The sequence below is a fragment of the Bradyrhizobium sp. LB11.1 genome (genome assembly GCF_040549385.1).
GTDB lineage: Bacteria > Pseudomonadota > Alphaproteobacteria > Rhizobiales > Xanthobacteraceae > Bradyrhizobium.
Window position 1 is genome coordinate 167,855 of record NZ_JBEPTH010000003.1, and the last position, 113,582, is coordinate 281,436.

Consider the following 113,582-nt stretch of genomic DNA (forward strand, 5'->3'; position numbering starts at 1 on the left):
GGATCGCGGCTTGCTTGCTTCATAGAGGACTGCGCGCGCTGGGCGACTGGCGGATGGCGGAATGCCGATCCTCCCTACAGCCGTTTGCTCGCACGCGCCTCCGCGCTCGTCTACGGACGCACCGCGGGCGACCACGAAGTGCAGGAGCTATCGGACCGTCTCATCGCTTTCTTGAATTCTTCCATCGGCACCGGAGAGACCACGCACGTTTGGCTGCAACGATACCAACGTGAGTTGATCGAACCGTGGCAGGCGATCACGCGCAACTCGGAACAGGATTGGGATGTCTGCCCCGAGATGATCTCGAACACCGATCCGGCGAACGATCTCGACATGCCGCTCAACCGTTTCGCCGGACGCGTCGAAGGTGCAGGACGCGTCACTTTGACTACCCTGCACAGCGCGAAGGGACGGGAATTCGACGCCGTCGTCATGTATGGCGTCAACTCAGCCGATCTCCCGAACAACAGAGATAAACAGACGCCGCACGGTCTTCGAGAGGCGCGTCGAAGCTTTTACGTCGGCGTCACACGTCCTAGGAAGTCGCTGAGCCTGGTATTCCAGGAGCACCACCATTCACCTTGGGTATACGAACTCGCGCAGCGAAGCGAGAGCTAGGTGCCCAAGAGATCGGTGATCACTCATCGGCCGCCGCCTCGATCGACCTGACGCGCACCTGCAGCAGCGACAGCGCGGCCAACGCGTCTAGACTTAGACCGGCCGCGAACGCGACGATGTCCTTGCTCAACGGATCAATCGGCAACCCGATCCAACCGTCGCCCGAGCCTGTGCGATCCAAGATGGCGCGCCTGTGAGCCCCATTCGATAAGCGTAGTCCGTCGTCAACGATCACGGCATCGGCGAAAACCATATTGATGTTGCGATTTTGAAAAGATCGTCCGCGCGTTTCACGATGTCATCCTCGGACCATGTGACGATCGAATGATCCTGAAACCGGGCGTTCAGTCGCAGGGCACTGTTCGCCGCGATCTGGGGACGCTTTTCGGCGAACGGCCCGTTGCTGATGGACGAGTTGAGCGGCCCCGCGAGAAGTGTGAGATTTCCCAAGGTGTGAAGCAGCTTCCTCCGGCGCTCATCCGCAGAGTCGCCCATCTCGTCCGCCGGAAGTGGCGCATACGGATAATCGGACAAGGCGCCGTTCTGTGGAAGCAGATGCTCGACCGTCAGGCTTTCGGGCAGAACAACTTGCTCCGTCTTGCTGGTGTACATGCGTGCATCAAGGGCTTTCAACAACATGACTGCCCGGTCCGGCCGCGATTTGACATACACCGGCGTTTCAAGGAACCCCGCCTTTAATTCGACATCGCCAGGCCAGCGTACCGTCACGTCGTTCGAACGGACCAATTCGGCTCTTACCGCCTTCGCAATCCTCGAACTCGTCGGCTCTGGACCCGCTTCGTCGGTCTTCTCGGCCTCTCGAACCTTCGCGAGTAAGGAGACGAAGAACTTGTTGTAGTTTTTGTTCGTGAGCCCGCAGATCATCCGCCGAATGAGCCAACTTTCGACATCGGACAGGACCTGTTCCTTGTCTGAGGGATCGAGCCGGTCCGCCGGAAGCCCGAAAATATGGAGCAGGAAGGGATAGACCGTGCTTGTGTCCAACGCGCGAAGGCGGCGCGCGAATGTGGCGGCACGGCCTTCGCCGACCGGCGAAATCAGCGAACGGAAGATCGAAGCGTATTTCTTGAGTTCGCTAAGAAAAGCTTCCAGCCCCTCGTCCGAGTCGTCACGCCAATCCCGGAATTCTTGGAATATCTGACCGATCGCCAGCTCTTTGCCAGTCTTCATGGTCAGAAAATGGAAGATGAAAAGATCAATGCGCGGCCTGTTCAACCGTCCTTGCCGCTCTTCGACGTGCCAATATCGGGTCTCCCCTTTTATCGCGGTTTCGATGCGGTCGTTGTCGAAGTGGTACCAATACTTCGCGTAGAGCTCGTCGGCGTAATGCTCGTTCGCGGCGTGCTCTGGATCGGCCGCTGCCTGTTGGAATACGGTATTTCTGATCAGGTCAGAAGGCAACAAGGGCTGCCCGCGGGCGTTAAGGGTCTCGAAGATCACCTGTGGGTCATCGTTCTCTTCTAACTCGATGACGACGAGCTGGAGACCCGTTCGCGACGCTTGAAAGAGGCCGAAGATATGACGGTCGACGCCATCGGGATCGTCGGCCGACGTCGCGAATGCCGTGATCTGGGAATGGAAGTAGAGGTAGGCTCCGATCATGCGGGGAAGCTCGGACTTCGCCGTGAGGCCGCTCCCCTTCAGCAGCGCTTCGGGTGTCTTTGCGGAAAGTATGAGCCGGAAGGTCGATCTGTCGGCGTTCGTCGGCCACACCTTGAAGCTACTGTCGGCCCCCGCCTTTTCGTCTTCATTCAGCGTCAACCGATTTATTTTCGACGAATGGGCTGACGAATTCGAGGTCGCGAAATCCCGTAACGCGCAAATGAAAATCTGAAGGGTCGTCAGACGTTGCTGTCCGTCGATGATTTCGGACCGGGCGACGGCGCTGCCGACAATCTTCTGCACGTTGAGCACGACGGCGCCGAGAAAGTGCGAACGCTTGGGGCTGCCGGTCTTGCTCGCCATGCAGGCTTCAGCCTGCCGTTGGATATCGTCCCATAACGGCTCCCACTGTTCGGCCTCGTTCCACACGTAGGCTCGCTGATAGAGCGGAACGACGTAACGGCGATCCTTCTGGAATAGCTCGTAGATCGAAAGTTTGTCCGGCTTCATGACGTTTCCCAGTTAACTTCGGTCAGAACATCGAATCTGCTGCACCGAGGAAATTCGGTAGCACGAAGAGTTCGCTGAACTCAAAGATGTTAAGCCGCCCGCACGGCCGTCCTCGAGTGAACCGAAGCGGCTGAATTGGCGCCGTGAACACCGCGGGTCGCCCTTCGTCTTGGTGCTGCTCGGTCTGGAGAATAGCTGACACGGCGCGTGGCAGCGGAATAAGTTCTAGTGGCTCTTCGCGTCGGGTTGACGTCAGGGATGTTTTTCGGTTTTCGAAGCGCGATCTTCCGCGGCGATTGCCTCCTTCTCACACATGTAGACGCCGCGCTTTGTGGTGCCGTAGCTCTTGGTCCCGGCGAAGTGATAGACCTTCGAGGGCAGATTGACCCACACCACGGTATCGGTTGGGCAGCGGACTTTTGCTGAAGCTTCATCGGCAAACTGTCCCGCCTCCAGCGCTGCGTTCTCTTTCGGCGCGGAGGTTTGCGGAGCCGGGACCGGTGCCGCAGTCGTTTTGAGAGCCGGCTTTTGCGGGACAGGAGCGGGCGCAGCTTGCGTGGCGGTTGGTGCCGGCCGGCTCGGCGGGGGCGCCGCGGGGGTTGGCTTTGGTTCGGGAGCGGTCGCAGTCGGCATAGGGCCTCCGGCCCTGCACTGATCGACATAAGCCTTCTCGGTGGCACCCCGGGCTTGCAAGCCCGCCTTGTCGGCCCGCCATTCGGCGGTGCATTCCTTGGCGGTCTTCTGGGATGACGTGGTGCTGGTCGATGGTGACGGCGCTGCAGGGGGCGGAGGCGCTGCGGCACTCGATTTCGGCGAAGGGGCGGATGCCGCTGGCGCCGCACCAACCTTGCATTGTTCAACGTATGCTTTTTCGGTCACGCCGCGGGCTTGCATCCCGGCCTTATCAGCCCGCCACTCGGCGGTGCACTCTTTTGCGGTTTTCGATCCCGCGGCCGTGGCTTGCCTGGGCACCGGCGGCGGCGCCCTCTCGGCCGGTTTCACCGCTGGCGCGGCGGCGGTTGGCTCCGCTCCGCCCCTACATTGTTCGACGTACGCTTTTTCGGTCACGCCCCGGGCTTGCATCCCGGCCTTGTCAGCGCGCCACTCCGCCGTGCAGTCCTTCGCAGTCTTTGCGAATACGGGAGCGGCGGAGATGCCGCATACAACCGCAGCAGCAATGAGACCAATGCCGATCTTCATGTTCGTTCTCCTGGCTCCGCGGCGTGCTATTCCGCCAAGGCGGCTAATTCGTCTCGTTGGGAAGTGATCGCGCGTACGCCGCGGCTGAACCGCGGACGCCCGGTCGTGAAAAAGCCGCTGCAAGCGTTCTTTTCGTCGCAGCGATCGCATTCTTCCACGAAGCCGTTTTTCCAGTCCGAGATCGACTGGAGCGCGTGCGGCCAAACAGACTTTGGAAGAACACACTTGGGAAGGTTGTACACCGACACGTTGACGCCAGCGGCGCTCAAGTGATCGACGGCCCTCGCGAGTCCGTCGCCATAGTCCACCGGATCCATCCAGAGCATGGCATCGTTTGCAATGGCAAAGCCCGTGTTTTCGAGCCCCATCAATGCGACGTGGTCGACGAACGGCAGATTGCGGGCAATCCACCGACCAGTGTCTTCGATGATCGGCGCGGTCAATGCATGCAGGACGACGCGGATTTCGACGCGTTGCCCCCGGTCCTTGAGCTTCAGGATGCCCAAGATCGTCTCATCGAACGCACCCTTGGCCTGCACGACGTGATCATGGACATGATCGACTGAGGCGTAGACCGGAATGGCAGCCATCAGGTTGAGGTGGCCGATCTCTTTCCAGGCGTCGACGATCCGCGAGTCGGCGAACGCTCGGCCGTTGGTCAGCACCTGGATGGCGGTTGCCGGCAGCCGATCGCGGCACTCCTTCAGGACGGCGATGAAGTCTTCCCAATCCGACAGGGTCTCTCCGCCGGTGAACGTCAGCGCGCGGGTCGCCGGGTCGATGAGCGGAAGGCTTTCTTTGATTTCGCTGAGGATCCAGCGGTCATCGACATCTTTCGGCGGTTGCGAACACATCAGGCAATAATTGTTGCAGCGTTCCGTGACCAGAAACGAGTTGTGCGCTGAATTTCGGCGATACAGCGTGCGGAATTTCCTGGACGCGTGATCGAAGCCGATCACATCGCCGTCCGCGAGATAGTTATATTTCGGGGGCACGGCGACGACCCGTCCTGTGAACGTGCCGCACAGATCGATCGAGCCGTCGGAGACGACAACGATGGACGGCCAATCGGCTTCCATCGCGCGCCGGATGTCGTCTGCCGTTCTGGCGATCGCGAAATCAGCCACGCGACGTTCAGCGGCACTGTCTACCGACCGGAGCCTGAGGACCGACCGGCCCTTGTCCGAGGAAAATCCAGTGCTCTGCGAGGCTGTGCCATAGAGAGGAAGGGTCATGCGGCGGCCCACCGTCGCAAGATGGCAGCATCTTGCGGAGAGTTCTCCAGAATGTCCAGCAGCAGGCCCATGATGCCTTTTTGCCGAGCGCAAAATGCTGACAAGGGCTTGATTCCCAAGGCGTCACCCTGCGTTGCGTGATGATAGACGGGGTCCGCGCCGCAGTGGCTCTCATACACGCAGGTCGAGCATTCGGGCGCGCACTGCGTCAGGGATGACGAAATCGCGCCGATCAGCTTGTCCGACAGGATGAGCGAATTGTAGCTGTCGTGTTCGACGTGACCGAGCCGGAAAGCGTCGTCACCGGTCTCGGCCAGCATCCTGCCTTCATCCGAAGCAAAAACACTGCCGTCGTAGTTGTAGACCAGCGCGCCAAGGCCGGCGCCGGCGGGGCTGCGCAAGTCAACGTAACCGATGGATCGGTCCGAGAGCACCCGTGTGAGAAGCAGCGCCGCGTAGAACTCCCGGAACGGGGTGCCCTGTCGGTTGATCTCCAGAACCCGGCGCAATCCTCGCTCGTAGAACGCAAGCCACTTCTGCGCGTCGTACTTGGCGAACTGCTTCGTTTTGATCGCAAATCCGAACGGAGAAAGCGGGCGCAGGAAGATGCCATCCAGCCCCAGTTGGAGATATTCGTCGATGATCTCATCGACGCGGTCGAGGCTCGCCTCCGTGGTAGTCATCAAGGCCCCGATCATGTCGGGACCTAGAATCTCCCTGGCTCGCCGGATTCCAGCGACAGCTAATTCATGACTGTTTGCACCGGGTCGGGGACGGTTTTTGTTGTGCAGATCGGCGGGACCGTCGAGGGAAGTGGAGAGCAGGACGTTGTTCGCTTTGCAAAACTCGAGAACGGCATCATCCAATAAGGCCAAGTTCGACGCGATCACGAAGTCGAGCTTCTTGCCGGACCGTTGCTTCGCAGCGGCAACAATCTTCCTGATCAGAGGAAAATTGAGAAGTGGCTCCCCACCCTGGAACTCGATCTTGATCCGTGCCGTCGGGCTGGCGAACGCGATGTCGAGCGCACGCATCGCCGTTTCTTCACTCATGTCGAAGCGTGAGCGGTCGGTACTTTGACGCGAGACCTGGCAATAAGGGCAAGAGTGTTCGCACCGCAGCGTCACGACGAAAATATGAAGCGGGGTCGTCTGCTGCAGGAACGACATCCGGCTTCTCAGCCGGGCCGCCAAAAGCTGCCGTTGCGCCTTCTGGTTCGCTCCGGTGACCAGATGAGCGGCATAGGCCTTTTCGTAGAGGCCGTCGCCGGGCCGAACCTGAAGGTCGACGAGCCTATTCAGTTCATCTTCAGACAGGCGGACGAAATCGCCAACTACGTTGGCGACGAGATACTGGTTTGTTCGGGTGCGCTCAAAATTGAACGGCAACAACGAAAGATCTTCGGTTGCCGCGCTGAAGCTCTCAGGAGGTAAAAATCGCGCCATGGTCTCCAGCAGGACTTTATCCGGCATCATTTTGGTTAGCGACCAGTGCCCCGAAGGCCAGTGCAAGGATGACGTTTCGAACGCCCTCCGTTTTTTCGGCGACGCGAGCCCGCAAGTTTTCGTCAGCGACCAGATTCAGAAAGCGCTCCTTCAGTTCATCCGAACCGAGCGCGGCGCCCTTTTGCGAATTGAAAGAAACGAGGCGGCAGACATAGCGGTCGCCCACCAGGTCAACCTGGCAGGTCGCCGTTCCGATCAGACGATAGGCTGCCGCATCCAAAGCACTCAGGCTTTGGATGCTTGAATCGAAATCGACAGCTACCTCGACCGGGGATGCCGCTGGAAGCTTAGCGGCTGGAGGCATGGGACGCATGTGAAGCATGCGACGCGTGGGAGGCATGCTGGGCGACGATGGTGCCGTCGGCTTGCTTCGTCATAATGAACCCTAGGAGGTCTTCACCCGCTTGGTAGTGGGCGTTTGCCTGAAGCTTAGTGCCGGTGCTTTCGGCCGCAACCGCGGTTGCATCGTCGGCAGCCACTGCCTTGGCCTCGGCGCCCTGAACCGCAATCCCGGTGAGCGACGCGAGCGCAGCGCCAAGCGAAAGCATAACTTTGGACTTCTCGATCATATAGCCCCCCATTTTTAATTTGCTCAATGAACAGGCACTCTTACAACTTCCGAGGGCGCAAAGTCCATAGTTCTATTGGCCGAGAGCGTCCCTGTCCGGACCGGCGCTTTGGCTGCCGCCCCGCGTAAACCGCGTCACCTAGGCACGGCCAGGTACTTGTCCGGGATGAGCCGCAGGCCGGCGTCGAGCGGCCGCTTGATGTCGAACATCTCGGCACCGTTCTGGAAGTGGAAGACCCTCCGGACGCGGTAGGTCGACGGATTCTGGGCGGCAACTTCGTACTGGGTGCGGGGCAGCCAGAACCGCGTCCGCGCGTGCCCGTTGGTGGTCTTGATCTCGAGAAACCTCTCCTCGCCGCCCGGCTCGAAGGACCGAATGTCGTAGCCCGATGGTCTTCGCCGCGATCGGCGGGCCAGTCCATCTCCTTGGCCAGGTCGCGGCGGCCGACCTGGCACGGCCTGTCGTATTCGAACTTGAATACCATCTCCTCGCCGGCGCGCCCCAAGTGGCGTTGAACTCGTCCCTGGCGGCCGAGTAGTACCTGCCGGTCAGCCGACGCAGCACCGCCTGACGATCCTGCGGGTCCGAGTACCCCAGACACCCCGTTTTTCGCCTCTCGGGAGTTATGGGAAGCTAAGGAAAGATCGATGCCCCGTGGAAGGCTCAGGACAAGCCCATCCCGAGTGACCGTAGAGCCGGTCTGGCCACTTGGAGATGATCAATCACCCATGGCGGCACCCAAACGCTCCTGAGAGCCCCTTTTTCTCGACGAGAAAGGGGTCGCCTGGCGATCCGTCGACCCGCCTCTCAGAGCGCCGATGGATCTCGGCCAGCCGCCGCGAGGTCCGGAAGGACCGGATCCAGTTCCTCATGCTCGAGAATTTTAGCGCCCTCACCCCCCAGGTAGGCGGTGAGACCTGCGATGCCTGAATCGGGGGGACATCGTGCCGGCCTTCGGCGGGACCTGCCCTCGCTATTTGGCCATCTCTACGCTCATCAGTGGGGTCGTATCGGGTGAGTGCTGCTCAGGCAGTCGCCTTCTGAAGCCGACTATCCCACGGCAGCCGGAGCGTCTTCAGCGCAAAGGCCCCGTCCCCAAGGAGCGCTTGGGCCAGCAGCATGATCGCCCAGACGAACGGCATTTCCCACCCGCCCTCCACGAACCAGAAACTCTTCCTCACCATCCAGAAGTGAGTGGCTCCCAACATCATCGGCAGGGTGTAGAGGCTGACCCATCTGGTGTAGAGGCCGAGGAGCAGCAGGATAGCCGAGGCGAATTCCGCGCTGAGGGTGTAGGTAAGCACCCACTCAGGATAGCCCGCCTTGAGAAGGCCGTTCCACCACAGGCCGATCGGCTTAAGAACGAATTTGCCGTACAGGGCGGCGATGAACAGACCCGCAATCGTCACACGAAGCAGCAAAGCGGCATAAGGCGCCGTACGTTCGTCAATCATTCGAGCGCTCCTTGAAATGCTACGAAGCGCCCTCAGTCTGGCCCGCCCGCGAAAATATGCAACGGCGCAGACGGTTGCAGCCGCAGGGGAACCGGCACAAGCACGCCAGAAGTGAGTTTGCGCGCGGCAGCGGTTAAGGAGCGAGACTTCCGACAGGAGCGGTTCTCGCGTACTCAGTCGACCTTTTTGCCCGAAGGATCGTCGCGCTGCTGATTAGGCGTTTCTTGGCGATCCGAATGACTTCGTTGCGCCACTGCTCATCGGAATGGATCACCTGGTCGATATCGAAGTCCTGAACGCCCCCAAGGAGCAGCGAGAAGCTGTCGATGCGCTTCTTCATGATCTGTACAACGCGGTGGTCGCGTGTTCCGCGGAATGCAGGATAAGCGTATCGGATGCCTTTCCCCGTTACGGCGGCCCAGCTATTCACGCGCCGAAGCCGCCCGTTCCGCTGTACCGTCCTAATCGGACTCGGATCCAGTTCGTAGTGAATGAGATGTCTGCAATACCGATGGAGATCGATACCCTCCGAGAGCTTGTCGGTCACCACCAACACGTCGGGACCGAACGGGCTGTTGAAGACCGAGATCGCCGTGTCCGGCTGCCGGTTGTGAACGAAAATCAGAGCCTCTTTTTTGCTTTCGCTGGGCTCGCATACCGCCAAAACGCGCGACGTTCCGTTTGCACCGGGCAGGAGATCCAGCCGCTCGGCCGACCTCTTCAAGACCTCGCGGCTGGATCTCGAGTGGATTAGCGCATCATACAGACGCAAGGCCGCCTCGCCGATGTACTCCGCATTATCGCAGCCTCGCGCTCGCCCGGTGGTGATGGAATGTGCGAGATCCGACGAAGCGCTCGGGTTGGCGCCCAGCCAGGCCCGAGTTTGCGTCCTTACAAGATCGCCGCACAACCACCTTATGAACGTTCGCCGCAACTCCTGGTCCACGGCGTCTTCGGATTCGCGGTCTAGCGCCTCATTCCAAGCGGACTCCCAGATCTTCGGGGCGGGCGCAGGATGCTTCGGTGTAGTCGGGAGGTTCGAATGCAGGCTGGCGGCGAGTTCTTGTGCGGTCGCGTGGTGGTGACAGAACAGCAGCACCTTTTCGCCGCTTTGGAGGACTTCCTTGACCTCCCTGGTCACTGCCGCGACTTTGGAATGGATTCCCACTTCCCTACGGAGGCGGCCCATCGCCGAGAGGTGGTTTCCGACGATTGACTTGGCCGGTTCGCCAAGTTGAATCCTGTCGCGTTCAAGCCTATCGCTTTCCGCATCGTAGTGTCGCCACCCGACGTGGAAGCGAGGATCATTTCTGGCTCGGCCGGCGCCTTGTGAAGCTACTCTCAGCGCCCGATCCATCCGGAGGATCAACTCCTCCTCCGAAGGGCTGGCTTGCGGAACGGGTATGGACCAGTCTTCGCGGGTGCCGAACGAGTGCTGCTCGTCCGGCAGATCATCGACCCCATGCCGAATGACGAACGGCGCCATCGCTTCGATCGCCGCCTTCGCTCTCCCCACCAGACGTTCGGCTACGACTTCCGGATTCCGCGTCGTGTTGCCGGAATACAGGTCATCCAGGGTTCGACTGAAGGCGCGCACAGGCGAAGAGGCCTCCTCGGCACCGATCAGGCTCAGCATGCGCTGGAGTTCATCGATGCGGATGCTGAAGGGGGTGGCGGTCAGGATGAGGATGCGTTTTGCGTGCTTGCGCTGCCGCTTCAGGGCCTTGCTGAAGCAGGTCTGATCGCCCTTCGCCCTGTGCGCCTCGTCGACGATCAGCAGATCGCATCCAAGATTGAAATCCGACGAAGCGTAGGAGTGCTTGACCACCTGGATCGAGCCCGTCGTGAGCCTCTCCACCTTGCGCGCCTTCACGCGCGACTCGCGAACCTCCAGATGCGGAGCGCATCTGCCCATGGGAAGAACGTGATCGAGAAGCTCCGCTTCCCACCGCCTTACCATGACGTCGTTCGGCGCGAGTATCCGAACGGAACGACCCTCGCCCGCCGAAGCAACCACCCACGCGACCAGGGCCGCCACGGCTGTCTTGCCGAGGCCGACGTCATCCGCCAGCAGCAATCCTCGCCGCGCACGCTCTCCCAAACTGCCGTTAAGCCGCACGAGGATGTCAGCCGCGGTGTCAAACTGACGCCGCGTGCTGTCGGCGGCCAGCACCCTCCCGCCGTCGGCGCTGGCTTTGATGTACGCGTCCGGATTGGACAGAAACTGCCACTGCTGGGCGCGAAGATTAAGAGGCTCGATCGGCAGCATCAGCACTCCGGAAAATGTTTGAGGCGAATGGCCAGTTCCTCGGCGGCGAGACCGGCCCCCAGCGCGCCGGTCGGACCGGCGGTTCGGTCGCGCTCGGACTGTCGCCGGAACGCCTCCACCAGAAGTTCGCCGTCCCGCCGCAGATGCTTCCGACGGAAGTCGTCCGGCTGCCTTCGCGACAGCTCCTTCACGGCGTCCGCCCAGCTATCCACGACAGCGAGATGCCGTCGTGCCAGCACGAAGGCGGGGACCGCATAACTTTCGGAACGGGAGCCATCTGGCGTCTCGTCATCGCCGTCCTCCGGAAACGCCAGATCATCGACGGCATCAGCGGTTTCGGCCGGATCCTCAGCCGCTGTGCGGCCGCCGTACTCCTCGAACAAAAGCTGGTCCCCGAGAGCTTGCAGCAGCGCTGTGTCTACTTCCGGCAGCAGAGTATTTTCCCGGTCCTCCAGTTCGCGTTCATCGAACACCGGAAGCCGGAGGCATTCGTCCTGGCAGGTCAGCTCGACGACGAACGGAGAGAGCCACGGTCCGCTATACTGCATGTCTGCACGGCAGAGACCGTCGGCACCGTCGCTCGTCCATCGCGCAACAGGATCCGTCTCGCCGCCCGCACGCAACTCGCCGGAAACCTCCGAAGGAGAACCGCAGCGGCATTCGATTCGGACCACTTCTCCGTTCCACGTCGCTCTGCCCCAGCTGATCAGGGGCGAACTGCGGGTGCCAAGGTCCGCGACTGTCGCGATGTCCTTCTCGTCGTCGAACGGTTCGAGGTGCTCAAACGGCCAGTCGGCCTGTTCGACAGAGACCCCCAATTCGAAATTTTCGATCGTCAGCGCCCCCTGCTCATCTTCGCGACCCCACGCCGCCATGCTGAAGTTCGCCGAGGTAACCAGGAGGCGGCGCGAGTTACCGCGCCTGAAATGGTAAAGCTTGGCATGGCTCCAGCGGTCGTCGGCCTGACGGTGCCGCACGTGGAACGCATCCGACCGGTCCGAGTCCGCCGGGTCGCGGCCCAGCCTCAGGATGGAGGCTCCAGCTTCGAGCAAAGAGCGGAGCGTGTTCTTCGGCAGCAGCCAGCAACGTTGCCATGGATGACTCTTCTCGATCCAGACGAGCTCCAATCGTTCGGTAGTGCCGCCGAAGTTGCCGCACCATCGGCGAAGCGTCTCCGCGTCCCAAGACCCGACATAGGGCGTCGTGATGGAGGCGCCGGCCGCGCCGTTTCCCGCCGGTGCAATCTTCGCCAGCCCCGCAGCGCCCCAGGGCGTGCGGCGCAGGACGGCGCGCGAGTGCACCCCGGGAACGCTCGCCACGAAGGTGATCGACTCGGGGCATTCGCCGCGCGCGAGCAGCTCTAGGAAAGGATCAAGATTCTGGCCGTCTCCGGCGGAGATGGCCAGTTCACGCACGAAACTGGGCAGGATCCCCCAGGTCGACAGTCTCGCGTCAGACCGTTGAGGCTTCAGCGTGATCAGGGTCCGCCACGCGGACTGGAGCTGCCCCTTCAGCGCCGCAAGCGTCAGGTTTGCGGACGACACGACGATTTCCAGGTAGTCGGGTCCGTCCGGACTGCTCCAATGCAGGAGCCATAGCTTTGAGTGTTGAACCGCCCTTCCGCGACTGCCGACCGTGAGGTGGCGGATCGAGCGCCAAATCCATTGGTATGCGCTGTCGCCTCCGTCCCGCTCCACTGGCTCTTCGCGGGCATTGGACGAAACCACGACGATGCGATCATGCATCTGCCGCAGGCGCCGGTCGAGCTCGATCAGGAAATACTGACGTTCGGCTCCGTCCCCCGCGGGTTCATGGCCGAGCTTCAGAAACAGCGGAAGCGCGTGCTCGACAAGCAGACGCTCATCTGCCCGATCGTAGGTGCTGAAGAAGGCGCGGACCAGGGTGCATTCCGGCGGAGCGTCGGTTTTCAGAAGCGATTCCCAACCGATAGCTCCCATTTACACGTCCTCGGTCAGGTCGTCGTCCTCTTCGCGAAGACCTGCGGGCATCTCGCGGATTACTCCGCACTGCGTCGCCAGCCGGCAAAGAGACCAGAGCCGAAAGCGGTAGCCGGAGGCATTGGCCAGCGGCGGCATCCGCGGCTCGATCCGCCCGTTGCGCAGCACGAACCACCGCAATCCTCCACCGTACATCTCATGATGCTGCAGCAGGTCCGTGAAGCACTCGACGGGATCTGCGCTCCGGATCGCGTTCGCAAACCTGTACGCCGTATCGACGTGCCGGAGCGTAAGATCGGCGGCTGTTGGCCATTCTCGGGCGGCAGCAAGGAGTTCTTGGCAAACTCGTCCCGCCGAGGGCGAAGAGGCCGCCTCCGCGAGAGGAATCTGACTTTTCCCGCCAAGGGATTTTGCGATCACCTCCATCGCCGCTATCCCGGCGTCGGCCAGGCGGGAAAACCGCGGCAGCAATGCCATGGCGGGCTCTTCGTCCTTGAACAGAAGCCCCAAGTGCCTGCACACCCCGAGATGATCTTTGGCGCCGCACTTGGCGATCTCTAGCGCGACTCTGCGGCGTCTCTTTCCGCCATGGTCCTCGAACACGATAGGGCGAAGCAGATCTACCTCCGGCAGGATCTCGAACTCGTCCCGGGGTCGCGGCAGAGTTTCCTCCGCCCGCTTGCCGCTGCGGTCGAAATTGCTCCAGTGCTGCAGCCACCACTTGCATTCATCGCCGCGACCCAGCTTGGCGCTCCTGATCGAAATCCCGTCGTCGCTGAGGTGGCTGGCATTAAGAGGCCAATCCGGAGCGGCCGATCCAAGTCTGGCATCCAGCCACTTGGCCAGTTTGTTCGCTGCCGGGCCTGGCGTCCAGCCGTCGCCGCCGACGGTCATACCAGTCCATTTGCGGAATGCGACGCGATATCCGCCATACGTGCCGGTCTGTCGATAGGCCCGGAATTGGTCGACGGACATTCCGAACCGATCGGCCGAATACCTCCGATTGCTGTAATCTTCGTACCAGGGCTGGATGCGCCGGCGGCCCAGCAGCGGCCGATCCCTCCAGTCATCTTCCGCCAGCCCGATGGTCCTGGCAGCCCACATGAGTTCGAGCGGCCGCAGCCATGCGTACCGCGCGCTCTGCTCGGCCCGGGTGACGACGGACCTGCCTCCGCTCGCCTGGAAGATCTGTTGCGACCGGACGAGACACCAGGACAGGATGGTGACCCATCGTCCGTCACGCACACGATTGGTCAGTCCCGGCGCCACCATCTCGGCGAACACGCTGGTGAGAGCAAGAAGACCGAGCGCGTCACCGCGCCTGACGACGATCGGATCCCAAGGCTCCGTAAATAGCAGCCGTGGCCCTTGGGTCGGTTCACCGAGATGTTCAAACGACATCGATGACCTGCCCAGTTGTCATGAACACCAGCAGCGCCCGCCGGGCGTTGGTCTGCTTCCGGTAGTCGCCGATCTGCTGGCGGTAGTGGCCGATGCCCGACTGTTCCGGAGCCACGTCGCTCTTCCAGTCGACGACGACCTCGATGGCGCCGGCCTCGTCGAATGCGACCGCGTCCGCCTGACCCGAGAGCAATATCTCCTCGCCGTCCCGCGTCTGGCTTCCGAACACCGGCAGTTCAGGAACTAGCCGCGGTCGGAGCACCGCGATGTCCGGCAGCGCGAGCGTCCGGAGGACCGTGCCGGCCAATTCCGCGGCACAGATGCCATCCTTTGGGTCCAGCGCGGGCTCGTGCCCCATCTGCCGGATCAGGTCGGCGGCCCGGACCTCCAGGCCGGATTTCGCGTCCTCGGCTTCGCCGGTCAGCACCTCCTCGATCAGCTTGTGGAGGATGGTGCCGCGCGTCGAGCTGCCGAGGACGGCGGCCGGAGCAATTTCGACCGCTTCCGGAATTTCGGCGCTTTCTATCTTGGCTCCCCCCTCGCCGACCTGATCGAGTTCGCTGCGGCTCGGACGGCGCCACGTCACGACCTTGCGGCCGCCGAAAATGGCGGCTGCCTCTGCGGCGAAGATCTCCCGGCTCTGTCCGTTTTCCTGCGGCGACGCAGTTCGCTCCTTAGCGGTGCCGGTGTCCTCGAGATCGATCGGCGGCAGTTCGGCAACGCCGAGATCGACGAGCTTCGCCCAGCACTTGTCCGACAGAGCGGCGGAATGTCTGGGCAGGATCAGCAGGTCGCGTGCGCGGGTCGCGGCCACGTACCAAAGCCGCACGCGCTCGCGCCGCTGCTCCTCCTCGGCGCGGGCTTCGATGCCGGCATAGTCAGCGGGGCAGTTGCCGAGGATCGGGATCGAGAACAGGTTCTTCGAGCGATCCTGCACCAGGCCGGATTCGGACTTCGGCGTGCCGGTCATGTTGATAGGGATGACTATCGGCCATTCTAGCCCCTTGGCGGCATGCACGGTGATCAGAGAGACCGCCTCCTGCTCGGCATCTGGCCGGCCCTCGACCTGACGGACGGCCTCCTCCCAGTTGGCCCACATGTCGCCGGCAAAAGCCCGCAATCCGCGGACGTCGTAGGCTCGCGCCATTTCGAGGAAGAGATCAACGTTAGCGACCGCCCGCTCGGCACCGGCCTTGAAGCGCTGTCGGATCTGCGGACGAACATGAAGAGCCGCAGTCGCATCGGCCAGCAGCGCGTAGGGCGTCGTAGTCCGGGCGCGCCGGCGGAGCGAAGAAAGCTTCGTCAGCACATCCTTGGCGACCGGATGGTTCACGCTTGCCGGATCGGTCTGGAGCGTAAGCATCGGCAGGCCCTGCCGTTCCGGATCAACCGGCAGAGCCTCCGAGAGATCCAGCAGTTCATTCTCGGTCAGGCCGACCAGCGGCCCACGCAGCAGCGCGCCGAACGCGAGCGTGTCGCGGGGGTCGGCGAGACTGCGGGTCAGTGCGATCAGATCCTGGATCTCCTGGCGGCGGAAGAAGCCCTTGCCGGCCTGGGTGGAGACCGGAATCGCCAACTCCTCCAGCGCCTCCTCGAACCGCCAAAGTTCGGTGCCTACTGGCGCCAGCAGCGCGATGTCGCCGAAACGACACGCCCTCACCTCGCCCGTGTGATCATCACGGACCTCCAGGTTGCCGACCAACCTGTTACAGAGATCGGCTACCGCCAGCGCTTCGCCGTCGCGTATAGCGGCGGCCTTCGGCTTCTCCCCCTCGACGACCACATCCAGCGCGCAGACGCCCGGCCTGGTCCCGATCGCGGGATGGATCGGCGACAACTCGGAGAAGCCGGGCTGCCCGTCAGCCGACAGCGCCGGTTCGAATCGCTTGTTGACGAATGCGAGGATCGGTTCGACGGAGCGGAAGTTGGCGGTGATCTTGATCCGGGAGCCGGTGCTGATCGCCGTCCGGGCGGCGATGTAGGCGTTCACGTCGGCGCCACGGAAGCGGTAGATCGCCTGCTTGGGATCGCCCACCATGAATAGGCTGCCGGAGCGCAGCGGTCGCGCCAGCGCGTCGCCTTCTTCGCAGTCGTCCCCGCAGATCAGCCACAGTATCTCGATCTGCAGCGGATCGGTGTCCTGGAATTCGTCGACCATGACGTGGCGGAATCGCTGCGATAGCGCCCGCCGCACCTCCTCATGGTCCCTAAGCAGCTTGCGCGCGATGTAAAGCAGGTCATCGAAATCCAATAGCGCGGCGTCCCGCTTGTAGTCGCGCCAGTCGTCGCGAAGACTCTGCATCTCGTTGCGCAGGCGAGACAACAGTTCGCCTGCGATGGCACCGAGCAAGGCCTGCAGGGCCTCGTGGCAGGCCTTATACCGGGGAAGGATCGCGTCGAACGCCGCTTTTCCGTCGGCCTTGGAATGGCCCGCCTTGGCGGCGGCGTCTTGCCATTTCCCGCTGGTCTGAAGCGCTCTCGCGCCGCCAGTCTGGATGAAGCAGGTCTCGTCGCGCTCGAAGTTCAGCGCGCCGATCAGGGCGGCGTTGCTGGGCGTCGCGTCGGCGAGCTTGTGGCCGTCAAGCAGATCGGCGAGATCGCGCAACGCCCGGCAAGCGGCGGAGGTCTTCTCCTCCTGATAGCCGTAACCGCCGAGCTCGGCCTCGAGCTGCTTTGCGGCCGCCATGAGGTCGGTCATGGCTTTGGGCGACCACGCAACCTGCGCGCACTCGGCGTCGCGATTCCTCCGCAGAAACTGAGCGACGTCTTCCACAAGCTTCAACCCGGCGGCCTCGCTCCCGAGGATGAGCTGGGCGATCAAACCGTCGCCCTCGTCTCCGGAGAGCCGTTCCTTCAGCCATGCGTCGTATCGCTCCTTGAACGCCAGATCGGCCTCGGTGGGGTCGACGATGTCCGCTCCCGGATCGATGCCAGCCTCGGCCGGATAGGGCTTGATCAGCGCTTGGGCGAAGCCATGGATGGTGCTGCAGGTCAATTGGTCGAACGTCTCGCAAGCCCGATAGAGATTTGCCTTCTGTGCCTCGGGGACGCCGTTCGGAAAGACGTCTCTGAGGTCGCGAGGCACCTCGCCCATCGATAGCGCCGTCGTGAACCGCTCGATCCGGAGCCGGAGCTCGCTGGCGGCGAATTCGGTGAAGGTGATCGCGGCGATGTGCTTCGGCTCGACGCCTCCGGCGAACAGCACGGCGACGCGCCCCGCCATTACCGAGGTCTTGCCGGAACCGGCACCAGCCTCGACCAGCAGGGTGCGGTCAATGGCGGTCAGCGCAGTCATGCGGGCAGCCAGATCGGGGATCGCCTTCATGGTTCGCCCCAAACAGCTGCGGCCGGGCCGAGCTTCTCCTGCGCCAAGGGTAGCTTCCGCGGCAGATAGCCGGCGTTTGCCGGCAACGCGAATGCATGATCGTTGTAGTCGTCCGCCGCATCCTGTCCGGGCGGCGCCACACCTGACAGCAACGCATCGCGCGACGCGGCTGCCGCCATCGAAATTTTCGTCAGCGCACCGTCGAGGTCGAACAGCGGAAAGACGGCCTGTTCGCCCCCGCGGGCGTTCGGATAAAGCAGCGAGGCTTCGATAGCCACGTGGTTGCCGAGCAAGGTCTTGACAGCGAACGCATAGAGGCAACGCTGCAACTCGGTGCCGCCCTTGATGACCAACTCGTCCATCTTCTTGGCGAGCTTGCCCGTTTTGTAGTCGACGACACGGGCGCGCGAACGGTCGCCCGCGAGATCAAGCCGATCGATCTGCCCCTTGATTAGAAGGCCGGTGCCCGGGATCTCGACGGCGACGTCGGTCTTCCACGGAAGCTCGCGACCGCTCTCGTCCGGACCGGTTTCGCCGAACGGAATTTCGCACCAGGTCTGCTGACCCGGAAACTTTCCGAGGTCATAGGCGAGCGCGGCCGCCGCCAGCTCGTGGCCACGGGCGCTCGTGCTGCGCCAGATCACGTCCGGCGGCACCGGTTTGGCATCCTCCCAGTCCGCGATAGTCCGGTCGCGCGCAGCGGCAAGCGCGGCGTCGATCTGGTGCTGGCGAGCGCCGGCCAAGCCGCCCTCGTCCTCGAGGCGCTCAACGGCGCCCCGAAGCAACGCATGAACAAGGGTCCCGAAGACATTGGGGTCGAGCCTCAACGGCTCGTCGACATCCTCCGGCGCCTTCCAGCCGAGACCGTAGCGCCAAACAAAGCGGATCGGGTCGCGCAACAGCATCTTCAGCGACGTCGCCGATAGCGGCCGCTCGAACAGTTTCGTTAGCCGGGCATGGGCCGGCGCAATCAGGCCGTCGTGCTCTGTGATCTCGTGGCGATGCCAGTCCCGCCAGCACGCAAGCCCGGAGACGGCGATCGGCAGGTTGGTGAATTCCGACGGGCGGGCCAGAAGCCGATCGGATTCGCTGGCGGCGTGGCTAGGCGTGCCGGCGCGATCAAGATAAGTCTCCGTCAGATCCGTGATCAGCGGCGAGCGACCGAGCATGCGGCCTTCGGCGTCGCGCCGGCTGAACGAAATTGCGACGCTCCGCGCCATGGTCACGATGGTCCGCAAATCCCGTTTATCACCGTCGGCCACCGGAAGCGGATCGAGCTTCTCGATTGGCAGCACGTGATCCGGAATGAGCCTGTCCTCCGAAATCCGCCGCGGCCAGCGCCCGGCATTCAAACCCATCAACCAGACGTGCGGGCGCGGCCGCGACGCCAGCGCAAACGCCGACGTCCAGATCGCGTTGGCCGCGGGCTCGATGTCGTCATCGATGCGCAACCGTGCCAGGGTAACTGGGAGTGCTTGTGCCGGGCCCTCCCGCAGCGCGCGCCGCCATAGCGACCGTTGCAATCCACTCAACAGAGTCTCGCCGGCCTCCTCCGCCGCCTCGGCGCCACGGTCGAGGAGCCGGATCACCGCAATCACCTCGGACGCCATGTTCTTGCCCTGGGGCCAGGCGGCGGCGTCGGCCTGCGTCAGCACCCGCTCCCAGCGCTCGACCGAGGTCAGCGGCGCATCGGCGGGAAGCAGCCGGGTCCATTCTCCTGTGAGGTCGCGCAGCGCGGGCCCGCCCCGCAGCAACGCGAGCAGCCGACGAACCCGCTCTTGCGACAGACCTTTGACCATCACCTCGGCCAGAGCGCTGGCTGCCTGTCCTTCGGCTGTAGTCAGCGCCTTGATGCCGCCGACGAAATGGATCGGAAGATTGCTGTCCCGGGCCAACGAAAATACATGGTCGTCGTAGTCGCCCAGGCTCGACGACGTGATCGCGATGTCCGAGGCCGGCGCCCCCTGCGCCAGCAGCGCCCTCATCCAGCGAAATGCTTCAGTCACCTCATGCAGCTGGTTCGCGCAAGAGAACAGCTCCGTCGGCGGCTCGGCCGGATCCGTCCTCACCACGGAGACTTTCGAACCTCTCAGCCATTGCGGAACATGCCTTGGACCGGCGATCCAGGACACCTCGATTGTGTCCGCGAGCATCATCAGGAGCGGTCTCCAGCACGGCGACATCTCGCTGTGGCCTTGGATTTCCAGAGGACCGATTATGGCCGGCGCATGCCCAATCCGTCGCAGCGCCATCTCCACCAGTTCGCGCGGACGCTTCATCGATGCCGGCAAGCGCTGGACAACGGCTTGTTCGAGCGAAGCCAATGCGTCGGTTCGCGGATGGCCGACCTCCAACAGATCAATCCCGGCGCGCCACGCCTTATCAAACGTGGCACAGACGGCCGCCGTCATTCCCGGCAGGTCCTTGATAGGCTCGAGCTCGCCCATCTCGATGTGCAGGAGCGTGTCGCTGACAGCTTCCGTGAGGACGTCGAGATCCAACGGTTGAAGCAGACCGCCGGCAAGCCTCGCGGCAAGCTGCCCCATGGTCATAATCTGCACGCCGGCTTCGTTGCGACGGGCGGCGTCTACCCGACTCATATGGCCGGCGAGCTTGGTATGGACCACTATGGTTCGACGGACTGAGATCACGTTGCCGCCCTTTCACGAGCCGCTCCTTGGAAGCACGTTTTTGTCGAGTCGCGATAGTCCATCCAGCGCACCGTCCACTACGCCTCGGAGAACCTCGTTCGGTATCCGACATCAGCGCCGGTGAAGTCTGTCTCCGTGCATTTTGCCGAGGAGAAATTCACGTACGAAAGGTTTGCGAATCTAAATCTTGCCGCAGCGAGGTTGGCGGCATGGAAGGAGGTAATGGAGAATCCCGTACCGCAGAACTCCGAATAGGAAAAATCGGCCTCGCTCATCTGAGCGGCCACGAATTTCGCCTCATGAAACAATCCTCGAACAATCGCTCGGCAGAAATCCGCGTAGCTGGCATCCGTATACTGGAAGCCCGACGATTCGCGCGGATCCGCGCGACCAGGATTGCGCTTGGATGATGCCGCCCATCCCCAGATGACGTTGTCGCATTTGGACCGCCGGAGGCACGCGTGATTGAACGACACTTGTTCGAATCGCGACCAAGAAAGCTGCGCGTCGTGCAGCGACGCTCGAAGGAAGCTCACGTTCGCTCCCCTGACGCCGGTCAAGTCGGCGCCGGTGAAGTCCGCATCGCGCAGATCGACTTGAGCGGTCGACCCAACATCGAAGTCGAGGCCGGAGAGATTGCGATAGGAGAAACTCGCCCGTGCACCCTCTTGCGGATTCCGGAGCCAAGCGCCGTGCGATATGATGGAGGCGGTCAATTCGTCCTGCGATACTTTGCCGTGACGCTTGTCAACGATGGCCGGCGCGGCGGCCGCGGCTAAGGACATCGCGGCCACTTGGCCAATACCTCTGAACACAGCTCGTCTGGTCAGATCCATGCATTAACCTCCTCGTCTAAGATCATCGAGGTGGACCTTAGCGCTGGGGGGTGACAAAATGTGTCACCCCTAGGGACACTCGAACAATGGCTTTCGAAAAGGCTCAGAGGTTGATCGATTTGGCGACTTACGTCGCGTCGTGCCGCCATGGCGTGACGATCGAAGACATCCGAACCAAATATGGAGCATCCAAGCGGACGGCCCAGCGTCTGCTGCACACGCTGGATGTGCAGTTTCCCGACTCGGAGTGCGGATTCGACGAACAGGGTCGCAAGCGCTGGAAACTTCGGACCGGCGCCCTGCATGATTTGCTGACGCTCTCGTCCGACGAGCTCGCGGCACTGGATCTGTCGATCGCAACGCTCAAGCGGAACGCTCAAGATGTCGAAGCAGCGCAGATGGAAACTCTGCGCGAAAAGATCATCGCTCTCGTGCCTCGCGACAGGATTTCCCGAATAGAGACCGATCACGAAGCGTTGCTTGAGGCGCAGGGCTTGGCTGCCAGGCCGGGGCCGTCTGCTCGCCTGGCTCCGCACATCGCTTCGGCTATTTCGACGGCGCTAAAGGCCAGCGAGCGTTTGAAGATCGTATATCTTTCGCGAGGTGTAACTCGCGCCACCGCACGAGTCGTGGAGCCTTACGGCGTATTGATTGGCGCGCGGCGATACCTTGTTGCACGGGCTATGTCCGATCCGAACGGTCCTTTACGCCACTACGTCGCTGAGAACATCAGGAGCGCGGAACTGACCGGCGAGCTTTTCGTTCGCGATAGCGAATTCAAGATCGACGTTCACGCACAAAGGGCGTTTGGCACGTTTCAGAACGATACGGAGATCGAGGAGGTTGTTTGGAGATTCTCTCGGTCCGCCGCCGACCACGCACGGTCCTTTGTTTTCCATCCAGCTCAGGTTTTGGAAGACCAGCCTGACGGCTCCCTGATCGTGCGGTTCAAGGCCGCTGGTCATCTGGAGATGTGTTGGCACCTTTATACCTGGGGAGACAAGGTGGAGGTCCTAGCTCCGGAATCGCTCAGAAAAATGGTTCACCCCTATAGGCGCTCTGATTTTGCCGCGCTTCCCTGAAAATCGATGGACGCGCCCGCTGGCGGGAGCCACCGCAGTAGGATCTCGGGGTGCAACAAGGCCTAGTAGACACGCCCCCCTCGCTTTTGATCAGGCCAGACTATCAGTCGCCGTCCGAAAGGTCGGCGCTTATTTACCTCACAAACGACTGGCAGTCAGGCGGTAGGTCCTCCTAAGGCTCTTTCCACCAAGGATACTGATTTGGCATATCGGTCGATACCTTGCCCGGAAATGACGGCGAGCGCTTCTCCAGGAAGGAGGCGACGCCCTCGCGGACATCTGCGGTACTGCCACGCTCCCGCGAGATGGGACCATCTATGGTCAAAAGCTCGAAGGGGTCCGGTGCGCCAGCGAAACGCCACAGCATCTGTCTGGTGAGCGCAACCGACACGGCCGAGGTCTCCGAGGTCAGTTCCAGCGCGATCTCCTTGGCGCGCGGCAGCAGATCCGCCGGCTCCGTGGTTTCGCTGACGAGACCGCCGCTCAGCGCCTCCTCGGCGCCGAAGGTGCGGCCGGAAATCGCCCAGCGCAACGCCTGCGGCAGGCCGACCAGCTTTGGCAGAAACCACGCGCTGCCGGCTTCCGGCACCAAGCCTCGTCGCGCGAAGATGAAACCGATCTTCGCGCCCTTGACCGCGATCCGGACGTCCATCGGCAGTGTCATGGTGATGCCGATTCCGACTGCAGGACCGTTGATGGCCGCGATCGAGGGCTTTCTACAGCGGAAAATCGCATCGACGAAGCCGCTGCCCGAGCGCGGGCTCCCGCTGGCGAGGCGATTGCCGAAGACAGCGTCGCCATGCGCGCCCGAGGTGTCGAAGCTCGCCGCACCGCCCGAGACGTCGGCCCCCGCGCAGAAGGCGCGGCCCGCGCCCGTGATGATGATGGCGCGAATATCGTCGTCGGCATCGGCCTTGCGGAAGGCATCCTCGATCTCGGAGCCCATCCCACCGGTATAGGCATTCAGCTTGTCGGGACGGTTCAGCGTGATCACCAGGGTCGATCGGTCGATCTCGCAGGTGATGAAACTGTAGGCGCTGTAGTGTTGATCCACGATAATATCCTTCCGATGTCACGGACACGTCCAGGGCGCGACGCCGGGACCGGCATTCAGATCGAACGACCCGTGCCCCGCCAGAACGGCTCCTTCAGCTTTCGCTTGAAGATCTTGCCGGTATCCTCGCGCGGCAGCGTGCTGGAGAACTCGATCCGCCTGGGAATCTTGTAGCCGGCAAGACGCGACTTCAGGTCGGAACGAATCATCTCCTCGTCCAGCGATGCGCCGCTGCTCGGCTGAATGAAGGCACAGACTTTCTCGCCAAATTCATTGTCAGGAATTCCGAACACAGCGCAGTCGGCGACGCCCGGCACCTTCATCAGCTCCGACTCGATCTCGGCCGGGTAGATGTTCGTGCCGCCGAAGATAATCATGTCGCTCGCGCGGCCCGAGAGGTACAAAAATCCGTCTGCGTCGAAAAAACCGACATCGCCCGTCGCGACGAGACAACCGCGCGCCGACTTCGCGCGCTTGCCGGGATCGCCGTGATAGGTGAATTCCGGATAGTGCTCGCGTCCGCAGACAATCTCGCCGGATTGTCCGAGCGGCAGCTCCCTGCCCTCCTCGTCCATGACAACGACAGCGCAGCCGGGCAAACGCTGCCCAACCGTGCCGGGATGCGCGAGCCATTCATCCGACGTGCAGAAGGTCACCGCGCCCACTTCGGTCGAACCATAGTGTTCGGTGATGACCGGGCCCCACCAGTCGATCATGCCGCGCTTGACGTGCGGCGGACAGGGTGCTCCGACATGCATGGCAAAGGTCAGGCTCGACAGGTCGTAGCGCGACCGTGTCTCGGGCGGCAGCGCCAGCAGCCGCACGAGCATGGTCGGCACGACCAGGGCATGGGTGACGCGATGTTTTGAGATCGTGACCAGCAACCGCTCGGGCTCGAAACGCGGCTCGACTATGATGTTGGCACCCATATTGTAGAACGAGAACATCCAGCCGTTCGGGCTGGAATGATAGGCCGGCCCGGGAATTAGAAGCACGACATCGCTCAGTCGATCCGCCCAATCCGTCAGACCTCCGACCAGGCGCATCATCTGCTGGCTCGCCAGGGCCTGCTCCGGCGTAGGCGGCTGGCGGCGAACGCCTTTGGGACGGCCCGTCGTGCCCGAGGTGTAGATCATCGAGCCTGGAGATGTCGGGAACGGCGGCACCGCCGGCTCGAAGCCCGTAAGCCAGCTCTCCCAGTCATTCATGCTGGCCGGGACCTTTGAATCATCGTCGCTGACGCGGTACTGGCCGCGCAAGCTTGGCGGCGTCTCAGCAACGATCACCGCAACCGAGGCGGGAACGGCATGGCCGATGTTGCGCCAGAGGTCGGCGTGGATGACCAGCACCTTTGCGCCGGAGTTCTCCAGGACGTAACGGGCTTCCTCCGGCGTGTTGTGCCAGTTGACCGGTACGACATAGGCGCCGCACAGGCCTGCCGCGAGGGACGCTTCCATGAAAGCGAAATCATTGCGCATGTAGACCGCCACGACGTCGCCGGAACCGACACCGAGGCTGGCATATCCGCGCGCGGCGCGTTGGGCGCGCACGTCCATCTCCGCCTTTGTCCTGACGCGATCGCCAATCCTGACCCACGAACTCATCGCGTGCCTCCCGGCCCTGTTGCAGTCCCCGCTTATCGCGGTGTTGCGGCGTTGGCGAGGACGGTGATTCGGCCCCGCTCGTCTGTGATATCAGCGTCCGGTGAACACGGGCTCCCGCTTCTCGAGGAAGCTGCGCACGCCCTCGCGATGGTCCTCGGTGTCGAACAGCTTATAAATCACCTCAATAGCCCAGCTCCCGGTCTCTCGGGGATCAGCATGGGTGGCGCGGCGCAGGCCTTCCTTCATGAAGCGCAGCGCCAATGGCGAATTGCGCGCGATGCGCGCGGCGAGGTCCTTAGCCTTCGGCATCAGGTCCGCATGTGCGGTCACCTCACCGACCAGTCCGATGCGCGCGGCCTCGTGTGCGTCGATAGCGTCGCCGGTAAAGAGCAGCTCGGCCGCCTTGGCCGGGCCGACGATGGTCGGCAGGCGCAGCAACCCGCCGACGTCGCAGATTAGCCCACGCCGGATGAAGAGTTCGGCGAAGCTCGCGTTCTCCGAAGCCAGGCGGATATCGGCGTAGAGCGCAAGCTCCATGCCCCAGCCGACCGCCGAGCCGTTCACGGCGGCGATCACCGGCACCTGGCACTCAAGCGCGGCCATCGCCGCCGGCGTCGGCGGACGCCGAACCACCGGCGTGGCCGCCCGCTTCTCGCCGGTCATCATCTCCTTGACGTCTTCGCCGGCGCAGAAGGCAGGATCGGAGCCGGTGAGGACGACACAGCGCACGTCCGTATCGATGGATGCCGCCCGGAAGGCGGATTCGACCTCGTCATAGGCGCGCCGGTTGAGCGCGTTGCGGCGCTCCGGCCGGTTCAGCGTGACCACCGCAACGTGGCCGGTCACATCGTATTTCAGGCACTGGAAGTCCGTCGGAGAGATCTTTGGCGGCACGGTCATCGGTTCTCCCCCTCAATCACGCGTTTCCGGCACCATGACTGTCTCCGACATGATCGGACCGACCTTGTCAAAGCTCTCACCATTAAACCGGAGCAGTTGCATCTGGGTGATCGGGAAATAGTTGGTCGGGCTGGTGTTGATGCTGATGCCCTCGAACAGCAGGCCGAACTTGACCTCCTTGAGGTTGGTCGCCTGCTTCATGATGTTGTCGCGTGAAACGTCTTCGCCGCACTGCTCCAGCACCTTGTGCAGCACCTGCGAGGCAAGGAAGCCGTAGGCGTTCTGAGCGTTGGCGACATCGCCTTCCGGGTTGTAGCGCTTCATGAAGTCGAGATATTCCTTCACGCCGGGATCGTCGACGTAGCGGGGATCGTTGGGTTCCTTGATCGCCTGGGCGGTCATGACCCCGACTGCATTCTCCAGACCCGCCGGCTTGAACACGGTCGAGATCGACGACGCCGTGGTGTTGATGAAATGCACGGGCTTCCAGCCGAGCTCGGCGACTTTGCGGATCGCGAGCGCGCCGAAGCGTGGGGTCGAGAAATTGACGAAGATATCGGCCCCGGACGCCTTCAGCTTGCTGATCTGCGAGTCGATGGTCGGCTCGGTACTGTCGTAGGACGCTTCCGCGATGATCTTCGTCTTGGCCTTGTCGCCCAGTGCGTCCTTGAAGCCGCCGTAGATGTCGCGACCGTAATCATCGTTGGGAAACAGCACGCCGACCTTCCCTTCGGGATAATTCGCCAGAATGTATTTTGCGTAGATCGCGGCCTCGATGCGGTAGACCGAGGGGGAGAAACCCATCGTCCAGGGAAAGTTCTTGGGGTCCGCGAACTTGGTTGCGCCTGTCGCGGAGAACAGCTGCGGCACCTTCTTGATGTTCATGTACTTCATCATGGCGGCGTTCGAGGGCGTGCCGACGGCCTGGAAGATCGCCACCACCTCGTCCTGCTCGACCAGCTTGCGCGCCTGCTCGACCGCCTTGGGCGGGCTGTAGGCATCGTCATAGGAGATGAACTGGATCTTGCGCCCGTTGATGCCGCCCTTGTCGTTCAGCATCTTCATATAAGCTGCCTCGGTCTTGGCGAAGGCGCTGTATGCCGAGGCCGGACCGCTGTAGGGCGCGATATTGCCGATCTTGATGTCGGCCTTCGCGGCTTCCGAGTGCACCGGGAGGGGTGACGCGATCGCCAGCACCGCGCCCGCGAGCAGAATGCAGGCGCACGACGCCGGCCACGATCCATTCAGGGTACGCATGGCATTTCTCCCGTCACGGCAATTTTCGGATTAGCGACCCGTCCGCCGAATTATTTTTATAACGCGTTCTTATAACGTGATATAAATTTGTCAGAGTGTCAACCAGCCGTTATCGTTCGTGCGAGAGGTCACGGCAGGCAGGCGGGAATGGAAAACCGACGCGACACGGCAAAGGCAGAGCGGCGCTCGCGCATCATTAAGGCCGCGCGCGACCTGATCCGCGAGACCGGCGATGCCGGCCTCTCGATGCGCGCGCTCGCGGCCAAGGCCGGCGTCAGCCTCGCTACGCCCTACAATCTGTTCGGCTCGAAGCGCGCGGTTCTGGTTGCCGTGCTCGAGGACATCAAGGGTTTCGGCACGCGCTTCGCTAGTTTCAAATCGCTCGATCCGTTGGAGCGAATCTTGCGGGCCGCAAGGCTCGCGGTCAGCTATTACGAATCCGATCCCGTGTTCTATCGCGCGCTGTGGACGAGCATTCTGGCTGCATCCGCGTCAGAGGAACGCAGCGCGATCTTCAACCAGAAGCGCGACAGCTTTTGGATGAAGCTGCTGGATGACGCCGTCGACGAGGGCCTGCTGCTGTCCGATATCGACACCGCCGTGCTGATGCGCAGCCTCGATTACACTTTTCGCTCGGTGATGCTGCACTGGGTCATCGCCGAGATCGAGATCAAGGATATCCAGCCCTCGGTCGGTTACGGCTACGCGCTCGCCTTGCGCGGCGCGGCTACGACCAAGGGACAACAACTGATGCTCAAGCGCTTGAAGGTGTTTCAAGCGCAGTGCCCCACTCTCAGCGCGAAGAGCGCCGGGCGGTTGGCCGACGCGGAAATGACCGCCTGACGATGACAGGAATGCCTGATAAGGACGACGACAAGACGCAAGACTGATACTGACATCAGTGTCAGTTTGATGGCCAAGCAGGCGACGACGTGCATCCATGCACGCGACAGGGGAGGAGACGTGACAGGAAAGCGACGCATCACGCGTTCGGCTGCCGTGCGCCGTGGCGCGCCGCCGGGAGAGTTGCGGCGAGCCCGCAATTCGGCTGAGACCACCGAACAGATTTTGCTCGATGCCGCCAGGCGCGTGTTCGCCGACAAGGGCTACATCCGCGCCACCGTGCAGGACATCATCGAATCCACAGGCCTGAGCCGCGGCACCTTCTACCTGTATTTCCGCAGCACCGACGATATCTTCGTCCGCACCATCACGAAGGTGGTCGACGACATCGTTGCCTCCTCCCGGGTCCGCTCCGGCAACACGCTGCGCCAACGCGTCTACGAGAACAATCTGCGCTATTTCGAGATTTTTGGCGCCAACCGCGGGCTGCTGCGCGCCTTCTTCGAGGCAAGCTATGTCGATCCCGAGATCGGCCGCAAGCGCGCCGACATGCGCAGCGCCTACATCATCCGGGTGCGCGATCATCTCGAACGCCAGCGCCAGCTCGGCCGCTGCCTGCCGATTGATCCCGATGCCGCAGCGTTGTCGCTGGCGATGATGGTCGAGGGCACCGCGCAATCCTTTGCCGTGCTGAAGATGGAGCCGTTCGAACGGCCACTGGAGTTGAAGAAGCTCTGCACCGGGGTGACCGAGATCTGGTGCCGAGCGGTCTACACCGATCCGGATCGGCAGCTGACGCAGGAGGCAGCTCAGGCCGCTGTTGCCGGCACCAAGAGCAGGAAGCGGCCGGCGACGCCGGCGCGAGACACATGAACGCAATGGACAATAGCTTCAGCCACGCCCTCGAGGCCATGACGATCCACCTCGTGCCAGGCGCGCGCGGCATCGCCAATCTGCGGCGACTATCGGGAGGCGCCACCCTGGAGACGTGGTCCTTCGACGCAGTTGACGGCGATGCGGTGCTGCATCCGCTGATCCTGCGCCGCTCACCCGGCGGCCTGCGCAGCACGGAATCGCTGTCGCTGGAGGCCGAAGCCGACCTGATCCGCGTACTCGACGGCAGCGGCGTGCCGGTGGCGACCGTCGTGCACACACTGGTCCCTGCGGACAGGCTCGGCGACGGCTTTCTGATGACGCGGATCGAGGGAGAGACGATCGCGCGTAAGGTGCTGCGCGATACGGAGTTCGCGGCGATCCGCCCTCACCTCGCAACGCAGTTCGGCACGATCCGCGGCACCATGACAAACATCGACAGTGCGCGCCTGCCGTCACTACCGTTCAAGCCGGCGGAGATCATCGTGGCGCGGCTCGCTGGCCGGTACGACAGTCTCGGCGTAGCACGGCCGGTGTTTGACCTCGCGTTTCGCTGGCTGGAGCAGAACGCGCCGGCCCCGCTCGAAAACTACCGCCTGGTGCATGGCGACTACCGCAACGGCAACATCATCTTCGGCAGCGAAGGCGTGCGCGCGGTGCTGGACTGGGAGGTCGCCCATATCGGCGATCCTGCCGAGGATCTCGCCTGGATCTCGACCCCGCCATGGCGCTTTGGCGAGATCGACCGTCCGGTCGGCGGCCTCGGTTCGCGGCAGCAATTGTTCCAGGCCTATGAGGCAGCCTGCGGCGAGCGCGTCGATCCCGCGCGCGTGCAATATTGGGAGGTGCTCGGCAGCCTGCGCTGGGGCGTGAGCTGCGCCAGCATGCTGGACTGGTTCACGAGTGGACGCGACCCGAGTGTGGAGCGCGCGATGATCGCACGCCGCGTATCCGAGAACGAGATCGATCTGATGCGCATCCTGACCGGGACGGATTGAGATGCTGGATCAACCCAACGGCGCCGACATCCTCACTGCTGTCTCAAAGCTGCTGCGCGAGACTCTGATGCCGCAGCTATCCGCCAACGCCGCGTTCCAGGCGCGGGTCGCGGCGAACGCAGTCGACCTCGTCGCCCGAGAAATCAATTTCGGCGAGACCGTCGAGCACGAGGCGCTAACTCGGTTGCGAGCATTGCTGCGCTGCGACGGCTCACTGGAAGAATTGGAGACCGATCTCTCCGGCCGCATCCGCCGCGGCGAACTCGACCTGCAGAGCGAGGGGCTCGCCGACCATCTCTGGCAGACCACGCTCGACAAGATGAAGATCGACCAGCCCAGCTACGCAAGCTATCGCCGCGCGCTGGAGCTGCGTGCCGGCCAACGACAACCCCAGAAGAAGGATTGAGCCGCGGTGGATTTCAGCATTCCCAAGGATCTCGTGGACTATCTCGCCAAGATCGACGCCTTCGTCCAGGCCGAGATCAAACCGCTGCAGGCGCAGGACGACAATGAGCGCTTCTTCGATCATCGCCGCGAATGGGCGCGGACCGATTTCGACAAGGACGGCCTGCCCCGTCCCGAATGGGAAGCCCTGCTCGAAAAGGCCAAGGCGCTGGCGGACAAAGCGGGATTCTTCCGCTTCTCGCTGCCGACCGAGTTCGGCGGACAGGGCGGCGGCAATCTCTGGATGGCCGTCATCCGCGAGCATCTGGCAACCCAGGGCCTCGGCCTGCACAACGACCTCCAGAACGAACATTCTGTGATCGGCAATTTCCCTTTCATTGTCATGCTGCGCGACTTCGGCACGCCGGAACAGAAGGAAAAGTTCATCCGCGGGTCGCTCGCTCGAAAAATCCGCGTCACGTTCGGCCTGACCGAGCCGCATCACGGTTCGGACGCCACGCATATGGAAACCCGTGCTGTCCGCGAAGCCCGGGACGGCGTCGCAGGCTGGCGCATCGACGGCGAGAAGATGTGGACCACCGGCATGCACACCGCGAGCCATTGCTGCCTGTTCGCCCGGACCAGCGGCGAGGACGGCGATGCGAAGGGCATCACTGCCTTCCTGGTTCCGGCGGACTCCCCCGGCGTGAAGGTCGAAGAGTATATGTGGACCTTCAACATGCCCACGGACCATCCGCGCGTCAGCTTCACCAATGTCTGGGTGCCCGAGAGCACGATGTTCGGACAGATCGACCGCGGCCTCGCGCTCGCGCAGGCCTTCGTGCACGAGAACCGAATCCGCCAGGCCGCAAGCTCGCTCGGTGCCGCCGCCTATTGCGTCCACGAGAGCGTCAAATACGCGAACCAGCGCAAGCCGTTTGGCAAACCGCTGTCAGTCAACCAGGGCATCCAGTTCCCGCTGGTCGAGCTCGCCACTCAAATCGAGATGCTCCGCCTACTCATTCGCAAGACGGCCTGGGAAATGGACAGCATGCCCCATCCCGAAGTCGAGAAACGTCTCTCCGACAAGGTCTCGATGTGTAATTATTGGGCCAACCGGCTCTGCTGCGAAGCGGCCGACCGCGCCATGCAGGTGCACGGCGGCATTGGCTATTCGCGCCACAAGGCATTCGAACACATCTACCGCCATCACCGGCGTTACCGGATCACCGAGGGCTCCGAGGAGATTCAGATGCGCAAGGTGGCAGGCTATCTGTTTGGTTTCATGGGTCCCAACAAGAGGGCCTAAAACCAGATCCGGTCGCGCAAGAGGTGCGGTCGGACGATTTAGGGAAGCACAAGGAGGGTACCATGCCGGACGTCTCACGGCGAACGATCACGCTCGCCTCGCTTGCTACACTTGCCACCACAGTTGTTCCGAAACGCGCTTCGGCTGAGAAAAAATACGGTCCCGGCGTCAGCGACACCGAGATCAGGGTCGGTCAGACCATCGCTTACAGCGGCCCGGCCTCCGCCTACGGCCAGCTCGGCACGGCCGAGGCTGCCTTCTTCAAGGCCATCAACGACCGCGGCGGGATCAACGGCCGCAGGATCAAGTTTATCTCGGTCGACGACAGCTACAGCCCGCCCAAGGCCGTCGAGCAGACCCGCCGCCTGATCGAGCAGGACGAAGTCGCCGTGATGTTCGGCATGCTCGGCACGCCGCTGAATCTGGCGACCCGGACTTATCTCAACTCCAACAAGGTGCCGCAGCTGTTCGTCGCGGCCGGCTCCGAGCAATTTGCCAATCCGGAAAAGTTTCCGTGGACGATTGGCTTCCAGCCGACCCTGCGCTCCGAAGGCACCTTCTTCGGAAAGCAGATCCTGGCCGTCAATGCCAATCCGAAGATCGGCGTGATCTACCAATACGACGATTTCGGCAAGGAGATGGTGTCGGGCCTAGCCGACGGTCTGGGCGCGAAAGCCTCGGCCATTATCGCGACCGAAAGTTTTACGCCGACAGATCCGACGATTGACTCGCAGATCGTCAAACTGAAGTCGGCCGGCGCCGACACCGTGCTGCTGTTTGCCTATGCCAAACAGGCGGCGCAGGCGATCCGCAAGATCTATGAGTTGAACTGGCAGCCCGACACGTATTTGCACTCCGGCTCGGCCTCGATGAGCGCAACCTTGATCCCGGCCGGGCTCGAACGCTGCGTCGGCATCAAGACGGCGCGCTATATGAAGGACCCCTCAGATCCGCGCTGGCGCGACGATCCCGAGCTGAAGCCGTTCTACGAATGGCTGAAGGAATATCTTCCGACGGCTAACGCGTCCGACACGTTCTTCCTGTCGGGGTGGACCTTCAGTCAAATGCTGGTGCAGGTGCTGCGTCAGTGCGGCGACGACCTGACCCGCGAAAACATCATGCGCCAAGCCGCAAACCTCAAGGATTTCCGCAATCCCGGGCTTCTTCCTGGCAGCCTGATCAACACCACTCCAACCGACTATCGCGTCGTGAAATTCATGACGCTCGAACGCTTCAACGGCAAAAACTGGGAGAGCGCCGGAACCTGATGATGGGCCGTCTCGCGCATGAGTGACCGCTCGCCAGCAGCTGAACGCAAGCCGCACCTTGAGCGATCACTCAAGGTTTTGTCGCGCGGCGCTTTCGTTGAATTGCGCCATGCCAACAATGTCCGGTGCTTGGCTGAGCCATGCTCAACGGAGAAAGAGCGCATGCCGCCACCCATAGCTCCTTCAGGCAGGTCGCTGCCATGAACGGCCCGCGACGCGATTGGCCGGCGGTTTCGCACCAAGAGACTTACTCCATCCTGACCGCTCCAGGCGCTCCGTTCGAGATGGAAACGCTCGACGTCGCAGGCCGTCCCGTCCGGGTTTACAAAAAGGCCCATCGGGACCTCCGCTCGCTCTTCGACGCCAGCAAGCTTTGGGGTGACCGCACCTTCATCGTCTTCGGCAACGAGCGCGTCTCCTTTCGCGAGCACTATCGTGCCGCATCCGCCTTGGCATGGCGGTTGGTCGATGAGTACGGCGTGCAGAAGGGAGACCGCGTGGCCATCGCCATGCGTAATCTTCCGGAATGGCCTATCGCATTTTGGGCGGCAACTGTGATCGGCGCCATTGCGGTGCCGCTAAATGCCTGGGGAACCGGGAATGATCTCGCTTATGGCCTGCGTGATTCCGGGGCATGCGTCGCCATCGTCGACGGCGAGCGTCTGGCCCGTCTGAAATCGCTCGCTCCGGACGATCAAACTGTCCCGCTCATCGCAGTGCGCGCTGCACCGGAAAGTCGGGGCGATGCGACCGCGTGGGAGGATCTGATCGGCCCGATGTCGAATTTCCACGCCTTGCCGGACCGGGCGCCACCAGATCGGAACATCAATCCGGACGACGACGCAACCATCCTCTACACATCGGGCACCACCGGCCGCTCCAAGGGAGCGCTGGGATCACATCGCAACATCATGTGCAACCTTGTGAACATCACGTTCTCGGGTGCTCGCGCTGCTATCCGGCGCGGCGATCCCTTGCCCGCACCGCCGCCGGACACGCAGAAGGCGGTACTGCTCCCGGTGCCGTTCTTTCACGTCACGGGGTGCCACTCGATCATGATCCCGGCATTGGCGAACGGCTCGAAGATCGTGCTCATGTACAAATGGAATGCCGAAGCGGCGCTCGAGCTGATCGAGCGCGAGCGCGTCAACGGCATGTCTGGCGTACCATCGATGACGTGGCAATTGCTTGAATCGCCGGACTTCCAGCGCCGGGACATTTCAAGCCTTGAAGGCCTGTCCTACGGCGGCGCCGCGGCATCGCCGGAGCTGACCCGGAAGGTCGCCGCACTGTTCCCCGGCAAGTTCGGGAGCACAGGCTATGGCGCCACCGAGACGTCCTCGGTCTCGACGTCGAACGGGGCCGAGGACTATCTGGCGCGGCCGGACTCGGTCGGGCCAGCCGTTCCCGGATGCGACCTGCGCGTGATCGACGATGCCGGAAACGCACTACCCGTCGGGGCGATCGGCGAGCTCGAAATCTACGGCGGCAACGTCGTGAAGGGCTACTGGAACAATCCGGAGGCGACTGCGGCAGCGTTTCGCGATGGGTGGTACCGGACCGGCGACATCGTCCGGATGGACGGGGACGGCTTTGTCTACCTGCTCGATCGCGCCAAGGACATGCTGATCCGCGGCGGCGAAAACGTCTACTGCGTCGAGATCGAGGACGCCCTGCTCGCTCATCCCGACATTTTCGAAGCCGCCATTGTCGGCATCCCCGACCGCGTACTCGGTGAACTCGTCGGTGCCGTCGTGCGCGCAAGGGCGGGGTCGCGCCTGACTCCCGAACAGGTGATCGAGCACCTGCGCCCAAGGCTCGCAACTTTCAAGCTGCCGGTCCAGGTCGACATCCGCTTCGAGGAGCTGCCACGCACCGCGAGCGGCAAGATCGTCAAGCGACAACTCCGCGAAGAACTCGCCGCAAACGCAAGTGCACCTGGATGAGGGTGAAAAACAAAACACAATCGGGAGGATGAAATGAAGAAACTCTTGTCGGCCATGGCCGCCTTATCAGCCGGGCTGCTCTTCGTGACGGGCGCAACTGCCGCCGAGAAGAAGTACGACGAAGGCGCCTCGGATACCGAGGTCAAGCTCGGCCAGACGATGCCCTATAGCGGCCCGCTGTCGATCCACGGCATCCAGGGCCGCACCGAAGTCGCCTATTTCAAAATGCTCAACGAGGAGAAAGGCGGAATCAACGGCCGCAAGATCAATCTGATCTCTCTCGATGACGCCTTCTCCCCGCCCAAGACCGTCGAACAGACCCGCAAGCTGGTGGAGAGCGATGGCGTGCTCGCGCTGTTCGGCTCATCAGGGACTGCGGCGCAATCATCCGTGCAGAAATACCTGAACAGCAAGAGCGTACCGCAGCTCCTGGTTTCGACCGGGGCGAACAAGTGGAATCAGCCCAAAGCCTTCAAATGGTCGACGCCGGCCTTCCATCTCTACGGCACCGAGGGCGAGATCCTTGCAAAGTACCTGCTGTCCGTGAAACCGGAAGCCAAGGTCGCTATCCTTATGCAGAACGACGATTTCGGCCGCGACTACGTCTCCGGGTTCAAGAAGGGCCTCGGCGAAAAGGCATCCACCATGATCGTCAAGGAGGTCACCTACGAGCTGACCGATCCGACGATGGATTCGCCGGTCGCGCAGCTCAAATCATCCGGTGCCGATGTTTTCTTCAACGTCTCGCTGGGCAAGGCCGCGTCGCAATCGATGAAGAAGGCGTTCGAACTCGACTGGAAGCCGTTGCAACTGGTGGTAAGCCCGTCGGTCGGCCGGCAGTTTCTGGAGGCGGCGGGCTTGGATTCCGTTACCGGCATCATTGCGGCGACGCCCTACAAGCAGGTGTCCAGCCCCAAATGGGCTGAAGACGCCGACGTGGTTGCCTATCAGGCGTTCATGAAGAAATATCTCCCCAACGAAGACCCCAAGAACGAGATCGGCTTTGCCGTCTATTCTTTCGCCTACATCATGGGAAAGATCATCGAGGCCTGCGGAGACAACCTCACGCGGGAGAACCTGCTGTACCAGGCCACGCACCTGAACAACGTTCCCGCGCCCTCGCTCCTGCCCGGGACCACCTACAGTACGACGCCGGACAATTACGTCCCGTTCAAGCGACTGGTCGTGCAGAAGTTCGACGGCATCGACTGGATCCAGGTCACCGCAATCACGGTCGATTAGGCCGGGTCAACAGGCAATCGGGATCATTGGGCGACCGGGTTTAATAACCGGTCGCCCTCTCTTATACGGGATTGACTTTAGAGTGCTCCGAGGAGACATGGCGGACGACGATGAGCCGCATCACGTCGGAGCTTCCTGCTAGAATTCGATTAGCACAGGGATCAGTGAACGTCCGGCTGATCGGATACTCGTCCATGCCGCCCGGGGCCTGGGTGAAGCTGCACGCCAAGGTGAAGCCGTTTCCACCGACGACATCATCTTGACCTTCGCGCCAATCTTGCACAGCGGCCTTGCCCCAGGAGAGGGTCGAGGTTAGCCGCTTCCTTGGCTACTGGCCCGTTCACGGTGATAGGCGTCCGCGGAGCTTGGTAAGGGCCGGAGTTTCTTCAGGCGTCGTTTTTGCTCCTATTGCCGTGAGCAATCGCCTAGCGGGGCGCCATGCGGATGGCACCGTCGAGGCGGACGTCTTCGCCGTTGAAGTAGCCGTTCGTGATCATCGTTAGCGCGAGCTGTGCATATTCCTCGGGCAGGCCGAGGCGCTTCGGGAACGGCACCGAGGCGCTGAGCGCTGCCTTGACGTTCTCCGGCGCACCCTGCAGCAGGGGCGTGTTGAAGATGCCCGGCAGGATGGTGTTGACGCGGATGCCCTCGTTCATCAGGTCCCGCGCGATCGGCAACGTCATGCCGACGACGCCACCCTTGGAAGCCGAATAAGCCGCCTGCCCCATCTGCCCGTCCTCAGCCGCGACCGAAGCGGTGTTGACGATTGCGCCGCGCTCCCCGTCCTCGAGCGGGGCCAGCGATAGCATGCCCTTCGCAGACTTCGCGATGCAGCGGAAAGTGCCAACCAGATTGATCTGGATGATGCGGTTGAAGGCATCAATCGGAAAGTGGGTGGGTTCGCCGGTGTTCTTGTCGCGGCCGGCGGTCTTCACCGCGTTACCCGTGCCTGCGCAGTTCACCAGGATGCGCTCCTGGCCATGCGCCGCACGGGCCTTGGCGAAGGCCGCATCGACCTCGGCGTCAGAGGTGACATCGACCTTGCAGAACACCCCGCCGATATCCTTGGCGACGCCTTCGCCCTTCTCGACGTCGAAGTCGAAGATGGCGACCTTCACGCCTTGGGCAGCGAGCGCGCGCGAGGTGGCAGCGCCTAGGCCGGAAGCGCCGCCCGTGACGACCGCGACAACCGATGAATTGAGTTTCATTGCCGTTCCTTTCTAGTCAGATGCGTTCGATGATGATGGCCGGCGCCATTCCGCCGGCGGCACACATGGTGACGAGACCGTAGCGTCCACCGCTTCGCTCGAGCTCGTCGAGCGCGGTGCCGATCAGGATCGATCCGGTTGCGCCGATGGGATGGCCAAGCGCGATGGAGCCGCCATTGATGTTGACCTTTTCACGATCAAGCTCGAGATCGCGAATGAACTTCTCCGCGACGACCGCAAAGGCCTCGTTGATCTCCCAGACGTCAATATCGTCCGCGGTCAGGCCAGCCTTGGCGAGAACCTTCTTGGCGGCCGGAACCGGAGCGTTCAGCATTAACGTCGGGTCGTCGCCCTGATTGGCATAGGCTACGATCCGACCGCGCGGCTTGAGGCCGTGCTTCGCGGCGTACTCTTTCGAGGTGATCAGGACTGCGGCTGCGCCGTCCACCACGCCCGAGCTGTTGCCGGCGTGATGCACGCCTTTCCATTCGAGGCCGGCGTAGCGGCGCTGGATCTGCTTCTTGAACGTCACGCCGTTGCCGAGATCGAAATCGGCAAGCTGCTCGAAACTGGGCTTCAGCGCGGCAAGGCCTTCGGCCGTCGTCTCCGGGCGCGGGAATTCCTCACGATTGAGGGCAACGCTGCCGTCGTCGTTGTAGACAGGCACCGTCGACTTGGCGAAGCGACCCTCATCGATTGCCCTCTTGGCGCGCTGCTGGCTGACCAGCGCCAAAGCGTCGCAGGCCTCGCGGCTGATGCCCTCGCGGGTCGCGATGGCGTCGCCGCACACGCCCTGGTGAGACTGCGGGTGGATGGCATCGAGCGCCGCATTGCCCGCCCCCATCAGCCGCGCCGGCTGTCCCGCCTTGGACCGCTCAGCTGCCAAGGCCTGTTGATAGCTCATCATCTCGGTGCCGCCTGCGATGACGCAATCCTCCATCCCGGACATCACCGACGCGGCTGCCAGATTGACGGATGTGATACCGCCGCCGCAGAAGCGATCCAGCGTCGTGCCGCTGGCGCTCATGTCGTACCCGGCCGCGAGCGCCGACATGCGTCCGAGATCGCCGCCCTGCTTGCCTTCCTGGGTCGACGTCGACCAGATGATGTCATCGACCGTTGACGTATCGAGGTTGTTGCGCTCCTTGAGCGCCTTAAGCACCGTTGCGGCCACCTGCTGCGGATGGAGGTGCGACAGCGCCCCCTTGCCCGGCTTGCCGATGCCCCGCGGCGTACGAACAGCGTCGATAATGTATGCTTCGGACATGCGTTCCTCTTGGTTTTGAACATTCTTGCTTCAAAGCGCGAGCTGATGTTCCGCTATGCGGACACTTGCGCCTTCATAGATATCCTGTTCTGCCACACAGGCGGGCCCGTTGCAGCTCTCGGCAAACCAGGAGGCGCCGGACACCATTGCATAGCTTCTGCTCACCCGCTCGATGCGGGCCGTGTTTCAATTTCGTGAGGTGGAATGGCTGCGCCCGCACATCATTAGCGGCTCATTCTTCCAGCGCGCCTCATATCTCCAACACGGCGACCGTATTGCCCTCGTTGACGGCGGCGCCCTCCTCGACCGAGATCTTCACGACCACACCGTCAGCTTCCGCCACCACAGGTATCTCCATCTTCATGGATTCGATGAGGATGAGCGTGTCGCCCTTCGCCACGCGCTTGCCAAGTTCGGTCTCCACCTTCCAGACGAAGCCGCTGACCTCGGATTTTGCTTCCAACTTTGCCATTTCAGATACCTTTCAGTTCTCTCAACCTACTCACTAGAGCGTTCGATTGTTTGCAGCTAAAGGCGCCCGCGGCGGCGCGTTGCGGCAGCCGTTTCTCGTCGCGGTTCAGAGCTCTTTCATCGTGTTGCCATCAGAACGGCTCGATGATGCGCTTGCGACTCCCACGCGGCGCGGGCTGCGGCAGTGTCTCCAGCGTCTTGACGAGGATGTCGCGCGTGTCGGCGGGATCGATCACGTCATCGTAGAGGAACTTGGCACCGCTTTCGACTGCTGTGTTCGAGCGCTTCAGCTCCGCGGTCAGGCCGGCATGCAGCTCGGCACGCTCCTCCGGCGTCGCCGCAGCCGCGAGCTCCTTCGCGTAGATGATGTTGACGGCGCCTTCGAGACCCATGCCGCCGAACTCGGCGGTCGGCCATGCGACAAGGATCGCCGGCTCCAGCGGGCGCGAGCCCATGATGTAATAGCCGAGGCCGTAGGCCTTGCGCAGCACCACCGTCAGCACTGGAATGGTGGCGTTGGCGAGCGCCGACAGCACGCGCGCGCTGTGACGCATCAACCCGGTCTTCTCGACCTCCGGTCCGACCATCAGGCCGGGCGTGTCGCAGAGGACGACGAGTGGAATGTCGAAGGCATCGCAGATCTGGATGAAGCGCGCCATCTTCAGGCAGGCAGGCGTATCCATGGCACCGGCGAGATACATCGGCTGATTGGCGATGATGCCCACGGTGCGGCCCGCGATGCGGCCAAACGCGGTGACCGCCGCCTTGCCGTAGCCCGCCTTAACCTCCAGCACGCTGTCGAGGTCACAGAGCGTCTGGATCACGGTGCGGACATTGTAAGCCCGCCGCGGATTGTCCGGCACGAGGTCGCGAAGCAGCGTCTGGTCCGCCGCCTCGCCAGCCGGCTGCTGCATGTCGAAATAACCGAGATATTTCTTCGCCGCCGCGATCGCCTCTTCCTCGTCCTTGACGAGGATGTCGATCACGCCCGAGGCATAGTGCACCGAGGACGGGCCGATCTCTTCCGGCGTGTATTTCTTGCCGAGCGCGGCTTCGACCAGCGGCGGCCCCGCCATGCCCATGGCCGAATCCTCGGTGGCGATCAGGACATCGCAAAGACCGGCGAGATTGGCGTGCCCCGCAAAGGCGCGGCCCGGCGAGATGCCGACCGTCGGCACGAGGCCGGACAGGCGGGCATACACGACGAAGGTCGGCGTCGAGGGCCTTGCGGTGACATGCATGTCGTGCGGCCGGGCGCCGCCGCCGTCGAGCCAGCAGATCACCGGCAGCCGGTGCTTCTCGGCATGCGAGAACATCCGCGTGATCTTGGCGTGGTTCATCGCACTCTGGGTGCCGGCATAGACCGAGTAGTCGTAGAGCACCAGATCGACCGGCCGTCCGCCGACCTTGGCCGTCCCCATCACCAGCCCGTCGGCCGCGCCCTCCATGCCCTTGCTCGCAGGACGCACCAGCCCGCCATATTCGACGAAGCTGTCGTGATCTGCGATGGCTTCGGCCGCACGGCGCACCGTCCAACGGCCACGCTTGTCCTGGCGCGCGACGGCCGCGGGGCGCGCGGCATCGAGACGGGCGGCCTGGGCATCGAGAACGAGCCTGAGATCGGCCCGCAATTTGGTATCGTCCTTCATCATGAAACCTTCAAATCTCCGGCGGTGAGCTTCTCGCGCTTGAGGCGGATCCCCGCCTGCTCGCGATCCCAGGTGTCGCCGGTCACGCCTTCCGAACGCAGCACGTGCTTCTCGATCTTCTGCGTCGGCGTCTTCGGCAGCTCCGCCAGAAGGCGGACGTAGCGCGGCACCATGAAGTGCGGCAGCCGCGGCGTCAGGAACGAGATGATCTCGAGCGGGTCGATGTCGGCGCCGGGCACGGGAGAGACGACGGCCATGACCTCGTCCTCGCCGAACTCGCTGGGAACGCCGACCACGGCGCTCTCGCGCACCTTCGGATGCGCGCCGATCTCGGCCTCCACCTCGAAGGAGGAGATGTTCTCGCCGCGACGGCGGATGGCGTCCTTGATGCGGTCGACGAAGAAGAAATTGCCGGCCTCGTCGCGGCGAAACGCATCACCCGTGTGGAACCAGCCGTTGCGCCAGGCGCTCGCAGTCGCTTCCGGATTGGAATTGTAGCCGTGGTTCATGGTCCAGGGTTCGTCGGCGCGCACCATCAACTCGCCGACGGTGCCGTGCGGCACCTCGACGTCGTTGGCATCGACCACCCTGGCCTCGAATCCGGCGCGGACGCGGCCGCAGGTCTTGGGCACGTCGGGATTGCGCACCGACACGATCGGGCAGGAAATCTCCGTCATGTTGAAGACCGTGTAGATGTCGACCCCGAAGCGGGCGGTGAACTCGGCCGCGTCGTCGGCGAGCGGCACCATGATCGCCTGCCGAAACGAATGGTCGCGGTCGCGCGGGCTCGGCGGCGCCTTCATCAGGAACGGGATCATCGCGCCGAGCAGCGTCATCGTGGTGGCGCCGGTGCGCCGCACCGTGTCCCAGAAGGTCTGAGTGTCGAACGCCTCGACCAGGGCGACCGAGCCGCCGCGCACCAGCATGCGGTAGACCCCGCTGGTGCCGCCAACGTGGAACAGCGGTAGATTGACCAGCGCGCGATCCTCCGACGTCACGGTGTCGATCGCCTCCGTCGTCGCCGCGAGATGGCGGTAGGACGACAGCACGCCTTTCGACGGACCTGTCGTGCCCGAGGTGTAGATCACCGCATGGGTATCCCAGGGCATGATCGCGCGCAGCGGATCGGCAGGCTCACCGGTCGCCGACGACAGCGCGTCCTCGGTCAGGCCGCGAATTCCGGTCAGGCCCGGCGGCGGCTCGCCCGCTACCGTGACGAGCGTATCGAGCGCGGCCGTCTCCACCTCGCTGAGCCGCTCGGCGAGCCGTGCGTCGGCGATCATCAGCCGCGCGCCGGAGTTCCTGACGACGTGGGCCAGCAACCGTCCGCGATAGGAGACGTTTACCGGCACGTACACCGCGCCGATGTAGTTCAGCGCGAACCAGACCGCGATCGCATGCGGACCGTTGGGGAGCCAGGACAGCACGAAATCGTCCTGCTTGACGCCGAGCGCCTGCAGGCTGGCGGCGACCTGGCGAACGTTGTCGCACAACCGCGTGTAGCTCCATTCCTCACCCGTCGACAGCACGACAAAGGTCTTGTCGCCGCGCTCACGCGCATAACGATCGACCAGATTGCGCAGCACGTATCTGTCCGATGGGGACAGACGATCGTTGTCGCCACTCATAGGCGCCTCCCATTGCGCCGCCTTCAGGCGGTCGTTGATTCCGGCGCGAACGCCGTCAGTTGTTCTTGCGGCGACCGGGAGCGTGTTGCCCCGCGCCATCAACGCGCTTGCGCAAGCCCGCGTCGATGAATGCGTGAATCTGCGCCCGGTTGGTCGCAAGTCCGGTCGCGTCGCCCTCGAGCAGCGACTGGATGATCAGGCCGCGCAGCATGCCGACCAGGATGTTGGCCATCTTCGCGCAATCCACACCCTCACGGAGCTCGCCGGCGCGGCGTGCCTGCTCGAGATGCCGGCGAAAGCCGTCGTGGAAGCTGGCGCTCAGCGCGCGCGTGCGTGGCTGCAGCTCCGGGATTGCGCACAGCGATTCGACGAACAGCGAATAGAGCGCGGCGGTCGCCACCGGGCTCGCGCAGGCACTGTCGACATGCGCGTCGATCCGCGCCCGTACCGCGTCGATGCCGACCTTCTCGCCGATCGCCTGGCGCAACCGCTCGGCAAACCAGCCCTCCATGAAATCCATCAGCGCATTCAAGAGCGCGAACTTGGTGCCGAACCGTTCGGCCGGCAGCCCGCGGCTGAAGCCGGCGGCGAGACCGATCTCGGCCAGAGTCGCGCCCGCCGCGCCCTTCTGCGCAATGATCGACATCGCCGCGCGCAGCATGCGCGCATCTGACGCACGTCGCCGCTCATCCTGCCGAGACGCAGGCTTTGTCTTGAGTTGAGGCGCTGAAGAAACCATGGATGACCTTAATAATCCACTTGCTGGTCGGTCAACAAGTATTATGATCGCGCCAAATTGCGGCCGACCAAAGAGCCGCCACGTTGGGAGAGAAACCGCATGCGCTCGACGCCCGCAATCCCTCTGCTCGCCCGCAACGTCATCGACCGACGTGCACTGCTGCGGCTCGCCGCACAGCTCGGCGCCGCCACGTTCGCCGGCGCCGCCTTCGCGCAGCAACAGCAAGCCTTCAAGGTCGGATGGATCAGGCCGACCACCGGCCGCCTCGCCTCTTCCTTTGCGCCGCTCTATTTCGGCGGGCTCATCGCCGTCGACGAGATCAACGCCGCCGGCGGCATTTTGGGCCGCCAGATCGCGCGCGTCGAGGAGGATGACGAAGCCTCGCCGGCGAAGGAGCCCGGCATCGTGCGCAAGCTGCGCGAGCAGGATGTCGGATGTTTCGTTGGACCGACCGGCAGCTCGCAATCGCTGGCCTCGATCGCGGCCGCGACGTCGGCCAAGACCATCCAGGCCACCTATGCCGCCGCCGCTGAAGCCGGCGATGGCCGCAAATATCCCTATCACTACCAAATGATGTTCAACACCGACCAGCAGGCCGACGTCTGCGTCGAATACATGGTCAAGACGCTCGGCCTGAAGAAGATCGGCATCCTCCAGGAGAACACCGCGTTCGGCGAGCAGGGCACAGCCGCAACGAAGGCGATCCTGCAGAAGAAGTTCGGCCTGACGCCTGTCAGCGAGCAGGTCTATCCGATCTCCGCGCCCGACCTGTCGGCCTATGTCGGCAACCTGCAGAAGGCCGGCGCGGACGGCGTGATCGGCTGGATCGCCAACGTCCCCAATGCCGCGATGATCTTCAACGCGATGAAGACGTTGAAATGGTCTCCGCCGGTCACCGGCCACAGCGGCCTGATGCTGCCGGCCCTGTTCGATCTGGTGCCCGCCGAAACCATCAAGAACGTGTTCGCGACCTACTACCGCAACTTCACCTGGACCGAGACCGAGCAGCCCGGAGCGCGGCAGCTCGAATTCGCCAAGAAGCTCGCGCAGTACCCGGAGGCGAAGGGCTACGAGGTCAACGTCGCCGCCGCGCCCTATTACGATTTCCTCTATTGCCTGAAGGCGGCGATCGAATCGGAGAAAAGGTTCGAGCCCGAAGCGATCAAGCGCGGGCTCGACAATCTCAGGAATCACAAGGGCCTGCTCGGCGACATCTCCTTCACGCCGGAGAACCATTCAGGCGTCGGGGCAAAGGACGTCGTGCTGGTTGCGGTCGCCTCGGGCCAGGATCCGCGCGCGATGGGCTGCCTGCGCGCCCGCGCACCCGGCCAGTGAAGGCCGGCCGATGGATATCGACGTCTTCGCGCACGGCATCGTCGCCGGCAGCCTGTACGCACTGGTCGCGGTGAGCTTCAACATTCTCTACCGGCCGACCAACGTGTTCAATTTCGCGCAGGGCGAGCTCGTCATGCTCGGCGCGATGATCTTTGCGAGCCTCACCTCGCTCGCGGGGATGCCATGGTTGGTCGCGTTCGCGGCGACGCTTCTCGCTGTCGGATGCATCGGGCTGGTGGAGGAGCGCATCGCGGTCGCGCCCATCCTGGCGCGGTCGCAGACCGGAACGGGCTGGGTCATCACCACGCTCGCGACCTCGCTGATCATCTCCAACCTGGTCGGACGCTTCTGGGGACCCGACCCGATCCTGGTCAAGCCGCCCGCGCTGCTGAGCATGGAATCGCTCGACATCGCCTCGTCGCGCATCTCGTCTTACGAGATCGCACTCGTGCTGCTGACCCTGGTTCTCGTCGCTATCGTCGAGCGGGTGTACCGCACCCTCAAGGGCAAGGCCGTGATGGCCGTCGCCGAAGACCGCGAGGCTGCGCTATTGCGCGGCATTGACCCCGGCAGTCTCGGTCGCTGGTCGTTTTTCCTCGGCGCGGCCTTCGCGGCGATGACCGGCGTGCTCGCCGCGCCCATTCTCTATGCTTCGACCTCGCTCGGACCGGATCTGCTGCTCAAGGGTTTTGCGGCGGCTGCGGTCGGCTCGATCGGCAACAACCGCGGGGCGCTTATTGCCGGATATGTCATCGGCGTGACGGAAGCGGTCGGCGCCTCGCTGCTGTCGCCCGGCTATCAGGAGGCGGTGATCTTCATGGTCGTGCTGGCCGTGCTGCTGCTGAAGCCGGAAGGCCTGTTCGGCAGCCCGAACGCGCGGACGGTCTGACCATGTTGCGCGCCGTCGTTCCCTTCGTCGCACAGGCCGCCGCGCTCGGCGCTGCGCTCGCCCTGCCCGCCTTCGTCGGCGCCAACTCCTATGCGCTGTTCGTCGCGACCCAGCTCGGCATCTACGTCATCGCGGCGATCGGCCTCAACCTGCTCGCCGGCTATGCCGGACAGGTCTCGCTCGGGCACGCCGCCTTTGTCGCGATCGGCGCCTACTCGGTCGCGCTTCTCACCGTCGATCATCATTGGCCGTTCTGGGCCGCGGCCGTGGTCGGGATGGTGCTGGCCGCAGGCCTCGGCGTGCTCGCCGCCCTGCCCGCGTTTAGGCTCAACACCTGGTACTTCGCCTTCATCACGCTCGCCTTTGCGCTCGTCTTCGAGAAGATGATCGTCGAATGGCGCTGGCTGACGAAGGGCTTTGCCGGCGTCGTCGGCGTGCCCCCACCCTCCGCATTCGGCACCGAATTCGGCCCGCGGCCGCTCTATTATACTGTGGTAGCGGTCACCGTCGTCGCCTTCATCCTGGTGCGCAATATCGTCCATTCGCGTTTCGGCCGCGCTTTCGTCGCCGTGCGCGACGTCGAGCCGGCGGCGCTTGCGGTCGGGGCCTCGCCGCAGCGGACCAAGCTCACGGCCTTCGTGATTTCGGCTGCCCTCGCCGGCGTCGCCGGCGCCTTCTTCGCCGTGCAGAAGACGGTGGTCACGCCGGACGACTTCACCGCCGACTTCTCGATCTTCTTCCTGCTGACCGTCGTGCTCGGCGGCCTCGGCACGCTATGGGGACCGATCATCGGCGCGCTCGTGTTCTTCCTCATCCCCGAACTGCTGGCCGGCCTGCAGAGTTGGCGCATGTTGATCTATGGCGGCCTGCTGCTCGGCCTGATGCTGTTCGCGCCGCATGGCCTCTACGGCGCGTTGCGCCAGGCGTGGCGGCGCTTTGCGCCGGCGCCGCCAAAATCAAGTGCTGCTGTGGACGCCTCGGAGGCCCGGGAGCACCCCCCGATCGCGGGGCTTGCACTCGACATTTCCGGCCTGCGCAAACAATTCGGCGGCGTGCTCGCCCTCGACGGGGTGGATCTTTCAGTCCCCGCCGGAAGCTGCTGCGCCATCGTCGGGCCAAACGGCTCCGGCAAGACCACGCTGCTCAATCTCGCCAGCGGATATTACGTGCCCGATGCCGGCAGCGTGAAGATCGGCGGGGTGGAGGCGCTCGGCTCCGGCGCACAGAAGATCGCCGCCCGCGGCGTCGGACGCACCTTCCAGACGCCGAGACTCATCGCCGACTTGACCGCGCTCGATAACGTCATGCTCGGCGCCTACACGCGCGAGCGCGCCGGGCTGCTTGCGACGGCGCTGCGATTGTCCTCCGCCCGCGCCGAAGCACGCCGGTTGCGGCAGGAGGCGCTCGGCTTCCTGCACTTCGTCGGCGTCGCCGACCGCGCCGGTGTCGAGGCCGGCGAGATCCCGCACGGCCAGCAGCGGCTGATCGAGATCGCCCGCGCCATGATGGGCGGCGCACGGTTGATCCTGCTCGACGAGCCCGCAGCCGGGCTGTCGATGTCCGAGCTGGAGCGGCTCGAGCGGCTGATCACTCGCATCTGCGGGCTCGGCGCCACGATCGTCATCGTCGAGCACCATCTCGATCTCGTCGCCAATGTCGCAAGCCATGTCACCGTTCTCGATCGCGGCACAGTGCTCGCCGCGGGCAAGCCTTCGACGGTCTTCAAAGACGAGCGCGTGATGCGCGCCTATATGGGCGAGCGGGCGCTGAAAGCAGAGGTGCCCGCATGAAGGCCACGGTCTCCCTGCCACTGCTATCGGCCAGCAATGTCGACGCAGGCTACGGCCACGTCCGCGTGCTGGAGAACGTATCCATCGATGTGCGCCAGGGACGCATCGTCGTGCTGGTCGGCCGCAACGGCGCCGGCAAATCGACCTTGCTGCGCGCCTTGTCCGGCCTCAATCGGCCGACCTCGGGCAAGGTCACTTTTGACGGAAGCGACATCACGACGGCGCGGCCGAATGCCATCGTCAAGGCCGGCCTGTTGCATGTCGCCGAAGGCCGGCGGCTGTTTCGGCGCCAGAGCGTTGCCGACAATATCGAGCTCGGCCGCTATGGCCTGCGCCTGACCGAGCAGGACCATCACCGGCGCGTCGAGGGTATCCACCAGCTCTTTCCGATTTTACGCGAGAAGATGGACTTGCCGGCCGGCAGCCTGTCGGGCGGCCAGCAGCAGATGCTCGCCATCGCGCAGGCGATGATGCGCGAGCCGAAGCTGCTGATGCTCGACGAGCCGTCGCTCGGGCTTGCGCCGGTACTGGTGGACCAGGTATTGGCCGCCATCCTCACATTGCGGGCGCAGGGCGTCGCCATTCTCCTCGTCGAGCAGATGGTGGAGCGCGCGCTCGAGATCGCCGACGACGCCTATGTCATGCAGAACGGCCGCGTCATCGCCAGCGGCCCGGCTGCCGAGATCGCCGCCGGCGACGCCCTGCACGCCGCGTTCATGGGCGAGCACAGCGCGCCGCATCATTCCGAACCACGACAGAGCCGACCATGACCTTGCATCCGGACGCCGGACAACGGCAGATTCTCGCAGCCATCGAGAGCGAGCGCACCAAATTGATGGACGAGGCGCGTCCTCAGGCGATGAAGCGGCTGGCCGAGCGCGGCCGCCTGTCGCCGCGTGCGCGGATCGCACGGCTGGTCGACCCCGATACGTTCGACGAGCTCGGCGCGCTCGCATCCGAAGAACCTGAAGCCGGCCAGCCGCATCCCCGCGACATATCGCCGGCCGACGGCGTCGTCACCGGCACGGCGCGCATCGACGGGCGGCCCGTCGCAATCGTCGCGCAGGATTTCAGCGTCTTCGGCGGCAGCATCGGCAAGCTCGGAAGCGCCAAGACCCATCGCATGGTCAGAATCGCCATCCGCCGCGGCATCCCCGTGGTCATGATGCTCGACGGCGGCGGCCACCGGATCCAGGGCGGACAGAACTCGCGGCACTTCGCCCAGGCCAACAGCATGTTTCACGACCTCGCGCGGGCCTCGGGCTGGATTCCGATGGTCGCACTGATGCTGGGCGCAGGCTTTGCCGGACCGACCAACTACGCGGGCCTTGCCGATCTCGTGGTTATGGTGCGCGGACAGTCCGTTATGGGCCTTGCGGGACCGGCGCTGGTGAAGGCTGGAACCGGCGAAGACACCGACCAGGAGACGCTCGGCGGCGCCGCGGTTCAAGTCGACAAGCAGGGCCTCGCCGATCTCGGCGTCGCCAACGAGGACGAGGCTTTTGCCGCAGCCAGGCGCTTCCTGTCCTATCTGCCGGCGAACGCCCGCAAGCCGCTGCCCGCGGTCGCAACCGACGATCCCGCCGACCGCGGCGACGAGGCGCTGCTCGACATCGTGCCGCCATCGACGCGGCGCGCCTACGACATGCGCCAGATCGTCAGCGGCATCGCCGACACCGGCAGCCTGTTCGAGATCAAGCCGACCTTCGCCGCCAACCTCATCACGGGTTTCGCGCGGCTCGGCGGCCGGCCCGTCGGCTTCATCGCCAACCAGCCGATGCGCATCGGCGGCATCCTCGATGCCAACGCCTGCGAGAAAGGCGCCCACTTCATCGCGCTCTGCGATGCCTACGGCCTCCCCTTGATCTCGCTGATCGACGTGCCCGGCTTCTACATCGGCTCGGCGGCGGAACGCACCACGCTCGGGCGGCGCAGCGCCAAGTTGATCCACGAATGGGGCCACGCCAGCGTGCCGCGCGTCTCGGTGGTGATCCGCAAGGGCTTTGGCCTGGGCTATTTCGCCATGAATGGCGGCCGCGCCTTCGATTCCGATGCGTCCTTTGCCTGGCCGTCGGCGCAGATCTGCGCGATGTCGATCGAGGGCGCGATCGATGTGGCATTCCGGAAAGAGTACATGTCGGCCCCCGATCCGCAGGTCCGCCGGCAGGAGATGATCGAGGAGACGCGCGCGCAGACCGGCTCCATCCACGCGGCCGAGGGTTTCGGCGTGGACGACGTGATCGATCCGCGCACCACGCGCCGGCGCATAATCGAGATCTTCGCGCAGGCACCGCCGCGGCGTGAGCCCGATCACCCGCCAAAATTCCGGTCGATCGCGCCGATCTAGCACCGGAGCGGGCTGCGGCGCACGCAAGCGACATTGAAATAAAAGGGAGGAGTGCCATGACGACCCAACGCAACCTCGACCGCCGCCTGTTTCTCGGCAGCGCCGCGGCACTAGGCGCCAGCGCGCTGCTCCGGCCGGCCTTCGCCACGGACGACGCCTTCAATGTCGGCTGGGTACGGCCGACGACCGGCCGGCTCGCCTCCTCCTATGCTCCGCTCTATATCGGCGGGCTGATCGCGATCGACGAGATCAATGCCAGCGGCGGCGTGATGGGCCGCAAGATCGTGCGACAGGAGGAAGACGACGAAGCCTCTCCCGCACGCGAGCCCGCCGTCGTCAAGAAACTCCAGGAGGCCGGCGTCCGCTATATCTGCGGCCCCACCGGATCGAGCCAATCGCTGGCTGCGCTCGCGGTCACGACCCCGGCCAGGACCATCACCACCATGTATGCGATCGCCTCGGAGGCCGGGGACGGCACGCGCTACCCCTGGCATTATCAGTGCACTTTCAATTCCGATCTCCAGGCGGAGATGGCGTCGCGCTACCTCGTCGAAACGCTGAAGCTGAAGAAGATCGGCATTCTCCAGGAGAACACCGCCTATGGTGAGCAGGTCGTGGCGGCCTGCCACACCATCCTGAAGAAGCTCGGCGTGAGCCCGGTGGGGGTCGAGGTGTTCCCGATCACGGCGCCGGACCTCAACGGATATGTCGGCAACCTGCGCAAGGCCGGTGCCGAGGGCATCCTGTACTGGACCGGCTCGACGCCGATCACGGCCAAGGGCTTCAACTCCATGCACAGCCAGAAATACTATCCCGCGATCGCCGGTCACAGCGCATTGTTCGCGGATTCGCTACTCGACCTCGTGCCCGCGGAAGCGCTGCAGAACGCGGCGGGTACCTACTACAAGACCCTGACCTGGAGCGACAAGGACGAGATTGGCGGCCGGCAAATGGAGTTCGCAAAGAAAGCGAACGCCTTTCCCGAAACCAAGGAGACCGGGGTCAATGTCGCCGCCTCGCCGTTCTATGATTTCCTCCACATGGTACGGGCGGCCGTCGAACAGGAGAAGTCATTTGATCCCGAGAAGGTGAAGCGCGCCATGGATGCGACCAAGGACTACAAGGGCCTGCTCGGCAATCTGAGCTTCACGCCGACCAATCATGCCGCGATTTCGATCGAGGACATGACTATGGCGACGCTGCTGTCGGGACGCGATCCCAAGGCTATGTCCGTGTTCCGCAAGCGCGCGGTCTAGGGAAGAATGTCGATGCAATCTACCAGCCCCAGCACAAATGCCGCATGGACAGACCCGCGCATCCTTCCGCCTGACGTCTGCGTGCTCCGCCATGTCCTAGACCGCCACGCGGCTGATACCCCGGACAAGGTGTTTGTCCGCTTCGACGACGGCCACGAATGGACCTACGCGCAGATCCATTTGACCGTTCGCCGCACCGCAGCCGCCCTGCAACGCATGGGGGTGGCGCAAGGCGACCACGTTCTCACCTGGCTTCCGAACAGTCCGGATGCACTGCGTATCTGGTTTGCCATCAACTATATCGGGGCCGTCTATGTCCCCATGAACGTCGCCTGGCGTGGGCAAGTTCTTGAGAACGCCGTGCGGATTTCCGGCGCACGGCTGCTGATCTCACACGCAGGGCTCGTGGACCGACTGAACGATGTCGACCGCTGCGCGCTGACCGATCTGCTGCTGATCGGGCCCGACGCCCGCGACAGGCAGCTCCCCGGCTTCCGTCATCATGATGCCGCCGAGCTGTCCGTGAGCGGAGAACCGGCACCGCTGCAACAGCCGATCACGCCCTGGGACAACCAGATGATCATCTACACGTCGGGCACGACCGGTCCGTCAAAGGGCGTGCTCTGCACCTACATGCACTGCGGCTCCTGCGCGCTCGCCTTCGCACCGCTGACAGCCGATGATCGCAACCTCGTCAACCTTCCGCTGTTCCACATGAGCGGTACTGGGGCCGTCTATCGCATGCTGGTGAAGGGCGGATCGATCGCGCTCGTTGAGTCCTTCGACACGCGCTCGTTCTGGGACACGGTGCGGCGAACGCGATCGACCTATTTGACCCTGCTCGGCGCCATGCTGCCCTTCCTGCTGAAGGAGCCGCCGGGTCCGGGCGACCGGTACCATACGCTGCGTATCGTCAACATCGTGCCGCTGGCCGAGGGCTTCCGGGAGTTCGGCGAGCGCTTCGGCGTCGAGGTCTACACGGTGTTCAACATGACCGAGACGTCATGGCCGATCATCTCCGAGTGCGCTCCGGAGACGCTCGGCACCTGCGGCAGTCCCCGCCCCGGCGTATGTGCCCGGATCGTCGACGACAATGACATCGAGGTCGCTCCAGGCAAGACCGGCGAGCTCGTGTTGCGCACGGATGCGCCCTGGGCCATGAGCCATGGCTATTGCGGCAACCCGGAAGCGACCGCGCGGGCCTGGCGCAACGGCTGGTTCCACACCGGCGATGCCTTCCGCCAGAACGAGCGCGGCGAGTTCTTCTTCGTCGATCGCATCAAGGACGCGATCCGGCGGCGCGGCGAGAACATCTCCTCTTTCGAGGTCGAAGCCGCGATCAGCGCGCACCTCGATGTCCGCGAGGTCGCGGTCGTCGGCGTCCCCAGCGAGTTCGGCGAGGACGAGGTGCTGGCCGTGGTCGCACCGGTCGCCGGACGAACGATCGACGTTGCCGGCCTCATCGAATGGCTGCGGCCGCGGCTCGCGCATTTCATGATCCCGCGCTACATCCGGATCATGCCGGAGCTGCCGAAGACGCCGACACAGAAGGTGCAGAAGCATCTGCTGCGCGCCGACGGCGTCGCCAGTGACGCATGGGACCGCGAGGCGGCGGGGCTCAGGATCGGCCGCGACCAGCTCGCAAGCCTCGGCGGCGCTGGAGATATCAGCCGATGAGCGGTCCGCTCGCCGGCCTGCGTGTGGTCGAAATGGCCGGCATCGGTCCCGGGCCCTTCTGCGCGATGCTGCTGGCAGATCTCGGCGCGGAGGTCGTCCGCATTCGTCGGCCGGGTGGCACCATGTTCGACACCGAGCCGCGCTTCGACGTGACCGGGCGTGGCTGCCGCTTCGTCGACCTCGACTTGCGCGGGAGCGACGCCGTCACAGACGCTCTCGCCCTGATCGACAAGGCCGAGGTGCTGATCGAGGGCTATCGCCCGGGCGTGATGGAGCGCATGGGTCTTGGACCCGACATCTGCCTCTCACGCAATCCGCGTCTCGTCTATGGGCGCATGACGGGCTGGGGCCAGGACGGCCCGCTGGCGCAGCGCGCCGGGCACGACATCAACTACATCGCCCTGACCGGAGCGCTGCATGCGATCGGCCGCCCCGGCTCGCCACCGCCGCCGCCGCTGAACCTGGTCGGCGACTTCGGCGGCGGCGCGATGTTCCTGGCCTTCGGCGTCGTGGCCGCGCTGGTGGAGGCCCGCGTCTCAGGCCAAGGACAGGTGGTCGACGCCGCCATGACCGACGGCGTCGCCCTGCTGGCCGCGGGACGCTATGCCGGCCGCGCCTCTGGACACCAGAGCAACGAGCGCGGCAACAATCTGCTCGACGGTGGCGCGCCGTTCTATGACACCTATGAATGCGCCGACGGAGAATTCATCGCGCTTGGTGCCATCGAACCGCAATTCTATGCGCGTTTCCGCACGCTTTGCGGACTGACCGACCCGCTGTTCGACGACCAGATGAACAAATCACAATGGCCGGCGCAGAAGCATCAGCTCACGGCGATGTTTCGCACCCGGAGCTGTGCCGCGTGGATCGCGCTTCTCGGAAACGACGACACCTGCATCGCGCCCGTGCTCGACTGGGACAAGGCGCCCAACGACCCGCACAACATCGCGCGAAGCACCTTCGTCACGATCGACGAAGTGATCCAGCCGGCCCCGGCGCCGCGCTTCAGCCGCACGCCGGCAACGCTGCCGCGCTCTGCCCGCGTCTCCGGCGACGACACTGGCAAGGTCCTGCACCGTTGGGGACTCGCACAGCCGGTGGTCGACCGCCTGCTGGCCTGACGTCACGTCTCCCTCACCGATCGCGACGGCCCTTCATCCGGCGGGCGCCGAATACCGTCAACGGATCGACGCCGCCATTCATGTAAAGATATTGACATATATCGACCTCCGTGAAAACGTGGATGCAAAGATCTAATGAAACCACGGGGAGGACCGAATGACGCGGACAAGGACGACGACGCTTGCATCGCTTGCGCTGCTGGCAGCCTTCGCAGGCATGGGCATAGCTTCCGCCCAGGACAGGCCGGTCAAGATCGGCATCCTGAACGACCAGGCCTCGGTCTACTCCGCCATCACCGGCCCCGGATCGGTCGCGGCTGCCCGCCTCGCCATCGAGGACATGGGCGGCACGATGTTCGGCAAGCCGATCGAGCTGATCTCCGCGGACCACAGCCACAAGCCGGATATCGGCTCGGCTATCGCGCGGCGCTGGTTCGACGTCGAAGGCGTCGACGCGATCTTCGACATCTACAGCTCCGGCGTCGCGCTCGCCGTACAGGGTATCGCCGAACAGAAGAACAAGCTGCTGGTGGTGTCGATGGCGTCGAGCCGTGACATCAGCGGCAAGTCCTGCTCGCCGAACGGCATGCAATGGGCCAATGACGGCTACGAGGTCGCCAATCTGACCATCAAGGGCGCATCCGACGGCAAGCCCACGTCCTGGTTCTTCCTGACCGTCGATTACGCGGCGGGGCACTCGATCGAACGCGATTCCCAGAAGATGATCGAGAAGGACGGCGGCAAGTTCGTCGGCGCCGTGCGGTTTCCCCTCAACACCCCGGATTTCAGCTCGTTCCTGCTGCAGGCGCAGAATTCCGGCGCCAAGAACATCGGCTTCATCGGCGGCGGCGCCGACATGACCAACGCGATCAAGCAGGCCGCGGAATTCGGCATCGACCGCACCGGCCAGCGCTTCGTGCCGTTCTCGCTGACGACGGTCGACATCGACGCGCTCGGCAACGAGGCCACGCAAGGCATGCCGCTGGTGTTGAGCTATTACTGGGATGCCTCCGACCAGACCAAGGCCTTCGCCGCGCGCTTCAAGAAGGCCTTCGGCAAGATGCCGAGCGATCCCCAGGCCAACGTCTACAGCGCGGTACTGCATTATCTGAAGTCGGTGAAGGCGGCCGGGACCAGCGACACGACGGCGGTGCTGGCGAAAATGAGGGAGCTGCCGGTCGAGGATCTCTTCACCTCGGGCGCGCGCATCCGCGAAGACGGGCGGCTGATGCGCGAGGTCTACTATGCCGAGGCTAAGAAGCCCGGCGCCATGAGCGGACCGACCGACCTGATCACGCTGGTCAAGAAGAAGCCGGGATCGGACGCCTTCATCCCGGCCAGCGAAAGCGAATGCAAGCTCGTCAAGAAGTGAGCCTCGCTTGAGGAACGGGCTCGCTCAGCCGTAAAGCCGGGCCAGTTCCTCCTTCTTGACCTTGCCGGTCGCGGTCATCGGCAAGGCGTCGACGATCCGGATCTCGGGGATCTTGTAGACCGCGAGGCGTTCCCGGCAGAAGGCCGCGAGCACCTCGGCGGTCGTGGCCGCCTTGCGCTCCGGCAACACCGTGACGAAGGCGACCGGGACCTGCCCGCGGGTGTCGTCGACCCGGCCGATCACGCCGCTTCCGGTGACGTCGGGATGCTGGCCGAGCGCCGCCTCGATCTCCGACGGAAACACGCTCATGCCCTTCACTTTCAGCATCTCCTTGCGCCGGCCGAGGAAGTGGATGGTGCCCTGCTCCGAGATCATGCCGATGTCGCCGGTTCGCAGCCAGCCGTTGACGAGGCCCTCGGCGGTCGCATCCGGCTTGTTCCAATAGCCCTTCAGCAACGACGGCGTGCGCACGCACAATTCGCCCTCCTCGCCGAGCGGGAGTAGCCGGTCCGAGCCGAATTCGAGGATCTTGAAGTCAGTCTCGGGCACTGGAATGCCGCAGAAGATCTGGCGCTGCTTGAGATCACGGTCGTAGTCCTGCCAGCCGCGGTTGAAGGCGTCGTAGGAGTGCGTCTCGGTCATCCCCCAGGCCGCCTCGCGCAAGATCGTGCCGGTCAGTTTGCGCCAGTCGTCGCGGAAGATCGGATTGAGCTTCTTGACGAAGGAGGCCACCATGACTTCGCGCAACGAACTCATGTCGTACTGGTTCGCGTCGGACCGGTTCATGATCTCGACCGCGTTGTCCACGACCATGTTCGAGATCGTCGCGCGATGGCGCTGGACCGCGAACATGTAGGCCTGCGGGTCCCAGCGCGCCATCAGCACGCAAGTTGCGCCCGTCACCATCGGCAGGATGATGCCGAGATCCTCGCCGGCCATCCAGAAGATCGGCCAGAAATTGATGATGACGTCCTCGGCGGTGACCGTCATCGACACCGAGCCCATGACGGCACCCGTGAACAGCATGTCGAACTGGGTGTGGACGCAGCCCTTCGGCATGCCGGTGGTGCCGCCCGTGTAGTTCAGAGCCGCGATGTCGTCGAGGCCGATGTCGACCTGCGGCGGTGCGCCCGTCTCCTGCGCAAGCGCAGCCATGAGATCGATGGAATCGGCGACCGCGACCCGCGGCGCCGTCAACGCCGGCGGCAAGGGCCCTTCCGGCTCCGCACCCAGCGCATCGCCGAAGCTCGTGACGACGAGATGCGTGATGCCGCACTCCTGGCGAACCTCTTCGACGAGATGGGCCAGCTGGTCGTGCGCGACCACGATCCGCGCCTGCGTGTCGTTGATCTCGTAGGCGAACTCGGGCCGGGTGAACATCGGGTTGACCGGCACGTGAACGCAGCCGGCCTTGAGGATGCCGAAGAAGCAGACGTAGAACTGCGGACAATTCGGCAGGAACACCGCGACGCGGTCTCCCTTGCGCGCGCCGAGGCGGTTCAAGAGGCTCGCAAAGCGGTCGCTGAGACGATCGAGCTCGGCATAGCTGAGGGCACAGCCGTAGAACAGCACGGCCGCCTTATCGGGCTGCCGCCGCGCCCATTCGCGCAGATACTCCGTCAGCGGCCGTCGGCCGAGCGGAAACACCGGCTGCCTGGGGACGCCGGCCGGCCACAGCCCCGCTTGCAGGCTGCGAACGTGAGCCAAATAGCTCTCTTCGCTCCGTGTGTAGTCCGTGTCGGGTTTTTCCCTTGTCATTGTTTCCTCCCTTGGTTGTGGCGCGCTCACCACAAGTCGACGCGCGTCGTTCGCCTTTCGCTGAAGCGGCCCGGCTGCATCGAGGCCTTGAGCCCACGGACGATCCAGCGCCGGGTCTCGCAGGGATCGATGACGTCGTCGACCTCGAGGAAGGTCGCGCCGCTCAGCGCCTTGTTCTCCTCGTAGGATTTGGCGACCATCTGGTCGAACCAGGCTTTTCGGGCAGCAGGGTCCTCGATCGCCGCGAGTTCCTTCCGGTAGGCGAGCTTCACCGCGCCTTCGAGGCCCATGGCGCCGAACTCGGCGCTCGGCCACGCCACCATGAAGAACGACATCTGGCTCGATCCGCCGGCCATCGCCAGCGCGCCGAGCCCATAGGCCTTGCGCAGCACCACCGTGAAATACGGCACCGTTGCCCGCGACGCAGCTACGAACACCCGCGAGACGTGTCGCACCTGGGCGGTCTTCTCGACTTCCGGCCCCACCATCATGCCCGGCGTGTCGCAAAGCGAGACGATGGGAATGCCAAAGCCGTCGCAGAGCTGGATGAAGCGCGCCGCCTTGTCGCCGCCGTCGGCGTCGATTGCGCCGCCGAGATGACGTGAATCGTTTGCGATCAGACCGACGGGCATGCCTTCGATGCGCGCGAGCGCCGTGATCATGCCACGCCCGAAGGACGGACGCAGTTCTAGCACGGAGCCTGCATCGGCAAGCGTCGCTATGATCGGCCGCACGTCGTAGGCGCGGAGCCGGTTCTCCGGGACGGCGTGGCGCAGCAGGCGCTGGTCGGCACATGACCAGTCGCAAACCCGCCCTTGGAAATAGCCGAGATATTTACGGGCGGCGGCGACGCCCTCCGCCTCGTCCTCGACCAGCACGTCGATCACGCCGTTCGGCGCCTGCACCTCGACCGGGCCGATGTCCTCGGGGCGGAACACACCGAGACCGCCGCCCTCGATCATCGCCGGCCCACCCATGCCGATGTTCGACGTCCGGTCTGCAATGATGACGTCGCAGCTGCCCAGCAACGCAGCGTTGCCCGCAAAGCATCGTCCCGAGACCACGCCCACCAGCGGCACCTTGCCGTTGAGGGCGCCGATCTTCGAAAACGTCGTGGTCTCGAGCCCCGCTGGCGTTGGCCATTCGTCACCGGGCCGTCCGCCGCCACCTTCCGCAAACAGCACCACCGGGAGCGCCCATCGGTCGGCAAGCGTCAGCAGCCGGTCCTTCTTCTTGTGATTGACGACGCCCTGCGTGCCGGCGAACACCGTGTAGTCATAGGCCATGACCGCGCAGCGGGACTGCTCGTCTCCGAACAGCTCGCCGTTGACGGCACCGACGCCTGTGATCAGGCCATCGGCCGGACTCATGCGGCGCAGCTCCTCCAGCGAACGCCGCTGGCGCTGCGCCGCGATCGCGAGGCCACCATACTCGAGGAACGAGTCGGGATCGCAGAGGTCTGCGACATTCTCGCGCGCGGTGCGCTGGTTGGTCTTGCGGCGGCGCGCGACGGCATCGGGACGGCCTTCGTCGAGCCGTTCCGCGCGGCGCGCCATCGCTTCGGCCAGATCTCCCCTGATCTGGTCGAGGTCGATCGCCTCGGCCTCCTCGACACCGGCACCGGCGTCATCGGAAGGGCTGATGTGCAGTAAGGCCTCGCCTTCGAAGATCGTGTCGCCGGCCACGACCAGAATGTCCTCGACGACGCCCGCCACCGGTGCCGCGACGACGTGCTCCATCTTCATCGACTCGATCGCGAGCACCTGCTGTCCCGCACGCACCCGGTCGCCCCTTGCCACATTGCAGGCAACGATCGTTCCCTGCAGCGGCGCCGGCACCGCGACAAGTCCTTCCGGAACGTGGACGGCCTGTCGTGTACGTCCCGCGCTCGACTGCGGCGGGGCGATAGCCGCCTTGGCATCGAAGACGCCGAGCGGATCGACGGCACGGACGTCCCTGTAGCGGTTGGCCGGCGGCTCATCCTTGCTGGTCAAATGGGCCGCAGCCGCGAGGATACTTTCGAGGTGCTGCTCCAGGAATTTCGTCGACACGCGATCGGCCAGAAAATCACCGTTCTCCGTGAGCGCCCTCAAGACGGGAATGTTGGTCTCGACGCCGTCGATGCGAAACTCTTCGAGCGCCCGCCGCCCGCGCCGGATCGCGTCGACCATGCCTTCCGGCGAATAGGCGATCACCTTCGCAAGCAATGAATCGTATCGGGGGCTGGTGCGATAGCCGACATAGCCGAACGTATCGACGCGGATGCCCGGACCACCCGGCAAAGTGAAGCCGGTCAGCACGCCGCCGGTCGGCCGCGCGCCGCCGTCGGCCGTCATCCGCTCCATGTTGACGCGGAACTGGATTGCGCCGCCGCGCGCAACGGGGATACTGCCGAGACCGATGTCGCGCAGCCGCAGGCCTGAAGCGACCCTGATCTGGGTCTTGACCAGGTCGATCCCGTAGATCTCCTCGGTCACCGTGTGCTCCACCTGCAAGCGCGGATTGGCCTCGATGAAGACGAACTCGCCGCCTTCCGCGGGCATCAGGAACTCGAAGGTCCCGAGGCCTCGATAGGCCGCCGCGCCGGCCATGCGGACCGCTGCCCCGCAAAGCGCCTCACGAATCTCTGGCGCCAGACTCCGGCTGGGCGCCATCTCAACCACCTTCTGGTGACGCCGCTGGATGGTGCATTCGCGCTCGCCGAAGTGGACGACATCCTGCCCATCGCCAACAATCTGCACCTCGAGATGACGCGCATTCGGTAGGTAGCGTTCGACGTAAAGCGCATCGGCGCCAAACGCGGCCAGGGCCTCGGACCGGCAACGCTCCCAGGCGCCGGAAAGCTCCGCCGGCGACGACACGACGCGCATGCCGCGGCCGCCTCCCCCGGCGACGGCCTTGACCATGATCGCTCCGCCGCGACCGAGCTTGTCGAGAAACGCTGCGGCTTCGGCCTCCGATACCGGCCCCGCCGATCCCTCCAGCACGGGTACGCCGGTGCCGCGCGCATGCCGCCGCGCTTCCGACTTGTCGCCGAACAGCTCGAGCGTCGCCGCGGCCGGTCCTATGAACGTCATGCCGGCCGCGGCCACGGCCCGCGCGAAATCCGGGTTCTCCGAGAGGAATCCATATCCGGGGTGCACTGCGTCACAACCGGTCTGCCGCGCCGCATCGACGATCGCCGCGATATCGAGATAGGCTGCAGCACCAACTCCGGGCAATTCGCGCCTCTCGCCGCCCATCCGCGCATGGGCGGAGCCCGCGTCATCTGCAGGAAACATGGCGACGACCGGGATATCGAGCTCAAACGCCGCCCGCGCGATGCGCAGCGCGATTTCCCCGCGGTTGGCGATGAGCACCTTTCGAAACGGCATGTCGATCCTTCCCAGCTCGCGGGCTTCAGCCGCGCCAAAGGCTATGGACAAGCCAATATTATGTCAATATCATTACACAGTTGGAGAACGCCGCGCGATGCCGTCAGCCATCAAGACTGCGACGAGAACCGGCCGCGACCTGCCGGCCGGCAATTCCTCGCGGGACCATCTCAACAACAAGCTTTTCTTCAGGCTGTTTCAGGCCGCCAACATCTACGAGACCCAGGCCGTGCGCGAGCTGGGCTTCTCGGCCGGGACGGGTGCGACGCTGGGCGCGCTGTACCGCGACCCCGAGGGCATGCTGTTCTCCGAACTCTATGCCTATCTCGGCGTGAGCCGCCAGAATCTCGATGCCGTACTGAAGGGACTGGAAAAGAAAGGCCTGGTGGAGCGCATCGAGGCCGAGGACGATCGCCGAAAGAGAATTGTGCGCCTTACACAAGACGGCATCGAGGCCTGGAAGGATTTGCACCGGCGCTCGCTGGATTTCTTCCGGCAAGGGACCAAGGGCGTGTCGGCGACGGAGATGACCGATTGCATCGAAACGTTGGCCCGCATCGTGCGGGGGTTGCGCGCAATCGGGCTGGACTGAAATTGAACGGCCGCGCCCACCGGCGCGGGACTGAAGGAAGCCCCGGCAATTCCAAACGACCGGGGCCATTCAAGTCGCCCGGCACGCCTCCGGCGTCCGGCCGCGACGGAGACCAGCAGGGAGGTTTCGATGACGAGCCACAAGGTTCCCGCCGCCGAGGAGTGCGTCCTCCGTTACCTGGTCGAGCGCTGGGCACGAGAGACCCCCGATCAGGTCTATGCGACCTTCGACGACGGCAGCCGCTTGACATACGGCGATCTGCTGCATCTGGCGAGACGGACCGGCAACGCGCTGCAGCTGCTGGGCGTGAAGCAGGGCGACACCGTCATGGTCTGGCTTCCGAACGGCTGCGAATGCCTGCTCGCCTGGTTCGGCATCAACATGATCGGTGCCGTGTACGTTCCGATCAACACCGCTTATCGCGGCGGCATTCTTCAGCACCTCGTGAACAACGCTGGCGCGAGCGTCGCCGTCGTCCATGCGAGCCTGCTGCCGCGGCTTGCCGACATCGACACGGGCGAGCTGCGCAAGGTCGTCGTGATCGGGGGTGAACCGGGCCCCGTCGCCGGACTCGACGTGCTGCCATCGAGCGCCCTCGAATCGACGACCGACGATGCGCCACCGCTCGAGCGTCCGATCGCGCCGTGGGACACGCAGTCGATCATCTACACCTCCGGCACGACCGGCCCCTCGAAAGGCGTGCTGTCGTCCTACGCCCATCTCTACGCTACCGGGCGCGGCATCTCGGCGGACCGGGATGGAAGCCCCTATCTCGGAGCCAGCGACACCTTCATGGTGAACCTTCCCCTGTTTCATGTCGGCGGCACGGGACCGAGCTATGCCATGCTGATCAACGGGGGCGCGATCGCCATGGTCGATCGCTTCGACACCGGAACGTTCTGGTCAACGGTCGCGAAGACCGGGACCACGATGGTGATCCTGCTCGGCGTCATGGCGAGCTTCCTGATGAAGCGGACCAACAATGGCGATGAGAAGAACAGCCCGCTCAAGCACGTCACCGTCATTCCGCTGAGCGAGGAAGGCATTGCCTTCGGCAAGCGCTACGGCGTCACGACGCACACGCTGTTCAACATGTCGGAGGTCTCCTGCCCGCTGTCGACCGCCCCCAACCCGACCGTCGCGGCGGCCTGCGGCAAGCCGCGGGCCGGCGTCGAGGCGCGTCTCGTCGACGCCCACGACTGCGAGGTTGCGCCGGGCGAGATCGGGGAACTGATCCTCCGCACCGACGCGCCCTGGGCCATGAACCACGGATACAACAAGGCGCCCGAAGCGACCGCGCTCGCCTGGCGCAACGGCTGGTTTCACACCGGTGACGCCTTCCGCGTCGACCAGGACAACAATTTCTTCTTCGTCGATCGGTTCAAGGACGCGATCCGCCGGCGCGGCGAGAACATTTCCTCGTTTGAAGTCGAGCTCGAAGTCGCCGCGCACCCCGCCATTCGGGAGGCTGCCGCCGTCTCCGTGCCGAGCGAGCATGGCGAGGACGACGTGATGGTCGCCGTCTCGCTTGCGGAGGGACAAACGCTGGACCCCGCGGAGCTCATCCACTTTCTCAAGCCGCGAATGGCCCATTTCATGGTCCCGCGCTACATCCGCGTCCTCGAGGATCTGCCGAAGACGCCGACCAACAAGGTCGAAAAGTATTTGTTGCGCAAAGACGGAATTACGTCGGACACCTTCGACCGCGACGCTGCAGGCATTGTTATCAAGAGCGAGCCGGTGCGCTCGTCGCGTTAGACGAAACGCGCGGGCCTCGGGTCAGGCCTTAGCACAGCTCCGTCTCCCACCTTATCGCGCGCCCCGCTCATCTGATTGCCTCGATCGCGTCGCGTTCGGAAGCGATGGGAAGCTAAGTCGTCAAAGGTGCTCGGTCGCCCTACCCGGAAGCATCCAGCGGCACCGCCGTTTGCGCTGCGCCGCGAAGCTGGAGGCAATCGCGCACCCGGGTACGCTCCTAAAGGCTCTCAGAGACGCCTTTTTGCCGACGAGAGACGTGTTCTTCGGGGCGCCGGTTGCCGCGGTTCGTCGCCGTCTATTGGCTGTCCGAGGCGCCGCCCAAGTCGGGCGTCTCCGGATCGAACGCTTCCTACTCTAGAATTTGGCGCCCTCCCTGGATCGGCATCGGCATTTCCTTCTGGCCGGCCTCCGCCTTGCGCGGCTTCTTGCCCGCCTTCTGAAGCCGCGGTCGCGCCAAGGATCGCAGTAAGGTTTTCTGCGTGCCAGCCGCAGCATCGATCGCCTGAGTTCCAGTCGTCCAGATTCACACTCACGGTCCCAAAAATCCGCCATGCACGGGTGTGCTCTGCTGTTCGGCGAACTCGGCGCTCGTGAGGTTGGCGGATCGACCGTCGGCGAATGAGCCCCAATCACAGAGGGCTCGCCAACTCGACGTATCTGCAGAAGGCATTGGCAAGCTGCATCTGTCTTGGCGTCCGACATTCCGCTTCGAACAATCGTGGTGATGCGACGATCACGCACAGGCACCTTGCCCGCGACGTCGCCACATTCAGGCGGTTCGAGCTGTAAAGGAATTCCATGCCACGCGGCGCATCGGCGTGGCTTGAAGTCGTCATGGAGTAGATGACGATCGGCGCCTCCTGCCCTTGAAACTTGTCGACGGTACCGACGCGCGCGCCCGGAATACGCTCCTGAAGCTCAAAGACCTGTGCGTTGTAGGGAGCGATGACGAGAATGTCCTTCAATCCAATAGCGGCCTCGACGCCGTTCCGATCCACCCAGGTCGCCCCCACTCTCAGAACTTCTATAACCAGATCGCGAACCGCATCGGCCTCTTCCCGCGAAGAGCTCTGATTACCGGAGTGCTCGACCGCCAGGTAGCGGAGCCCCGCTCCGTTTAGCCTACCTTTCGATTTTACTTTCTGGTTCTCCAAACCGGGGCGCGAAAAGAGCCGGCCTTCATAGAAGAGCTCCGAGTTGAAAGCGCAGATGGTCGGATGCAGGCGCCAAGTCTCGGGCAAGAATAGACCGCGGTCAGGTGGAACGGTCGCGTGGGGCCCGAGGACGTGGTCTAGCGCCGAAACGTCGGCTCCGTCCGGATGGCTGCCCTGAATAGGCTGCCCCACTTGACGGGGGTCACCGAGAAGAACGACGCTGTCCGCGGCCTGCGACACGGCAAGCACGTTTGCAAGGGACATCTGGGCCGCTTCGTCAATGAAAAGGACGTCCACGCATTGCGAGGCGTCGGGTCGCGCCCAGAACCACGCGGTTGCACCTCCGACTTGGCCAGCGATGCCAAGTGCATCGAGAAATTCGCCGTTGCTTGTGGTGAAGTTGAGACTCGGTAGATCGTCCTCCTTGTCGGAAACCTTCTGGATGCACTGAATGGGCTGCTCCTCTGCTGCGGCGGCAGCGACCACCTCATCGAGAAGATTGCGAATGACCTTGTGGCTGTTAGCAGTGACGCCGATGGTCTTTCCTTCCTTCGCGAGCGCGCAAATCATGCGGGCCCCCGTGAAGGTCTTCCCAGAGCCGGGAGGACCTTGCACGGGAAAGACACTCTCATCGAGATTGAGCGCCACGCGCACGGCCCCTGCCAGAGTTGCCTCGCCCGCTCTCTGTAACTCCTGCCCTCGAAGGCGCGGCGCGACCGCCAAAATGAGGTCGCGAGCTGCGCGGTATGCGCCCTCACCTTCCAGCCCGTTGTCTGCAATGAACTCTCCAATCCGTACCAGGGAATCCGCGAGCACCTGGGTGTCGATGTAGGTGTGGGCGAAAACCGCCTCGGGGTGGATCTCAGCCGAATCTTTGCGCTTCTTGACGTATATGGTCCGCTCATCGAGCGATAGGGCCACCGCGCTACCGAATTTCTCGCCACCAAGCGTCCTGAGATTGTCGCCCGGGCGAATGTCTGTGTCCTGCAGGCCGAACCTATAGCGGTGAACAGGCGCCTTCGTCGTGCCTCCAACCTGTTCCACGAATTCCAGGTCGGCGAGGCCGTCGCGCTCGCCCAGAAGATCGTCGGCCGAAAGATCTCTAAGCCTGAAGAACTCCCACCAGACGGCTTTCTTCTCGCGTCCGTGCCAGTCGACCAAGGAGGCGAAAAGCCATCGCGCCTGCTGCTCCGCTGTGCGCTCGGTCGCATTGTCGGGAACGCCTTCCACGAGGCGCGCTGCGAGTGCGGCCACCTTCCGATGCCAAGCGTCGAGCTCCGGACTAAGCTCCGCAGTCGCGACGGTCGGGCGATCGATGGCCGCGCCCTTCTCGATGAGATCAGCCCGCAGCGCCTCCAACCAAGCCCGTAAACCCTCCGTCGAAGCGCAGTCGTCTCGATTGTAGCCCTTGATGGCGTTCTTATCCGACTCCTGAACTCCGCCCGAGTCGGCCATCTCCAAGCATGCCTGGGCCCTGGCAAGCACGGCTGCAACTTCGTCCAAAGGAACGCTGCGCGCGAAGGAATAGAGCGGTTCGAGCTTCTTGATCGAATAGCTTTCGACGCTCGCACGGATAGCGTGCCGAACGACTGAATAGAGATCAACGAAAGTTTCCGCCCGCAGAAGGTTGTCCAGTTCGTTCTCGCGCGTGGCGTATCGACCCATCAATCGCTTCAACGCGGTAATTTCATAGGGTGCGAAGTGATAGATGTGCAGATCCGGAAATGTCTTCAGACGTTCGATGACGAAGTCGATGAAGCGCTCGAAAGCTGCCCTCTCCTCTTGCCTCGTGGACGCCCAATCACCGACGTACCGCCGCGTCCCGTCCGCATCGGAGCATACATAACCGGTCAGAAACTCGAGCCCGCCGTCGCCGACCCAGGGATCGCCCTCGTAGTCAAAGAAAATGTCGCCTCCCGATGGTTCGGGAAGACGACACAGCCCCAAGCCTGCCTCGGAGGGCAAGGATTCGTAAAGGACCGTGCCCGCAATCCGGCCCTCAACCTGGATTCTCGCCTGTTCGCGGATCCTTTCGTAGCTCCGGGCGGCGCCACGATCTGGCCTCCACTGGAGCGGTACGGGCAGCTCGGCGAGCGCAGCCACCGTCGCGACCCCGCGTCTTTCTAATTCGCCGATCTGAGACTTACTGATGCCAGCGACGAGGGACATGTGGTCGTCCGCTCTTCTCTTGCCGTCGCAATGCTTGCGCCATCTGCATATATCGCAATGTTCGATCGGCTCGGGATAGGTGCTGACGGCGGTCGGGGTATCCACCGCTCGCTCGAGGCTGCTCCTTACGTGTCGATAGTAGGCCGCGTAATCAGCAATCCGGTATTCTTCAGGGACGTAGTTCGAGCCAGGCGTCACGACATAGGCCGAAACGGCGTCTGCCCCCTGAATCTCCGAGAGCAGTTCAGAATAAAGAGATATCTGAAGAATCGTATTGCCCTTCGTTTCCCGAGTCAGCTTCGTATCCATCACTTGGTAGGACCAGAATCCGAACCGGCTCGGAGTCTCCACTCGTCGTAAGATGTCCGCACGTCCATTCCACCTGCCGGCCTGGAGCGCGCCTTGGACGATGACCGCATCGCCCCGCTTCATGGCTTGCCGGGTCGCTGTCAAGGCCGGCACATCGCTGCCGACCCCGTCGACGACCGTGACCGCGAAACCAGCGGCCTTGATATGTTCGATGAAGCCTTGCTCATGCTGCGCACCGCGCTCAGCAAGCGTTTCGAGAACCGGGTCCCAAATCTTTGGCTTTGCTAGTTCGCCGTTAGCGAACTTCAGGTCGAGCTCCGTGAGGTACCGGCAGTTCAGGTGCCCCACAAGATCGGCAGCGCTGAGGTTGATCGTCGTTCCAATCTTCTGCATTACACCCCCAAAGCCTCACGTCAGAACACGCCGATGCTGTGTCATAGGGCCGACGTAATTCGAGGATTTTGTACGTCCGCGCCGTTCTGTCCAGCCTACAAACTCTTGCCTGCGCTCGCGCAGTGCAAGGTCTCTTAAGCGACGGCACTTTAGGCGACGGCTCTTAAGCGACGGCTCGCGAGATGCCTTGCGATCCGTGTCTTCCACGATGACGATGGCGTGCGACTGGTGGATCGCAGAGGTGGCAACTTGGATTAGAGCTGCGGGCGCGACCGAGCGCAATCTCGATTTCGAGTTCGTTCTGGAAATTCGCTGTGAAAGAGCTACCCGAGGCGATGACAACCTGCCAGCGGCGCCTGATCGAAGCACGCCGTCCTTTAGACCTCAAATGAACTACACCCCAGAAAAAGGAGTTCTCGCGTGCTGATCGTAACCGTGACGCTGGTACCCTCCGGCTTCGTACCCCTTCGCAGAGACATCGGAACGTTACGCATTTCCAACATCGCTAACCTGGCGCGCATTTCGGATTATTCAATCGATATCATTGAGGCCGCCAATCCGTTGACCGGTACGCCCGCGCGGATCGGCGGCTGCCGGATCGAGGCTCACGACCGGCTTCAGTCAGTCTGGGCGATCGTCGAACGCGCCGCGCAGGCGGCGCGGAGTGCAGATCTGGTCAACTTTTGAGCCGAGGCCTCATGTTAGGATCTTTTCCGCGGAACCATATAGACACTTCGGCAAAGACCATCTGGCCGATTCCGGTCGATGCCGATCTATTCCGGGATGCGCTGCTCCGGGCGACACTCGACCCAACGGCACGGTCAATCGATAGTTTTCCCCGCGCAATATCCCGCTATTCGCCGAGACTAGAGATCGTCGCAAGGGACGATGGCCGGTTGGCGTTTGGACTGAGGGGCGACGCGCTCTCTTCGGCCGTAAAGCAACTCGGAGGTGGCGAGCCATTGCCAACACTGATGTCAACGGAAGAGGAAATGCGGTCCGAGCCGAGATACTCGAACGATCGCCAGATCTGGTCGCACAGAAAGCGGCGCGTACCGTACGCCATCCATATCCAGATCCTGCGCTTTGATTGTCAGCGGGCCCATGCGCCCACCCCGACGCGGCGCTATCTGGGTGTGCTCGCGCCTTTGACAGGACTCACCCAGGCGTCGGCCGCAATCCTAGCCCTCTTCGCCTAAGGGCCGGACCCAGGTTGGGCGACGCGTGCAATGTCAAGGGCCATGCGCCGAGCCGGTCGAACTCGGCCGTCTGGCGACCGCGCCGCAGCAGCCGCTCTCGCGGTCTATTCGATCGAATTCTAGGAGCGCTCCATGCCGCGTTTCAATGGAACATCTGAATTCTTCACGTCCGCCAAGACGTCTGGACCAATACTGATAGACAGTGCCGTCGCACGCGACGCCCTGATCAGGGCCACCATCGATCCCATAGTGCGCTCAATCGAAAAGCTCGCCGATCCCGCTCCCTCAGGGGCCTTGGCCGTACTCGTGCGCGATGACGGACGCTTCGCGTACGGCTTGGGCGATGACGGGCATCCTGTACCGGATGCGGCACACGCCTGGCCCATTCGTCCGATGATCATCACGCTTGCCGATCTCTATCGGGAGCCTGCCAATTCAAACGACCGCCTGATCTGGGCGTGCCGCGATCGCCGCGTTTCGAGCGGTCTGCGCTATCAGATCGTGCAGGCTCTGACCGACGGAGGACCCTCACGCATCGACGACTTGGTGTCGACCGTCGGGATGGCGCGCAGGTCCGAGCACGCAGTCTTCTCGTTGGCATGCGCCGACGTGATCGAGATCGACGAACTCGCCTCGTGCGCGGTTCACACCGGCAGCATCGTCAGAATCCGCACTTGCGCCGCTGTGGCGACCGCCAGCCGGCTTTGGTACGGCCCGCCTCCCGGCGGCGGGTGAGTCACTGATCACGTTTTTATTATCCAGAGGTACCAAGCAGAAGGCAGCGGGAGATCCGTCAACAGATTTTGCAAATCAAGGAGATTTTTCCGAAATGCTCTCGCGATGCAAGGCGCCCGAAAATGCCGCCGATGCGGCGATCGTCGATATCGATTGGTTCAATACCCGCGGCCTCGCAACGCGATTCAGATCGGAGATCTTGAACAGACTTATCTAGCCCTGACTCAGGAGTGGCGAAAAAATCAAGCCGAATATTTGCTAAGCGATTCACCCGACAGCGCTTTTTGAAATTCAGCTGGCCGCTATGCGCCTTCGGAGTCATCCTCAGAGACGATGCGTAAGGAGGCCCTATGACGAGCTCGGCTTAGGTTAGCGACGGAAAACGGGACTGATCAGCAGTCAGATCCCGTTCTCCGATCGCGTTGTCTCGAATGGAAGAGTTTACCGACCAACGGTAGGATTCTCTCCGAAACTCCAGCGGTTTGCAAGTGGCGTTTGAAGCGCCGCCCGAGAACGCGTGCCCTTGGGGTGCGGAGGAGAATTCTTGTCTACTCGCTCGATGAAAGGTCGCGCCAGGCGCGGTAAGACCGCAGCTAAGCCGAAGCGCCGCCGCCGTTACAATCCGGACAGCCGCTGGCACCGCAAGAAGCATCCCCTCATCAAAGGGGCCGCGGCCCGGCAAGTCAGGACCGGTCGCCGCAATCAATTCGTTGGCGCCGTCCCGATGACGCGTCTGAACGGAAAGATGGTCGACGGCGAGAGCCTGCTCGAGCTCGACGCCCTCGTGATCATCGACAACGACGGCGGTTTTCGGGACGTCATCGCGCAGCCGTTCCAGTTGACACTCGATGTCGCCGGCCGGATCCGGCGCTGGACCCCGGACTTTCTCATCGTAAAGGACGGCCGCGACCTCCTCGTCGAGGTCAAGTGTCTCTCCTGGCTCTACCACCGAGATCCGGCCAAGGCTGCGCTCGCGCGTAGCCGCGTCAATGCCATTGAGAGCGCGTGCGCGCGGCGCGATTGCGACTTCATGCTGCTGACCGAAGACGAGATCCGGGTCGAGCCGAGGCTGTACAACGCCAGCATCTGCCACCGCCACAACGCGCCGCACCTCGTTCCGCGTGAGCTGATCGTTGTGGGCCTGTCTGCGCTCGCGGCGGCGCCCGACGAGCTGACGATCGAGCAGTTCGCCCAACTCATCCCTCCGGTCCACCCGATTCACGCTCTGGGTCTGGCCGTCCGCCTCGAGCGCCTCGGCCATCTGCGCATCGATCGGCGGACGCGGTACTCGCTGTCCTCGACCATGGTGAAGACTTTCGCCAGCCCCAACGGAGCGCGCGCATGATGATACGCTTCTATCAGGGCAGCCTACTGCGGATCCACGGCCATCGTTATGTCGTCGACGGCTTCGTGGAAGGGTATTGGCACTTTGCCCCGAACGAGCCGACGGACAAGGTCGCGAGGCCCCTCCGGTATACTCCGGAAACCGTGCGCAAGTTGATGCGAGAGATGAAGATTGTCTCGGAAGGCGTCTACCTCGCGCTTGACGCGAACACCCGTGAAGCGCTCACCCGGGATTTAGGATCCTTCACCAAGCAGGAGGTTGAATCGGCCTTCAAGAAGCGGCCCTTCGTGAAGGCGTTCGACGAACTCGGGGGGCTGTACCTCCAAAAGCTTGCCAAACTTGGAGAGCTGATCAAGAGCGTCAACGGAAATTCCGATCTCACCACGGACCCGTTTCCGGAGGACGATCTGCCGAAGACGCGGCGGGTCCTCGGCTGGTTTGACGCGTGGATCTCCTCTGGCCGCGACATCAGGGCTCTCGTCGACTTCCACAGCAAGAAGGGCAACCGGACCGACCGGTTGGAAGGCTGGGAGCGCGATGAGATCAACCGCGCCATTGACATATTCTACAACGCCGATATCCGCGGCTCCGAAGCCGCCGCGTGGCAGGAAGCCCACGATCGCATCCTCATCCGCTGGAAGACGGAAGGTCTCGTGCCTTCCGGGATCAAACACCGACATTACAACACAAAGGACGTCTTGGGAAAGAACGCGATCGGGCGCGCTCTCGCCCAGCGTTCGCATTTCGCTCTAGTCGCCAACCGGTTTGGCAAATACAAGGCCAACAACCTCTTTCGCAATCTCGGCGTCGGCCCGCAAGGCGACTTCTCCAGCTCCGACTGGGAGGTCGACCACACGCCGATGGACGTGATCTTGCGCGACGACCGCACCGGCGCACTGCTCCCCAAGCCTTACCTCACCGCGATCATCGACAGGTTTAGTCGTATCATCGTCGGTTACGAGATCGGATTTGCGCCCCCGAGCTGGGTCAGCGTGATGGCGGCGCTGCGAGTGGCCGTGATGCCGAAGGAGGAGTTTCTGAAGGCGCTCGGTGAAGACTTTCAGTTCGACTGGCCCGTGTACGGGGTGCCCATGCGCTTCTGGAGCGACAACGGACGCGAATTCCGCTCGGCATCCATGAGCGCAACCTGCGCGGTCCTGAACATACAGGCGCGAGACTTGCCCGTTCGGCGCGGCGACCTGAAAGGCAAGGTGGAGTCTTGGTTCAAGACGACGACACGGAAGCTGACGCATCTGCTGCCCGGTACCACCCGCTCGAACCCCATCGATCGGGGAGACTACGACTCGGAGGGCAAGGCACGGCTGACCCTCTCGGCGCTCAAGAAGATTGTCGCTATCTGGGTCGTCGACGTCTACAACCAGAACAAGCACTCGATGACTGGCGAGCCGCCGGCCGTCAGGTATCTCCGCGGGCTCGAAGAAGGCGGTCAGACGCCCGCCCCCCGTCCCGAGCTCCTCGCGCCGATGACCGGCCTGGTCGTTAGGCGCTCGCTCACGCGCGCAGGCGTTAGGTACAATAAGCTCCGCTGGAATTCGAACGCGTTCTCCGCGCTCATGGCCCGCGTCGGGGCCGGCGCCAGCGTGATGATCCGCATCGATCCTCTAGAACTGAAGACCGCTTTCGTGCTCGACGAGGAAAGCAACGAATGGATCGAAGGCGACTTTCTCGGCGAGACGGAGATTGAGCAGCAGACGCTCTACCAATACGAGCAAGTCAAGAAGACCCTCAACGATCTCGACGTCAACGATGAGGAGCGCAGCCTGAAGATGGCTTTCGCCCGCCAGCGAATGTTCGAAATCGTAGAGGAGAGCGCACCGAAGGAGAAGGCAGTGAGCAGGAAAGTCGCGCGCTTCGTCACCGAGGGGCGCAAGCCCGCCGAGCACGTCTACCAGTCGCGCGAGGACGCCGACGAGAGCGAGCGCCCGCTAACCAGCCACGTGATCACGGACGCCGCGCCGAAAGCCGCCCCGCCCGATGCGCGCGGCCCCCATCGAGAACGGGTTCTGCCCAATCCCTTCCTCGAGTCGCTGTTTCCGCCCGAGGGACGCGTTGCCTCGAGCGCGGCGACTGCGCCCGAGAGTTTGCCGCCGCTCGTTCCGAAGCCGCTTTCGTTGCGCCGTCGCCCTCTAACTCAGAAAGAAGAAATATGACCAAAGGACACGAAGTGAATATTAAGCGCGTCCTCACGAAACGAGGCATCGTGATCGATGGCAGGGGCTATAACTCCGAGAACGTGCAGATGCTGCGCAACATCATGCATCCGGGGAAGTCCCTCGACATCAGGATGGAGCTCCTCGTCCCCGACCGGATCTATGTCTTCAACCCGATCCGCGACTTCTGGTTCAAGGTGCACGCCGTCGAATACCCGCGGCTGGTGACGCATCGCGAGATCGAGGGATGAAGCGCCATCTCCTTGTGCCGACGGGCCGACCCGAATGACGAAACGCTGGAGCGAGCTGTCGCTATCCGAACGACGCCAGCACGTGGGTCAGCTCGTGCTGCTCACGCCCGCCTTGACGGGTGCGATGTCGCTGGTCGGCGACTTGTGGGATTCTTGGCGCGAAGCCCCTGAAGGCGAGATCAGCTTCATTCAAGGCGAAACCCGCGCAGGAAAGACCACCGCGCTCGACGAGTTCATGCTCGAAAAGCACGCAGAGCACGTGAAGCTCTACGCCGGCCGTGAGGGATACGAGGTCAGTCCGCTCGCGGACAATTCCGCCCTCTGGGCGCTTGAGATAAGGACGCCGTCCGGGTGGCTCCGGCCGATCATCAAGGTCCAGGTACCGAAGAAAGCAAAATACAAGGCGCTCTTCGAGGCGGTCCTGTTCACTCTCATGAACCTCACCAAGATCCCCGCCAGGATGAGCACCGAGAAGTATCTGCTTCAAATACTCGTTAAGCAACTGCACGAGCAGCAGACGCGCGTTATCATCTTCGACGAATGCCACCACATATCCGAGTTCCGGAATCCGGACGGAGCTTATGACGCCGGCGATGTCTTCAAGAACATCGCCAAATGCGGTCGCACCGGTGTGGTCTGCACCGGCCTGCCGCATATGATGGAAATCGCCGACGCCAATCCGCAGGTCCGGGAAAGCGAAAGGGACAGGTTCACCGTCGCGCCCTTCCCGCTTGACCTCGCTGCGGGATCGGACCTGCGGATGTTCATGACCGCTCTCAACGAGCAGCTTCCGTTTGACCAGCCCTCCTGCCTCGCCGACGATGATGTCATCTACCGAATCGCGCTGCTGAGGGACGGCTTTGCAGGCCGTATCGCGCGCTTCGTCCAGCAAGTGACGGGGTATGCCCTCTCGGTCGGTGCGCCCTGCATCGACATGCCGACGTTGAAGGCGTTCCTGCGCGTCAAGAAGGGCGTCGCCGATGCGGAGAACATCTTTCTCATGAGCCGCGACGAGGCCGCCGATTATCCCGCCGCCGTCCAGAAGGCCCTGCGGATGCGTGCACTGCAGGCGCAGAAACGTCGCGGAAGGCACGCTGCGCGGCAAGAGAGCAGGCACCAGTTCGGCGCGAGGGAATGATGTATTTGCTTCCCCGATGGATTTCTCCCGAGCGGTTCGAACCTCCACACGGGTGCATGCTTCGGCTCGCGGAACGCAACGGTTTGCCGGGAATGCTTGAGCTCCGTCTTTTGACAGGATTGAGCATTAGTAAGATCATGGATGGGCGCGATCTGGACAAGCTCGCCGCGCTTTTGCACTGCGATCCCACGGTCTTAGACGCGAATGCGATCATACGGCGGAACAACGCCCGGGCCATAGTCGGCGGCCATACGATGCGGCCTAGCGCCGATTTCACGCCTCTCAGCGTCCGCCGAGCCTGTCCAAGTTGCGTCAAAGAAGCGCCTTATCATCGAGCCTGGTGGGATTGGTCGTTCGTGTCCACGTGTCCGTGGCACGAATGCTTGCTCGTCGACGAGTGCACCTGTGGAGGAAAACTGTCTTGGCAGGACGGTTCCCCGTTCAAGTGTCGCGAATGCGACGGCGGAGACATACGGATATCGCTGAATGCGCCGGTCGACGCGCGGCTGACCGCACCCGACCGCTGGGCCATCGATCGGTATATTGGACAAGAGAGGCAAATCGTCGAACTCATCGATGACGCGCCGCTTGGTCATGCCGCCGAGCTCATCAAACGCGTGGGCGTGCTGCATGTACATGGTTACCAGCCCACTTATCCAAAGATGTCGGATCCGGCGACCGTCATGGAGGTGCGAGCCCGGGGGTACGAGCTTCTCGCGGCAGGTGGCATCCAAGACGTGCTTCAGCGCGCCTTCGATGGATATCTCCTATCCGCCCCCGGGCCTTATCGCCCCCTGAAGCACCTGTACGGCTGGTTCTACAGTTGGTTCATAAACACTGGCGGCGTTCGCCTATATCCGCGCATGGCCGCAGCGATTTCTCGCCACTCAAAGGAACGGATCCAGGTGACCCGTCGTGCGTTCGGAGGTCTTTTGCCTCCCGAGGACAACTCGGGGGAGCGGAACCTCACGCTGTCGGAAGCCTCGCAGCTCGCCAAAGTGCGCACCCAGACAATGCGATTGCTGTTGTCGTTCGAAGGCCTCATAAGGCCCGAGAAGCTCAAGGGGGCTCCGGTGTCCGTAGGGCGCGACGTCGCGGAACGGATCGCTCGGGATATTGCCGAGGCATTTTCCTTGACGTCTCTCGAGACCTACTTGGGCTTGAGACGTATTGCTATGATTAAGCTCGTCAGGAGCGGCATGTTACCCTATTGGGTGGGCGGCGCAGCACGTTACCGCTATCTCTTCCGGAAACGGCAGATCATCGATTGGCTCAACGATCTGCTGGGAGATGCGCCGGTCGCGAATGTAGCTCCGCCCGCAACCGTCGCTCTGGCCGATGTCCCGCAAGCCTTCAAGATTGACACCGTACTGCTTTTTGAAGCGGTCAAACGTCGGGATATTTCCATAGTCGCGATGATCGAAGTCGAGCCACGCCTACGGAACGCGTTCGTTCGAGTGGACGACGTAGCGCGCTACAAGGCCACACGCGTCCGCGAAACGCCGGCGCTTTCCAGGTCCGTGTAGTCTTCGAGACTGCCGTCAGCCTTTGCTGTAGACCGCACCGCTGCCAGCGCGGACGAACGACCTTTTGCAAATACAACACACAATTGCTGCCGCGCACTTGGCTATGACGATTCAACGCGCTGCGCGCATCAACCGTCGCGAGCGTGACCGGCCGCCGCTTACGTTGTTATGGGGTGCAAACGGCGCGTTCCCCGGACTTATAGAGTGGATCGGGAGATCCTATGGGGTGCGATGCGCCGGAATCGTTGAGCTTTTTCGCGCTCGATATGAGTCTTACAGGGTGCGTATCACGAATAACAGCCGTCCAACTCGTTAAGACGACGAAAGCCGCTCCCATACCGAGCGGCTTTCTTTTAGGAGCTTCTGCAACTTCTAGGCGCACTACACGACAGCGTACTCCTCTAGAGCAGGATGACCATTTTATCTCTCAGTCCGTCGGTGACCCTAGCAACCTCGCCGAAGATGATGGAACCCCAGCAATCGCGTCTACCTCGGACAATCAGACGGACCAATGATGAACACTGAGGAAACCAAACAGACCAACCTGTCCTTTAAGCTCGAAACAAAGGACTATCTTCTGCTGGTCCCCGCGCTCGCCAGCGGCCTAGCGATAGTATACGAACTTGGGTCGTTCTATCCGTTGGGGACCGTTGCTTTTAGCCTGTTCAGCATCACAGACCATCTCCTGTGGGCTCTACAAAATCTCCCCTATCCATACTAACGGTCGGAATTGCGATCATTGGCGTTGTTGCTTACGACTACCTACACGGCGATCAGAAACCAACTCTTCCAGACAAGGGAAAATGGGTACGAAAATATTTCTCGAAGCTACTGAATCTTTCCATCGGCGCGTTCTTTTTGGCCTATGGCTTTTTCGAGAGATCCGGCGCACCTATCACCATTGGGGTATTCGGACTGATATTGTTGCTACAAACCGGAAGTTGTTTCCGATCGTCCCGTTGCTATTCGCTCTTTTCGTTGTTTGCTTTGTGTTTGCGCGGGGATTTGATGACACAAGACTTTTCCTGAACGGAGCCACGCCTGCCCGCTTTGAATTCTCGGGCGGCAACGTTCGAAATCTGATTCTCGTTCGATCGGGCGAACACGCGTTGCTGCTATTTGATCGAGATCTACAGCAATTTACGTTCGTCAAATTTGACGAACTCAAGAGCATCGTTTGGCAACGCTTACCGTTGCGCAAAATCAAAATAACACAATGAAGTTTGGCTTATCAGCTCGTAGGATGGGTTGGGCCCTTGCGAAACCCATCCTGTTTCCGCGCGGAGGAAGCTTTGATGGGTTTCGCTTTCGCTCTACCCATCCTACGAGCTTAATTGGCGGTGAAGTTAAATTCACTGTCAACGTAACTCCGCGCCCCCTAGGATTGCAGACGGCAATTCAACACGCTAGACGTTTGATCATTAGAGCAAGCCGATTCGCACCTCTTGGGGGATAGATGAAAAAGCTGATAACGGGTTTCGTCGTGATGTTTTTGTCGCTGAGCGTATCGATGGCTAAGGCTGCTCCCCTCTACGAGTGTGGCGGCAACGCTGCCTGCCAAGCCAAGCGCGATCGCATGTCCCAAGACACCTATGAGCGCAACATCAACCGGTGCCTGGCCGCAGCGGGCGCCACCCGCGAGCAGTGGCGCGCCCACGCCGTGCCCGGCCGGCAGGCAGACAAGGTCCGCGCCTGCCTGGAACGGCGCGGCTAACGCCGCCCCAAGCTGAGCTTCGCGTGTAGAATGACGCGCGAACGAAACCTCGGTGACCGTACACTCAAGTCAAGCCTGTCTAAGCCCGTAGGATGGGTTGAGCACTCGCGAAACCCATCATGTTTCCGCGCGGAGGAAGCTTTGGTGGGTTTCACTTTCGCTCTACCCATCCTACGAGCTGTCACCGGAATCGTGCGGCCATAATCGCAGTTTGGTTCCGACTTCATTGCTCATCAATGCCCCACCGCCGAAACTGCCTTTGCGCTCGCCCCCTTCCCTCCCAAACTCCGACCACCACCGGCATGAGTTCCGACGGGCCCGGTAGAAGCGGAGTCGAGTTATGCCCAAACCGGAAAGTTTCCCGATCGAGAAGATCTTCGTTCCCACGAAGCAGAAGAAGGCCATCAAGCCCGAGACCGTCAGGGAGATCGCGGAAAGCATGCTGGACATCGGACAACAGACCCCCATTTCCGTCCGGCGCGACGGAGACCACATCGTTCTGGTCGAGGGACTGCATCGGCTCGAAGCCTGCAAGGCGCTCGGCGAGACAACCATTATCGGTGTCCTGGTCCCGGCCGAGCTTGCTCAACCCAAGCCGCAGCTCGCCGAACGCCCCGAAGTCGCGGCGGAGCGCATCAAGATGGCGCGATTGAAACAGTTGCGCCTGGAGAAGGAAGCCGCGGAGGCATCGACGGCTACATTGAAGCGCGTCAGCGCAACGGAAGCGCCGCGCACCCGATCGACGACAGGCGGCCGAGACAATCCGAAGGCATCACCGGGCCGGACTGCGAAATCGACACCGAAAACATTGTCGGACTGGATCACGCAGCAAAAGGGCAGCGGCGGCCGCTATTGATTGCCGGCTCCAAATTCCGGTGACTGTGCACCGAGGCCGCCACAATTTCTCCTTCGCACGCGCGTTGTGTTGGACAACGGTGAGGCCTATCCTTCCTGCGATCGGACTGCCGCACTCCCATTAGCGCCCGACTGGATGGAGCGTGCCTCGGTGCCTGAAGCGGACGACCCCAAATCTGATAGCGGCAAGCCTGATGCCGCCAAGCCTGATGCCCTCAAGCCGGATGAGGTCCCCGCCGATGGTGGGCTGGCGCGGGCCTTTAACCAGATCAAGAGCGCAGAGCAAGACCTTGCCCGGCTGGACCGGCTGGTTTCCGGCATGGAACACGGCAACGATAGCCCGCGGGTCTCGCAGGCAAGTGTCGGTGCGAAGACGGCTGAGACTACCGAGGGCAAGGCTCCCGAGGGCAAGGCTCCCGAAGACAAGACTCCCGGGGACAAGGCGCCGCCGCCTGATAGCAAGGTTCGGGCTCAAGGCCTGAAGGGAGACCGGCCTATGCTGCGCGCTTTGGTTATCCTCGTGCTGGCGATCGGCCTTCTCGGTGCCGCCTTCGCTTCGCAATATCGCGACGAGGCCAAGTCTTTCAGCAAATCGATCATGGCCCGATGGGCGCCACCCGCCGCCAGTCAGCCGCCACCAGCGTCCGCGGTCGAAAGTCCGGCCCAACCGCCGGCCGTGCAGCTGGCTGCTGCCGATGAGTCAACGCCAGTGCCCGCGCCGTCGCCCGGCAAGGAAACGGAAGTAGCTCCAAAAGCCGACGCTCCAAGAGCCGCTGATGCGCCAGGAACCGGCGCCACGGCGCCTGACCGATCGCCGTCCGATCTCGCGCAATCGCTCAAGACCATCACCAGCGAGTTGGCGAGCATCAACGGAAAACTCGAGCAACTGAAAAGCCGCAGCGAGCAGACGCTCCGCGAGCAGGCTGACACCATTCAACAGCTCAAGGCGGCGCAGGAGAAGGATGCGACGGACAATGCGCGCCTCGCCGCGCAGGTCCAGGCGCTGCAAACGCAACTGACGGCTTCATCCTCATCTGCACCCGCCAAACCCGCCGTCCGGAGCGTGATGAACAACAACACGACTGCACCTGCTCGGCCGCACGTGCAAGCGGCCGCACCTCGGCGGCCGAGGCCGCCGCCGCGAGGACCCTGGATGCCCCCGCCCTATATGGAGGACCCTTACGCCGATCCGTATTGGTGAGCTGGCAGAAGTCACGCTCCCCCCAAGACCCATGCCAAGCAAACGCAAGCGCCTCCTCCCCCGCCTTCGTAGCGTCCGGCGGGCACGAAAGACGTTCGCGCGAGCACCGCGGATGGTTCGGATCGTGGGCAGCATGGCGGTGTTGCTCGCGATCGTCGTGCTGGTGAACATCGCCTATCACATCATCCGCAAGCCAACCGAGCTGTTCGTCTTCGCCGGCAACACCCTCGACAAGGAGCCGGCCGAGACCTGGCAACAATACGGCGCCCTCTTCCGCACTTATTCCACCGCGACGATCACGCCCGAATTGCTGGCAGCACTTGCGCAGGTCGAGAGTTCAGGCAATCCGGTGGCGCGCACCTATTGGCGCTGGCGGTGGAGTTTCAATCCGCTGGCGATCTACCGGCCTGCCTCCAGCGCCGTCGGCCTCTACCAGATGACCGATCCGGCCCTCAGCGAGGCCGCGCCGTTCTGCGTCCGAGGCAACGCTGTCACAGATAGCGGATGCGGGTCGACCTTCCTCTACACCCGCGCGATCCCGAGCCATGCCATCGAGCTGGCCTCGGTGTATCTGGACCGCAATGTGGCCCTGGTTCTCAACCTTGCGGGCGATGTGAAGGCGAGCCGCGAGCAAAAGCAGGATCTCGCCGCCTTCATCCATCTCTGCGGCGCAGGTCCGGCCACGGCCTATGCGCGCCGCAAGTTTCAGATGATCGCGGGCGAGCGCTGCGGCGATCACCCGGTCGCGGCATATGTAGCGAAGGTCAACACGATGAAGCGGCAGTTTCTGCGGCTTGCGGCGGATGACGACAATTAACGCGTAGGAAGGGTAGAGCTCTTGCGAAACCCATCATTCCGCGACGGCTGTTGATTGGTTTCGCCTCCGCTCTACCCATCCTACCAGCTTCAGGCCGTCGCTTCCGTATCCGGCATCGAACCTTTTCCGCCGTCCGAATTGCGGGTCCGGCTTGCCGCCGAAAAGATATCGTGCACCAGCCCGAGCTTCCCGAGCCCCAAAATGATCAGGCCATTGATGTCGATCTCGTACCAGGCATGCGAGAGATAAGCGTCGCGCGGGAAGCGGTGATGGTTGTTGTGCAGCCCTTCACCGAAGGTGAGGATCGTGGTCACCAGCTCGTTGGTCGTGCCGTCATCGAGCTGGTAGCGGCGATAGCCCCAGCGGCCGTCGCTGTGGCAGACCGAGTTGACCAGCGAGGTCGCCATGGTCATGAGGTAGCTGCGGAGCAGGCCGGAGAACAACACGCAGCCGATCATCGTGTGCACGCCGCCAAAGGCGTAGCCGATGGCACCCGGAATGATCAGCGCCGACAGCGCGTACCAGTACCAGCGAGTCCTCGTGAAGAACATCGCGATCGGGTCGGCCAGAATATCCCGGGCGTAGTATTCGGAATCGGTGGTGGCCTTGTCCCACACCCAGCCGCCTTGCGCGTGCCCCATCCCCTTGGCGAAGCCTTCAATGCTGTTGCCGAAGCCATCATAATAGGGGCTGTGAACGTCGCCGGGCTTGTCGGAATGCAGGTGGTGCCGCCGGTGGTTGCTCACCCATTTCAGGATCGAGCCCTGCACCGCCATCGTCGCGATCGCAGCGAGGATCGTCCGCATCACCGGGCCGGCCCGATAACTCCGGTGCACGAAGTAGCGATGCATGAAGCCGATCCCCATCGTGGTCAGCATGAACATGCCGGCGAAGACCGAAATCTCCACCCGGCCGATGCCTTGCGTGAAGGCCCAGACCAGCGCCGCGATCGAGCCCGCGATCATCATGGCGAACGAGATGTAGGAATCACGAAATTTTGCGTCGACCACCGGGCCTTCGACCAGCACGCCAGGCGGCATCTTCGGGGCCGCAGCTTCTTCCGGCGCCACGCCTTCAATTACGGTCATTCCCGATCCATTTTTAGAAAATCGTCGCTTCTGCAACGTAAGGTACAGACGGGGGGAATGTCAGGCAAGGCCGGGGAAGCGCGGAGCGGGAACACAGGTTTACGGCAAATAGTGCATCAAACGCAGGTGCCGTAGGGTGGGCAAAGACGCAGAGCGCCGTGCCCACGCGCCAGTTCCACAGCCAAAAATGGTGGGCACGCTCCGCTTTGCCCACCCTACGAGACCACCGAATTGTCGGCCTCTACCACCAATACGGCCAGCGCCATCCCTCGTAACGAACATATGACGGCACGATCGGCGGGCCGTAGGGATCGACGCGGTCGTCCTCGGGGCGATAACGATAGCGCGGAACAACATTGTAATCCCACGGCGTGGGCCTGAGCACCGGCGCCGTGACGTTGAGCCTCTCTTGTGGTGCGCGAACGACGACCGCCCTCCGCGCCCTGGCTTCAGCACCCGACGCCGCAAGGCTACACAGCACCACGGCCGTTCCGAGCGCACACGCGACAGTCTTGATCTTCATGCGTTGATCTCCTTCCCGGGAAGAGTGCTCAAGGACACAAAACAAGGCAAGCGAATTCGCGCCCCTGAACTTTTTGGGCGGTCGGCCGTTCTCTGTACCAATGGAGGACGGCGACAATGTTGTTTGATTTGCGGGCTGTGGTGATCGCGGCGAGTTTGATCCTGGCGTCCATCGCGGTGGCAGCCGCCGAGAACGCACAGGACCAGCCTGCAGGGGTGACCGTGGCCACGGGTGCCAATGCCGGCGAGGCCCGTCCGATCCGCGTCATCCTCCCGGCTCCCTGGGAGCCGGCTCCTGCTTCGCCGGGCGCACAGGCAAGCCGTTAGCCCGACCGAGATTCACTCGCGGCCCTCGTCGTTGTGCCTTCGCTTCCGCTAGGCCGCGTGAGTTTGCTGGCCGGCGCCTTGGGGCGGATTGATATCCTTCAAACACACATCGCTTTGATGGATGGCGAGAATGTTGATGCCGAGCGCCATCAACTGGTAGCCGTTGTCCACGAGCCATTGCTCGAGCTGCCGAAGATCCGTCTTGATCTTTTCGATCAACAGGATCGGGCGATATTTCTTGATCGTCTCCCGCGCGCCGCCAAGGGCCTCCATCTCCATGCCCTCGATGTCGATCTTGATGAAATCGACCCGCGGCAGATTGAGCTCGTCCAGCGTCATCTTCCGGATCAGGACGGTGTTGTCGGCGTAGTCGATCGGCTGACCGATGAATTCGGTCCCCGGGCGCTGCCGCAATTCCAGGCTGCCGAAGCTGGACGGTGTGAAATAGTTCGGATTTGGAATTTGCATCGTGCCGGCTTCGGACGAAACGGCCGCATGCACCGCCAGCGCATTGAAGCAGTTGTTGATGGCGATGTTGCCGGCCAGCGCATAGTAGATCCGTTCCTGCGCCTCGATCGCGATCACGGACCCCCAGCCCGTCATCGCCGAGGCCCATTCGATCGTGTGCACCCCGATATTCGCGCCGCAGTCGATGGCGATCACGCCGTCGCCGTGGTGCTTGCGCCGCAGCGCCAGCAATTCGAGAGCGATCTTGACTTCGCCGGGATCGAAAGCCGCGGCTTCGAGGATCTGATACCCCACGCCGTAGCCGCGGTCAGGACCGACCATGCGATAGTCGAAGCGGTTGACGATCATGGTGCCATGGTTGGACGAGGCCATGACAAAGGCCAGCTTTTGCCCTGCGATCGGCATTGCGGAATCTCCCCGAGCTCTGAGTTGATGCCACTATCCCAACGCCGGCTTATGCGGGGCTTGTCGCAAGCGTAGCCCGGATGGAGCGGTAGCGAAATCCGGGTCTCGGGCACGGCGCGCTTGATGGACCGCTGATGCGTTTCGGCACGATGCCATCATGCACCTGTTTTGCCCGACGGGTCAAATGTTATTCTGATTCGCCGAAACGCGAAATTATGCAGGCATTTCTACTGTGCATGGGGTTGTTTTTGCGAGAATTGATCTGCATCAAGACCGGCGTCATGTTCTCCTTCCGGAATCGAAACCAGCCATGAACTCATCAACCAAATGCCCGGCCTGCCAATCGGAGCACGCCTATCAGGATCGCGATCTCTGGATCTGCCCGGAGTGCGGCCATGAATGGAGCGACGCGGCCGCCAGCACCGCGGATGCACCGGCGGAGGCCGGCGTGCGCGATGCCCATGGCAATGTGCTCGCGGATGGCGACAGCGTCATCGTGATGAAGGACCTCAAGGTCAAGGGCTCCTCGTCGGTCGTCAAGGGTGGCACCAAGGTCCGCAACATCCGTCTCCAGGACGCCACCGACGGCCACAACATTGCCTGCAAGATCGACGGCATCGGCGCGATGAATCTGAAGTCGGAGTTCGTGAAGAAGGCGTGATACGCGGCTCAACCCTCGTCGCTGCAGGGCTGGCAGGCGGTGAAACACCGATCGGAGTCGTCGCCCGCTCAGAAGGAGCCGGGGCTGAGATCGAGCCCATAGGTCAGGCTCAGCACGAACACAAACAGCGCGGCGGCTGCGACACAAGCCGCGCATTGCGAGGAATTTTTCTGCAGAAGGAGTCTCAGTCGGCGCATCAAGACGCGATGCGATTGATCACATCGTCTTGACTGCAAGCCAAAAGGAAATGGCCGGGACAAACCCGGCCATGACGTCATGAAGGCATCAGGCTCTCGGCCCGCTGCGATGTCAGCTTAGCGGGCGGAGCCTACGGTCGCGGTCTTGACCTTGCGCGGCGTCAGCACGGCGGCCTGGAGCGCCGTCACGCTGGTGGCGGGCGCCGTCACCTGCTGCTCAACATGGGCGGCGCCGAGCACGCGGACCTGCAACGGCGAGGCCACAATGCCGTTGGCCTCATAGGCCGGCAGCTCGGCGGCGAAGGTGGCAGTCGTGCCCGCAATGGTGAGGACGGCGGCTGCGATCGACAAAGTCTTCTTGTTCATGGTGATGCTCCAAAGAGAAGTTCGGAGCCGATATAAGCCCGCTTTGCTGCGTCGCAACATACACTGTTGCAACGCAACATCGCGCCTCATGCATGGCGATATGGCTAATGCGCCAACGCCTTGGGTGAATTCCCTCGCCCACGGCCGGTTCACCCGGTCACGAGATTCTGGAACGGCGGGAACCAAAGTTGCATTCAGGCAACACTCGCGTGAAAAGCCCTTCCCCGGGGATTTGCGCCATTGCACCGCCACATCATCCTCCGAACAATCGACGCGCCGCGTGCTTGGCTGTGCAATCTGGTTCGCTTACGAACCTTGGAGGCAGGGATCATGAATGATCGGCGGTCTCTTCTTGTGGCGGTCTCGTGCCCCTCGGCCGTGATGGCCGGTTGGCTGGCGCTGTCCCTTTCCGCCTATGCTCCGGCTTTGATCGAGAACAGCGGCGCCAATGCAGCCGCCGTCTCCCGCGCAAAAGATCCCACCCGCCTCGAACTTGCCGACATCCCGCGCGCAGCGACGATCGACGATGGCATCGCGCTGACTGCCGACATCGCGGCAGCCGCAACTGCGACGCCGAGCGTGACAATGGCCGAAGCACCGTCGGCCGAAACGCCCGCCCCCGCCGTCCAGCTCGCCTCGGCCGATCCGACCGACATCGTGCCTGCGGTCTCGCCCGCACCTCAGATCGTGCCTGAGCCTGCGCCCGTCGCCAGCGAGGCCAAGGTTGAAGTTGAGGCCAAGGTTGAAGCCGAGGCTGAGCCCGCACCGGAGCCCGTCGTCAAGCTTGCATCGGCCGATCCCGGCGACGTCGTGCCGTCGGAGACGCTATCGCCGGCGGCGATCGCGAGCGGGCCTGTGGCCGAGAGCAAGGCGTCGCCGCCCGCCGACACCGTGGCCGTGCTCGACGAATGCCCCGTCATGGATGCCTGCATCGACCGCTATCTCTGGGCGCTCTATCAGCGTACGCCGAAGGAAGATTCCATCAAGGTCGAAGACCGCCGCGCCGTCACCATCAAGCGCAAGGGCAAGATGGTCACAGTGATGCGCAGCTTCACGAAACTCGTCGACGAGGATTTTGGCTGGAAGGATCCGAAGGCGGCCGACCACGCCAAGATGACGCTGATGGACTACGTCATCGGCGGCATGGACAAGAGCTTCAAGCAGAAGCTGTTTCGCACACTGCTCGCGGCCGAAGCGGCCGGTCTCTCGCCGGGAATCACCAGCGCATTCCGTGACGACTATCGCCAGGAAATTGCGAGCGGCCTGAAGGCCGCCTCCAACCGCTCCTATCACGGCGGCAGTCTTCGCGGCGGCTATGGTCACGGCATGGCGGCCGACATCGTCTCGACCGCCGGCAACAACCGCGCGCAGCGCTGGGTCTCAACGGAAGTGCTGTGGAAGTGGGTCGACACCAACGGCAAGGCGCTCGGCATCGGCCGGCCCTATCTCAGCCGAGATCCGCCGCATGTCGGCGCGATCGACGGTCAGGAATATATTTCGAAGCGTGGCGTTGCGACCGACCGCAAGGAAGCCGCCCATACCAAATCGAAGAAGGCGCGTGCCATGGCCAGAGCCAGGGCGTCGAAGGCCCAGGCGGCGCGGGAGCAGAAGAGCCCGACAAAGCCGCAGAAGTCGGCGCAATCTGCCGGCAAGCGGACGACCTGATCCGGGTGTTACACCCCTGAGGCTGGCAACGGCACGAGACGCATCTCGGCTGATCCTGCGGCTTGCGTGCGAACGAGCACGGCAAAGATGGTCTCGACTGCTAGCCGCACCGCTGCCTCGATCGCCGTGCCCTTCGCAAGATGCGCCGCGATCAGTCCCGTGAGGAGATCGCCGGTTCCATAGGGGCGGATCGGCAGGCGCGGCGTCGCAAAGCGCAACAATTGCCCGTCAGCACACAGGATCGTCTCCACCTGCCCCGCTGGCGTGTCGGCGAGCGAGCAGCCGGTGGCAACGACGCCGATCCGACACTGCCCCGCAAGCGCTGCCGCTGCGGCACGCAGACCATCCGTGTCTGCGATCGTCACGCCGGAGAGCAGCTCGAGCTCGAATTGGTTCGGCGTGATCAGGTGCGCGGCCGGCAACAGGCGGTGCCGCACCACATCCAGAATGCCGTCGGCGACATAGACGCGGCCGTCGTCGCCGATGACGGGATCGCAGAGATAGAGGAGCTTCGAATTGCGCGAGAGCGCTCGCTCGACAAAATCGGCGATGACGGCGGCGTTGTCAGGCGAGCCCAGATAGCCGGTGACGAGCACAGCCGCCTCATCGACGAGGTCCCGCTCCTCGACGCCGCGCAGCAGATCGGCGACCAGCTCAGAATCGAGCACCCGCCCGCGCAAGGTCGGATAGCGCGGATGGTTCGACAGCAGCGTCGTCGGCACCGCCGCGACGTTGACGCCCTCCGCCTGCATCGCGTGGACCGCCGCGCTGTTGCCGACATGGCCGTGGACCACCTGGCTTTGAATCGAGATGACGAGCATGCAGTGGTCCGTAGGGTCAAAAGCCGGATGTGGCAAGCGTAGCCCGGATCACAAAATGTCGTAACCGAGCCTCGGCCGCAACGCTTGCATCTTCCGCGCCAGCCTCCGGTGCCCGGTCTCCTCCGACCGCCCCAATTGATGGGCGACCGCGACATGGTCCGCGTCGCTCTTGTGCTGGTTGAGCTTGGCCTGCCCCTCGATTTGGTCGACTACGAGGCGGCACTCAAGCTGGACGAAGAAGATGGAAGGGTAACCCATGATCCCACGGAATCCGAAACGATATTGGGCCGCAAACGCAGATGTCAGGAATGACGTTAGCGTCCTGCGCCTCGGGCGCATCGCGATAGAGCGGCGCGGCATCGCTCAGCGCGCCGCGGGGGAAGGCTCATCACCAGCGAGTTCGAGCCATCCAAGGCGGCGCGGGCGCGGGAGAACCTCAGGGGCACGGCGGGCTGAACGTCGAACTCACCGTGCGGATCAACTAGGGCCGTATCGAAAGGTTCACGGCACCTTGGAGCCACCGCGCGATTCCTCGCCGGCGGCTCCGTGTTGTCGGCCATGCTTCGGCAAGCCTCGGCCCTGTCGCAGGCTCGTCACTCACACGTGATACCAGCTCCCGACAAAAGCCATGTTGCGCGTGCTAAACATACCTACCGCGCGGTATCTTTCGCGCGCCACGCTCGAGATCGCCATGACGTCCGCTTTCACCTCCTATGCCGCGCTTGCCCTCGCCATCGTATTCGAGGTGACGGCGTCCGCCTTCCTGCAGCAGTCCGTACAGTTCACGCGGCCCTGGCCGACGCTGGCTATGGTGCTGTTCTATGTCGCCTCGTTCTACGCGCTGTCGGTCGCGATCCGGGTCATCCCCCTGAGCATCGCCTATGCGATCTGGGGCGGCGTCGGCATCATCCTGACCGCCACGGTCTCCTTCGTGCTGTTCCGCCAGATGCTGGATGCCGCAGCTTTCGTCGGTATCGGCCTGATCATATCCGGGGTCGTGGTCATCAACCTGTTCTCGCAGACGACGGCGCATTGATGCCGGCGAGCGCCTACACCCGCGCCAAGCAGCCCGCGCAGGTGCGGCGCGCCCTGCTCGACCACGCCGCTGCTATCGCCATGGACCACGGCGTATCCGGCGTCACGGTCCAGGCCGTGGCGGCAGCAGCCGGTGTCACCAAGGGCGGGCTGTTTCATCATTTTGGGAGCAAGCAGGCGCTGATCGAAGGCCTGTTCGCCGATCTCCTCGCCCGTGTCGATGCCGAGATCGACGCGGCGATCGAAGCGGACCCGAGGCCGCGCGGCAGCTTTACGCGCGCCTATGTGAATGCGGTGTTCACCGGCAAGGCGTTCGGCTTCGCCACGCCCTGGGCGGCTCTGAGCATGGTCGTCGTCACCGATCCGTCACTGCGCAAGCTCTGGAACGACTGGATGAAGGCGCGCCTGAAACGCCACGGCGCCACCGATGCGGCGCCAGAGCTTCAGATCGTGCGTCTGGCCGCAGACGGCGCCTGGTTGTCCTTCGTCACGACGGGACAGACCCGCATGAACGCCGATTTACGCGCCGTGCACGACCGCCTGATCGCACAAACCTATCGGCGCGGGTAGCCGGGCGACGAACTACTGGCTCTGCGCCGGTTTTGGCGGACGCGGCTTGGATCGGGGGGATTTTGCGCCGGACTTCGCGGGAGCAGTTGGGGGCGGCGTATCGACCGACACCAGATAGGCCGCGAGCGCCTTGGCGGTGTCGGGACCGGCCGAATAGTGGTCCTGCAGAAACCAGGACAGCGTCAGAGTGTAGCGCCCTTTCGCAAGCCCCCGCGGGCTGCGATGGCAGGCCGTGCAACCGTCGGCGAAGAGCTTTTCGGGCGATTTGCCGGCGTCGAGATTTTGCGCGGACGCAAGCGGTGCTGTCAGCACGACGGCCGCCGCAGCAATGGTCCCAAGAATCACCAGAGGCGCGATGGCCTCGCGCCCCGGTCGAATGAGCGATCTCACTATCGTCCCCTGGACCCGCCCTGCGGTCACGCCGCCAGCAACTGATCGAACTCCGGCGGTGCGTAGGCCTTGCCGTCCTGATCGGTGATGACGACCCGCCATCCTTCGCTCGCCCAAACCTTCGCCTTCGCCACGATGAGCAACCGGCTCTCGCGGTCGAAACTGTACTTCGCGTTGTCGCGTTCTGCGATCATTTTATAGGCCAATGCTTGTCCCCTTGCGTTGCCCTGCACCCGTTCTCGTCGTGGCAGCGGGCTTTGGCGGCAATTCGCCGGGAGCATGGCAATTTGGTGCCGTCCGCGGCAGCATTGTGCGCCGGCACCGGTTCCAGCCGAGCGACGGAGGTCAATCGTACGCCGCATCATGAGTGCGATTCTGCTTGCCGGGAGCTTGTTCGCCGCCAGCCGGGCGCCGGCCCATCGCCGCCGCGACGGAACCGATAATGCCGAGCGATCCGCTTAGTGGACGCGGATGACGTGTGGGCGGCCGAGATCGATCAGACCCTGCACAGCCGATAGACGGTCGTCCAGGGCAGCAATGGTGAGCAACAGATTATTGCGGCGCTCGTCGAGCAGCCCCATCTCGGCGCCGGAGAGCTTTGTGCTCGTCCGCTCCTGATGGATGCCGTCGAGGGATTTGCGCAAGCCGGCAATCAAGCCGGCAAGTTGCCTGGCCTCTTTCGTCATCGAGCGCTTCGCGACATTTTGGCGGCGCGACTCCGCCTGGCTCTGTCTCATCTTCATCCTCCCGTGCCCCGCTGCCCCGAGTGGATGCTTACAGCTTTGAGTACACATATTACGATCGATGAAATCTAACCGCGAAGAACCTTCTCAAATTGTACGCGCACGGAACCGATGCAACCCAAGCGAAAGCCCGGCGCGAAGGCCGGGCTTTCATTGGTCAATGCTAGTGCCTCTGGTGTCCGCCGCCTGGGCCACCGCCGGGCGCGCCGCCGCCGTGCGGGGCCGCATTGATATGCGGAGCTCCACCGCCTCCACCGGGATGCGGCATCGCAGGCGCAGCCGCACGTGGCGCCGGCATCTGCGCATGAGCATTCATCGGCGCCCCATGGCTGACATTGGGCTGAGCCATATGCGGCATCGCGGGCCGGGCCGCCGGCGCAGCCGAGATGCGCGGCGCCTCGTGTGCACGCGCCATCGGCTGGGCGCGTACTGCGGCGCGGCTTGCCGCCTGTTGGTGCATCATGCGCGCCTGCGCATCACGGGGATTGCGCCCCTGCACCGCGGTCCGCTCATTGACGACACGCTGGCTCCGTTCGGCACGATTCCGATCGACACCGACCGCCGCGTCTCGCTTTGCGATCGTCGCATCGTGCCGTGCGGTCGCCGCATCACGCCGGGAAGCCGCGACATTGCCCTTAACGTTATCCTTGCCATGCGCATCGCGGCCCAGCGCGACCGCAGCGTCATGCGTCGCAGCGCGACCGATACGGGCGGCATGCGGGTCGATCGTCATCCGCATCGCGGAGCGCTCATGCGAGTTCCAATAGCTATTCCAGTGGGCGTGACGGCGATACCAGGGACGACCCTCGTAGTAGCTCGACCAGTACGAGCTCAGCACGAAGGGGACGACGGGGACGTCGACCTCGTCGGCATAGTCGGGCAGATAGACGTAGTGATTTCGGTAGAGATATTCGAGATATTGCGACGACATCCAGCCGCGATCATCGGAGAAGCTCACATCGCACCACGCATTGCCGCGTAGGCAACCATGGATGTTGACGCGGGCGCCCTCGGGGACGCGATCGACCAGGGGAAAACCCGCACCCGGGCCGGCGCGCAAGCCGGTCGAGACGGTGACGATGCCCGGCGCGGCCAATGCAGCCGTCGGCGCGAGCAGCAATGCGGCAACTAAAGCGGTTCTCAGTCTCATGGCGTAATCCTCCTCTGAGAGGCGGAACGCGCGAGCGGAATGAAGCGTTCCGCGCGCAAACGTCGCATCAGCCAAAAGATTGAGATGCACGCCGCGCGCGGAGTTCAATATTCATCCACCATTCATCGGCGATGAACGAGCCAGCCGATGAGCCTCAGTTCGGCTGCAGCATGAACCCATCGAAATACGCGGCGAGCGCCCCAAAATCATTGAGCGGCAGCACTTGCGCAACGTATTGATCCGGCCGCACCACGACCATGCAGCCGGCCTTCCGATCGATGCGGCGCACCGTGAAAACGTCTTGGCCGCTCTTGAGGTCCGGACAGAACATCTTTTCGTAGTCGAGCAAGCCGTAGCGGCCTTTCCTCGGGAGCAGCAGCGACGGCATCGCCTCGATGGTGAGCTCGCGATGGTCCTGCTGAAGCACCGCACGTAGATCGATCACCGCATCGATGTCGGCACCTTCAGGCGTGTATCGCCTGAGCGGCGATTCCCTGGCCTCGATGAGAAAGTTGCACAGCGCGCGGATCGCGGAGCCTGCCGCGGCCGGATCTTCCGCGCCGGAGAATGCATAGATGCGGAAACGGCCATCGGCCTGCGCCGCGTGGCCGAGATGAACAGGTTTCGCATCCCCGAGCCGGATCACTGGCGCCGAATGGAAGCGTTTGCCGATGACAAGACCTTGCGCGAGATGCTGATGAGACGTCGCGCCGGTGAGGATCGACGGCGTGTAATGCGTCGCTGTGCCCGCCGTGTAGCGGCCGTGCCTGACGAAATAGTCCTGCGTCTTCGCTGCATCGGCACCGCCGGCCTTGGCTGCGGAAGCGAGAATCCCGGCCCATTCACGATCGAAATCGATCAGCTCCTTCGCAACCGCCTGACGCTCGGCTGAATAGGAATGCAGCAAGCTCGGCGCACTCTGCTTCCGCAGCACGGCGGCAAGCTTCCAACCGAGGTTGAAGGCGTCCTGCATCGAGACGTTCATGCCCTGCCCGGCCTTCGGGCTGTGAGTGTGGCAGGCATCGCCGGCAATGAAGATGCGCGGCAGACGCGTCGCGATTTCCGCTTCCGGCACATCGTCGAACTTGTCGGTCAGGCGCTGGCCGATCTCATAGACCGACCACCAGGCGATCTCCTTCAGATCGAGCTCATGCGGCTTCAGGATCCGCTGTGCTTTAGCGATCACGTCATCGGCGGTGATATTACGGTTGGCGACACGCTCGCCGAGCTCGAGTTTTGCAAGCTCGACATAGAGGCGTACCAGGTAGCCGCCTTCGCGCGGAATAATCAGAAGGCTGCCGTCCTTTGCCGATTGGATCAGGGCCTTGAAACGGATGTCGGGAAAATCGGTCACCGCCAGCACGTCCATCACACCCCAGGCGTGGTTGGCGGAATCGCCATGCAACTCGCGGCCGATCGACTTGCGCACCGTGCTGCGCGCACCGTCGCAGCCGACGACGTAGCGAGCCATGATGGTCTCGACCTTGCCCTCGCCTTCGCCATCGACGCGTTCGAGGCGCACGGTCACCGCATGATCGGCGGGACCCGCGGCGGGATCGACCTGGAGGTCGAGCAGACGCCTTCCGTAATAGGGTTCGAGCTTGGCCGGTGATTTTCTCATGACATCGAGAAAGCCGTCATGGATGCGCGCCTGGTTGAGGATGACGTGCGGGAATTCCGACAGCCCATCCTCGACATCCTGCACCCGGCCGCTGCGGACGATGTTCTCAGGCGTCCGCTCGTTCGGCTTCCAGAACGTCGTCTCGTTGACCCAATAGGCTTCCTTCAGCACGCGCTCGCTGAAGCCATAGGCATGGAACATCTCCATGGTGCGGCAGGCCACGCCGTCGGCCTGGCCGACCGAGAGCCGGCCCGGCTTCTGCTCGACGATGCAGGTCTTGATATCAGGGAATCGTGCGAGCTGGGCCGCGAGCGTCAGGCCCGCGGGGCCACAGCCGACGATGAGGACATCGACTTCATCAGGCACGGCACCCGCGGCGCCAGAGGCCTGAACGCGTTCGGCGGGATCGGCCATCTCAGGGTCGCCCGGCCAAAATCCATTGAGATGGAATTGCATGAGCACCTCTCCCGTTGGCGTCTTTTGGATATTGATCAGTATGCTGACTATCAGTATACTTGTCAATCATTGCCCGCCGGCCCTGCTCGCAAGGAGAATTCGGTGACAGATAACAACGACATGCCCGGACATCTGGCGCGGCGATTCCAGCAGATCGCGGTCGCCGTGTTTCTGGCCGAGGTCGGCGAAGCCGGGTTTGACCTCACGCCGGTCCAGTACGCAGCCCTTGCGACCATCAAAGCCAATCCGGGGCTCGACCAGGTCACGCTCGCGGGATTGATCGCCTATGACCGGACCACCATCACCGGCGTGGTCGATCGCCTCGTGCAGAAAGGTCTGACTGAGCGCCGCGCCTCGAGCCGCGATCGTCGGGCTCGCGAGCTCGAAATCACTGAAGAAGGCAAACGCACGTTGCGCAAGATCACGCCGGCCGTCGAATCCGCCCAGGGGGTCATGCTGCGCGGCCTCAGTGCAAAAGAAGGCGAGGAGTTGATGCGGCTGTTGCGCAAGGCCATCGCCGCCGGCAACGAGCTCAGCCGCGCCCCGCTGCGCAAGGTGCAGGCATAACCCCCGCATTCTTGTACGTATTTGTCGCAGCGCCGCGAAACCCGGAACTAACCTTCGGCTGTTACGGTCGGCGTCAATTCTGCGCTTAACGCGCGATTAACTTTGCCGGGTTGGGGTTTCGGATGTTCAAGTTCGTCATTGCGGCTGCAGTCATCGCACTGTCCACCGGCCATGCGCTCGCGAACGGGCATGGCGGCGGCGAGGCCGCTCCTGCGCCGAAGCCCGAGGCCACGACAGTGCCTGCGAAGGCGATCCTGACCAAGTACGGTCCCAAGCTCGTCGATCTCAAGGGGATGACGCTCTACTATTACGAGCGCGACACCACCGGCAAGACATCGACCTGCAACGGAAAGTGCACCGAGAGCTGGGTGCCGCTCGCCGCAACAGCCGAAGCCAAGTCCGTCGGCGACTTCACCGTGATCGACCGTGACGACGGCAGCAAGATGTGGGCGTACCGCTATCGCCCGCTCTACACCTCACCGGCCGACAAGGCGCCGGGCGATGCCAACGGCAACGCCACGACGCTGCAATGGCGCATTGCGCGGCCCGACAATTAGGGCGCGAACGGCGCCGGTCCGTCACCGCCAGAGGCGCCGGCGAGCCTGGCGTGGGCCGCGGAATCGACCGAGGCGTAATGCACCTCCGGAGTCCAGTGCAAAGCCGCGTACAGCACCACACCGGCCAAAATCGATCCGTAGAAACCGAACGTGGCCAAACGCCACTTGCGCACAATACCCCGGTCGCTCTCATTCAATTGATCAAGAAACTTTTGCATGATGCCTCCGATGGCAACGAGCCATTGAGACATAGCGCCAAGGCAGGCGATCCGCTGTGAAGCAATTCACCTTTGGCAGTTGAAAAGCCGGTCAGCCGCTCTGGCTTACTTGCCGTCAAATCTTGACGGAACGGGCTTGAACCCCGAAAACCAGTGGCGACGGCGTTGAGGGTGCGTTGGCCGCGGAAGGCGTGCCAGCTGCGCGCGCAACCGGGCTCAACCCGGCGAACTGGCCATAGAGGAATCCGCCGATCATCCCCGCAATAGCCGGCAACAGGCCCATCGTCATCACCGTGCCATCGCCGGGCGCTGCAAGCTGAATGTGGTTGCGGATCGCGATGCCGTAGCTCGCCGCGGCCATGACACCGCCCATAAGCCCATAGGCGAGCCGGCTCGAGATCGTCCACTGCCGCAGCACAATGTGCCCGGCAAACAGGAAAGCCGCATTGATGGCCATGCGGCCCGCATAGAACATCAGAATCTGATCCGGCGCCGGCACGCCTTCCGGATCGGTCACCTGCCCGCCCGCGACGGCGAAGACCATCAGCACGGCTTCGACGATGGCCAGCGGAACGAGCGCGGCGAACAGAGCGCGCGGCGAATTCTTGACGAGATACATGCGAGCAACCCCTTGCTCGCTGCACGTTAGACGCGAGGCGTTACGGCGCGCGCAAGACAATGGATAAAATTGTCAGCAAGGAACGCGCCGAGCACCTAGCCGCGCCAGCCGATCCCCGTCTCGATCTGCGCGCTTTGTCCGGGCGGCAGCACCACGACGGTCGCGTTGAGCTTCACCCGATCGAACAGATCGATCACGTCCTCGTTGCGCATCCGGATGCAGCCCGACGAGATCGCCTGCCCGATATATTCCGGCTGGTTGGTGCCGTGGATCCGGTAAAGCGTGTCCTTGTTGCCGGCATAGAGATAGATACCCCGTGCGCCCAGCGGATTGGCGGGACCACCGGCAACGCGCGCCGGATACGGCCCGAGCCGCGCCTGGATTTCTCGGGTCGGCACCCAATCCGGCCATTCCGCCAGACGACCGACGCGCGCGATGCCCGAGAACGCCATCGCCTCCTCGCCAACCGCGACGCCGTAGCGGATCGCTTTCCCGTCGGGCAGTACGTAATAGAGGTAGCGCGCATCGGTATCGACCAGGATCGTACCCGGCTGCTCCTTACGCGGATAATCGACGATATGACGGAGATACTGCTCAGGCACATTCGCCTTGGCGTAAGGCGTATGCGCCAGCAACTGACGGTCGCGGAGCGTCATGCTCGCATCCGTCGATGGCGAGAGCGTCGTCTGCATGCAGCCGCCGAGCGGCAGCAAGGCAACGACGAACAAAGCGAGTAGAGATTTTGGCACCGCCGGCCCCCGATAGCGGATAGCAGCGCCCCCAGCACTGTTGAGATGCTGCCCAAATCGTGCTGAAAACAAGGCAACGGGGAACACGTGCCCGTGTTCCGTACAGCTGGTTCCATCACCATAAAAGGCAGAAGACCGTCGCGATGTCTCCATCGCCTCGCCTTGCTTTGGTCAAACCCGGCTGGACTCGTGGGCCTCTGGGCCAACTTGATCAAATTGGGATCGGCTCTCCTCAATCAATCGGCTCGCGCCAATGCGGACGACCAGGCTTCAAAGGAGCTGCGATGCTCGCGACGTTGAACAGCCGGCAGATCGTCGATGAGATCGTGAAGGATACGATGAGAGACAACGACCCGCACGATGCCGTGCAGATTTCGCCAGACATGGTGCGGACTTCGCGCCTGAGCAGCGAGGCCCCAACGCTTGCACCCGAGTTCACGGCCCGTCCGGAGCCCAAGATGGATCTGAAGTTCGCGCCGGAACCCAAGATTGGTTTCAAGATTGGTTTGGAGCCGAAAGTTGGTCCTGCCTCGGAGCCGCAAGCGGCAACGCCCTCGGTCGACACCGCCGTGCGCGTGACGGCCAGCGATGGTCACAGCCGGCCGAAGCGATCGGCCGCTGGCAAGTGGTTGCGCGGTGCGTTCATCACGTTCCTGTTTGCAGGTGGCAGCGCCGCCGCCACCATCGCCTGGGAGAAGCACGGCGACACCGCAACGCAGATGCTCAACGAGTGGACACCGGCATTGGCCTCACTGCTGCCTTCGACATCGCAAACGGCGCCGGTCGCAGCCGCGCCGGCGGCCGCGCCCGTCGCACAGGATCAGACCACTGACCAAACTGCGGCGACGCCCGCAGCACCAGTTGTTGCTGCCGTTGCCGCGCCCGCCGCGATACAAGCCGATGCCACGCAGACAGTGGAGTCAATGACGCGCGACATCGCCGCGATGGCGCAGCAGATCGAGCAGCTCAAGGCCAACATCGTTGAGTTGAAAGCCGGCCAGGAGCAGATGGTCCGCGAGATGGCGAAGCCGTCCGCGTCAAAGCCGGTCGCCGAGGTGAAACCGCCGATCGATCCGCGAGCGCGCGTGTCTGCGTTGCCGCCACGAGCTCCTGCACCGCCGCCGGTTCGGAAACCGAAGCCGATCACGTCGCACACCTACATGCCGGCTCATTCGCCTGCGCCGCTCGCACCTCCGCCACCATCACAAGCCGCCGCGGTCCCGCCACCGGTGGCTCCGCCGGTCGCGGCGACGCAAACCGTTGCCGATGATGACGGACCTGTGGTGCGTCCGCCGATGCCGCTGCGCTAGCGCCGCATCAAACGACAACGCAATCTGTCCGACTCGATATGATGATTAGAGTCCGTACAACTACGGTAATGCGTCGCTGTACGCAAAGGGAAAAGGCCGTCGGGATCTAAGCCGCCGGCCTTCTCTTGCAGCTGCCGGTTCGCGGAGCCCGGTTCTGCTGCAATTCCATGCCTTATGATCAGGCCGACATATTTAATAAAACCTTAAAGCACTCGTACGTTGCACATCATTTCTGCGCCATAAGCACAGAGATTGCGCGCTCCGTTCATCGGATACATTCGACTCAGTGGTACGATCCATCATGTTTTGAAGACTTCCGTTGAAGCCTTCGTTTGGAAATTTGGGTCGTCACACCGGAGAATTCGGATGCCGTACTATTCCTTCGATCTCGTGGTTGGTGAAGAGTTCAAGAACCAGGGCGGAATCATTCTCGAAGACATCGAGGTCGCCTCCGATCGCGCCGTTCAATTGGCCAGCGAGCTGTCGCAGGTGAAGCCTGAGTTGCAGCGGACGGGTTGCGCGGTCCGCGTCACCGATCGCGATCACAACGAGGTCTATCGCACGCCGCTCGATCCGGTGCCGGCCTGGCGCCGCTGACTACTCGTCCAACACCGGCGGGTTCGAACGAGTTCGTCAGCGACAATCTGCCCCCGCAACCATTGCGGAGCGGCCCGCTGGACGCTAGCCTCCCAAAAAAATCGAGGAGGTACCAAGGAATGCGCACCGGTTTCCTGATGGCAGGCCTGTTGTTGATTGCGGCTCCAGCCCAAGCGGCTGACGACCATACCCGCTCGAACTACGTGACGATGGTCTTGCAGGCCTTTGCAGCCAAGGTCGAATGCCCGAACACAGACATCGTCTACCAGGATCTGGTGCAGAAGGCGCAGCAGATGCAGCTGCCCGACGGCACCACCGAGCAGGTGCGCAAGGCGATCGCCTGGCTGCACACCGGGGGCAAGATGGGCGAGAAGCAGAACGACGACATCATGGCCGAGGTCGCGGTGGCGACCCAGATCACCGATCTCGACCAGCGCCGGCTCGGCATGAGCAGTTGGTGCGAAAAGCAGAAGACCAGCTTGGCCGGCCTGATCCGCAGCAAGGGCGGCTAGCCGTTAAGCACGCTGGCCGGAACCGTCGTCCCGACCCATAATCGTCACATTCCTCGCCAGGATGCGGGTCTCTTCGAACAGGAGCCCCCCATGCGGATAGCTCATCTCATCTTCGCCGGTGCGGTCGCAGCGACCGCTGCGCTGGCAGCGCCAGCGCTGGCGAAGAATGCCGACGCCCAGAAGGGCGAGGACAAGGCGACATCGTCGTCCTGCAGCGCCTATCAACAGGCAGCCGACGGATCTTGGGAGCAGCTTCCCTGCAAGGAGACCGGCGAGCGTGCGCAGCCGCAGACACAGCACAAGCCGGTGACGCAAGGCGCCGAACAGGGCGAGCGCTAGACCGACGGAGCGGAACCCCATCGGCCTTGGAGGTGACGGCGGTCAGCTGTGGGCCGGCCCGCGCATGATCTTCATGGCGTCCGCGATGTGGCGCCACTCCTTGGCCTCGTCCGCATCGCCGCGGCCTTCGCAAGCCTGCGCCTGTTCGGCGGCCTTCGCAATCGCAGCAAAGCCATGCCGTTCCAGCATCTGCCGTGCAACGGTGTGGACCTGGACCTCGGACATCATGGGCTTTTCTCCCGCTTGAGGAAAACCGCGGCGCATCGCTGGGGGCTATTCCGCGGGTCTCTGACAACGATCTCACCGCAGGCTCCGTTCCGCTTGCTCGCACGACAAAGGCGGCCCGCTATGCCCAGCGGACCGCCTTTTCACCCACCCCAAAGTCTTCGATCGCGTCCCCTATGCGACCGCCGCTTTCTTGCGCTCGAAATCATTGGGCACTTCGATATCGACCTCCAGGGTCGAGACCTCGTCGCCGCGCTCGAGCCGCACGATCACCTTGGTCGGATCCAGCGTGACGTGTCTGGACACGACGGCGAGAATTTCCTCACGCAGCACGCCAAGCAGATCGGGCTGGCCGCGCAGTCCGCGTTCATGGGCAAGCAGAATCTGCAACCGTTCGCGCGCGACCGGTGCAGAGGTCTTTTTGCCGCGGAGAAGCCGAAGCAGACCCATGCTCATGCAGCCCTCCGTCGCAGCAGACGATCCATAAAGCGCTTGCGTTCGGACGGCACCTGCATCGGCACGCTGTCACCGCACAGCCGCCGCGCCGCATCGATATAGGCCCGCGCTGGCGCGCCGTCCGCGTTCGACAGCGTCACCGGCGTACCGACATTGGAGGCCTTCAACACGTCCTGGCTCTCGGGGATGATGCCGAGCAACGGCGTTGCGAGGATCTCGAGGATGTCGTCGATGGTCAGCATCTCGCCACGCGCGGCGCGCGAGGCATCGTAGCGGGTGATGAGAATGTGCTTCTCCACGCGCTCGCCCTTCTCGGCCCGCACCGTCTTGGAATCGAGCATGCCAATGATGCGGTCGGAATCACGCACCGAGGAGACTTCCGGATTGGTGACGATCACGGCCTCGTCGGCAAAGCGCATCGCCATGGAGGCGCCGCGCTCGATGCCCGCCGGGCTGTCACAGATCACCCAGTCGAAACGGCTGCGCAGGTCGTCGATGACCTTGCCGACGCCCTCTTCCGTCAGTGCGTCCTTGTCGCGGGTCTGTGAGGCTGGCAGCAGCCAGAGATTCTCCAGCCGCTTGTCCTTGATCAGCGCCTGCGGCAGCTTGGCCACGCCCTGCACCACGTTGATGAGGTCGAACACGACGCGCCGTTCGGCGCCCATCACGAGGTCGAGGTTGCGCAAACCGACGTCGAAATCGACGACGACGACCTTGTCGCCGCGTTGCGCCAGCGCAGCCCCCAGCGCGGCGGTCGTCGTGGTCTTGCCGACCCCGCCCTTGCCTGATGTCACGACCAGTACCTTACTCATCTGAAATGTCTCCTTTGCTGGTCAGTTCAGTGCTGTAATTCGCATGGTATTCCCCTGCAGCCAGGCCTGCGCCGGCTTGCCGCGCAGAGCGGCGTCGATGTCGTCGGCGGTCTGATAAAACCCATCAATTGCAAGCAGTTCGGCTTCGATCTTCTGGCAATAGATCCGCGCGCTCGTATGGCCGTTCACGCCCGCCATGGCTCGGCCGCGGAGCGCGCCGTAGATGTGGATGGAGCCACCGGCGACGACCTCCGCACCGGAGCCGACCGAGCCGAGAATGGTGACGTCGCCTTCGGGGAAAATCACGGTCTGGCCGGAGCGCACCGGCGCATCAAGCAGCAGAGAGGTCGGCTTCGTCTCGACTTTCGCTTCGGCCTTCTTGGGTGCGCTCGGCTCAACCACGCAGCTGCGCCCGCCCGAGAGCAGCGGCGGCATGGACGGCGTCAGCCGCGCCTCCTCCACGCCCTCGATGCCGAGCACGCGGATGTTGCGATCCCCGAGGCTGGTGAGGAGATGACCAATGCCGGACTGGCTGAGATCGACCGAGGACAGGTCGATCACTACGGGACGACCGGCGAAGAAACCTGGCGAGCGCGCGATGGTGGTGTCGATCTCCTGGAGCCAATCCTGGATCGGAACCGTCGGCACGAACACAAAGGCCACATAGGAGCGCCCGCGCAGGCGCACCATTTGGCGTTGGACTTTTGCTGCAGCCTCCATAGCGGCCGACTCGTTCCCCGTTATTGAATGGTTAACGATGCCGTCGATATGGTTAATAGCCGGTTAATTTCTCCGTGGCGTTACGTGGGGGGGAGATGAACCCAGGCTGCGAAAGCCGCCCGCTGCTCCGGTGATAAATGGACACTCGCTGCTTCCACGCCGTCATTGCGAGCGCAATGACGGCGAGAGCGTAGCCCCCCCTACTTCTTCACCTTGCTCGCATCCATCTTGATCGCGGGATCCAGCATCTTCGTCGTGAACGCGCTCGTCACGTCGAACGGCTTCTCCATGCCGAGATAGGTCTGGACCAGCGCATAGTCCTTCTTCATCCGCTCGCCGTCGATCCAGCCGAGCCCCTTGGTGGTCGTGAACTCGTCCGTCATCAGATATTTGATCCGCTCCCACTGGCGCTCCTGGTTCTGCTTGTCCAGACCGGAGACCTGGTCGAGCAGCGCCTTCAGGCACGGCGTGACGTCGGCGACGCAGGCCGCAAAGGCCTTCTGCGAGATGCGCACGAACGCCTCGACGAGCTTCGGGTTCTTCTGCAGATAGGCGCCGTTGACGATCAACGAATTGCCATAGGGGTTGAGGCCGATGTCCTTCCAGTTGACGTAGCCGAGGTCCTGGCCGAACTCGATCACCTTCAGATCGTGCTCGTTGTAGAAGTCGCTGATGATGTCGACGGTGTGGCTCTTCAGCGCGGCGATCTTCGCGGTCGGTCCGATATTGACGAAGCTGACGGCATCAGGCGCGATGCCCGCAGCCTTGGCAAACGCCGGCCACATCACGCGCGAGGCATCGCCGGGCGGGTTACCGATCTTGTGGCCCGGAAAATCCTTCACGCCGTTCACGCCGTAGCTCTTCAGCCAGTAGAAGGTCTGGCCGGTATTCGCGTAAATACTCATCAGGGCGACGTCGTCGGCGCCCTTGCTCTTGGCGACCAGCATGGTGGCGAGATCGGCGATGCCGAAGGGCGAACCGCCCGCGCCGACTTTGGCGGCGGAGACGCCGGAGCCCTTGCCGACCTCGATGGTCAGATCGATGCCCGCCTTCTCGTACCAGCCCTGCGCCTTGGCGTAGTAGAACGGCGAATGGTCGGCCGTCGGCGTCCAGTTCAGGATCAGATTGACCGCCTCGCCCGCGCTCGCCGGCACCGCCGGCAAACCCAGCGCCAGAGCCACAAAAGCCGCCTGCAAACGCTTCATCGTCTGTCTCCCCGCTGCCGCGACCCGGCTTGTCGCTCTTCCCGTGTGAGGTTACCAATGCAACAAGCCCGTCTTCCACTTGTCAACTGTTTGGTTGGAAATGCCCGCAAAACGTTCAGGCGACACCGTGCCGCAGCGGCGCGACCCCGTCGCCACCCGCAAGAAGCTGCTCACCGCGGCGCGGCAGGAGTTCGCCCGGCACGGTTTCGCGGGGGCCCGCGTCGATGAGATCGCGGAGCGCGCCGGCGTCAACAAGCAGCTGGTCTATCACTATTTCGGCGATAAGGACGCGCTCTACCTCGCGGTGCTCGAATGGGTCTATGAGGACATCCGCGAGCAGGAGCGCAAGCTCAATCTCGAAGGCCTGCCACCGGACAAGGCGATCCGCCGGCTGATCGAGGCTTCGTTCGACCATCTGGCCGCAAACCCCGATTTCATCGTGCTTTTGAACGACGAGAACCGCGGCGGCGCCCGCCATGTCCGCGGCTCGACGCGGCTGGAGACCATGCATTCGCCGCTGGTGAAGAGCGTCTCCCACATCCTGCACGAAGGCGTGCGCGCCGGGATGTTCCGCAAGGGGATCGATCCCGTCCAGCTCTACATCTCCATCGCGGGCCTCAGCTATTTCTTCTTCTCCAACACGTCGACACTGTCGGCGATCTTCGGCAAGGATTTGTCGAGCCGCACGGCCCGGCGCACCCGGCGCAGGCACGTCGCGGATCTCGTGCTGCAGTCGCTCCGGCCGTAATCAACCAACTGGTTGAAACTTGCCGCGGGGACGGTTAGGTTCAGCGCTGCGGCAGTGAGGCCGAGGCAACAGGGAGCAGACGGTGGCAGGTGACGGAGCCAGCAGTCCGGCGCGCAGCTTCGCGATCATCCTGATCGTGCATCTGGCCGTGCTCGTGCTTTGGCAGATCCTGGTCGACGCCTTCCATGTGCCGAAATTCATCCTCCCCTCGCCACTCGCGACCATTCAGACGCTGGGAACCGCGAGCTATGCCTGGGGCGCCAACACGCTGGTGACGGCGGTCGAGATCCTCGGCGGCTTCGCGCTCGGCGCGTTCGTCGGCGTCGTACTCGCCGTGATCTTCAGCTGGGCGCCGCTGGTCAGCTTGGTGCTGCTGCCGCTGTTCGTGACGATGAACATGATCCCGAAAGTCGCGCTCGGTCCGCTGCTGATCGTCTGGTTCTCCTACGGCATCCTGCCGAACATTCTGATCGCCTTCAGCATCTGCTTCTTCCCGATCCTGCTGACCACCGCGCGCGGCCTGCGCGAGGTCGAGCCAGATCTGCTCGATCTCGTCAAATCGTTGCGCGGCTCGCGCTGGACGCTGTTCCGCAAGATCCAGCTGCCGGGATCGCTGCCATATGTGTTCTCCGGCATGAAGGTCGGCGCCATCCTCGCAGTCGCCGGCGCCATCGTCGGCGAGTTCATCGCCTCCGAGCGCGGGCTCGGCTACCTCGTGATCCAGGTGCAATCGTCGCTCGACACGCCAGCGATGGTGATGGCCGTCGTGCTGCTGACGCTGCTCGGCGTCGCCCTTTACGGCCTGGTGCTGGTCCTCGAACGCATGTTCGTGGTCGGCGATGCACGACAAAACTGAAACGGCAGACTTAGCTAAAGGACCTAGCCATGTTCCTCACCCGCCAGACGCTGCCGAAGACGATCCCTGATATCGCAGCCCTCGACGATCTCCTGTGCCGGCCGGCGCAGGAACTGATCGACGATCTTAGGAAGGTCGAGGGCGACATCATGATCCTCGGCGTCGCCGGCAAGATGGGCCCGACGCTGGCGGGGCTGGCAAAAGCCGCCGCCCCCGACCGCCGCGTCATCGGCGTCGCCCGCTTCAGCGACGCCAGCGTCAAGGACTGGCTCCACGCGCGCGGCGTCGAGACCATCAATTGCGACCTCCTGGATGAGGCCGCGATCAACGCGCTGCCGAAGGCGCCGAACATCGTCTTCATGGCCGGCCGCAAGTTCGGAGCCGAGGGCGATCTGTCGCTGACCTGGGCGATGAACGCGCATGTGCCGGCGCTGGTGGCGCAGGCCTTCCCATCGTCGCGCATCGTGGCGTTCTCGACCGGCTGCGTCTATCCCTTCGTGCCGGTCGACGGCAAAGGCTCGACCGAAGATATGGCGCCGAACCCGCCCGGCGAATACGCGCAATCCTGCGTCGGCCGTGAGCGCATGTTCGAGCATTTCTCGCACAGGTTTTCGACGCCGGGGCGGCTGTTCCGCCTCAACTACGCGATCGACATGCGCTACGGCGTACTGCACGACATCGCGACGAAGGTGCTGACGGGCACGCCGATCGACGTCAGCATCGGTCATGTCAATTTCATCTGGCAGGGCGATGCCTCCGCGCAGGCGCTGCGGTGCCTCGCGCATTGCACGGCTCCGACCTCGCCAATCAATGTCAGCGGCCACGAGATCTTGGCGGTGCGCGATCTCGCGCAAAAGTTCGGAGCCCGCTTCGGCCGCACACCGGTGCTGACGGGCAAGGAGGAGCCGACGGCGTGGTTGACCGACACATCAAAGTCCGTCGAACTGTTCGGCCTGCCCGTCGTCGACACCGAGCAGCTGATCGCCTGGACCGCCGACTGGGTCTCCCGCGCCATGCCGAGCCTCGGCAAGCCGACCAAATACGAGGTGCGCGATGGCCGCTACTGACGGGTCTGCCATCATCAAGCTCGGCCCCGAGGATGCCATGGCGGGGCTCGTGCTGTCGACGGAAGCGCACTGGAACCAGACCGAGGAGGACTGGCGCGTGTTCCTGCGCGACGGCGTCGTGTTCGGCGTCCGCACCGGCGTGCTCTTGGTCGCAACCGCTGCGCTGCTGCCCTATTCAGACAACAACGCCTGGATCAGCATGGTGCTGGTGACGGCCAGCCATCGCCGCCGCGGCCTCGCCACGCATCTCGTCGAGGCCTGCATGGAGACGGCGCGCAAGAACGGCCTGACCAGTTGGCTCGACGCGACGCCGGAGGGGGTCGCGGTCTACGGGCCGCTCGGCTTTACGCCAACACTGCAATTGAGGCGGCTGAAGCTGGCGAAGCCCACGCGGGCCGAAGCGCCACCAACTTCATCCGCGAGCATCGATGCACTTCGCGCGCGCGACCGGCGGGCCACCGGGCTCGATCGCACCGCCCTGCTCTCCGCCTTCGCACAGCGCGCCGGCTCGCGCATCGTCTCCGCGAATGGGGCCATTGCTCTGGTTCGCGACGGCCGGACCGCCCGCCACATCGGCCCGTTATTTGCCGACAATGCCGCAGCAGCGCTGACCCTGGTTCAAACGATCGTACGCTCCGAGACCAGCCCTCTCCTGCTCGACGCGGTCGCTCCGCAGGACGCGTTCCTCGAAGGATTGACGGCCTCGGGGTGGACCATTGAACGGCCGTTCCAGCGCATGCGGTTCGGCCCTGCCGCCGCCGCAGGCGAAGAACTGCCGTTTGCCGTCGCCGGTCCCGAATTCGGATAGGACATCATGCACCACAGCCAGATCAACAGTGATATCCGCAAGCTGATTGCCGACGGCACCGTGCTGCCGGCGCATCCGCTGGCGCTCACCGCCGAGCGCCAGCTCGACAAGACACATCAACGCGCCCTGACGCGCTATTACATCGACGCGGGCTCAGGCGGCCTTGCCGTCGGCGTGCACACCACGCAATTCGCGATCCGCGACGTCGGCCTCTACCGCCCCGTGCTGGAGCTTGCCGCCGAGACCGCGGCGAGCTGGACCAAGCGGCCGCTGGCGATGGTCGCGGGGCTTGCCGGTCCGACCACGCAGGCAACGGCCGAAGCCCGCACGGCGCGCGACATCGGCTATCACGTTGGCCTGCTCAGCCTCGCCGCGATGAAGAGCGCTTCGGAAGACGAGATCATCGCGCACTGCACGGCTGTGGCCGCAGAGATTCCGCTCGTCGGGTTCTACCTTCAGCCGGCGGTCGGTGGCGTCATCCTGTCGAGCCGGTTCTGGCAGCGCTTTGCCTCGATCGACAACGTGATCGCGATCAAGATCGCGCCGTTCAACCGCTATCGCACCCTCGATGTGCTGCGCGGTGTCGCGGCCGCCGGCGCGCTCGACCGCGTCGCGCTCTACACCGGCAATGACGATCACATCCTGCTCGATCTGATGCTGCCGTTCGATTTGCGCGACAAGGGCGTCACCACGCGCACCTACTTCAAGGGCGGTCTGCTCGGCCACTGGTCGGTGTGGACCGCAAGCGCCATCAAGCAGTTCGAACACTGCAAGGCGGCGCGTCACAAGGACAGCGTGCCGGCCGACCTGCTCGCGCTCGATGCCCGCGTCACCGACTGCAACAGCGCCTTCTTCGACGTCGCCAACAATTTTCACGGCTGCATCGCCGGCTGCCACGAGGTGCTGCGGCGCCAGGGCCTGATGCAGGGCCTGTGGTGCCTCGATCCAAACGAGGGACTCAGCCCCGGCCAGAAGGAGGAGATCGACCGCGTCTCGCGCGAGCATGCCGACCTCAGCGACGATTCCTTCGTCGCGGCGAACTTGAGCAAATGGCTGGCATGAGCTCAAATCCCTTCATCAGCCTGCGCGGCGTCCGAAAAGTCTATCGCAGCGGGGGCACCGAGTTTCTAGCGGTGTCCGACGTGACGATGGACGTGCAGGAGGGTGAGCTGGTGTCGCTAGTCGGCCCGTCCGGCTGCGGCAAGACCACGGTGATGAAGATTCTTGCGGGCTTGCACGGCGCGGACGGCGGCACCGTGACGATCGGCAACGCCGACAGCCCGTTCGATCCGACCCGCGACGTCGGCATGGTGTTCCAGCACGCGCTGCTGCTGAAATGGCGCACCATCCTGGACAACGTGCTGCTGCCGGCCGAGATCGTGGGACTGCCGATGAAGGCCGCGCGCGAACGAGCGCGCGATCTGCTCAATCTGGTCGGCCTCGCCGGCTACGAGCAGAAATATCCGCGAGAGCTGTCCGGCGGCATGCAGCAGCGCACCGCGATCGCGCGCGCCTTCATCCACGATCCAAAGCTGATCTTAATGGACGAGCCGTTCGGCGCGCTGGATGCGCTGACACGGGAGCAGATGAATTTGGAGATGCTGCGGATCTGGCACGAGAGCGGCAAGACCATCGTCTTCGTCACGCACTCGATCCAGGAAGCCGTGTTCCTGTCCTCGCATTGCGCGGTGCTGACGGCGGGACCTGCCAAGATGGCCGATTACATCCCGATCGACCTGCCCTTCCCGCGCGACCTGCCGCTGAAGACGACAGATGCGTTCGGCGTCTACGCAAGGCGAATTTATGCGAAGCTGGGCCTGGGCGCAGCGTAAGCCGCTCGCTCAGAACTTGTAGGATCGGCAAAGCGCAGCGTGCCCACCATGGCATTTGCCCACCCTACGAGAATTGTGCGCTCTGATACTGCTTCGGCAAGCTCGCCCACTTCTCGTCATTTGCGATCATGTGCAGCATGGTGCCGCGGATCGCTCAGGCGTCCCCGACAAAGATCGACAGCGCCCGCCGCAATTCCTTGTAGGCGCGCGGTCCAATCTTGGCCGCGAGCGCCTTGTCGCTTTCGGCGGCGGCCGGCCTCAGCCGGCCCAGCAGCGCTGTACCGGCTTCGGTCAAATAGAGCACGTAATAGCGGCGGTTGATCGCCGACGCAGTGCGCCGCACCAGGCCACGGCCCTCCAGATGATCCACCAGCCTGCCGAGCCCTGCCCGCTCGATCGACAGAAGCTGCGCGACCGCGAGCTGGTTGACGCCGGGATTGGCGTCGATCACGCAGAGCACGGAAAATTGGGCGGGACTGATCTCGAAGGCGGCCAATTGCCGGCTGAACTCCTTGAAGATCCAGAGCTGCGCGCGACGGATGGAATAGCCCAGCAGTTGCGAGAGGTCGCCGAGCGCCAGCGGTTTCACCTTCGCCGTCTTCGTGCCGGGTGCGCTGCGCGGCGCCGGTCGCGTCGGCTTGGTCGCGCGTGCCACCCGCTGCGGTCGCGCGATCCGCTTCCTGACTCGTGCCTTGCCTGGCTGCATCGCCGCGCATCTTTCGCAAAGCCGGCATAAGCGCATCCGGCGGTGTCCTCAGGATTCGGACAGTGAGTCTAACGCAACGCAGTCGGATCGAGAAGTCGGGTGCGATCCCGCGCCTCGCGGCGGTACAGCTTCTACGACAGGTTGCACGGCAATATCGCGCAATGCGTCATGTTGACACGGCAACATGGCTCGCCTAAGGATCGTGAAAACCTGCCATACCACGAGCAGGTTCAAGGGGAGCGAACGTCCGTGCCGTCATCAGGGGTGGGCGACGATCCGCGTGCCACAGCGCATCGCGGCAGAATGGTTTTGCGCGCAACCGCGTCGTGGCTCTTTGCCGGCGCGCGCGCATCTCTCCCAACAACGATTCAGAAAACGTCTCTGACCACCCGACGCCTCGCCAGTTCGCGGCGCGTCGAGTGCTTTCGTCCAATCGTCAACGTTGAAACTGGGAGGGCATGACATGAAACGACTTTTCCTCGCCTCGACGATCGTCGCCACATGGGCGTCTCTCGGCCCGCAAGCGGCCGCGCACGGGCTGCCGCCGAGCGGCGTGGCCCCGCGCTCGTCTTGTACCGCCCTCACCGGACTCACCCTGCCGAATACGCAGATCCTGAGCGCGACACAGAAGTCCGGTTATTGCAACGTGGTCGGTATCATCAACAAGCGCGTTTCCACGCAAGACCCCGATCACTTCACCTACGGCATCGGCTTTGCGCTCAATCTGCCCAATACCTGGCATGGCCGCTTCGAGATGATGGGCGGCGGCGGCACCGACGGCAGCCTGCAAAGCGATCCGCAAGGCTCAGCCGGCGTCGAACTCGGGCAAGGCTGGGCGGTGGCGGCCGATGACGGCGGCCACGAGGACAACGCGACCAATGCGGTCGGCGGCTATCAGGACGACGACGCCAATGCCGGCGGCTCCGCGCATTTCGCGATCGACGCGCAGGCACGCCGCGACTACGGCTACAACGGCATCGAGAAGACCGCGACGACCGCCAAGCAAATCATCTCCTACTTTTACGGCCTCGACACCGTCTATTCCTACATCATGGGTTGCTCGAACGGCGGCCGTGACGCGATGGTCGCGTCGCAGCGATCGCCCTGGCTGTTCGACGGCGTGATCTCGCAAAATCCCGGCTTCAACCTGCCGCAGGCGGGGCTTGCGGAAGCCTGGAACGAGCAGGTGCTCGGAACGCTTTCAACCAGCAAGGACGGCAACGGCCAACCCTATATTCCCGACACGTTCCCGCAGCAGGACCTTCAGGTCGCATCGGCCGCGATCCTGAGCGCCTGCGACGCGCTCGATGGCCTCGTCGATGGCATCATCGACAATTACCACGCCTGCACGGCGAAGAAGGTCTATCCGGCGCTCGCCAGCTACACCTGCGGCACCGGCTCGCACGGCAGCACGCCGCATGGCGGCACCTGCCTGACCGGCGCGCAGGTCGACGCGCTGAAGAAGATCTACACCGGACCGGTCAACTCAAAAGGCGAACGGCTGTATTCGAACTGGTTCTGGGATGCCGGCATCTGGACGCCGCCCACCGCGTCCGGCGCGGGCTGGCAGTTCTGGAACGTCGTCACCGCACCGGTGCCTTCCGTCAACACCGCGATCAATTTGACGCTCGGCGCCGGCGCGATCCCGATGATCTTCCAGACGCCGCCCGTGGTTACGCCCGTCAATGGACCGAACGGCCAGGAGGCCTTCGTGTTCAAATTCAACTTCGACACCGACGCGCCCAAGATCTTCACGAAGACTGCGGCCTATCCGGAAAGTTCGATGGACTTCATGGCGGCGGTCGCAACTGATTTGCGCCCGTTCAGGTCGCGCGGCGGCAAGCTGATCATTTCGTCCTCGGTCAATGACGGCATCTTCTCGGGCGCTGCGATCGCCCGCTGGTACCGCCACATGAACCAGCGCATGGACAATCGCGCGACCGATTTCGCGCGGCTGTTCATGGTACCCAACATGGCCCATTGCGGCGGCGGCGCAGCCACCACCAGCTTCGCGACGAACGAGCTCAAGGCGATCACCGACTGGGTCGAGAACGGCATCGCGCCGGAACGCATCGTCGCGGCCAATACCAACACCGCCTCGCCCTACCCGACCGGCGGCGTGTTCGATCCGCGCGTTGCGCAGAACTTCCCGACCGGAGGCACGCGGCCGCTCTGCGTCTATCCCAGGATTCCGGCGTACAAGGGCCACGGCCTGACCGGTGATGCCGCGAACTTTGCGTGCGTCGATCCCGGTTTCGGCCGGGGCGGCGATCACGACTTCCACGACGATGACGATAGCCACGGCGGCGACAGGCATTGAGCTTGAGCTACCGCCCCTGAGCTCGACAAATGCACTGCGCGCGACCTCGCCGCGCGCAGTGTGTGCGCTAGCGGCCGTTCAAAGCAGCTTCGCGCTCACGAACAGTGCGCGCACCGCGTTGGTCGCCTGGACCGCGAGCATGGCGTTGTCGGCGGCGCCCTCCAGCGCATGGACGGCATCGTCATGCAGTGAGCGGAATTCCATCCACTCGACCGATTTGAAGTTGGTGAGGAATTGATAGGCCTGGCCGACGGTCGCGATCGCCAGCGTGTCACCGTTCAGCTTGATCTTGAACGTCGTGCGCAGCGGGGTCTCGGAACTTTGGGGATCACTCATGGGCTGCTTCTGGACGATGACGGCTTAACGAAGGGAAAACGGCAGCCCCGCCGCAGCAGGCAAACGTCAGATACCGAACATCAGGAGTCGGTACTCGCGCGCTGCGAGGCGGTCGCCGCTCCGCTCAGGCTCCGCACCACGACCAGGCGGTTGAACTCGCCGTTGTCATAGGCCTTCATGAAGCGATCATAATCCTTGATCGAGATGCAGCCGTTGGAATCGCCGCGCGGCCCGAGCATGTAGGTGTGAGTGAGAAGGCCGACGCGGCCGAGCGCGCTGGTGCCATCAGTGGGCGTCAAGCGCAACGCCCGAACGCCGTGGAACAGTTTTTCGCGGGGCTTCAAATCGTAGGTCGCAGGCGGGGTCGCGCCGACCATGCGCTGATCGACATGATCAGGGTCGTCCATCAGAGCGCCCATGCCGGAATGGGCTTCGATGGTCACGCCGCTCGGCAGGTAAAGCGCCTTGGCCTTGATGTCATAGACCGCCGTCCGCGAATCGTAGCCGAGGGCGGCCAAATCCGGCGCCTTGCCGAACAGGCCGCTGTCGGGCGTCAGCGAGGCCAGCTTGATCTTGTCGGTGAATTTTTCGAAGAAGTTGCGGTTGTCGACCCTGGGATTGGTATCGGCAAAGGCCTGGCTGGAGGCGATCTGGACGGAGAGATCCGCCTGCACCGGCCGCGAGCGCGGCATCGGGACAGCATTGTCGGCGCGCTGCGAGGGCCGCGTCTCATCAACCGCCGCCTGCTGCCGGTCGTCATCGGTGAGGGTCGAACGCCACTCGTCGCCCTGAAGCTTTTGGGCGAGCATCGCCTTGGCGTCGCGCAGCTTGAGCTGGACCGCATTCAGGGCGGAGCGCTCTATCGTTCGCAGGCCAAGCTCTCGGGCGGGCGGGCTGCCCGACAGCGAGGCAAAACGGTCGTCGAACGAGGGAGAATTGGCCGGCGGCAACGCGGCAGTGACCAGCGGGGCCGAATCACCGAGATCCGCGACCCACGCGGCGGCGCCCAGCGCCAGCGCGATGGCAGCCATAGACAGCAGTATTGTCTCGGCTCGCCCAATACGGCGGCGCGGCAACAGCCTCTCGGCGCGTGCGCGATCGGAAACCATCAGATCCCCAAAACGACCCCCGGGGGGCCCAACCCCCACCCGGAGACTCTCTACCAGCTACCACATTGGGAGCCAAAAGTTAGGCATAATCGCGGCCGGACGGGCCCTCCTGAGGTATCCAATGACCGATCCTTTCGATCTACAGCGCTTCCTCAGGGCCCAGGACCCGGTTTTTCGCGACGTTTTGGGGGAGCTGGCCTGCGGCCGCAAGCAATCTCACTGGATGTGGTTCGTCTTTCCGCAGCTCGCCGGTCTCGGCCTCAGCGCCATGTCCCAGCGCTACGCAATCGGCTCGCGTGCGGAAGCCAAGGCCTATCTCGCCCACCCCATCCTCGGCCCGCGCCTGATCGAATGTACCCGCCTCGTGCTTGCCGTCGACGGACGGACCATCAATGCGATCCTCGGCGCGCCTGACGATGTCAAATTCCGTTCGTCGATGACGCTGTTCGGCGCGGTCTCCGACCAGCCCGTTTTCGACGAGGCGCTCGCCCGGTATTTCGCAAGCGAGCGCGACGGCGCGACGCTGGAGATTCTCGCCTCCCTCGATCGAAAGGCCAACTGACTGCGACATCGGCGGCCGCCAGCGTAAACCCGCGATTAATACGCTCCCTCTATTTTTCAGAGAATATCCTTCTCCACCCGCGCCAATTGCCGGACAGATCATGAAAATCGGTACGCTCCTGACCACCGCCATCGTCTCGCTCTCGACCGTCGGCGGCGGCCTCGCCGTCTACGTCGCCGTCACGAAATACCAGACGATGGAGCGGATAGCCGAGGCGCAGGGGCGGCTCGCGATCGTTCGCGCCGTCAGCGACATCCCGCGCTATCTCAACCCCGAGCGCGGCTTCGCCACCAACATCCTCTACGGGCCTGCGACCGTCGACCCGGCCCAGTTGACCCAGCATGGCAAGCTGCGCAAGCAGACCGACGGCGCCCGCGACAAGATGAACGCGCTGCGCAAGGAACTGCCCGGCTCCTTCGAGGACGGCAACGCCATCGGCAGCGACATCGACGGCATCAATTCGAAGTTCACCGCGCTGCGCGAGGCCATCGACAAGGCGATCGCGGGACCGGCGGATGTGCGCAAGGACGCCGCCCGGAAGATCGTCGCCGACAACGCCGTGCTCAACGCCGGCGTGACCGCTCTGCTCAACGAGCAGGTGCGCCGCATGGCGATCCTCAACGGCGATGCCTACCGCCAGTCCAACTACGCCAACATCGCCATGACGCTGCGCGACATCGGCGGCCTCAATGCCAGCGTGCACAAGAACCTTGTGGGCGGCAAGAAAGTTGGGACCGATGCCGAGAAGGCCGATGTCGCCCGCATGCAGGGGCGCAGCGACCAGATCGTGATGTCGCTGATGGAATTGCGCGGCAATCCCGCGACTCCGGCCAATGTCGGTGCCGCGCTCGAGACCATGCATTCGCGCTATGTCGAGGAATTCGGCGCCGAGCTCAAGATGGTCAAAGACGGTGCCGTCAGCGGCAAGTACGAGCACGATGTCGAAACCTACTACGCAGCGTCACAAAAGGGCCTCGGCTCCATCATCGGCGTTCGCGACGCACTCTATGACAACGCCGAGCATATCCTCGCCGGCGCGTCCGCTGCGGCGCACAGCAGCTTCACGATCGCACTCATCGGCCTCCTCGCCGTGCTGATCGCCAGCGCCGGCCTGATCGTGATGGTCCGCCGCCGCGTCTGCGCCCCGATCGTCAGCCTGACGAGCCGGATGTCACAGCTCGCAGACGGCAACGTTGCGGAAGAGATTCCCGGCGCCGAGCGCTCCGACGAGATCGGGGCGATGGCCTCCGCCGTTCAGGTGTTCAAGGACAACATGATCCGGGCCGACAAGCTTGCCGCCGAAAAGCAGGCCGAGAGCGACGGCAAGATGCGCCGCGCCCAGGCGCTCGATGGACTCACGCGCGCGTTTGAAGCCAAGGTCACCGAATTGGTCGGCGGCCTGTCCCGCGCCTCCTCCACCATGGAGAGCACCGCGCAGTCGATGACCTCGACGGCGTCCCAGACCAACAGCCAGGCCGCAGTCGTCGCCGCCGCGTCGCAGCAGACCTCGACCAACGTGCAGACGGTTGCGAGCGCCACGGAAGAGCTGACCTCCTCGATCGCCGAGATCGGCCGTCAGGTCGCGCAATCGACCGAGATCGCGGCACGCGCCGTCGACAACGCCCGCCGCACCGGCGACACCGCGCGCGCGCTCGCCGAGGGCGCGCAGAAGATCGGCGACGTCGTCACGCTGATCCAAAGCATCGCCGAGCAGACCAACCTTTTGGCGCTCAACGCCACCATTGAGGCCGCCCGCGCCGGCGACGCCGGCCGCGGCTTTGCCGTCGTCGCGTCCGAAGTGAAATCGCTGGCCGGCCAGACCGCCAAGGCGACCACCGAAATCTCCGAGCAGATCACCGCGATCCAGGCCGCGAGCGACGAGACCGTCACCGCGATCCGCAACGTCGCCGACGTCATCGCCGAGATCGACCAGATCGGCACCGCGATTGCGGCCGCGATCGAGCAACAGGGTTCGGCGACCAGGGAGATCTCTCGCAGCGTTCAGGAGGCTGCCCGCGGCACCCAGGAGGTCAACACCAACATCACTGGCGTGCAGCGCGCCGCCGACGACACCGGTGCCGCCGCCCATGAGGTTCTCGGTGCAGCCGAGCAGCTCTCGACCCAGTCGCGCGACCTCGCCGGCCAGTTCGATCGCTTCCTCGGCGAAGTCAGGGCGGCGTAAGCCGCGCGCGTTCAATAAGGCGGCGCCTTGCGCGCACGCTGCGCCTTGGTCGCCTCGATCCACCACGCCAGATCATCGGCAAAGCGCGGGAACGACCGCTCCAGCGCCTTGCCGCCCTCGCCGATCGGCTCGCTTTCGGCTGACAGCGTCTGCGCGATCGGTCCGACGCCGATGGTGCTCGAGATCACCACCATGCCCATCTCCGACAGCGTGCCGTGCCACGCGGTCGAGGCGCGCGCGCCGGACAGGCGGCCGGCGGAATAGCTCACGATCGCGGCCGGCCGCCAGAACCACTCCTCGAGGAAGTGGTCGGTGAGATTCTTCAGGCCGGGCTGAATGCCCCAATTATATTCGCCGGTGACGAAGACAAAGCCATCGGCGCCGCGGATTTGGCCGGCCAGCTTCTCCAGCGCGTCGGGCGCAGTGCCCGCAGGGTGTTCCTTGTACATGCGGTCGAGCATCGGCAGGCCGATTGCCTTGGCATCGATGAACTCGACCTCCTCGCCGCGGCTGCGGAGACGATCGATGACGAAATTCGCAAGGCGAATGCCCATGCGGTCGGA

General features: G+C 63.4%; 104 protein-coding genes and 2 pseudogenes (2 of these 106 running past the window's edge). 54 read left to right on the top strand and 52 right to left on the bottom strand.

Annotation, left to right across the window (positions count from 1 at the left end):
• Window positions 1-618, top strand: the end of a protein-coding gene (locus ABIA96_RS08480) for an ATP-dependent helicase (protein WP_354136590.1). The gene continues 1,161 nt to the left of window position 1, outside the view; only the last 618 of its 1,779 coding nucleotides appear in the window; the start codon falls outside the window, past its left edge; it ends in the stop codon at window positions 616-618.
• A 19-nt stretch (window positions 619-637) separates the two neighbouring features.
• Here the strand turns inward: ABIA96_RS08480 and ABIA96_RS08485 are convergent, their stop codons facing one another.
• From ABIA96_RS08485 to ABIA96_RS08555, 15 genes are all read right to left on the bottom strand, one after another.
• The gene (locus ABIA96_RS08485; protein WP_354136591.1) at window positions 638-871 is read right to left on the bottom strand and encodes a hypothetical protein; all 234 of its coding nucleotides are present in this window, start codon (window positions 869-871) and stop codon (window positions 638-640) included.
• A complete protein-coding gene (locus ABIA96_RS08490; RefSeq protein WP_354136592.1) occupies window positions 850-2,751 on the bottom strand; it encodes a DUF262 domain-containing protein in 1,902 nt (633 codons plus the stop codon). Before ABIA96_RS08490 ends, ABIA96_RS08485 begins: the two co-directional genes overlap by 22 nt.
• 252 nt (window positions 2,752-3,003) lie before the next feature.
• On the bottom strand, window positions 3,004-3,951 hold the full coding sequence (locus ABIA96_RS08495; protein WP_354136593.1) for a hypothetical protein: 948 nt from the start codon (window positions 3,949-3,951) through the stop codon (window positions 3,004-3,006).
• Between the two features lie 26 nt (window positions 3,952-3,977).
• Window positions 3,978-5,078, bottom strand: coding sequence for a His-Xaa-Ser system radical SAM maturase HxsC (hxsC, locus tag ABIA96_RS08500; protein WP_354136594.1), 1,101 nt, complete (start codon window positions 5,076-5,078; stop codon window positions 3,978-3,980).
• Window positions 5,079-5,182: 104 nt separating this feature from the next.
• The gene (gene hxsB, locus ABIA96_RS08505) at window positions 5,183-6,661 is read right to left on the bottom strand and encodes a His-Xaa-Ser system radical SAM maturase HxsB (RefSeq protein WP_354136595.1); all 1,479 of its coding nucleotides are present in this window, start codon (window positions 6,659-6,661) and stop codon (window positions 5,183-5,185) included.
• Window positions 6,648-6,995, bottom strand: coding sequence for an HxsD-related protein (locus ABIA96_RS08510; RefSeq protein WP_354136596.1), 348 nt, complete (start codon window positions 6,993-6,995; stop codon window positions 6,648-6,650). The genes hxsB and ABIA96_RS08510 overlap by 14 nt, the downstream gene beginning before the upstream one ends.
• Window positions 6,979-7,260: a His-Xaa-Ser repeat protein HxsA2 gene (gene hxsA2 / locus ABIA96_RS08515; RefSeq protein ID WP_354136597.1), complete on the bottom strand. Its 282-nt coding sequence runs from the start codon at window positions 7,258-7,260 to the stop codon at window positions 6,979-6,981. The genes ABIA96_RS08510 and hxsA2 overlap by 17 nt, the downstream gene beginning before the upstream one ends.
• Window positions 7,261-7,394: 134 nt before the next feature.
• Window positions 7,395-7,715, bottom strand: coding sequence for a protein NO VEIN domain-containing protein (locus tag ABIA96_RS08520; RefSeq protein WP_354136598.1), 321 nt, complete (start codon window positions 7,713-7,715; stop codon window positions 7,395-7,397).
• Between the two features lie 570 nt (window positions 7,716-8,285).
• The gene (locus ABIA96_RS08525) at window positions 8,286-8,714 is read right to left on the bottom strand and encodes a DoxX family protein (RefSeq protein WP_354136599.1); all 429 of its coding nucleotides are present in this window, start codon (window positions 8,712-8,714) and stop codon (window positions 8,286-8,288) included.
• A 133-nt stretch (window positions 8,715-8,847) separates the two neighbouring features.
• Window positions 8,848-10,983: an SNF2-related protein gene (locus ABIA96_RS08530; protein ID WP_354136600.1), complete on the bottom strand. Its 2,136-nt coding sequence runs from the start codon at window positions 10,981-10,983 to the stop codon at window positions 8,848-8,850.
• The gene (locus tag ABIA96_RS08535; protein WP_354136601.1) at window positions 10,983-12,941 is read right to left on the bottom strand and encodes a tyrosyl-DNA phosphodiesterase 1; all 1,959 of its coding nucleotides are present in this window, start codon (window positions 12,939-12,941) and stop codon (window positions 10,983-10,985) included. Before ABIA96_RS08535 ends, ABIA96_RS08530 begins: the two co-directional genes overlap by 1 nt.
• A complete protein-coding gene (locus ABIA96_RS08540) occupies window positions 12,942-14,342 on the bottom strand; it encodes a hypothetical protein (protein ID WP_354136602.1) in 1,401 nt (466 codons plus the stop codon).
• Window positions 14,332-17,667, bottom strand: coding sequence for a UvrD-helicase domain-containing protein (locus ABIA96_RS08545; RefSeq protein WP_354136603.1), 3,336 nt, complete (start codon window positions 17,665-17,667; stop codon window positions 14,332-14,334). Before ABIA96_RS08545 ends, ABIA96_RS08540 begins: the two co-directional genes overlap by 11 nt.
• The gene (locus tag ABIA96_RS08550; protein ID WP_354136604.1) at window positions 17,664-20,294 is read right to left on the bottom strand and encodes a PD-(D/E)XK nuclease family protein; all 2,631 of its coding nucleotides are present in this window, start codon (window positions 20,292-20,294) and stop codon (window positions 17,664-17,666) included. Before ABIA96_RS08550 ends, ABIA96_RS08545 begins: the two co-directional genes overlap by 4 nt.
• A 101-nt stretch (window positions 20,295-20,395) precedes the next feature.
• The gene (locus ABIA96_RS08555) at window positions 20,396-21,154 is read right to left on the bottom strand and encodes a pentapeptide repeat-containing protein (RefSeq protein WP_354136605.1); all 759 of its coding nucleotides are present in this window, start codon (window positions 21,152-21,154) and stop codon (window positions 20,396-20,398) included.
• Window positions 21,155-21,240: 86 nt separating this feature from the next.
• Here ABIA96_RS08555 and ABIA96_RS08560 point away from each other — a divergent pair, with 86 nt between their 5' ends.
• The gene (locus ABIA96_RS08560) at window positions 21,241-22,236 is read left to right on the top strand and encodes a helix-turn-helix transcriptional regulator (protein ID WP_354136606.1); all 996 of its coding nucleotides are present in this window, start codon (window positions 21,241-21,243) and stop codon (window positions 22,234-22,236) included.
• Window positions 22,237-22,408: 172 nt separating this feature from the next.
• On the opposite strand, the gene ABIA96_RS08565 is transcribed toward ABIA96_RS08560, so the two are convergent.
• The 4 genes from ABIA96_RS08565 to ABIA96_RS08580 form a co-directional block, all read right to left on the bottom strand.
• On the bottom strand, window positions 22,409-23,290 hold the full coding sequence (locus ABIA96_RS08565; protein ID WP_354136607.1) for an enoyl-CoA hydratase-related protein: 882 nt from the start codon (window positions 23,288-23,290) through the stop codon (window positions 22,409-22,411).
• 56 nt (window positions 23,291-23,346) lie between these two features.
• The gene (locus ABIA96_RS08570) at window positions 23,347-24,894 is read right to left on the bottom strand and encodes an acyl-CoA synthetase (protein WP_354136608.1); all 1,548 of its coding nucleotides are present in this window, start codon (window positions 24,892-24,894) and stop codon (window positions 23,347-23,349) included.
• A gap of 90 nt (window positions 24,895-24,984) precedes the next feature.
• On the bottom strand, window positions 24,985-25,794 hold the full coding sequence (locus ABIA96_RS08575; RefSeq protein ID WP_354136609.1) for an enoyl-CoA hydratase/isomerase family protein: 810 nt from the start codon (window positions 25,792-25,794) through the stop codon (window positions 24,985-24,987).
• 12 nt (window positions 25,795-25,806) lie between these two features.
• Window positions 25,807-27,051: an ABC transporter substrate-binding protein gene (locus ABIA96_RS08580; RefSeq protein ID WP_354136610.1), complete on the bottom strand. Its 1,245-nt coding sequence runs from the start codon at window positions 27,049-27,051 to the stop codon at window positions 25,807-25,809.
• Between the two features lie 147 nt (window positions 27,052-27,198).
• Between ABIA96_RS08580 and ABIA96_RS08585 the strand changes: the two genes are divergently transcribed.
• The 8 genes from ABIA96_RS08585 to ABIA96_RS08620 all read left to right on the top strand — a co-directional run bounded on the left by ABIA96_RS08585 (window position 27,199) and on the right by ABIA96_RS08620 (window position 35,914).
• Window positions 27,199-27,894 (top strand): TetR/AcrR family transcriptional regulator, encoded by a 696-nt coding sequence (locus ABIA96_RS08585; RefSeq protein ID WP_354136611.1) that lies wholly within the window; start codon window positions 27,199-27,201, stop codon window positions 27,892-27,894.
• A gap of 120 nt (window positions 27,895-28,014) precedes the next feature.
• A complete protein-coding gene (locus ABIA96_RS08590; protein ID WP_354136612.1) occupies window positions 28,015-28,767 on the top strand; it encodes a TetR/AcrR family transcriptional regulator in 753 nt (250 codons plus the stop codon).
• Entirely contained in the window at window positions 28,764-29,765 is a 1,002-nt protein-coding gene (locus ABIA96_RS08595) for a phosphotransferase family protein (RefSeq protein WP_502918804.1), read from the top strand. The genes ABIA96_RS08590 and ABIA96_RS08595 overlap by 4 nt, the downstream gene beginning before the upstream one ends.
• Window position 29,766: 1 nt before the next feature.
• Entirely contained in the window at window positions 29,767-30,171 is a 405-nt protein-coding gene (locus tag ABIA96_RS08600; protein WP_354136613.1) for a DUF6285 domain-containing protein, read from the top strand.
• A gap of 6 nt (window positions 30,172-30,177) precedes the next feature.
• The gene (locus ABIA96_RS08605; RefSeq protein ID WP_354136614.1) at window positions 30,178-31,458 is read left to right on the top strand and encodes an acyl-CoA dehydrogenase family protein; all 1,281 of its coding nucleotides are present in this window, start codon (window positions 30,178-30,180) and stop codon (window positions 31,456-31,458) included.
• 62 nt (window positions 31,459-31,520) lie between these two features.
• A complete protein-coding gene (locus ABIA96_RS08610) occupies window positions 31,521-32,726 on the top strand; it encodes an ABC transporter substrate-binding protein (protein WP_354136615.1) in 1,206 nt (401 codons plus the stop codon).
• A 200-nt stretch (window positions 32,727-32,926) separates the two neighbouring features.
• A complete protein-coding gene (locus ABIA96_RS08615; RefSeq protein WP_354136616.1) occupies window positions 32,927-34,672 on the top strand; it encodes a class I adenylate-forming enzyme family protein in 1,746 nt (581 codons plus the stop codon).
• A gap of 33 nt (window positions 34,673-34,705) precedes the next feature.
• Window positions 34,706-35,914: an ABC transporter substrate-binding protein gene (locus ABIA96_RS08620; RefSeq protein WP_354136617.1), complete on the top strand. Its 1,209-nt coding sequence runs from the start codon at window positions 34,706-34,708 to the stop codon at window positions 35,912-35,914.
• Window positions 35,915-35,975: 61 nt separating this feature from the next.
• On the opposite strand, the gene ABIA96_RS08625 is transcribed toward ABIA96_RS08620, so the two are convergent.
• From ABIA96_RS08625 to ABIA96_RS08655, 7 genes are all read right to left on the bottom strand, one after another.
• Window positions 35,976-36,110 carry an acyl-CoA dehydrogenase family protein gene (locus ABIA96_RS08625; protein WP_354137115.1) on the bottom strand — a complete coding sequence of 45 codons (135 nt, stop codon included), beginning with the start codon at window positions 36,108-36,110 and terminating at the stop codon, window positions 35,976-35,978.
• Window positions 36,111-36,339: 229 nt separating this feature from the next.
• Window positions 36,340-37,122, bottom strand: a complete 783-nt coding sequence (locus tag ABIA96_RS08630; RefSeq protein ID WP_354136618.1) for an SDR family NAD(P)-dependent oxidoreductase — start codon at window positions 37,120-37,122, stop codon at window positions 36,340-36,342.
• 16 nt (window positions 37,123-37,138) lie between these two features.
• Entirely contained in the window at window positions 37,139-38,389 is a 1,251-nt protein-coding gene (locus tag ABIA96_RS08635) for an acetyl-CoA C-acetyltransferase (protein ID WP_354136619.1), read from the bottom strand.
• A 250-nt stretch (window positions 38,390-38,639) separates the two neighbouring features.
• On the bottom strand, window positions 38,640-38,861 hold the full coding sequence (locus ABIA96_RS08640) for a biotin/lipoyl-binding carrier protein (protein ID WP_354136620.1): 222 nt from the start codon (window positions 38,859-38,861) through the stop codon (window positions 38,640-38,642).
• Between the two features lie 130 nt (window positions 38,862-38,991).
• A complete protein-coding gene (locus ABIA96_RS08645) occupies window positions 38,992-40,512 on the bottom strand; it encodes an acyl-CoA carboxylase subunit beta (protein WP_354136621.1) in 1,521 nt (506 codons plus the stop codon).
• The gene (locus ABIA96_RS08650; protein WP_354136622.1) at window positions 40,509-42,137 is read right to left on the bottom strand and encodes an AMP-binding protein; all 1,629 of its coding nucleotides are present in this window, start codon (window positions 42,135-42,137) and stop codon (window positions 40,509-40,511) included. The genes ABIA96_RS08645 and ABIA96_RS08650 overlap by 4 nt, the downstream gene beginning before the upstream one ends.
• Window positions 42,138-42,192: 55 nt before the next feature.
• The gene (locus ABIA96_RS08655; protein WP_354136623.1) at window positions 42,193-42,798 is read right to left on the bottom strand and encodes a TetR/AcrR family transcriptional regulator; all 606 of its coding nucleotides are present in this window, start codon (window positions 42,796-42,798) and stop codon (window positions 42,193-42,195) included.
• A 177-nt stretch (window positions 42,799-42,975) separates the two neighbouring features.
• Between ABIA96_RS08655 and ABIA96_RS08660 the strand changes: the two genes are divergently transcribed.
• From ABIA96_RS08660 to ABIA96_RS08700, 9 genes are all read left to right on the top strand, one after another.
• A complete protein-coding gene (locus ABIA96_RS08660) occupies window positions 42,976-44,211 on the top strand; it encodes an ABC transporter substrate-binding protein (RefSeq protein WP_354136624.1) in 1,236 nt (411 codons plus the stop codon).
• A 10-nt stretch (window positions 44,212-44,221) separates the two neighbouring features.
• On the top strand, window positions 44,222-45,100 hold the full coding sequence (locus tag ABIA96_RS08665) for a branched-chain amino acid ABC transporter permease (RefSeq protein ID WP_354136625.1): 879 nt from the start codon (window positions 44,222-44,224) through the stop codon (window positions 45,098-45,100).
• 2 nt (window positions 45,101-45,102) lie between these two features.
• Complete coding sequence (locus tag ABIA96_RS08670) at window positions 45,103-46,890, top strand: branched-chain amino acid ABC transporter ATP-binding protein/permease (RefSeq protein ID WP_354136626.1); 1,788 nt, start codon at window positions 45,103-45,105, stop codon at window positions 46,888-46,890.
• Window positions 46,887-47,660 carry an ABC transporter ATP-binding protein gene (locus ABIA96_RS08675; RefSeq protein ID WP_354136627.1) on the top strand — a complete coding sequence of 258 codons (774 nt, stop codon included), beginning with the start codon at window positions 46,887-46,889 and terminating at the stop codon, window positions 47,658-47,660. Before ABIA96_RS08670 ends, ABIA96_RS08675 begins: the two co-directional genes overlap by 4 nt.
• Window positions 47,657-49,237 carry an acyl-CoA carboxylase subunit beta gene (locus tag ABIA96_RS08680; RefSeq protein WP_354136628.1) on the top strand — a complete coding sequence of 527 codons (1,581 nt, stop codon included), beginning with the start codon at window positions 47,657-47,659 and terminating at the stop codon, window positions 49,235-49,237. The genes ABIA96_RS08675 and ABIA96_RS08680 overlap by 4 nt, the downstream gene beginning before the upstream one ends.
• Before the next feature lie 56 nt (window positions 49,238-49,293).
• A complete protein-coding gene (locus ABIA96_RS08685) occupies window positions 49,294-50,493 on the top strand; it encodes an ABC transporter substrate-binding protein (protein ID WP_354136629.1) in 1,200 nt (399 codons plus the stop codon).
• Window positions 50,494-50,505: 12 nt separating this feature from the next.
• Complete coding sequence (locus ABIA96_RS08690) at window positions 50,506-52,170, top strand: AMP-binding protein (RefSeq protein WP_354136630.1); 1,665 nt, start codon at window positions 50,506-50,508, stop codon at window positions 52,168-52,170.
• Window positions 52,167-53,291, top strand: a complete 1,125-nt coding sequence (locus ABIA96_RS08695) for a CaiB/BaiF CoA transferase family protein (RefSeq protein ID WP_354136631.1) — start codon at window positions 52,167-52,169, stop codon at window positions 53,289-53,291. The genes ABIA96_RS08690 and ABIA96_RS08695 overlap by 4 nt, the downstream gene beginning before the upstream one ends.
• Before the next feature lie 157 nt (window positions 53,292-53,448).
• Complete coding sequence (locus ABIA96_RS08700) at window positions 53,449-54,663, top strand: ABC transporter substrate-binding protein (RefSeq protein ID WP_354136632.1); 1,215 nt, start codon at window positions 53,449-53,451, stop codon at window positions 54,661-54,663.
• A 24-nt stretch (window positions 54,664-54,687) separates the two neighbouring features.
• On the opposite strand, the gene ABIA96_RS08705 is transcribed toward ABIA96_RS08700, so the two are convergent.
• Together ABIA96_RS08705 and ABIA96_RS08710 are read right to left on the bottom strand one after the other, a co-directional pair.
• The gene (locus ABIA96_RS08705; RefSeq protein WP_354136633.1) at window positions 54,688-56,421 is read right to left on the bottom strand and encodes an AMP-binding protein; all 1,734 of its coding nucleotides are present in this window, start codon (window positions 56,419-56,421) and stop codon (window positions 54,688-54,690) included.
• A gap of 26 nt (window positions 56,422-56,447) precedes the next feature.
• The gene (locus tag ABIA96_RS08710; RefSeq protein WP_354136634.1) at window positions 56,448-59,795 is read right to left on the bottom strand and encodes an acetyl-CoA carboxylase family protein; all 3,348 of its coding nucleotides are present in this window, start codon (window positions 59,793-59,795) and stop codon (window positions 56,448-56,450) included.
• A gap of 97 nt (window positions 59,796-59,892) precedes the next feature.
• Here ABIA96_RS08710 and ABIA96_RS08715 point away from each other — a divergent pair, with 97 nt between their 5' ends.
• Complete coding sequence (locus ABIA96_RS08715; RefSeq protein WP_354136635.1) at window positions 59,893-60,387, top strand: MarR family winged helix-turn-helix transcriptional regulator; 495 nt, start codon at window positions 59,893-59,895, stop codon at window positions 60,385-60,387.
• Window positions 60,388-60,516: 129 nt separating this feature from the next.
• Complete coding sequence (locus ABIA96_RS08720; protein ID WP_354136636.1) at window positions 60,517-62,145, top strand: AMP-binding protein; 1,629 nt, start codon at window positions 60,517-60,519, stop codon at window positions 62,143-62,145.
• Between the two features lie 629 nt (window positions 62,146-62,774).
• Here ABIA96_RS08720 and ABIA96_RS08725 read toward each other — a convergent pair.
• On the bottom strand, window positions 62,775-66,170 hold the full coding sequence (locus ABIA96_RS08725) for a TM0106 family RecB-like putative nuclease (RefSeq protein ID WP_354136637.1): 3,396 nt from the start codon (window positions 66,168-66,170) through the stop codon (window positions 62,775-62,777).
• A 420-nt stretch (window positions 66,171-66,590) separates the two neighbouring features.
• On the opposite strand from ABIA96_RS08725, the gene ABIA96_RS08730 reads away from it, so the two are divergent.
• From ABIA96_RS08730 to ABIA96_RS08785, 12 genes are all read left to right on the top strand, one after another.
• Window positions 66,591-66,857: a hypothetical protein gene (locus tag ABIA96_RS08730; RefSeq protein WP_354136638.1), complete on the top strand. Its 267-nt coding sequence runs from the start codon at window positions 66,591-66,593 to the stop codon at window positions 66,855-66,857.
• A gap of 644 nt (window positions 66,858-67,501) precedes the next feature.
• A complete protein-coding gene (locus tag ABIA96_RS08735) occupies window positions 67,502-68,104 on the top strand; it encodes a hypothetical protein (protein ID WP_354136639.1) in 603 nt (200 codons plus the stop codon).
• A gap of 745 nt (window positions 68,105-68,849) precedes the next feature.
• Window positions 68,850-69,449: a hypothetical protein gene (locus ABIA96_RS08740; RefSeq protein ID WP_354136640.1), complete on the top strand. Its 600-nt coding sequence runs from the start codon at window positions 68,850-68,852 to the stop codon at window positions 69,447-69,449.
• On the top strand, window positions 69,446-71,620 hold the full coding sequence (locus ABIA96_RS08745; RefSeq protein WP_354136641.1) for a TnsB C-terminal domain-containing protein: 2,175 nt from the start codon (window positions 69,446-69,448) through the stop codon (window positions 71,618-71,620). Before ABIA96_RS08740 ends, ABIA96_RS08745 begins: the two co-directional genes overlap by 4 nt.
• Window positions 71,621-71,670: 50 nt before the next feature.
• Window positions 71,671-71,871 carry a hypothetical protein gene (locus ABIA96_RS08750; RefSeq protein WP_354136642.1) on the top strand — a complete coding sequence of 67 codons (201 nt, stop codon included), beginning with the start codon at window positions 71,671-71,673 and terminating at the stop codon, window positions 71,869-71,871.
• Window positions 71,872-71,965: 94 nt separating this feature from the next.
• Window positions 71,966-73,009: a TniB family NTP-binding protein gene (locus ABIA96_RS08755; RefSeq protein WP_354136643.1), complete on the top strand. Its 1,044-nt coding sequence runs from the start codon at window positions 71,966-71,968 to the stop codon at window positions 73,007-73,009.
• Window positions 73,006-74,535: a TniQ family protein gene (locus tag ABIA96_RS08760; protein ID WP_354136644.1), complete on the top strand. Its 1,530-nt coding sequence runs from the start codon at window positions 73,006-73,008 to the stop codon at window positions 74,533-74,535. Before ABIA96_RS08755 ends, ABIA96_RS08760 begins: the two co-directional genes overlap by 4 nt.
• Before the next feature lie 803 nt (window positions 74,536-75,338).
• Window positions 75,339-75,755, top strand: a complete 417-nt coding sequence (locus tag ABIA96_RS08765) for a hypothetical protein (RefSeq protein ID WP_354136645.1) — start codon at window positions 75,339-75,341, stop codon at window positions 75,753-75,755.
• A 236-nt stretch (window positions 75,756-75,991) separates the two neighbouring features.
• Window positions 75,992-76,249 carry a hypothetical protein gene (locus ABIA96_RS08770; RefSeq protein WP_354136646.1) on the top strand — a complete coding sequence of 86 codons (258 nt, stop codon included), beginning with the start codon at window positions 75,992-75,994 and terminating at the stop codon, window positions 76,247-76,249.
• Between the two features lie 340 nt (window positions 76,250-76,589).
• Complete coding sequence (locus ABIA96_RS08775; protein WP_354136647.1) at window positions 76,590-77,105, top strand: ParB N-terminal domain-containing protein; 516 nt, start codon at window positions 76,590-76,592, stop codon at window positions 77,103-77,105.
• A gap of 135 nt (window positions 77,106-77,240) precedes the next feature.
• The gene (locus ABIA96_RS08780) at window positions 77,241-78,305 is read left to right on the top strand and encodes a hypothetical protein (RefSeq protein ID WP_354136648.1); all 1,065 of its coding nucleotides are present in this window, start codon (window positions 77,241-77,243) and stop codon (window positions 78,303-78,305) included.
• A 31-nt stretch (window positions 78,306-78,336) separates the two neighbouring features.
• Entirely contained in the window at window positions 78,337-79,122 is a 786-nt protein-coding gene (locus tag ABIA96_RS08785; protein ID WP_354136649.1) for a transglycosylase SLT domain-containing protein, read from the top strand.
• A gap of 89 nt (window positions 79,123-79,211) precedes the next feature.
• Here ABIA96_RS08785 and ABIA96_RS08790 read toward each other — a convergent pair whose 3' ends face one another.
• Together ABIA96_RS08790 and ABIA96_RS08795 are read right to left on the bottom strand one after the other, a co-directional pair.
• Window positions 79,212-80,210, bottom strand: coding sequence for an acyl-CoA desaturase (locus tag ABIA96_RS08790; protein ID WP_354136650.1), 999 nt, complete (start codon window positions 80,208-80,210; stop codon window positions 79,212-79,214).
• Between the two features lie 241 nt (window positions 80,211-80,451).
• Entirely contained in the window at window positions 80,452-80,733 is a 282-nt protein-coding gene (locus ABIA96_RS08795; RefSeq protein WP_354136651.1) for a hypothetical protein, read from the bottom strand.
• Between the two features lie 116 nt (window positions 80,734-80,849).
• On the opposite strand from ABIA96_RS08795, the gene ABIA96_RS08800 reads away from it, so the two are divergent.
• Window positions 80,850-81,059, top strand: a complete 210-nt coding sequence (locus ABIA96_RS08800) for a hypothetical protein (RefSeq protein WP_354136652.1) — start codon at window positions 80,850-80,852, stop codon at window positions 81,057-81,059.
• Between the two features lie 48 nt (window positions 81,060-81,107).
• Here ABIA96_RS08800 and ABIA96_RS08805 read toward each other — a convergent pair whose 3' ends face one another.
• Entirely contained in the window at window positions 81,108-81,932 is an 825-nt protein-coding gene (locus ABIA96_RS08805; RefSeq protein ID WP_354136653.1) for an FkbM family methyltransferase, read from the bottom strand.
• Between the two features lie 310 nt (window positions 81,933-82,242).
• Between ABIA96_RS08805 and ABIA96_RS08810 the strand changes: the two genes are divergently transcribed.
• Window positions 82,243-82,593, top strand: coding sequence for a zinc ribbon domain-containing protein YjdM (locus ABIA96_RS08810; protein ID WP_502918805.1), 351 nt, complete (start codon window positions 82,243-82,245; stop codon window positions 82,591-82,593).
• Between the two features lie 314 nt (window positions 82,594-82,907).
• Here ABIA96_RS08810 and ABIA96_RS08815 read toward each other — a convergent pair whose 3' ends face one another.
• Window positions 82,908-83,156, bottom strand: a complete 249-nt coding sequence (locus tag ABIA96_RS08815; RefSeq protein WP_354136654.1) for a hypothetical protein — start codon at window positions 83,154-83,156, stop codon at window positions 82,908-82,910.
• Window positions 83,157-83,486: 330 nt separating this feature from the next.
• Here ABIA96_RS08815 and ABIA96_RS08820 point away from each other — a divergent pair, with 330 nt between their 5' ends.
• Window positions 83,487-84,821 carry a hypothetical protein gene (locus tag ABIA96_RS08820; RefSeq protein ID WP_354136655.1) on the top strand — a complete coding sequence of 445 codons (1,335 nt, stop codon included), beginning with the start codon at window positions 83,487-83,489 and terminating at the stop codon, window positions 84,819-84,821.
• A gap of 8 nt (window positions 84,822-84,829) precedes the next feature.
• On the opposite strand, the gene pdxY is transcribed toward ABIA96_RS08820, so the two are convergent.
• Window positions 84,830-85,642: a pyridoxal kinase gene (gene pdxY, locus ABIA96_RS08825; protein WP_354136656.1), complete on the bottom strand. Its 813-nt coding sequence runs from the start codon at window positions 85,640-85,642 to the stop codon at window positions 84,830-84,832.
• Between the two features lie 48 nt (window positions 85,643-85,690).
• A pseudogene (locus ABIA96_RS08830) lies at window positions 85,691-85,858 on the bottom strand (FMN-binding negative transcriptional regulator); the annotation flags it as partial.
• Window positions 85,859-86,017: 159 nt separating this feature from the next.
• On the opposite strand from ABIA96_RS08830, the pseudogene ABIA96_RS36620 reads away from it, so the two are divergent.
• The 3 genes and pseudogenes from ABIA96_RS36620 to ABIA96_RS08840 form a co-directional block, all read left to right on the top strand.
• Window positions 86,018-86,095, top strand: a pseudogene (locus ABIA96_RS36620) (O-methyltransferase); the annotation flags it as partial.
• A 238-nt stretch (window positions 86,096-86,333) separates the two neighbouring features.
• Window positions 86,334-86,678, top strand: a complete 345-nt coding sequence (locus ABIA96_RS08835) for a DMT family transporter (protein ID WP_354136657.1) — start codon at window positions 86,334-86,336, stop codon at window positions 86,676-86,678.
• Window positions 86,678-87,247 (top strand): TetR/AcrR family transcriptional regulator, encoded by a 570-nt coding sequence (locus tag ABIA96_RS08840; RefSeq protein WP_354136658.1) that lies wholly within the window; start codon window positions 86,678-86,680, stop codon window positions 87,245-87,247. The genes ABIA96_RS08835 and ABIA96_RS08840 overlap by 1 nt, the downstream gene beginning before the upstream one ends.
• A 12-nt stretch (window positions 87,248-87,259) precedes the next feature.
• Here ABIA96_RS08840 and ABIA96_RS08845 read toward each other — a convergent pair whose 3' ends face one another.
• The 5 genes from ABIA96_RS08845 to ABIA96_RS08865 form a co-directional block, all read right to left on the bottom strand.
• Complete coding sequence (locus tag ABIA96_RS08845) at window positions 87,260-87,637, bottom strand: hypothetical protein (RefSeq protein WP_354136659.1); 378 nt, start codon at window positions 87,635-87,637, stop codon at window positions 87,260-87,262.
• 26 nt (window positions 87,638-87,663) lie between these two features.
• Window positions 87,664-87,870 (bottom strand): hypothetical protein, encoded by a 207-nt coding sequence (locus ABIA96_RS08850; RefSeq protein WP_354136660.1) that lies wholly within the window; start codon window positions 87,868-87,870, stop codon window positions 87,664-87,666.
• Between the two features lie 225 nt (window positions 87,871-88,095).
• Window positions 88,096-88,374 (bottom strand): hypothetical protein, encoded by a 279-nt coding sequence (locus ABIA96_RS08855; RefSeq protein WP_354136661.1) that lies wholly within the window; start codon window positions 88,372-88,374, stop codon window positions 88,096-88,098.
• Window positions 88,375-88,543: 169 nt separating this feature from the next.
• Window positions 88,544-89,530 (bottom strand): SH3 domain-containing protein, encoded by a 987-nt coding sequence (locus ABIA96_RS08860; RefSeq protein ID WP_354136662.1) that lies wholly within the window; start codon window positions 89,528-89,530, stop codon window positions 88,544-88,546.
• 154 nt (window positions 89,531-89,684) lie between these two features.
• Complete coding sequence (locus ABIA96_RS08865; RefSeq protein ID WP_354136663.1) at window positions 89,685-91,607, bottom strand: FAD-binding monooxygenase; 1,923 nt, start codon at window positions 91,605-91,607, stop codon at window positions 89,685-89,687.
• A 102-nt stretch (window positions 91,608-91,709) separates the two neighbouring features.
• Between ABIA96_RS08865 and ABIA96_RS08870 the strand changes: the two genes are divergently transcribed.
• Window positions 91,710-92,174, top strand: coding sequence for a MarR family winged helix-turn-helix transcriptional regulator (locus tag ABIA96_RS08870; protein WP_354137117.1), 465 nt, complete (start codon window positions 91,710-91,712; stop codon window positions 92,172-92,174).
• Window positions 92,175-92,296: 122 nt separating this feature from the next.
• A complete protein-coding gene (locus ABIA96_RS08875) occupies window positions 92,297-92,731 on the top strand; it encodes a COG4315 family predicted lipoprotein (RefSeq protein ID WP_354136664.1) in 435 nt (144 codons plus the stop codon).
• Here the strand turns inward: ABIA96_RS08875 and ABIA96_RS08880 are convergent.
• The 3 genes from ABIA96_RS08880 to ABIA96_RS08890 form a co-directional block, all read right to left on the bottom strand.
• On the bottom strand, window positions 92,728-92,949 hold the full coding sequence (locus tag ABIA96_RS08880; RefSeq protein ID WP_354136665.1) for a hypothetical protein: 222 nt from the start codon (window positions 92,947-92,949) through the stop codon (window positions 92,728-92,730). The two genes, ABIA96_RS08875 and ABIA96_RS08880, sit on opposite strands and share 4 nt — an antisense overlap.
• Window positions 92,950-93,064: 115 nt before the next feature.
• Complete coding sequence (locus ABIA96_RS08885; protein WP_354136666.1) at window positions 93,065-93,568, bottom strand: hypothetical protein; 504 nt, start codon at window positions 93,566-93,568, stop codon at window positions 93,065-93,067.
• A gap of 95 nt (window positions 93,569-93,663) precedes the next feature.
• Window positions 93,664-94,260, bottom strand: coding sequence for a L,D-transpeptidase (locus ABIA96_RS08890; protein WP_502918807.1), 597 nt, complete (start codon window positions 94,258-94,260; stop codon window positions 93,664-93,666).
• Window positions 94,261-94,601: 341 nt separating this feature from the next.
• On the opposite strand from ABIA96_RS08890, the gene ABIA96_RS08895 reads away from it, so the two are divergent.
• From ABIA96_RS08895 to ABIA96_RS08910, 4 genes are all read left to right on the top strand, one after another.
• A complete protein-coding gene (locus ABIA96_RS08895) occupies window positions 94,602-95,627 on the top strand; it encodes a hypothetical protein (protein WP_354136668.1) in 1,026 nt (341 codons plus the stop codon).
• Window positions 95,628-95,993: 366 nt separating this feature from the next.
• A complete protein-coding gene (locus ABIA96_RS08900) occupies window positions 95,994-96,224 on the top strand; it encodes a DUF6894 family protein (RefSeq protein ID WP_212326327.1) in 231 nt (76 codons plus the stop codon).
• 119 nt (window positions 96,225-96,343) lie between these two features.
• Window positions 96,344-96,736 (top strand): hypothetical protein, encoded by a 393-nt coding sequence (locus ABIA96_RS08905; protein WP_354136669.1) that lies wholly within the window; start codon window positions 96,344-96,346, stop codon window positions 96,734-96,736.
• 90 nt (window positions 96,737-96,826) lie between these two features.
• The gene (locus tag ABIA96_RS08910; RefSeq protein ID WP_354136670.1) at window positions 96,827-97,075 is read left to right on the top strand and encodes a hypothetical protein; all 249 of its coding nucleotides are present in this window, start codon (window positions 96,827-96,829) and stop codon (window positions 97,073-97,075) included.
• 42 nt (window positions 97,076-97,117) lie between these two features.
• On the opposite strand, the gene ABIA96_RS08915 is transcribed toward ABIA96_RS08910, so the two are convergent.
• The 5 genes from ABIA96_RS08915 to ABIA96_RS08935 form a co-directional block, all read right to left on the bottom strand.
• Entirely contained in the window at window positions 97,118-97,303 is a 186-nt protein-coding gene (locus ABIA96_RS08915; RefSeq protein WP_354136671.1) for a hypothetical protein, read from the bottom strand.
• A 171-nt stretch (window positions 97,304-97,474) separates the two neighbouring features.
• The gene (gene minE, locus ABIA96_RS08920) at window positions 97,475-97,756 is read right to left on the bottom strand and encodes a cell division topological specificity factor MinE (protein ID WP_354136672.1); all 282 of its coding nucleotides are present in this window, start codon (window positions 97,754-97,756) and stop codon (window positions 97,475-97,477) included.
• Complete coding sequence (minD, locus tag ABIA96_RS08925; RefSeq protein ID WP_354136673.1) at window positions 97,753-98,568, bottom strand: septum site-determining protein MinD; 816 nt, start codon at window positions 98,566-98,568, stop codon at window positions 97,753-97,755. Before minD ends, minE begins: the two co-directional genes overlap by 4 nt.
• A 21-nt stretch (window positions 98,569-98,589) precedes the next feature.
• Entirely contained in the window at window positions 98,590-99,288 is a 699-nt protein-coding gene (gene minC, locus ABIA96_RS08930) for a septum site-determining protein MinC (RefSeq protein WP_354136674.1), read from the bottom strand.
• A gap of 200 nt (window positions 99,289-99,488) precedes the next feature.
• Window positions 99,489-100,493 (bottom strand): ABC transporter substrate-binding protein, encoded by a 1,005-nt coding sequence (locus ABIA96_RS08935; protein ID WP_354136675.1) that lies wholly within the window; start codon window positions 100,491-100,493, stop codon window positions 99,489-99,491.
• A 100-nt stretch (window positions 100,494-100,593) separates the two neighbouring features.
• Between ABIA96_RS08935 and ABIA96_RS08940 the strand changes: the two genes are divergently transcribed.
• The 6 genes from ABIA96_RS08940 to ABIA96_RS08965 all read left to right on the top strand — a co-directional run bounded on the left by ABIA96_RS08940 (window position 100,594) and on the right by ABIA96_RS08965 (window position 105,804).
• Entirely contained in the window at window positions 100,594-101,241 is a 648-nt protein-coding gene (locus tag ABIA96_RS08940) for a TetR/AcrR family transcriptional regulator (protein WP_354136676.1), read from the top strand.
• A gap of 82 nt (window positions 101,242-101,323) precedes the next feature.
• Entirely contained in the window at window positions 101,324-102,097 is a 774-nt protein-coding gene (locus tag ABIA96_RS08945) for an ABC transporter permease (RefSeq protein ID WP_354136677.1), read from the top strand.
• 29 nt (window positions 102,098-102,126) lie between these two features.
• The gene (locus ABIA96_RS08950) at window positions 102,127-103,164 is read left to right on the top strand and encodes an NAD-dependent epimerase/dehydratase family protein (protein ID WP_354136678.1); all 1,038 of its coding nucleotides are present in this window, start codon (window positions 102,127-102,129) and stop codon (window positions 103,162-103,164) included.
• On the top strand, window positions 103,151-103,972 hold the full coding sequence (locus tag ABIA96_RS08955; protein WP_354136679.1) for a GNAT family N-acetyltransferase: 822 nt from the start codon (window positions 103,151-103,153) through the stop codon (window positions 103,970-103,972). The genes ABIA96_RS08950 and ABIA96_RS08955 overlap by 14 nt, the downstream gene beginning before the upstream one ends.
• 6 nt (window positions 103,973-103,978) lie before the next feature.
• The gene (locus ABIA96_RS08960; RefSeq protein ID WP_354136680.1) at window positions 103,979-105,034 is read left to right on the top strand and encodes a dihydrodipicolinate synthase family protein; all 1,056 of its coding nucleotides are present in this window, start codon (window positions 103,979-103,981) and stop codon (window positions 105,032-105,034) included.
• Window positions 105,022-105,804 (top strand): ABC transporter ATP-binding protein, encoded by a 783-nt coding sequence (locus ABIA96_RS08965; protein WP_354136681.1) that lies wholly within the window; start codon window positions 105,022-105,024, stop codon window positions 105,802-105,804. The genes ABIA96_RS08960 and ABIA96_RS08965 overlap by 13 nt, the downstream gene beginning before the upstream one ends.
• Window positions 105,805-105,958: 154 nt before the next feature.
• On the opposite strand, the gene ABIA96_RS08970 is transcribed toward ABIA96_RS08965, so the two are convergent.
• A complete protein-coding gene (locus tag ABIA96_RS08970) occupies window positions 105,959-106,510 on the bottom strand; it encodes a MarR family winged helix-turn-helix transcriptional regulator (RefSeq protein WP_354136682.1) in 552 nt (183 codons plus the stop codon).
• A gap of 463 nt (window positions 106,511-106,973) precedes the next feature.
• On the opposite strand from ABIA96_RS08970, the gene ABIA96_RS08975 reads away from it, so the two are divergent.
• Window positions 106,974-108,830: a tannase/feruloyl esterase family alpha/beta hydrolase gene (locus tag ABIA96_RS08975; RefSeq protein WP_354136683.1), complete on the top strand. Its 1,857-nt coding sequence runs from the start codon at window positions 106,974-106,976 to the stop codon at window positions 108,828-108,830.
• Window positions 108,831-108,908: 78 nt separating this feature from the next.
• Here ABIA96_RS08975 and ABIA96_RS08980 read toward each other — a convergent pair whose 3' ends face one another.
• Entirely contained in the window at window positions 108,909-109,166 is a 258-nt protein-coding gene (locus tag ABIA96_RS08980) for a hypothetical protein (RefSeq protein WP_354136684.1), read from the bottom strand.
• Between the two features lie 80 nt (window positions 109,167-109,246).
• Window positions 109,247-110,206 carry a DUF2778 domain-containing protein gene (locus ABIA96_RS08985; RefSeq protein ID WP_354137118.1) on the bottom strand — a complete coding sequence of 320 codons (960 nt, stop codon included), beginning with the start codon at window positions 110,204-110,206 and terminating at the stop codon, window positions 109,247-109,249.
• Window positions 110,207-110,396: 190 nt separating this feature from the next.
• Here ABIA96_RS08985 and ABIA96_RS08990 point away from each other — a divergent pair, with 190 nt between their 5' ends.
• Both ABIA96_RS08990 and ABIA96_RS08995 read left to right on the top strand, forming a co-directional pair.
• Window positions 110,397-110,837, top strand: coding sequence for a DUF1810 domain-containing protein (locus tag ABIA96_RS08990; protein WP_354136685.1), 441 nt, complete (start codon window positions 110,397-110,399; stop codon window positions 110,835-110,837).
• A gap of 100 nt (window positions 110,838-110,937) precedes the next feature.
• Window positions 110,938-113,019 carry a methyl-accepting chemotaxis protein gene (locus tag ABIA96_RS08995; protein WP_354136686.1) on the top strand — a complete coding sequence of 694 codons (2,082 nt, stop codon included), beginning with the start codon at window positions 110,938-110,940 and terminating at the stop codon, window positions 113,017-113,019.
• 11 nt (window positions 113,020-113,030) lie between these two features.
• Here the strand turns inward: ABIA96_RS08995 and ABIA96_RS09000 are convergent, their stop codons facing one another.
• Window positions 113,031-113,582 carry the 3' portion of an NADPH-dependent FMN reductase gene (locus ABIA96_RS09000; protein ID WP_354136687.1) on the bottom strand. The gene runs 39 nt beyond the window's last position, so the window shows 552 of its 591 coding nt (coding positions 40-591); the start codon falls outside the window, past its right edge; it ends in the stop codon at window positions 113,031-113,033.

Excerpts from the sequence above, each read along its gene's own strand:
- ABIA96_RS08485 (WP_354136591.1), bottom strand. The coding sequence starts at position 871 with ATGGTTTTCGCCGATGCCGTGATCGTTGACGACGGACTACGCTTATCG.
- ABIA96_RS08490 (WP_354136592.1), bottom strand. The coding sequence starts at position 2,751 with ATGAAGCCGGACAAACTTTCGATCTACGAGCTATTCCAGAAGGATCGC.
- ABIA96_RS08495 (WP_354136593.1), bottom strand. The coding sequence starts at position 3,951 with ATGAAGATCGGCATTGGTCTCATTGCTGCTGCGGTTGTATGCGGCATC.
- hxsB (WP_354136595.1), bottom strand. The coding sequence starts at position 6,661 with ATGATGCCGGATAAAGTCCTGCTGGAGACCATGGCGCGATTTTTACCT.
- ABIA96_RS08510 (WP_354136596.1), bottom strand. The coding sequence starts at position 6,995 with ATGCCTCCAGCCGCTAAGCTTCCAGCGGCATCCCCGGTCGAGGTAGCT.
- hxsA2 (WP_354136597.1), bottom strand. The coding sequence starts at position 7,260 with ATGATCGAGAAGTCCAAAGTTATGCTTTCGCTTGGCGCTGCGCTCGCG.
- ABIA96_RS08525 (WP_354136599.1), bottom strand. The coding sequence starts at position 8,714 with ATGATTGACGAACGTACGGCGCCTTATGCCGCTTTGCTGCTTCGTGTG.
- ABIA96_RS08530 (WP_354136600.1), bottom strand. The coding sequence starts at position 10,983 with ATGCTGCCGATCGAGCCTCTTAATCTTCGCGCCCAGCAGTGGCAGTTT.
- ABIA96_RS08535 (WP_354136601.1), bottom strand. The coding sequence starts at position 12,941 with ATGGGAGCTATCGGTTGGGAATCGCTTCTGAAAACCGACGCTCCGCCG.
- ABIA96_RS08540 (WP_354136602.1), bottom strand. The coding sequence starts at position 14,342 with ATGTCGTTTGAACATCTCGGTGAACCGACCCAAGGGCCACGGCTGCTA.
- ABIA96_RS08545 (WP_354136603.1), bottom strand. The coding sequence starts at position 17,667 with ATGAAGGCGATCCCCGATCTGGCTGCCCGCATGACTGCGCTGACCGCC.
- ABIA96_RS08555 (WP_354136605.1), bottom strand. The coding sequence starts at position 21,154 with ATGGATCTGACCAGACGAGCTGTGTTCAGAGGTATTGGCCAAGTGGCC.
- ABIA96_RS08560 (WP_354136606.1), top strand. The coding sequence starts at position 21,241 with ATGGCTTTCGAAAAGGCTCAGAGGTTGATCGATTTGGCGACTTACGTC.
- ABIA96_RS08570 (WP_354136608.1), bottom strand. The coding sequence starts at position 24,894 with ATGAGTTCGTGGGTCAGGATTGGCGATCGCGTCAGGACAAAGGCGGAG.
- ABIA96_RS08575 (WP_354136609.1), bottom strand. The coding sequence starts at position 25,794 with ATGACCGTGCCGCCAAAGATCTCTCCGACGGACTTCCAGTGCCTGAAA.
- ABIA96_RS08580 (WP_354136610.1), bottom strand. The coding sequence starts at position 27,051 with ATGCGTACCCTGAATGGATCGTGGCCGGCGTCGTGCGCCTGCATTCTG.
- ABIA96_RS08585 (WP_354136611.1), top strand. The coding sequence starts at position 27,199 with ATGGAAAACCGACGCGACACGGCAAAGGCAGAGCGGCGCTCGCGCATC.
- ABIA96_RS08595 (WP_502918804.1), top strand. The coding sequence starts at position 28,764 with ATGAACGCAATGGACAATAGCTTCAGCCACGCCCTCGAGGCCATGACG.
- ABIA96_RS08600 (WP_354136613.1), top strand. The coding sequence starts at position 29,767 with ATGCTGGATCAACCCAACGGCGCCGACATCCTCACTGCTGTCTCAAAG.
- ABIA96_RS08610 (WP_354136615.1), top strand. The coding sequence starts at position 31,521 with ATGCCGGACGTCTCACGGCGAACGATCACGCTCGCCTCGCTTGCTACA.
- ABIA96_RS08615 (WP_354136616.1), top strand. The coding sequence starts at position 32,927 with ATGAACGGCCCGCGACGCGATTGGCCGGCGGTTTCGCACCAAGAGACT.
- ABIA96_RS08620 (WP_354136617.1), top strand. The coding sequence starts at position 34,706 with ATGAAGAAACTCTTGTCGGCCATGGCCGCCTTATCAGCCGGGCTGCTC.
- ABIA96_RS08625 (WP_354137115.1), bottom strand. The coding sequence starts at position 36,110 with ATGGACGAGTATCCGATCAGCCGGACGTTCACTGATCCCTGTGCTAAT.
- ABIA96_RS08630 (WP_354136618.1), bottom strand. The coding sequence starts at position 37,122 with ATGAAACTCAATTCATCGGTTGTCGCGGTCGTCACGGGCGGCGCTTCC.
- ABIA96_RS08635 (WP_354136619.1), bottom strand. The coding sequence starts at position 38,389 with ATGTCCGAAGCATACATTATCGACGCTGTTCGTACGCCGCGGGGCATC.
- ABIA96_RS08640 (WP_354136620.1), bottom strand. The coding sequence starts at position 38,861 with ATGGCAAAGTTGGAAGCAAAATCCGAGGTCAGCGGCTTCGTCTGGAAG.
- ABIA96_RS08645 (WP_354136621.1), bottom strand. The coding sequence starts at position 40,512 with ATGATGAAGGACGATACCAAATTGCGGGCCGATCTCAGGCTCGTTCTC.
- ABIA96_RS08650 (WP_354136622.1), bottom strand. The coding sequence starts at position 42,137 with ATGAGTGGCGACAACGATCGTCTGTCCCCATCGGACAGATACGTGCTG.
- ABIA96_RS08655 (WP_354136623.1), bottom strand. The coding sequence starts at position 42,798 with ATGCTGCGCGCGGCGATGTCGATCATTGCGCAGAAGGGCGCGGCGGGC.
- ABIA96_RS08660 (WP_354136624.1), top strand. The coding sequence starts at position 42,976 with ATGCGCTCGACGCCCGCAATCCCTCTGCTCGCCCGCAACGTCATCGAC.
- ABIA96_RS08665 (WP_354136625.1), top strand. The coding sequence starts at position 44,222 with ATGGATATCGACGTCTTCGCGCACGGCATCGTCGCCGGCAGCCTGTAC.
- ABIA96_RS08670 (WP_354136626.1), top strand. The coding sequence starts at position 45,103 with ATGTTGCGCGCCGTCGTTCCCTTCGTCGCACAGGCCGCCGCGCTCGGC.
- ABIA96_RS08675 (WP_354136627.1), top strand. The coding sequence starts at position 46,887 with ATGAAGGCCACGGTCTCCCTGCCACTGCTATCGGCCAGCAATGTCGAC.
- ABIA96_RS08680 (WP_354136628.1), top strand. The coding sequence starts at position 47,657 with ATGACCTTGCATCCGGACGCCGGACAACGGCAGATTCTCGCAGCCATC.
- ABIA96_RS08685 (WP_354136629.1), top strand. The coding sequence starts at position 49,294 with ATGACGACCCAACGCAACCTCGACCGCCGCCTGTTTCTCGGCAGCGCC.
- ABIA96_RS08690 (WP_354136630.1), top strand. The coding sequence starts at position 50,506 with ATGCAATCTACCAGCCCCAGCACAAATGCCGCATGGACAGACCCGCGC.
- ABIA96_RS08695 (WP_354136631.1), top strand. The coding sequence starts at position 52,167 with ATGAGCGGTCCGCTCGCCGGCCTGCGTGTGGTCGAAATGGCCGGCATC.
- ABIA96_RS08700 (WP_354136632.1), top strand. The coding sequence starts at position 53,449 with ATGACGCGGACAAGGACGACGACGCTTGCATCGCTTGCGCTGCTGGCA.
- ABIA96_RS08705 (WP_354136633.1), bottom strand. The coding sequence starts at position 56,421 with ATGACAAGGGAAAAACCCGACACGGACTACACACGGAGCGAAGAGAGC.
- ABIA96_RS08710 (WP_354136634.1), bottom strand. The coding sequence starts at position 59,795 with ATGCCGTTTCGAAAGGTGCTCATCGCCAACCGCGGGGAAATCGCGCTG.
- ABIA96_RS08715 (WP_354136635.1), top strand. The coding sequence starts at position 59,893 with ATGCCGTCAGCCATCAAGACTGCGACGAGAACCGGCCGCGACCTGCCG.
- ABIA96_RS08720 (WP_354136636.1), top strand. The coding sequence starts at position 60,517 with ATGACGAGCCACAAGGTTCCCGCCGCCGAGGAGTGCGTCCTCCGTTAC.
- ABIA96_RS08725 (WP_354136637.1), bottom strand. The coding sequence starts at position 66,170 with ATGCAGAAGATTGGAACGACGATCAACCTCAGCGCTGCCGATCTTGTG.
- ABIA96_RS08735 (WP_354136639.1), top strand. The coding sequence starts at position 67,502 with ATGCCGCGTTTCAATGGAACATCTGAATTCTTCACGTCCGCCAAGACG.
- ABIA96_RS08740 (WP_354136640.1), top strand. The coding sequence starts at position 68,850 with ATGGTCGACGGCGAGAGCCTGCTCGAGCTCGACGCCCTCGTGATCATC.
- ABIA96_RS08745 (WP_354136641.1), top strand. The coding sequence starts at position 69,446 with ATGATGATACGCTTCTATCAGGGCAGCCTACTGCGGATCCACGGCCAT.
- ABIA96_RS08760 (WP_354136644.1), top strand. The coding sequence starts at position 73,006 with ATGATGTATTTGCTTCCCCGATGGATTTCTCCCGAGCGGTTCGAACCT.
- ABIA96_RS08765 (WP_354136645.1), top strand. The coding sequence starts at position 75,339 with ATGGGTACGAAAATATTTCTCGAAGCTACTGAATCTTTCCATCGGCGC.
- ABIA96_RS08770 (WP_354136646.1), top strand. The coding sequence starts at position 75,992 with ATGAAAAAGCTGATAACGGGTTTCGTCGTGATGTTTTTGTCGCTGAGC.
- ABIA96_RS08775 (WP_354136647.1), top strand. The coding sequence starts at position 76,590 with ATGCCCAAACCGGAAAGTTTCCCGATCGAGAAGATCTTCGTTCCCACG.
- ABIA96_RS08780 (WP_354136648.1), top strand. The coding sequence starts at position 77,241 with ATGGAGCGTGCCTCGGTGCCTGAAGCGGACGACCCCAAATCTGATAGC.
- ABIA96_RS08785 (WP_354136649.1), top strand. The coding sequence starts at position 78,337 with ATGCCAAGCAAACGCAAGCGCCTCCTCCCCCGCCTTCGTAGCGTCCGG.
- ABIA96_RS08790 (WP_354136650.1), bottom strand. The coding sequence starts at position 80,210 with ATGACCGTAATTGAAGGCGTGGCGCCGGAAGAAGCTGCGGCCCCGAAG.
- ABIA96_RS08795 (WP_354136651.1), bottom strand. The coding sequence starts at position 80,733 with ATGAAGATCAAGACTGTCGCGTGTGCGCTCGGAACGGCCGTGGTGCTG.
- ABIA96_RS08800 (WP_354136652.1), top strand. The coding sequence starts at position 80,850 with ATGTTGTTTGATTTGCGGGCTGTGGTGATCGCGGCGAGTTTGATCCTG.
- ABIA96_RS08805 (WP_354136653.1), bottom strand. The coding sequence starts at position 81,932 with ATGCCGATCGCAGGGCAAAAGCTGGCCTTTGTCATGGCCTCGTCCAAC.
- ABIA96_RS08810 (WP_502918805.1), top strand. The coding sequence starts at position 82,243 with ATGAACTCATCAACCAAATGCCCGGCCTGCCAATCGGAGCACGCCTAT.
- ABIA96_RS08815 (WP_354136654.1), bottom strand. The coding sequence starts at position 83,156 with ATGAACAAGAAGACTTTGTCGATCGCAGCCGCCGTCCTCACCATTGCG.
- ABIA96_RS08820 (WP_354136655.1), top strand. The coding sequence starts at position 83,487 with ATGAATGATCGGCGGTCTCTTCTTGTGGCGGTCTCGTGCCCCTCGGCC.
- pdxY (WP_354136656.1), bottom strand. The coding sequence starts at position 85,642 with ATGCTCGTCATCTCGATTCAAAGCCAGGTGGTCCACGGCCATGTCGGC.
- ABIA96_RS08835 (WP_354136657.1), top strand. The coding sequence starts at position 86,334 with ATGACGTCCGCTTTCACCTCCTATGCCGCGCTTGCCCTCGCCATCGTA.
- ABIA96_RS08840 (WP_354136658.1), top strand. The coding sequence starts at position 86,678 with ATGCCGGCGAGCGCCTACACCCGCGCCAAGCAGCCCGCGCAGGTGCGG.
- ABIA96_RS08855 (WP_354136661.1), bottom strand. The coding sequence starts at position 88,374 with ATGAGACAGAGCCAGGCGGAGTCGCGCCGCCAAAATGTCGCGAAGCGC.
- ABIA96_RS08860 (WP_354136662.1), bottom strand. The coding sequence starts at position 89,530 with ATGAGACTGAGAACCGCTTTAGTTGCCGCATTGCTGCTCGCGCCGACG.
- ABIA96_RS08865 (WP_354136663.1), bottom strand. The coding sequence starts at position 91,607 with ATGCAATTCCATCTCAATGGATTTTGGCCGGGCGACCCTGAGATGGCC.
- ABIA96_RS08875 (WP_354136664.1), top strand. The coding sequence starts at position 92,297 with ATGTTCAAGTTCGTCATTGCGGCTGCAGTCATCGCACTGTCCACCGGC.
- ABIA96_RS08880 (WP_354136665.1), bottom strand. The coding sequence starts at position 92,949 with ATGCAAAAGTTTCTTGATCAATTGAATGAGAGCGACCGGGGTATTGTG.
- ABIA96_RS08885 (WP_354136666.1), bottom strand. The coding sequence starts at position 93,568 with ATGTATCTCGTCAAGAATTCGCCGCGCGCTCTGTTCGCCGCGCTCGTT.
- ABIA96_RS08890 (WP_502918807.1), bottom strand. The coding sequence starts at position 94,260 with ATGCAGACGACGCTCTCGCCATCGACGGATGCGAGCATGACGCTCCGC.
- ABIA96_RS08895 (WP_354136668.1), top strand. The coding sequence starts at position 94,602 with ATGCTCGCGACGTTGAACAGCCGGCAGATCGTCGATGAGATCGTGAAG.
- ABIA96_RS08900 (WP_212326327.1), top strand. The coding sequence starts at position 95,994 with ATGCCGTACTATTCCTTCGATCTCGTGGTTGGTGAAGAGTTCAAGAAC.
- ABIA96_RS08905 (WP_354136669.1), top strand. The coding sequence starts at position 96,344 with ATGCGCACCGGTTTCCTGATGGCAGGCCTGTTGTTGATTGCGGCTCCA.
- ABIA96_RS08910 (WP_354136670.1), top strand. The coding sequence starts at position 96,827 with ATGCGGATAGCTCATCTCATCTTCGCCGGTGCGGTCGCAGCGACCGCT.
- ABIA96_RS08915 (WP_354136671.1), bottom strand. The coding sequence starts at position 97,303 with ATGATGTCCGAGGTCCAGGTCCACACCGTTGCACGGCAGATGCTGGAA.
- minE (WP_354136672.1), bottom strand. The coding sequence starts at position 97,756 with ATGAGCATGGGTCTGCTTCGGCTTCTCCGCGGCAAAAAGACCTCTGCA.
- minD (WP_354136673.1), bottom strand. The coding sequence starts at position 98,568 with ATGAGTAAGGTACTGGTCGTGACATCAGGCAAGGGCGGGGTCGGCAAG.
- minC (WP_354136674.1), bottom strand. The coding sequence starts at position 99,288 with ATGGAGGCTGCAGCAAAAGTCCAACGCCAAATGGTGCGCCTGCGCGGG.
- ABIA96_RS08935 (WP_354136675.1), bottom strand. The coding sequence starts at position 100,493 with ATGAAGCGTTTGCAGGCGGCTTTTGTGGCTCTGGCGCTGGGTTTGCCG.
- ABIA96_RS08940 (WP_354136676.1), top strand. The coding sequence starts at position 100,594 with ATGCCCGCAAAACGTTCAGGCGACACCGTGCCGCAGCGGCGCGACCCC.
- ABIA96_RS08950 (WP_354136678.1), top strand. The coding sequence starts at position 102,127 with ATGTTCCTCACCCGCCAGACGCTGCCGAAGACGATCCCTGATATCGCA.
- ABIA96_RS08955 (WP_354136679.1), top strand. The coding sequence starts at position 103,151 with ATGGCCGCTACTGACGGGTCTGCCATCATCAAGCTCGGCCCCGAGGAT.
- ABIA96_RS08960 (WP_354136680.1), top strand. The coding sequence starts at position 103,979 with ATGCACCACAGCCAGATCAACAGTGATATCCGCAAGCTGATTGCCGAC.
- ABIA96_RS08965 (WP_354136681.1), top strand. The coding sequence starts at position 105,022 with ATGGCTGGCATGAGCTCAAATCCCTTCATCAGCCTGCGCGGCGTCCGA.
- ABIA96_RS08970 (WP_354136682.1), bottom strand. The coding sequence starts at position 106,510 with ATGCAGCCAGGCAAGGCACGAGTCAGGAAGCGGATCGCGCGACCGCAG.
- ABIA96_RS08975 (WP_354136683.1), top strand. The coding sequence starts at position 106,974 with ATGAAACGACTTTTCCTCGCCTCGACGATCGTCGCCACATGGGCGTCT.
- ABIA96_RS08980 (WP_354136684.1), bottom strand. The coding sequence starts at position 109,166 with ATGAGTGATCCCCAAAGTTCCGAGACCCCGCTGCGCACGACGTTCAAG.
- ABIA96_RS08990 (WP_354136685.1), top strand. The coding sequence starts at position 110,397 with ATGACCGATCCTTTCGATCTACAGCGCTTCCTCAGGGCCCAGGACCCG.
- ABIA96_RS08995 (WP_354136686.1), top strand. The coding sequence starts at position 110,938 with ATGAAAATCGGTACGCTCCTGACCACCGCCATCGTCTCGCTCTCGACC.